Source organism: Pseudoxanthomonas sangjuensis, from assembly GCF_010211755.1.
Taxonomy (GTDB): Bacteria; Pseudomonadota; Gammaproteobacteria; order Xanthomonadales; family Xanthomonadaceae; genus Pseudoxanthomonas_A; species Pseudoxanthomonas_A sangjuensis.
The window spans coordinates 1-113,912 of sequence record NZ_PDWR01000001.1 but is presented as its reverse complement, the minus strand read 5'-3'; the positions used below and the strand labels follow the sequence as shown (position 1 = coordinate 113,912).

Annotated in this window: 103 protein-coding genes and 4 tRNA genes (1 of these 107 running past the window's edge); 68 read left to right on the top strand and 39 right to left on the bottom strand. The window is 69.1% G+C overall.

The window, feature by feature from the left end:
- The 9 genes from CSC71_RS00535 to murJ all read right to left on the bottom strand — a co-directional run.
- On the bottom strand, positions 1–1,361 hold the 5' portion of the coding sequence (locus CSC71_RS00535) for a M1 family metallopeptidase (RefSeq protein WP_162372386.1). The gene continues 346 nt to the left of window position 1, outside the view; only the first 1,361 of its 1,707 coding nucleotides appear in the window; the start codon lies at positions 1,359–1,361; its stop codon lies beyond the left edge, outside the window.
- A gap of 290 nt (positions 1,362–1,651) precedes the next feature.
- Positions 1,652–1,918: a DksA/TraR family C4-type zinc finger protein gene (locus CSC71_RS00530; RefSeq protein ID WP_162372385.1), complete on the bottom strand. Its 267-nt coding sequence runs from the start codon at positions 1,916–1,918 to the stop codon at positions 1,652–1,654.
- Between the two features lie 10 nt (positions 1,919–1,928).
- Positions 1,929–2,267 (bottom strand): zinc ribbon domain-containing protein YjdM, encoded by a 339-nt coding sequence (locus CSC71_RS00525; protein ID WP_162372384.1) that lies wholly within the window; start codon positions 2,265–2,267, stop codon positions 1,929–1,931.
- A 61-nt stretch (positions 2,268–2,328) separates the two neighbouring features.
- Positions 2,329–2,404, bottom strand: a tRNA-Thr gene (locus CSC71_RS00520).
- A gap of 87 nt (positions 2,405–2,491) precedes the next feature.
- Positions 2,492–3,442 carry a 4-hydroxy-3-methylbut-2-enyl diphosphate reductase gene (ispH, locus tag CSC71_RS00515; protein WP_162372480.1) on the bottom strand — a complete coding sequence of 317 codons (951 nt, stop codon included), beginning with the start codon at positions 3,440–3,442 and terminating at the stop codon, positions 2,492–2,494.
- 57 nt (positions 3,443–3,499) lie between these two features.
- Positions 3,500–4,003 carry a signal peptidase II gene (gene lspA / locus CSC71_RS00510; RefSeq protein ID WP_162372383.1) on the bottom strand — a complete coding sequence of 168 codons (504 nt, stop codon included), beginning with the start codon at positions 4,001–4,003 and terminating at the stop codon, positions 3,500–3,502.
- Entirely contained in the window at positions 4,003–6,834 is a 2,832-nt protein-coding gene (gene ileS, locus CSC71_RS00505; protein WP_162372479.1) for an isoleucine--tRNA ligase, read from the bottom strand. Before ileS ends, lspA begins: the two co-directional genes overlap by 1 nt.
- Positions 6,835–6,848: 14 nt before the next feature.
- On the bottom strand, positions 6,849–7,829 hold the full coding sequence (locus tag CSC71_RS00500) for a bifunctional riboflavin kinase/FAD synthetase (protein ID WP_162372382.1): 981 nt from the start codon (positions 7,827–7,829) through the stop codon (positions 6,849–6,851).
- A 34-nt stretch (positions 7,830–7,863) separates the two neighbouring features.
- The gene (gene murJ / locus CSC71_RS00495; protein ID WP_162372381.1) at positions 7,864–9,480 is read right to left on the bottom strand and encodes a murein biosynthesis integral membrane protein MurJ; all 1,617 of its coding nucleotides are present in this window, start codon (positions 9,478–9,480) and stop codon (positions 7,864–7,866) included.
- 142 nt (positions 9,481–9,622) lie between these two features.
- Between murJ and rpsT the strand changes: the two genes are divergently transcribed.
- Positions 9,623–9,895, top strand: a complete 273-nt coding sequence (gene rpsT / locus CSC71_RS00490) for a 30S ribosomal protein S20 (RefSeq protein WP_162372380.1) — start codon at positions 9,623–9,625, stop codon at positions 9,893–9,895.
- Positions 9,896–9,993: 98 nt separating this feature from the next.
- Here rpsT and obgE read toward each other — a convergent pair whose 3' ends face one another.
- The 3 genes from obgE to rplU all read right to left on the bottom strand — a co-directional run bounded on the left by obgE (position 9,994) and on the right by rplU (position 11,752).
- The gene (gene obgE, locus CSC71_RS00485; RefSeq protein WP_162372379.1) at positions 9,994–11,046 is read right to left on the bottom strand and encodes a GTPase ObgE; all 1,053 of its coding nucleotides are present in this window, start codon (positions 11,044–11,046) and stop codon (positions 9,994–9,996) included.
- 121 nt (positions 11,047–11,167) lie between these two features.
- Entirely contained in the window at positions 11,168–11,428 is a 261-nt protein-coding gene (gene rpmA / locus CSC71_RS00480) for a 50S ribosomal protein L27 (protein WP_162372378.1), read from the bottom strand.
- A gap of 12 nt (positions 11,429–11,440) precedes the next feature.
- Positions 11,441–11,752, bottom strand: coding sequence for a 50S ribosomal protein L21 (gene rplU, locus CSC71_RS00475; RefSeq protein WP_162372377.1), 312 nt, complete (start codon positions 11,750–11,752; stop codon positions 11,441–11,443).
- 324 nt (positions 11,753–12,076) lie between these two features.
- Between rplU and uvrA the strand changes: the two genes are divergently transcribed.
- Together uvrA and CSC71_RS00465 are read left to right on the top strand one after the other, a co-directional pair.
- Entirely contained in the window at positions 12,077–15,013 is a 2,937-nt protein-coding gene (gene uvrA / locus CSC71_RS00470; protein ID WP_162372376.1) for an excinuclease ABC subunit UvrA, read from the top strand.
- Complete coding sequence (locus CSC71_RS00465; protein ID WP_162372375.1) at positions 15,010–15,438, top strand: acyl-CoA thioesterase; 429 nt, start codon at positions 15,010–15,012, stop codon at positions 15,436–15,438. The genes uvrA and CSC71_RS00465 overlap by 4 nt, the downstream gene beginning before the upstream one ends.
- Before the next feature lie 52 nt (positions 15,439–15,490).
- Here CSC71_RS00465 and CSC71_RS00460 read toward each other — a convergent pair whose 3' ends face one another.
- Entirely contained in the window at positions 15,491–15,940 is a 450-nt protein-coding gene (locus CSC71_RS00460; protein ID WP_162372374.1) for a copper chaperone PCu(A)C, read from the bottom strand.
- A gap of 36 nt (positions 15,941–15,976) precedes the next feature.
- Here CSC71_RS00460 and CSC71_RS00455 point away from each other — a divergent pair, with 36 nt between their 5' ends.
- Entirely contained in the window at positions 15,977–16,753 is a 777-nt protein-coding gene (locus tag CSC71_RS00455) for an enoyl-CoA hydratase/isomerase family protein (protein ID WP_162372373.1), read from the top strand.
- A 78-nt stretch (positions 16,754–16,831) separates the two neighbouring features.
- Here the strand turns inward: CSC71_RS00455 and CSC71_RS00450 are convergent, their stop codons facing one another.
- Positions 16,832–17,755: a LysR family transcriptional regulator gene (locus CSC71_RS00450; RefSeq protein WP_425501899.1), complete on the bottom strand. Its 924-nt coding sequence runs from the start codon at positions 17,753–17,755 to the stop codon at positions 16,832–16,834.
- Positions 17,756–17,873: 118 nt separating this feature from the next.
- Between CSC71_RS00450 and CSC71_RS00445 the strand changes: the two genes are divergently transcribed.
- The gene (locus CSC71_RS00445; RefSeq protein WP_211367802.1) at positions 17,874–18,635 is read left to right on the top strand and encodes an SDR family NAD(P)-dependent oxidoreductase; all 762 of its coding nucleotides are present in this window, start codon (positions 17,874–17,876) and stop codon (positions 18,633–18,635) included.
- A gap of 66 nt (positions 18,636–18,701) precedes the next feature.
- Here CSC71_RS00445 and CSC71_RS00440 read toward each other — a convergent pair whose 3' ends face one another.
- The 3 genes from CSC71_RS00440 to CSC71_RS00430 form a co-directional block, all read right to left on the bottom strand.
- A complete protein-coding gene (locus tag CSC71_RS00440; RefSeq protein ID WP_162372370.1) occupies positions 18,702–19,559 on the bottom strand; it encodes a sulfurtransferase in 858 nt (285 codons plus the stop codon).
- Complete coding sequence (locus CSC71_RS00435; protein WP_162372369.1) at positions 19,556–20,359, bottom strand: CoA pyrophosphatase; 804 nt, start codon at positions 20,357–20,359, stop codon at positions 19,556–19,558. The genes CSC71_RS00440 and CSC71_RS00435 overlap by 4 nt, the downstream gene beginning before the upstream one ends.
- Before the next feature lie 162 nt (positions 20,360–20,521).
- On the bottom strand, positions 20,522–21,229 hold the full coding sequence (locus CSC71_RS00430) for an FKBP-type peptidyl-prolyl cis-trans isomerase N-terminal domain-containing protein (RefSeq protein WP_162372368.1): 708 nt from the start codon (positions 21,227–21,229) through the stop codon (positions 20,522–20,524).
- Between the two features lie 202 nt (positions 21,230–21,431).
- Here CSC71_RS00430 and CSC71_RS00425 point away from each other — a divergent pair, with 202 nt between their 5' ends.
- Genes CSC71_RS00425 through nth form a run of 3 tightly spaced genes read left to right on the top strand, consistent with a single transcriptional unit; the run spans position 21,432 to position 23,280 of the window.
- On the top strand, positions 21,432–22,214 hold the full coding sequence (locus CSC71_RS00425) for an enoyl-CoA hydratase/isomerase family protein (RefSeq protein WP_162372367.1): 783 nt from the start codon (positions 21,432–21,434) through the stop codon (positions 22,212–22,214).
- Positions 22,215–22,219: 5 nt separating this feature from the next.
- Positions 22,220–22,552, top strand: a complete 333-nt coding sequence (locus CSC71_RS00420) for a hypothetical protein (RefSeq protein ID WP_162372366.1) — start codon at positions 22,220–22,222, stop codon at positions 22,550–22,552.
- Positions 22,549–23,280: an endonuclease III gene (nth, locus tag CSC71_RS00415; protein WP_162372365.1), complete on the top strand. Its 732-nt coding sequence runs from the start codon at positions 22,549–22,551 to the stop codon at positions 23,278–23,280. Before CSC71_RS00420 ends, nth begins: the two co-directional genes overlap by 4 nt.
- Before the next feature lie 75 nt (positions 23,281–23,355).
- Here nth and CSC71_RS00410 read toward each other — a convergent pair whose 3' ends face one another.
- The gene (locus CSC71_RS00410; RefSeq protein ID WP_162372364.1) at positions 23,356–24,552 is read right to left on the bottom strand and encodes a porin; all 1,197 of its coding nucleotides are present in this window, start codon (positions 24,550–24,552) and stop codon (positions 23,356–23,358) included.
- A gap of 426 nt (positions 24,553–24,978) precedes the next feature.
- Here CSC71_RS00410 and pstS (CSC71_RS00405) point away from each other — a divergent pair, with 426 nt between their 5' ends.
- The 8 genes from pstS (CSC71_RS00405) to CSC71_RS00370 all read left to right on the top strand — a co-directional run bounded on the left by pstS (CSC71_RS00405) (position 24,979) and on the right by CSC71_RS00370 (position 32,124).
- A complete protein-coding gene (gene pstS, locus CSC71_RS00405; RefSeq protein ID WP_281351912.1) occupies positions 24,979–25,989 on the top strand; it encodes a phosphate ABC transporter substrate-binding protein PstS in 1,011 nt (336 codons plus the stop codon).
- A 205-nt stretch (positions 25,990–26,194) separates the two neighbouring features.
- A complete protein-coding gene (pstS, locus tag CSC71_RS00400) occupies positions 26,195–27,292 on the top strand; it encodes a phosphate ABC transporter substrate-binding protein PstS (protein ID WP_162372362.1) in 1,098 nt (365 codons plus the stop codon).
- An 85-nt stretch (positions 27,293–27,377) separates the two neighbouring features.
- Positions 27,378–28,346, top strand: a complete 969-nt coding sequence (gene pstC, locus CSC71_RS00395) for a phosphate ABC transporter permease subunit PstC (protein ID WP_162372361.1) — start codon at positions 27,378–27,380, stop codon at positions 28,344–28,346.
- Entirely contained in the window at positions 28,346–29,206 is an 861-nt protein-coding gene (pstA, locus tag CSC71_RS00390; protein WP_162372360.1) for a phosphate ABC transporter permease PstA, read from the top strand. The genes pstC and pstA overlap by 1 nt, the downstream gene beginning before the upstream one ends.
- Positions 29,207–29,353: 147 nt before the next feature.
- Positions 29,354–30,142, top strand: coding sequence for a phosphate ABC transporter ATP-binding protein PstB (pstB, locus tag CSC71_RS00385; protein ID WP_425501901.1), 789 nt, complete (start codon positions 29,354–29,356; stop codon positions 30,140–30,142).
- Positions 30,143–30,238: 96 nt separating this feature from the next.
- Positions 30,239–30,949, top strand: coding sequence for a phosphate signaling complex protein PhoU (gene phoU, locus CSC71_RS00380; protein ID WP_162372358.1), 711 nt, complete (start codon positions 30,239–30,241; stop codon positions 30,947–30,949).
- 40 nt (positions 30,950–30,989) lie between these two features.
- Positions 30,990–31,616, top strand: a complete 627-nt coding sequence (gene rnt / locus CSC71_RS00375; RefSeq protein ID WP_211367800.1) for a ribonuclease T — start codon at positions 30,990–30,992, stop codon at positions 31,614–31,616.
- Positions 31,617–31,623: 7 nt separating this feature from the next.
- Complete coding sequence (locus CSC71_RS00370) at positions 31,624–32,124, top strand: O-acetyl-ADP-ribose deacetylase (RefSeq protein WP_162372356.1); 501 nt, start codon at positions 31,624–31,626, stop codon at positions 32,122–32,124.
- A gap of 7 nt (positions 32,125–32,131) precedes the next feature.
- On the opposite strand, the gene CSC71_RS00365 is transcribed toward CSC71_RS00370, so the two are convergent.
- From CSC71_RS00365 to rnr, 4 genes are all read right to left on the bottom strand, one after another.
- Entirely contained in the window at positions 32,132–32,962 is an 831-nt protein-coding gene (locus CSC71_RS00365; protein ID WP_162372355.1) for a class I SAM-dependent methyltransferase, read from the bottom strand.
- A gap of 52 nt (positions 32,963–33,014) precedes the next feature.
- Positions 33,015–33,755 (bottom strand): 23S rRNA (guanosine(2251)-2'-O)-methyltransferase RlmB, encoded by a 741-nt coding sequence (rlmB, locus tag CSC71_RS00360; RefSeq protein WP_162372354.1) that lies wholly within the window; start codon positions 33,753–33,755, stop codon positions 33,015–33,017.
- 84 nt (positions 33,756–33,839) lie between these two features.
- Positions 33,840–34,313: a GFA family protein gene (locus CSC71_RS00355; protein ID WP_162372353.1), complete on the bottom strand. Its 474-nt coding sequence runs from the start codon at positions 34,311–34,313 to the stop codon at positions 33,840–33,842.
- A 114-nt stretch (positions 34,314–34,427) separates the two neighbouring features.
- Complete coding sequence (rnr, locus tag CSC71_RS00350) at positions 34,428–36,944, bottom strand: ribonuclease R (protein ID WP_170295379.1); 2,517 nt, start codon at positions 36,942–36,944, stop codon at positions 34,428–34,430.
- A gap of 92 nt (positions 36,945–37,036) precedes the next feature.
- Between rnr and CSC71_RS00345 the strand changes: the two genes are divergently transcribed.
- The 8 genes from CSC71_RS00345 to CSC71_RS00310 all read left to right on the top strand — a co-directional run bounded on the left by CSC71_RS00345 (position 37,037) and on the right by CSC71_RS00310 (position 48,138).
- A tRNA-Leu gene (locus tag CSC71_RS00345) sits at positions 37,037–37,121 on the top strand.
- A 119-nt stretch (positions 37,122–37,240) separates the two neighbouring features.
- Entirely contained in the window at positions 37,241–38,278 is a 1,038-nt protein-coding gene (locus CSC71_RS00340; protein ID WP_162372352.1) for a cysteine synthase A, read from the top strand.
- 55 nt (positions 38,279–38,333) lie between these two features.
- Positions 38,334–40,574 (top strand): DNA topoisomerase IV subunit A, encoded by a 2,241-nt coding sequence (parC, locus tag CSC71_RS00335; RefSeq protein WP_162372351.1) that lies wholly within the window; start codon positions 38,334–38,336, stop codon positions 40,572–40,574.
- Entirely contained in the window at positions 40,574–41,227 is a 654-nt protein-coding gene (locus tag CSC71_RS00330) for a thiopurine S-methyltransferase (protein WP_162372350.1), read from the top strand. Before parC ends, CSC71_RS00330 begins: the two co-directional genes overlap by 1 nt.
- Before the next feature lie 54 nt (positions 41,228–41,281).
- Positions 41,282–43,603 (top strand): penicillin acylase family protein, encoded by a 2,322-nt coding sequence (locus CSC71_RS00325; RefSeq protein ID WP_162372349.1) that lies wholly within the window; start codon positions 41,282–41,284, stop codon positions 43,601–43,603.
- Between the two features lie 97 nt (positions 43,604–43,700).
- Positions 43,701–44,240 carry an ECF-type sigma factor gene (locus CSC71_RS00320; protein ID WP_162372348.1) on the top strand — a complete coding sequence of 180 codons (540 nt, stop codon included), beginning with the start codon at positions 43,701–43,703 and terminating at the stop codon, positions 44,238–44,240.
- The gene (locus CSC71_RS00315) at positions 44,237–47,044 is read left to right on the top strand and encodes a serine/threonine-protein kinase (RefSeq protein WP_162372347.1); all 2,808 of its coding nucleotides are present in this window, start codon (positions 44,237–44,239) and stop codon (positions 47,042–47,044) included. Before CSC71_RS00320 ends, CSC71_RS00315 begins: the two co-directional genes overlap by 4 nt.
- A gap of 110 nt (positions 47,045–47,154) precedes the next feature.
- On the top strand, positions 47,155–48,138 hold the full coding sequence (locus CSC71_RS00310; RefSeq protein ID WP_162372346.1) for a PD40 domain-containing protein: 984 nt from the start codon (positions 47,155–47,157) through the stop codon (positions 48,136–48,138).
- A gap of 78 nt (positions 48,139–48,216) precedes the next feature.
- Here the strand turns inward: CSC71_RS00310 and asnB are convergent, their stop codons facing one another.
- The 6 genes from asnB to map form a co-directional block, all read right to left on the bottom strand.
- Positions 48,217–49,944, bottom strand: coding sequence for an asparagine synthase B (gene asnB, locus CSC71_RS00305; protein WP_162372345.1), 1,728 nt, complete (start codon positions 49,942–49,944; stop codon positions 48,217–48,219).
- A 264-nt stretch (positions 49,945–50,208) separates the two neighbouring features.
- Positions 50,209–51,336: a succinyl-diaminopimelate desuccinylase gene (gene dapE, locus CSC71_RS00300; protein WP_162372344.1), complete on the bottom strand. Its 1,128-nt coding sequence runs from the start codon at positions 51,334–51,336 to the stop codon at positions 50,209–50,211.
- Positions 51,333–51,695 carry a Spx/MgsR family RNA polymerase-binding regulatory protein gene (locus tag CSC71_RS00295; protein WP_162372343.1) on the bottom strand — a complete coding sequence of 121 codons (363 nt, stop codon included), beginning with the start codon at positions 51,693–51,695 and terminating at the stop codon, positions 51,333–51,335. Before CSC71_RS00295 ends, dapE begins: the two co-directional genes overlap by 4 nt.
- A gap of 4 nt (positions 51,696–51,699) precedes the next feature.
- Positions 51,700–52,545 carry a 2,3,4,5-tetrahydropyridine-2,6-dicarboxylate N-succinyltransferase gene (dapD, locus tag CSC71_RS00290; protein WP_162372342.1) on the bottom strand — a complete coding sequence of 282 codons (846 nt, stop codon included), beginning with the start codon at positions 52,543–52,545 and terminating at the stop codon, positions 51,700–51,702.
- A 125-nt stretch (positions 52,546–52,670) separates the two neighbouring features.
- Positions 52,671–55,259 (bottom strand): [protein-PII] uridylyltransferase, encoded by a 2,589-nt coding sequence (gene glnD / locus CSC71_RS00285; protein WP_162372341.1) that lies wholly within the window; start codon positions 55,257–55,259, stop codon positions 52,671–52,673.
- Positions 55,260–55,305: 46 nt separating this feature from the next.
- Positions 55,306–56,088 (bottom strand): type I methionyl aminopeptidase, encoded by a 783-nt coding sequence (gene map / locus CSC71_RS00280; protein ID WP_162372340.1) that lies wholly within the window; start codon positions 56,086–56,088, stop codon positions 55,306–55,308.
- A gap of 203 nt (positions 56,089–56,291) precedes the next feature.
- Between map and CSC71_RS00275 the strand changes: the two genes are divergently transcribed.
- The 20 genes from CSC71_RS00275 to rnhB all read left to right on the top strand — a co-directional run bounded on the left by CSC71_RS00275 (position 56,292) and on the right by rnhB (position 77,113).
- Positions 56,292–56,795: a Csu type fimbrial protein gene (locus CSC71_RS00275; protein WP_162372339.1), complete on the top strand. Its 504-nt coding sequence runs from the start codon at positions 56,292–56,294 to the stop codon at positions 56,793–56,795.
- A gap of 11 nt (positions 56,796–56,806) precedes the next feature.
- Positions 56,807–57,553: a fimbrial biogenesis chaperone gene (locus CSC71_RS00270; protein WP_162372338.1), complete on the top strand. Its 747-nt coding sequence runs from the start codon at positions 56,807–56,809 to the stop codon at positions 57,551–57,553.
- Positions 57,516–59,930, top strand: coding sequence for a fimbria/pilus outer membrane usher protein (locus CSC71_RS00265; protein WP_246191899.1), 2,415 nt, complete (start codon positions 57,516–57,518; stop codon positions 59,928–59,930). Before CSC71_RS00270 ends, CSC71_RS00265 begins: the two co-directional genes overlap by 38 nt.
- Positions 59,927–60,940, top strand: a complete 1,014-nt coding sequence (locus tag CSC71_RS00260) for a Csu type fimbrial protein (RefSeq protein ID WP_162372337.1) — start codon at positions 59,927–59,929, stop codon at positions 60,938–60,940. The genes CSC71_RS00265 and CSC71_RS00260 overlap by 4 nt, the downstream gene beginning before the upstream one ends.
- Positions 60,941–61,220: 280 nt before the next feature.
- Complete coding sequence (gene rpsB / locus CSC71_RS00255; protein ID WP_162372336.1) at positions 61,221–62,027, top strand: 30S ribosomal protein S2; 807 nt, start codon at positions 61,221–61,223, stop codon at positions 62,025–62,027.
- A 123-nt stretch (positions 62,028–62,150) separates the two neighbouring features.
- Positions 62,151–63,032, top strand: a complete 882-nt coding sequence (tsf, locus tag CSC71_RS00250; RefSeq protein ID WP_162372335.1) for a translation elongation factor Ts — start codon at positions 62,151–62,153, stop codon at positions 63,030–63,032.
- Positions 63,033–63,158: 126 nt separating this feature from the next.
- Positions 63,159–63,884 (top strand): UMP kinase, encoded by a 726-nt coding sequence (gene pyrH, locus CSC71_RS00245; RefSeq protein ID WP_162372334.1) that lies wholly within the window; start codon positions 63,159–63,161, stop codon positions 63,882–63,884.
- A gap of 5 nt (positions 63,885–63,889) precedes the next feature.
- Positions 63,890–64,441 (top strand): cold shock domain-containing protein, encoded by a 552-nt coding sequence (locus CSC71_RS00240; RefSeq protein WP_162372333.1) that lies wholly within the window; start codon positions 63,890–63,892, stop codon positions 64,439–64,441.
- 186 nt (positions 64,442–64,627) lie between these two features.
- On the top strand, positions 64,628–65,545 hold the full coding sequence (locus tag CSC71_RS00235) for a cation diffusion facilitator family transporter (RefSeq protein WP_162372332.1): 918 nt from the start codon (positions 64,628–64,630) through the stop codon (positions 65,543–65,545).
- A gap of 77 nt (positions 65,546–65,622) precedes the next feature.
- Positions 65,623–66,180 carry a ribosome recycling factor gene (gene frr, locus CSC71_RS00230; RefSeq protein WP_162372331.1) on the top strand — a complete coding sequence of 186 codons (558 nt, stop codon included), beginning with the start codon at positions 65,623–65,625 and terminating at the stop codon, positions 66,178–66,180.
- A gap of 16 nt (positions 66,181–66,196) precedes the next feature.
- Positions 66,197–66,964 carry a polyprenyl diphosphate synthase gene (gene uppS, locus CSC71_RS00225; protein ID WP_162372330.1) on the top strand — a complete coding sequence of 256 codons (768 nt, stop codon included), beginning with the start codon at positions 66,197–66,199 and terminating at the stop codon, positions 66,962–66,964.
- On the top strand, positions 66,961–67,839 hold the full coding sequence (locus tag CSC71_RS00220; protein WP_162372329.1) for a phosphatidate cytidylyltransferase: 879 nt from the start codon (positions 66,961–66,963) through the stop codon (positions 67,837–67,839). The genes uppS and CSC71_RS00220 overlap by 4 nt, the downstream gene beginning before the upstream one ends.
- Before the next feature lies 1 nt (position 67,840).
- Positions 67,841–69,046 (top strand): 1-deoxy-D-xylulose-5-phosphate reductoisomerase, encoded by a 1,206-nt coding sequence (dxr, locus tag CSC71_RS00215; RefSeq protein WP_162372328.1) that lies wholly within the window; start codon positions 67,841–67,843, stop codon positions 69,044–69,046.
- Positions 69,043–70,413, top strand: coding sequence for an RIP metalloprotease RseP (gene rseP / locus CSC71_RS00210; protein ID WP_162372327.1), 1,371 nt, complete (start codon positions 69,043–69,045; stop codon positions 70,411–70,413). The genes dxr and rseP overlap by 4 nt, the downstream gene beginning before the upstream one ends.
- An 88-nt stretch (positions 70,414–70,501) precedes the next feature.
- Complete coding sequence (gene bamA / locus CSC71_RS00205; RefSeq protein ID WP_162372326.1) at positions 70,502–72,997, top strand: outer membrane protein assembly factor BamA; 2,496 nt, start codon at positions 70,502–70,504, stop codon at positions 72,995–72,997.
- A 104-nt stretch (positions 72,998–73,101) separates the two neighbouring features.
- Positions 73,102–74,127, top strand: a complete 1,026-nt coding sequence (lpxD, locus tag CSC71_RS00200; protein WP_162372325.1) for a UDP-3-O-(3-hydroxymyristoyl)glucosamine N-acyltransferase — start codon at positions 73,102–73,104, stop codon at positions 74,125–74,127.
- Complete coding sequence (gene fabZ / locus CSC71_RS00195; RefSeq protein ID WP_162372324.1) at positions 74,124–74,582, top strand: 3-hydroxyacyl-ACP dehydratase FabZ; 459 nt, start codon at positions 74,124–74,126, stop codon at positions 74,580–74,582. Before lpxD ends, fabZ begins: the two co-directional genes overlap by 4 nt.
- Position 74,583: 1 nt before the next feature.
- Positions 74,584–75,372, top strand: a complete 789-nt coding sequence (lpxA, locus tag CSC71_RS00190; RefSeq protein ID WP_162372323.1) for an acyl-ACP--UDP-N-acetylglucosamine O-acyltransferase — start codon at positions 74,584–74,586, stop codon at positions 75,370–75,372.
- Positions 75,369–76,538, top strand: a complete 1,170-nt coding sequence (lpxB, locus tag CSC71_RS00185; RefSeq protein WP_162372322.1) for a lipid-A-disaccharide synthase — start codon at positions 75,369–75,371, stop codon at positions 76,536–76,538. Before lpxA ends, lpxB begins: the two co-directional genes overlap by 4 nt.
- On the top strand, positions 76,535–77,113 hold the full coding sequence (rnhB, locus tag CSC71_RS00180) for a ribonuclease HII (protein ID WP_162372321.1): 579 nt from the start codon (positions 76,535–76,537) through the stop codon (positions 77,111–77,113). The genes lpxB and rnhB overlap by 4 nt, the downstream gene beginning before the upstream one ends.
- A gap of 110 nt (positions 77,114–77,223) precedes the next feature.
- Here the strand turns inward: rnhB and CSC71_RS00175 are convergent, their stop codons facing one another.
- Together CSC71_RS00175 and CSC71_RS00170 are read right to left on the bottom strand one after the other, a co-directional pair.
- Positions 77,224–77,451, bottom strand: a complete 228-nt coding sequence (locus tag CSC71_RS00175; RefSeq protein WP_162372320.1) for a hypothetical protein — start codon at positions 77,449–77,451, stop codon at positions 77,224–77,226.
- Positions 77,452–77,494: 43 nt separating this feature from the next.
- Positions 77,495–79,612, bottom strand: a complete 2,118-nt coding sequence (locus CSC71_RS00170) for a tetratricopeptide repeat protein (RefSeq protein WP_211367798.1) — start codon at positions 79,610–79,612, stop codon at positions 77,495–77,497.
- 159 nt (positions 79,613–79,771) lie between these two features.
- Here CSC71_RS00170 and CSC71_RS00165 point away from each other — a divergent pair, with 159 nt between their 5' ends.
- From CSC71_RS00165 to CSC71_RS00125, 9 genes are all read left to right on the top strand, one after another.
- On the top strand, positions 79,772–80,410 hold the full coding sequence (locus CSC71_RS00165; protein WP_162372318.1) for a YkvA family protein: 639 nt from the start codon (positions 79,772–79,774) through the stop codon (positions 80,408–80,410).
- Positions 80,411–80,487: 77 nt separating this feature from the next.
- Positions 80,488–80,853, top strand: a complete 366-nt coding sequence (locus CSC71_RS00160; RefSeq protein ID WP_162372317.1) for a hypothetical protein — start codon at positions 80,488–80,490, stop codon at positions 80,851–80,853.
- A 120-nt stretch (positions 80,854–80,973) separates the two neighbouring features.
- Complete coding sequence (amaB, locus tag CSC71_RS00155; protein WP_162372316.1) at positions 80,974–82,509, top strand: L-piperidine-6-carboxylate dehydrogenase; 1,536 nt, start codon at positions 80,974–80,976, stop codon at positions 82,507–82,509.
- Between the two features lie 33 nt (positions 82,510–82,542).
- On the top strand, positions 82,543–83,310 hold the full coding sequence (locus CSC71_RS00150) for a class I SAM-dependent methyltransferase (protein WP_162372315.1): 768 nt from the start codon (positions 82,543–82,545) through the stop codon (positions 83,308–83,310).
- Positions 83,311–83,315: 5 nt separating this feature from the next.
- Entirely contained in the window at positions 83,316–84,371 is a 1,056-nt protein-coding gene (locus CSC71_RS00145) for a quinone-dependent dihydroorotate dehydrogenase (RefSeq protein ID WP_162372314.1), read from the top strand.
- A complete protein-coding gene (murB, locus tag CSC71_RS00140; protein ID WP_162372313.1) occupies positions 84,368–85,408 on the top strand; it encodes a UDP-N-acetylmuramate dehydrogenase in 1,041 nt (346 codons plus the stop codon). Before CSC71_RS00145 ends, murB begins: the two co-directional genes overlap by 4 nt.
- A gap of 41 nt (positions 85,409–85,449) precedes the next feature.
- Entirely contained in the window at positions 85,450–86,316 is an 867-nt protein-coding gene (locus CSC71_RS00135; protein ID WP_162372476.1) for a DMT family transporter, read from the top strand.
- A 106-nt stretch (positions 86,317–86,422) separates the two neighbouring features.
- A complete protein-coding gene (locus CSC71_RS00130; RefSeq protein WP_162372312.1) occupies positions 86,423–87,016 on the top strand; it encodes an HD-GYP domain-containing protein in 594 nt (197 codons plus the stop codon).
- Positions 87,017–87,126: 110 nt separating this feature from the next.
- Positions 87,127–87,687 carry a hypothetical protein gene (locus tag CSC71_RS00125; RefSeq protein ID WP_211367796.1) on the top strand — a complete coding sequence of 187 codons (561 nt, stop codon included), beginning with the start codon at positions 87,127–87,129 and terminating at the stop codon, positions 87,685–87,687.
- Positions 87,688–87,730: 43 nt separating this feature from the next.
- On the opposite strand, the gene ispG is transcribed toward CSC71_RS00125, so the two are convergent.
- Complete coding sequence (gene ispG / locus CSC71_RS00120) at positions 87,731–88,978, bottom strand: flavodoxin-dependent (E)-4-hydroxy-3-methylbut-2-enyl-diphosphate synthase (protein WP_162372311.1); 1,248 nt, start codon at positions 88,976–88,978, stop codon at positions 87,731–87,733.
- A gap of 94 nt (positions 88,979–89,072) precedes the next feature.
- On the opposite strand from ispG, the gene xseA reads away from it, so the two are divergent.
- Positions 89,073–90,407, top strand: a complete 1,335-nt coding sequence (gene xseA, locus CSC71_RS00115; protein WP_162372310.1) for an exodeoxyribonuclease VII large subunit — start codon at positions 89,073–89,075, stop codon at positions 90,405–90,407.
- A gap of 68 nt (positions 90,408–90,475) precedes the next feature.
- Entirely contained in the window at positions 90,476–92,170 is a 1,695-nt protein-coding gene (locus CSC71_RS00110; protein WP_162372309.1) for a vWA domain-containing protein, read from the top strand.
- Between the two features lie 79 nt (positions 92,171–92,249).
- Here the strand turns inward: CSC71_RS00110 and CSC71_RS00105 are convergent, their stop codons facing one another.
- Entirely contained in the window at positions 92,250–95,168 is a 2,919-nt protein-coding gene (locus CSC71_RS00105; protein WP_162372308.1) for an EAL domain-containing protein, read from the bottom strand.
- Between the two features lie 246 nt (positions 95,169–95,414).
- Between CSC71_RS00105 and CSC71_RS00100 the strand changes: the two genes are divergently transcribed.
- From CSC71_RS00100 to CSC71_RS00055, 10 genes are all read left to right on the top strand, one after another.
- Positions 95,415–95,969, top strand: a complete 555-nt coding sequence (locus CSC71_RS00100; protein ID WP_281351903.1) for an RNA polymerase sigma factor — start codon at positions 95,415–95,417, stop codon at positions 95,967–95,969.
- 2 nt (positions 95,970–95,971) lie between these two features.
- Positions 95,972–96,880, top strand: a complete 909-nt coding sequence (locus CSC71_RS00095; RefSeq protein ID WP_162372306.1) for a hypothetical protein — start codon at positions 95,972–95,974, stop codon at positions 96,878–96,880.
- Positions 96,877–97,467: an IMPACT family protein gene (locus CSC71_RS00090; RefSeq protein WP_162372305.1), complete on the top strand. Its 591-nt coding sequence runs from the start codon at positions 96,877–96,879 to the stop codon at positions 97,465–97,467. Before CSC71_RS00095 ends, CSC71_RS00090 begins: the two co-directional genes overlap by 4 nt.
- Positions 97,467–99,236, top strand: coding sequence for an ABC transporter transmembrane domain-containing protein (locus tag CSC71_RS00085; protein WP_162372304.1), 1,770 nt, complete (start codon positions 97,467–97,469; stop codon positions 99,234–99,236). The genes CSC71_RS00090 and CSC71_RS00085 overlap by 1 nt, the downstream gene beginning before the upstream one ends.
- 35 nt (positions 99,237–99,271) lie before the next feature.
- A complete protein-coding gene (locus CSC71_RS00080; protein WP_162372303.1) occupies positions 99,272–100,201 on the top strand; it encodes a hypothetical protein in 930 nt (309 codons plus the stop codon).
- Between the two features lie 194 nt (positions 100,202–100,395).
- A complete protein-coding gene (locus CSC71_RS00075; protein WP_162372302.1) occupies positions 100,396–101,052 on the top strand; it encodes a hypothetical protein in 657 nt (218 codons plus the stop codon).
- Positions 101,053–101,117: 65 nt separating this feature from the next.
- Complete coding sequence (rnhA, locus tag CSC71_RS00070) at positions 101,118–101,567, top strand: ribonuclease HI (RefSeq protein WP_162372301.1); 450 nt, start codon at positions 101,118–101,120, stop codon at positions 101,565–101,567.
- Entirely contained in the window at positions 101,564–102,088 is a 525-nt protein-coding gene (locus tag CSC71_RS00065; RefSeq protein ID WP_162372300.1) for a GNAT family N-acetyltransferase, read from the top strand. Before rnhA ends, CSC71_RS00065 begins: the two co-directional genes overlap by 4 nt.
- A 2-nt stretch (positions 102,089–102,090) precedes the next feature.
- On the top strand, positions 102,091–102,804 hold the full coding sequence (gene dnaQ, locus CSC71_RS00060) for a DNA polymerase III subunit epsilon (RefSeq protein WP_162372299.1): 714 nt from the start codon (positions 102,091–102,093) through the stop codon (positions 102,802–102,804).
- The gene (locus CSC71_RS00055) at positions 102,801–104,111 is read left to right on the top strand and encodes an amidohydrolase family protein (RefSeq protein WP_162372298.1); all 1,311 of its coding nucleotides are present in this window, start codon (positions 102,801–102,803) and stop codon (positions 104,109–104,111) included. The genes dnaQ and CSC71_RS00055 overlap by 4 nt, the downstream gene beginning before the upstream one ends.
- 19 nt (positions 104,112–104,130) lie before the next feature.
- On the opposite strand, the gene CSC71_RS00050 is transcribed toward CSC71_RS00055, so the two are convergent.
- A complete protein-coding gene (locus CSC71_RS00050; protein WP_162372297.1) occupies positions 104,131–104,835 on the bottom strand; it encodes a PP2C family protein-serine/threonine phosphatase in 705 nt (234 codons plus the stop codon).
- 158 nt (positions 104,836–104,993) lie between these two features.
- The gene (locus CSC71_RS00045; RefSeq protein WP_162372296.1) at positions 104,994–105,662 is read right to left on the bottom strand and encodes a class I SAM-dependent methyltransferase; all 669 of its coding nucleotides are present in this window, start codon (positions 105,660–105,662) and stop codon (positions 104,994–104,996) included.
- A gap of 69 nt (positions 105,663–105,731) precedes the next feature.
- Here CSC71_RS00045 and gloB point away from each other — a divergent pair, with 69 nt between their 5' ends.
- From gloB to CSC71_RS00030, 3 genes are all read left to right on the top strand, one after another.
- A complete protein-coding gene (gloB, locus tag CSC71_RS00040) occupies positions 105,732–106,511 on the top strand; it encodes a hydroxyacylglutathione hydrolase (protein WP_162372295.1) in 780 nt (259 codons plus the stop codon).
- A gap of 29 nt (positions 106,512–106,540) precedes the next feature.
- Complete coding sequence (locus CSC71_RS00035) at positions 106,541–107,632, top strand: LysM peptidoglycan-binding domain-containing protein (RefSeq protein ID WP_162372474.1); 1,092 nt, start codon at positions 106,541–106,543, stop codon at positions 107,630–107,632.
- Positions 107,633–107,696: 64 nt separating this feature from the next.
- Positions 107,697–108,494 carry an enoyl-ACP reductase FabI gene (locus CSC71_RS00030; RefSeq protein WP_162372294.1) on the top strand — a complete coding sequence of 266 codons (798 nt, stop codon included), beginning with the start codon at positions 107,697–107,699 and terminating at the stop codon, positions 108,492–108,494.
- Between the two features lie 129 nt (positions 108,495–108,623).
- On the opposite strand, the gene CSC71_RS00025 is transcribed toward CSC71_RS00030, so the two are convergent.
- From CSC71_RS00025 to lon, 5 genes are all read right to left on the bottom strand, one after another.
- A complete protein-coding gene (locus CSC71_RS00025) occupies positions 108,624–110,615 on the bottom strand; it encodes a SurA N-terminal domain-containing protein (RefSeq protein ID WP_162372293.1) in 1,992 nt (663 codons plus the stop codon).
- A 132-nt stretch (positions 110,616–110,747) separates the two neighbouring features.
- Positions 110,748–110,824, bottom strand: a tRNA-Asp gene (locus CSC71_RS00020).
- 27 nt (positions 110,825–110,851) lie between these two features.
- Positions 110,852–110,926 (bottom strand) — tRNA-Val (locus CSC71_RS00015).
- A gap of 43 nt (positions 110,927–110,969) precedes the next feature.
- Positions 110,970–111,242 (bottom strand): HU family DNA-binding protein, encoded by a 273-nt coding sequence (locus tag CSC71_RS00010; RefSeq protein ID WP_162372292.1) that lies wholly within the window; start codon positions 111,240–111,242, stop codon positions 110,970–110,972.
- Between the two features lie 225 nt (positions 111,243–111,467).
- Positions 111,468–113,909, bottom strand: a complete 2,442-nt coding sequence (gene lon / locus CSC71_RS00005; protein WP_162372473.1) for an endopeptidase La — start codon at positions 113,907–113,909, stop codon at positions 111,468–111,470.
- Between the last annotated feature and the right edge of the window lie 3 nt (positions 113,910–113,912).

The window sequence follows — 113,912 nt, the reverse complement described above, 5'->3', positions numbered from 1 at the left end:
TTCGTCTCTCCGTAACGCGGCATGAAATTGCCCGGGCGCGGATCGGTCCGACCGTAAACCAGCTTGCGCGTCGCCTCGAAGAAGGCCTCGTCGCCGATCAGTCCGCGCAGCGTATGCAGGACCAGCGAGCCCTTGTAGTACAGGTCCAGCGCCGGGCCCTTGTCGGCGTCGTAGACGTCGCTGGCGTTGTAACTGTGGCCCGACACCACCGGGAAGCGGTTCTTGACCAGCGCGCGCTGCTTCATCAGTTCGGCCATGTAGGCCATGTCGCCGCGCGACCATTGCAGGTACAACGGCTGCATGTAGGTGCCGAAGCCCTCGTGCAGCCACATGTCGTTCCAGTCGGCGTTGGTCAGCTGGTTGCCGAACCATTCGTGGGCGAATTCGTGGTGCAGCAGCCAGTCGTAGCCGTAGGCGTCCTTCTTGTAGCCGTTGCCGTAGGCGTTGATGGTCTGGTGCTCCATGCCCAGGTGCGGGGTCTCGACCACGCCCATCTTCTCGTCGCCGAACGGATACGGGCCGATCTTCTCCTCGTAGAAGTCGAGGAACAGCGGGAACTGCGCGAACAGCTCCTTCGCCTTCGCCGCGTTGCCCTTCAGGTACCAGAAGCGCAGCGGGATCGTGTTGCCGTAGCGGCTGCGGTAGTCGGCCTGCAGCAGTTCGTACGGGCCGACGTTCAGCGCGACCGCATAGGTATCCGGCTGCTTCGCGCGCCAGTGGTAGGTGCGCCAGCCGTCCTTCTCGTCGACGCCGAGCAGCACGCCGTTGCCGGCGGCGACCAGCGGTGCGGGCACGCTGACGTGCTGCTCGACGATGCCCGGCTCGCCGAACGGCTGGTCGATGCACGGCCAGAACAGGTCGCAGCCCTCGCCTTCGACGGCGGTGGCGATCCACGGCTCGCCGGTCGGCGCGGTGGTCCAGACGATGCCCCCGTCCCATGGCGCGCGCTGCGCGCGGTGCGGGCTGCCGGCGTAGACGATGCGCAGCACGGTGCGTGCGCCGGCTTCGAGCGGATGCGGCAGGTCGACGGCCAGGCGGCCGTCGGGATTGCGCCAGTGGTTCGCGGCCACCGGCTGGCCGTCGACCTCGACCGCGGAAATGCCGAAGTTGTTGTCGAGGTCGACGACCAGTCGCTGCAGCCGCCGCTTGGCGACGAAGGTCAGCCGCGCATCGCCTTCCAGCCGCCTGCTTTCCGGGATCAGCTTGAACGCCAGTTCCGCCTTGTCGAAGGCGACCGCCTTCTGTTCCGGCGCCGCCGGCCCGCCGGACGACAGCGTCTGCGCGCTCAGCGGCGGCTGTTCGTCGGCGGCATGGGCGGAAGCAACGGCGGCGAACAGCAGGACGGCGGGCAAGCGGCGCATGGATCCCTCGCGGGTCGGGCGAAAGGCATCCAGCATGCCACGGCGCAATCGCTGCGCGCCTGCCTGAAGTCATGCAAGCGGGGCGGCGGAACCGCCATGTGTTCCGCCGGGCGCCGGGGAAAGTGGTCGTCCGCAACGGCCGCGGTCGCGAGAGCCGATACTCCGGACCGCAGCGGCTGCGGACGTGCGCGCATGATAGGCAGGCGCGCGTTGAATTTCGGTTAGCGCACGGCGTCGGTTTGATTACATGCGTTCATGATGCATGCATATGGCGCATCGCAACGCCGCGATCAACGCAACTGGCTGTCCTTGCTGCCGCGGCGGTTGTAACCGCTGAAGGCTTGTTGTTCTTCGTCGTGCGCCTGCTGGCAGGCGATGCACAGGCGCACGCCCGGCACCGCCTTGCGCCGCGCCTCGGGGATCGGCGCATCGCATTCCTCGCAGCGTTCCAGGCTCTCGCCCCTGGGCAACTGGCTGCGCGCGCGCTGGATCGCGTCCTTCACGGTCGCGTCGATCTGTTCCTGCACCGCACCATCGCCGGCCCAACCCGTCGCCACGGCATGCTCCCTACTGCTTGCGCAGGAATTCGGTCTTGATGTAGGTCTTGCTCTTGCGGTCGTAGATGTGGCCGTCGACGTCGCCGAGGCGGATGTCGCGGAACACCGTGCCCTGCTTGATCGGGCCGGAGCCGCCCTTCACCGGCAAGTCCTTGATGACCACCACGGTGTCGCCGTCGGCCAGCACGTTGCCGTTGCTGTCGCGGACCACGACGACGTCTTCGTCGGCCGCGCCAGCCGTGGCCTCGCCTTCGATCCACTCATGGCCGCAGTCCGGGCAGACCAGCAGGGTGCCGTCGTGGTAGGTGTTTTCCATGCCGCATTGCGGGCAGGCGGGGAAATCGGACATGGCAAGGGCACCGGACGCACCCCGAGGGCGCGAATCCGACCTCGCCCGGGGGCTGGGAAGATGGTGCCGGAAATAGGATTCGAACCTACGACCTACGCATTACGAATGCGCCGCTCTACCAACTGAGCTATTCCGGCATCTGTTGTTCTGGAGAACCGGCCGTCGGCGGCCGGGTTGGCGCGGATCGCGCGAACCGACAATTTTAGGCACCGGGGATAGCCCGGTCAATTCACCAGCTGCAGGCGCAATTCCTTGGGCAGGGCGAACACCATGTTCTCGGGTTCCCCCTGCAGCTCGCCGACGGCACCGGCGCCCAGTTCGCGCAGGCGGGCGATGACGCCCTCGACCAGCACGTCGGGAGCCGAGGCGCCCGCGGTCACGCCGACCCGGCGCTTGCCGGCGACCCAGGCCGGGTCGATCTCGTGCGCGCCGTCGATCAGGTAGGACTCGACCCCGTCGCGCTGCGCCAGCTCGCGCAGGCGGTTGGAATTGGAACTGTTCGGCGAACCGACCACCAGCACCAGGTCGCACTGCTTCGCCAGGTCGCGCACCGCGTCCTGGCGGTTCTGCGTGGCGTAGCAGATGTCGTCGTTCTTCGGGCCCTGGATCGCCGGGTATTTCGCGCGCAGCGCCTCGATGATGCCGATGGTGTCGTCGACCGACAACGTGGTCTGGGTGGTATAGGCCAGGTTGCCGGGTTGCGAGACCTCGAGCGCGGCGACGTCGTCGATGTCCTCGACGAGATGGATGCTGCCCGTCCCGGCCTCGCGGCTCCACTGCCCCATCGTGCCTTCGACCTCGGGATGGCCGGCGTGGCCGATCAGCACCACGTCGCGGCCGGCGCGGCAATGGCGCGAGACTTCCAGGTGGACCTTGGTCACCAGCGGGCAGGTCGCGTCGAACACCTTCAGTCCGCGGCGCCCGGCCTCGGCGCGCACCGCCTGCGACACGCCGTGGGCGCTGAAGATCACCGTGGCGCCGTCCGGCACTTCGTCCAGTTCCTCGACGAACACCGCGCCGCGCCGCTTCAGGTCGTCGACGACGAAACGGTTGTGCACGACCTCGTGGCGCACGTAGATCGGCGCGCCGAGGGTTTCTATGGCGCGCTTGACGATTTCGATGGCGCGATCGACGCCGGCGCAGAAGCCGCGGGGATTGGCGAGCAGGACGTCCATATTAGGCAGCGCAGCCATGGCTGGCCGGGTTGTTCGGCGGGGAAGTCGGCAGGCCCATTATCCCCCCTTCCGCTTCGACTTGCCGTCGAGCAGGCTGAACAGGGCGATGCCGATCGCCCCCCCGACGATGGCCGAATCGGCGACGTTGAACGCCGGCCAGTAGTGCTCGCCGACGTACCACTGGATGAAATCGATCACGTGGCCGTGCTGGACGCGATCGATCACGTTGCCCAGCGCGCCGCCGATCACCAGCGCGTACGGCAACGCGGTGCGCCAGTCGCCGCGCCGCGTGCGCGACAGCCAGAAGCCCAGCAGGCCGCTGACCGCGACCGCGAGCGCGCTGAAGAACCAGATCTGCCAGCCACCGGCGTTGCTCAGGAAACTGAACGCCGCGCCGGTGTTGTAGGTGCGGTACCAGTTCCAGAAGCCATCGATCACCGGCACCGGGACGTGCTCCGGCAGCGACGCCAGCACCCACTGCTTGCTCCATTGGTCGAGCACGACGACGGCGACCGAAACGAGCAGCCAGGCCAGCGCGTTGGGTTTCACGGCCTTCGGCATCAGAACCACTTCCGGTCTTCGCCCGGCCCTTCGACGTTCGTCACGCAGCGGCCGCACAATTCCGGATGGTCGGCATAGGCGCCGACGTCGGCGCGATGGTGCCAGCAACGCACGCACTTCGGCTTGGCGGTCGGTTGCGCGAGCACGAACACCTCGTCGGCCCCGACCGGGGTCACGGTCACGTCGCCGCTGATGAACAGGAAGCGCAACTCGTCCTCGATCGGCTTCCATTTCGCCGCGGTCGCGGCGCCGGCCGAGACCGCAATCTCGGCGTCCAGCGCCGCGCCGATCACGCCGTTGGCGCGCATCGGCTCCAGCACCTTGGCAACCTGCTCGCGCAACGCGAGCAGCCTGTCGAAGTCCGCGGCCGAGAGCGGCACGCCTTCCGGCAGCGGCGCCAGGCCGTCGTACCAGGTGGCGAACAGCACGTTGCCGCCGCGCTCGCCCGGCAAATAGCCCCACATCTCGTCCGCGGTGAAGCTGAGCACCGGTGCGATCCAGCGCACGAAGGCCTCGGCGATGCGGTACATCGCGCTCTGTGCGCTGCGGCGGCCGCGCGAGTCCTCGCGCATCGTGTACAGGCGATCCTTGGTCACGTCCAGGTACAGCGAACCGAGGTCGACGCTGCAGAAGTTCAGCAGCAGCTGGACGATGCTGGCGAAGTCGTAGCGCTCGTAGGCCGCCTTGATCTTCTCCTGGATTTCCCATGCGCGATGCACGATCCAGCGATCCAGCGCGACCATGTCGTCGAGCGGGCGCAGGTCGCGCGCCGGGTCGAAGCCGTGCAGGTTGCCGAGCAGGAAGCGCGCGGTGTTGCGGATGCGCCGGTAGGCGTCGGCGTTGCGCTTCAGGATTTCCCGCGACAGCGCCATCTCGTTGCTGTAGTCGGCCGAGGCGATCCACAGGCGCAGGATGTCCGCGCCCAGCGTCTTCATGATTTCCTGCGGCTCGATGCCGTTGCCGAGCGACTTCGACATCTTGCGGCCGTGTTCGTCGACGGTGAAGCCGTGGGTCAGGCACTGCCTGTACGGCGCGTGGCTGTCGATGGCGACGCCGGTCAGCAGCGACGACTGGAACCAGCCGCGGTGCTGGTCGGAACCTTCCAGGTACAGGTCGGCCGGCTTGCCGAAGCCGCGCTCCAGCAGCACGCCTTCGTGGGTCACGCCGGAATCGAACCAGACATCGAGGATGTCGGTGACCTTGTCGTAGTCCTTCGCCTCGTCGCCGAGCAGTTCGGCCGGATCCAGCGCGTACCACGCGTCGATGCCGCCCCGCTCGACGATGTCGGCGACCTTGCCGAGCAGCTCGACGCTGCGCGGATGCGGGTCGTGAGTCCGCTTGTCGACGAACAGCGTGATCGGCACGCCCCAGGTGCGCTGGCGGCTGATGCACCAGTCGGGGCGGCCTTCGACCATGCCGGCGATGCGCGCCTCGCCCCAGGCCGGGAACCAGCCGACCTGCTTGATCGCGGCGAGCGCGTTGCGGCGCAGGTGCGCCTGCTCCATCGAGATGAACCACTGCGGCGTGGCGCGGAACGCCACCGGCGTCTTGTGCCGCCAGCAATGCGGGTAGCTGTGCTCGAGCTTGAAGAACGCAAGCAGCGTGCCGTTGCCGCGCAGCGCTTCGACGATCAGGTCGTTCGCCTTCCAGATGTGCTGGCCGGCGAGCCCGAGCGCGCCGAACGGCGGCGTGGACGGCAGGTACACGCCGCGGCCGTCGACCGGATTGATCTGCGCGGCGGCGTACCTGTCGATCACGCCATATGCCTGGCCGACCGCATAGTCCTCCTGGCCGTGGCCGGGCGCGGTGTGCACGGCGCCGGTGCCGTCTTCGGCGCTGACGTGCTCGCCGAGCAGGATCGGGATCTCGCGGTCCGCATAGAAGGGATGCGCCAGCACGATGCCTTCCAGCGCCGCGCCCTTCGCGCGCGCATGCACCACCGTGTCGGCGACGCCGTAGCGGCGCAGCGCGCGCTCGGCCAGCGCTTCGGCGAGGACGAGCCAGCGGCGCCCGCCGTCGCGCGCCGGGCCCTCGACCAGCACGTATTCGAGCTCGCCGCCGAGCGAAACGGCGAGCGAGGCCGGCAGCGTCCACGGCGTGGTGGTCCAGATCGGCACGGCGATTTCGACGCCGTCCGGCACGTCGGCGCCGAACGCCGCGGCGAGCGACCTCGCGTCGCGCGCGGCGTAGGCCACGTCGACCGCCGGCGAGGTCTTGTCCTGGTATTCGATCTCGGCCTCGGCCAGGGCCGAGCCGCAGTCGAAGCACCAGTGCACCGGCTTGGCGCCGCGCACCAGGTGGCCGTTGCCGACGATCTTGGCCAGCGCGCGGATCTCGTCGGCCTCGAACCGGAAGTTCAGGGTCTTGTACGGGTTGTCCCAGTCGCCGATCACGCCCAGTCGCTTGAAGTCCTTGCGCTGGATCTCGATCTGCTCCTCGGCGTACTCGCGGCACTTCTGCCGGAACTGCGCCGCATCGAGCTTCACCCCGACCTTGCCGTGCTTCTTCTCGACCGCGATCTCGATCGGCAGGCCGTGGCAGTCCCAGCCCGGCACGTACGGCGCGTCGAAGCCGGCCAGGTAGCGCGACTTGACGATGATGTCCTTGAGGATCTTGTTGACCGCATGGCCCAGGTGGATCGCGCCGTTCGCGTACGGCGGGCCGTCGTGCAGCACAAACAGCGGGCGGCCCTTCGCGTTCTCGCGCAACTTCGCGTACAGGTTCTCCGATTCCCAGCGCGCCAGGGTGTCCGGCTCGCGCTTCGGCAAGTCGCCGCGCATCGGGAAGTCCGTCGCCGGCAGGTGCAGGGTGGCTTTGTAGTCTCGCGTCACGCGGTGGCTCGCAGTCATGCTTCCGTGGGAAACCCGCACATCGACGCGCGGGCTTCTTGATCAGGGACGATCACGTGCAGGATGCGGCGCGCATCGGCCGCATCGCGTTGCATCTGCCCGGTCAGGCTTTGCAGATCGGGGAATTTCAGTTCGTCGCGCAGCTTGGCGACGAATTCGACCTCGATGTGGCGGCCGTACAGGTCGCCGTCGAAGTCGAACAGGTGCGCTTCCAGCAACGGCTCGACCCCGTTCACGGTCGGGCGCGTGCCGAAGCTGGACACCGACGGCCACGGCCGCTCGGCCACGCCGTGCACCCAGGTCGCGTAGATGCCGGACAGCGCCGGGGTCTTCGGGAAACGCAGGTTGGCGGTCGGGAAACCGAGCGTGCGGCCGAGCTGTCGGCCGCGCACCACGCGCCCGCCGATCGCGTAGGGCCGGCCCAGCATGTGCGCGGCCTCGGTGAAGCCGCCGCCGCGCAACGCCTCGCGGATGCGCGTGCTCGACACGCGTTCGCCGCCGCGCTGCACCGGCTCGATTTCGCCGGCGCCGAAGCCCAGTTCCCCGCCCATCGCCTGCAGCAGCGACAGGTCGCCGCCGCGCCGGTTGCCGAAGCGGAATTCCGGGCCGATCCAGACCTCGCGCGCGCGCAGGCGTTCGACCAGCAGCTTGCGCACGAAATCCTCGGCCTTCATCGCCGACAGCTTGCCGTCGAAGCGCAGCAGGCCGACGCCATCGGCGCCGAGTTCGCGCAGGCCCAGGTACTTGGCCCGCGCCAGGGTCAGCCGCGGCGGCGGCATTTCCTTCGAGAAGAACTCGCGCGGCAGCGGCTCGAAGCTGAGCGCCACCGCCGGCACGCCCAGTTCGCGCGCACGCGCGACCGCGTGGCGCACCAGCGCGCGATGACCCAGGTGCAGGCCATCGAATGCGCCGATGCAGACCACGCTACCCTGCGGGAACAGCACCCCGCCTTCGACGTCTCGGAACAGCCTGCTCATAGGAATAACGAAGTATAGCCGCAGCGGCCCGGTCTCAATGCCGCAGCTCGCGCGGACGCAGGCCCTGCAGCCACAGCGTCGCCGCATAGGCAGTGCCGCCGCCACCGACCAGCAGCGCCAGCCGCCAGCCGCGCTGCCACCAGCCCCATGCCGACCAGTCCGGCCACAGGCCGCGCAGCGCCAGCAGCACCGCGACCATCGCCACGCTGGCCAGCGCGATCTGCCGCAGCCAGCGGCCCCAGCCCGGCTGGCGCCGGTAGACGCCGGCGCGGCGCAGGTACCAGGCCAGCTGCAGCGCGTTGGCCCAGCCCGCCAGTGCGATCGCCAGCGCCAGCAGCGCGTGCAGGCCGGGGAGATGCGCCAGCGCATCCAGCCAGTTGCCGCCCGCCTTCGCCAACGCCGCGTGGCCGGCATCGGTCCATGCCAGCGCGGCGGCGAACAGCAGCACCGTGCCCAGCGCATTGACCAATACCGAAACCACTGCCGATTTCACCGGCGTCCTGGTGTCCTGCCGCGAATAGAACGCCGGCGCCAGCACCTTGACCAGCAGGAAGGCCGGCACCGCGGTCGACTGCGCGATCAGGCTCCAGCTGCTCATCTTCGCGTCCATCGCGTCGAAGCGGTGGTACTGGAACAGCGTCGCCACCAGCGGCCTGGCGCACAGGATTAGGCCCAGGCAGGCCGGGATGCCGATCAGCAGGCACAGGCGGAAGCCCCAGTCCAGGCCCTTCGAGAACCCGTCCGGGTCGGTCGCCGCGTGGCGCCCGGACAGATGCGGCAGGATCACCGTGCCGATCGCCACGCCGAACATGCCCAGCGGGAATTCCAGCAGGCGGTCGCTGTAGTACAGCCAGGTCATGCTGCCGCCGACCAGGAACGACGCGGCCATGGTGTTGAACAGCAGGTTGAACTGCACCACCGACGAGCCGAACAGGGTCGGCACCATCAGCTTCATGATCTTGCGCACGCCGGCATGGGCGACGCCCCACTTCGGCCGCGGCAGCAGCCCCAGCTTCGCCAGCGACGGCAGCTGGCAGGCCAGCTGCAGGATGCCGGCGACGAACACGCCCCAGGCCAGCACCATGATCGAACTGTCGAAGAAGTACGCCGAGGCCAGCGCCGCGCCGATCATCGACAGGTTCAGCAGTACCGGGCTCAGCGCCGGGATCGCGAAGCGCTGGTAGCTGTTGAGGATGCTGCCGACCAGCGAGGCCAGCGAAATGAACAGCGCGTACGGGAAGGTGATGCGCAGCATCTCGACCAGCAGCCGGTGCTGCTCGCCGCCGACGGCGAAACCCGGGGCGATGACCTGGGTCAGCCAGGGCGCGAACAGGACGACCGCCGCGGTCACCGCCAGCAGCGCCGCCGCCAGCGTGCCGCCGACCCGGTCGATCAGCTCCCTGACCGCCTGCGGCCCGTGCTTTTCCTTGTATTCGGCCAGCACCGGCACGAAGGCCATCGAGAACGAGCCCTCGGCCGAGAGCCGGCGCATGAAGTTGGGGATGCGGAACGCGGCGACGAACACGTCCATCGCCGGGCTGCCGCCGAACACGATGGCATAGACCTGGTCGCGGGCCAGCCCGGACAGCCGCGACAGGAAGGTCATCGAGCTGAAAATCGCCGTGGAGCGCAGCAGGCGCGGGCCGCTCATCGGGCCGTCCACGGGTCGGAATCGGCCCAGTTGACGCAAGTCCTTGAATCCCCCATAATTTCCGGCTCGATTTTCCGTCTTCCGTTCAAATCCTGAATTCTCTCAGGCCCGCTCTAAAAAAGCACCCACCAGGAATCCCACCGTGGCCAATATCAAGTCCGCCAAGAAGCGCGCCAAGCAGACCGTCGTGCGCAATGCGCGCAACAACGCCCAGCGTTCGCAGCTTCGCACCGCCGTCAAGAAGGTCCTGAAGGCGCTCGACGCCAACGACGCCAAGGGCGCGCAGGAAGCCTTCGCCGTCGCCCAGCCGATCCTCGACCGTTTCAGCGCCCGTGGCCTGATCCACAAGAACAAGGCCGCCCGCCACAAGAGCCGCCTGACCGCGCGCATCAAGGCGCTGCAGACCGCCGCCTGAGCAGCGGCATCGGACGGAAGACACGAAAACCCGCCTCCCGGCGGGTTTTCTTTTTGCACGGATGCGGCTTGCGGCCGCGCGCTTTTGGCTCCGGAGGATCAGGCGCCCTGCGACGCCGCTTCCGCCTCTTCGCGCTGGCGGTCGAAGAACGCCATCACGTCCTTCATGATCCGCCAGGTGCCCTCGCGCGAAATCGCCGAGACCAGGTACCACGGCCCGGTCCAGCCGAGCTCGTCGATTACCGCCTTCGCGGCGGCCGCGGCCTCGTCCTCGAACATCAGGTCGGCCTTGTTCAGCACCAGCCAGCGCGGCTTGGCCAGCAGTTCCGGGTCGTGGCGCTCCAGCTCGCGCTCGATCGCCCGCACCTGCTCGGCCGGCGGCACGCCCTCCACCCCACCCTCCATCGGCGAGATGTCGACGAGGTGCAGCAGCAGGCGCGTGCGCTGCAGGTGGCGCAGGAACTGGGTGCCGAGGCCGGCGCCTTCGGCCGCGCCTTCGATCAGGCCCGGCACGTCGGCGATGACGAAGCTGCGGTGCGCCTCCACGCTGACCACGCCCAGGTTCGGGTACAGCGTGGTGAACGGATAGTCGGCGACCTTCGGCGTCGCCGCCGAGACCGCGCGGATGAAGGTGCTCTTGCCGGCGTTCGGGAAGCCGAGCAGGCCGACGTCGGCCAGCAGCTTCAGTTCCAGCTTCAGCGTGCGCTGCTCGCCCTCCTCGCCCGGCGTCGCCTTGCGCGGCGCGCGGGTGACCGAGCTCTTGAAGTGCATGTTGCCAAGGCCGCCCTTGCCGCCCTTGGCGACCAGCAGGCGCTCGCCGTGCCGGGTCAGGTCGCCGATGACCTCGTCGGTCTCGACGTTGTGCACGACGGTGCCGACCGGCACGACGATGGTCAGGTCCTCGCCGGCCTTGCCGTACATCTGCCGGCCCATGCCGTTCTCGCCGCGCTGGGCGCGGAACGAGCGCTGGTGGCGGAAATCGACCAGGGTGTTGAGGTTCTCGTCGGCCTGCAGCCACACGCTGCCGCCGTTGCCGCCATCGCCGCCGTCCGGCCCGCCGAGCGGGATGAACTTCTCGCGGCGGAAACCGACGCAGCCGTTGCCGCCATTGCCGGCGATGACCTGGATTTCGGCTTCGTCTACGAGTTTCATGGGGAATCGGCGGAGGAATTGTCGGGAATCATAAACGGCCGCCGCGTTCGCCGCGGCGGCCTCCGAAACGAAAAACCCCGCCGAAGCGGGGCTTTCCGGTACGTCGCGGATGCCGGAAGGCTTACGCCTCGGCGACCACGCTGACGGTGCGGCGCTTCTTCGGGCCCTTGGTGGAGAATTCCACCTTGCCGTCGACCAGCGCGAACAGCGTGTGGTCGCGGCCCAGGCCGACGTTGGCGCCCGGGTGGAACTGGGTGCCGCGCTGGCGGACGATGATGTTGCCGGCGTCGATCGCCTGGCCGCCATAGACCTTCACGCCGAGCATCTTCGGATTGGAGTCGCGGCCGTTGCGCGAGGAGCCTACGCCCTTTTTGTGTGCCATGACTGTTTCTCCTTAACCCTTGATGCCGGTGATTTCGATTTCGGTGTAGTGCTGCCGGTGCCCCTGGTGCTTCATGTGGTGCTTGCGGCGGCGGAACTTGATGATGCGCACCTTGTCGGCGCGGCCGTGCGACTTGACCGTCGCGGTGACGGTGGCGCCCTTCAGCGCGTCGCCGACCGTGATGCCGTTGCCGTCGCCCAGCAACAGGATGTCGTCGAAAGTGACCTCGCTGCCGGCTTCGGCTTCGAGCTTCTCGACGCGGATGGTTTCGCCGGGGGCAACGCGATACTGCTTGCCGCCCGTCACCAGGACTGCGTAGTTCATTGGTATTTCCTCGGATGTGCTTCTGTAGTTATTTTCGTCCTTGCCGATCCAACCGGCCGGCAAGACGCGAAATTGTACGGGATTCAATCGCTTAGGGTCAAGCCGCGGGCCCGGCGGGGGATCCCCGTCGGGCCGTCCGGGCCGGATCCGTGGCGACCCTGCCTGCCCGCGCACCCGGCCCGGCGGCCCGTCCATCCGGACTTCCATTGGAAACAATGACTTGGCGCATCCTTCCGGTGCCGGCACACAGCTTTGCGTGAACCGGGTTTGCCGCTGAAACGCCGGCCGGCTAGGCTTGACTGTTCGCTCACCGGACCCCACCCGATGGCCATGGATTTCATCCGCATCCGCGGCGCGCGGACGCACAACCTCAAGAACCTCGACCTCGACCTGCCCCGCGACAAGCTGATCGTCATCACCGGCCTGTCCGGGTCGGGCAAGTCGTCGCTGGCGTTCGACACGATCTACGCCGAAGGCCAGCGCCGCTACGTCGAATCGCTGTCGGCGTACGCGCGGCAGTTCCTCAGCGTGATGGAGAAGCCCGACGTCGACCACATCGAGGGCCTGTCGCCGGCGATCTCGATCGAGCAGAAGTCGACCTCGCACAACCCGCGCTCGACCGTGGGCACCATCACCGAGATCTACGACTACCTGCGCCTGCTGTACGCGCGGGTCGGCCTGCCGCGCTGCCCGGACCACGGCTACCCGCTGGAAGCGCAGACGGTCAGCCAGATGGTCGACCAGGCGCTGGCGCTGGAAAACGACCCGGAAACCGCCGAGCAGCGCTGGATGCTGCTGGCGCCGGTGATCCGCGACCGCAAGGGCGAGCATGCGCAGGTGTTCGAGCAACTGCGCGCGCAGGGCTTCGTGCGCGTGCGCGTCGACGGCACCGTGTACGAGATCGACGCGCTGCCGTCGCTGGCGCTGCGCCAGAAGCACACCATCGAGGCGGTGATCGACCGCTTCCGCCCGCGCGCCGACCTCAAGCAGCGCCTGAGCGAAAGTTTCGAGACCGCGCTCAAGCTCGGCGACGGCATGGCCAGCGTGATGTCGCTGGACAAGGCGGAACAGGCGCCGTTGCTGTTCTCGTCGAAGTACTCCTGCCCGGTCTGCGACTACTCGCTGCCGGAACTGGAGCCGCGCCTGTTCTCGTTCAACGCGCCGATGGGTGCCTGCCCGACCTGCGACGGCCTCGGCGTGGCCGAATTCTTCGATCCGGCGAAGGTCGTGGTGCACCCGGAGCTGTCGCTGGCCGCCGGCGCGGTGCGCGGCTGGGACCGCCGCAACGCCTACTACTTCCAGCTGATCGCCTCGCTGGCGCGGCACTACAAGTTCGACGTCGACGCGCCCTGGCAGTCGCTGCCGGACAACGTGCGCGACGCGGTGCTGTACGGCAGCGGCGAGGAAGTCATCACCTTCACCTACCTCACCGATTCCGGCGGCCGCACCCAGCGCAAGCACCGCTTCGAGGGCATCCTGCCGAACCTGGAACGCCGCTACCGCGAAACCGAATCGCCGGCGGTGCGCGAGGAACTGGCCAAATACGTCAGCGAGCGTCCCTGCCCCGAATGCAAGGGCGCGCGCCTGAACAAGGCCGCGCGCAACGTCTTCGTCGCCGACAGGCCGCTGCCCGACCTCGTGGTGCTGCCGATCGACGAGGCGCTGAAGTTCTTCCGCGAGCTGTCGCTGCCCGGCTGGCGCGGCGAGATCGCGGCGAAGATCGTCAAGGAGATCGGCGAACGCCTCGGCTTCCTCGTCGACGTCGGCCTCGACTACCTCACGCTCGAACGCAAGGCCGACACCCTCTCCGGCGGCGAGGCGCAGCGCATCCGCCTGGCCTCGCAGATCGGCGCCGGCCTGGTCGGCGTGATGTACGTGCTGGACGAACCGAGCATCGGCCTGCACCAGCGCGACAACGAGCGCCTGCTCGGCACGCTGACCCGGCTGCGCGACCTCGGCAACACGGTGATCGTGGTCGAGCACGACGAGGACGCGATCCGCGCCGCCGACCACATCCTCGACATCGGCCCCGGCGCCGGCGTGCACGGCGGCGAGATCGTCGGCGAAGGCGCGCTGCGCGACATCCTCGCCGCACCGCGCTCGCTGACCGGCCAGTACCTGTCGGGGAAGCGGAAGATCGAGGTGCCGAAGACCCGGCACAAGGCCAACCCGAAGATGACGCTGCACCTGCGCGGCGCATCGGGCAACAACCTGAAGGACGTCGACCTCGACATCGCCACCGGGCTGTTCACCTGCATCACCGGCGTATCCGGCTCGGGCAAGTCGACGCTGATCAACGACACCCTGTATGCGCTGGCCGCGAACGAGATCAACGGCTCGTCGCATTCGGTCGCGCCGTACCGGGAAATCGTCGGCCTCGACCTGTTCGACAAGGTCGTCGACATCGACCAGTCGCCGATCGGGCGCACGCCGCGCTCCAACCCGGCGACCTATACCGGCCTGTTCACGCCGCTGCGCGAGCTGTTCGCGCAGGTGCCGGAAGCGCGCGCGCGCGGCTACTCGCCGGGCCGCTTCAGCTTCAACGTACGCGGCGGCCGCTGCGAGGCCTGCCAGGGCGACGGCCTGATCAAGGTCGAGATGCACTTCCTGCCCGACGTGTACGTGCCCTGCGACGTCTGCCACGGCAAGCGCTACAACCGCGAGACGCTGGAGATCCTGTACAAGGGCTACAACATCAACGACGTGCTGGAGATGACCGTCGAGGACGCGCTGAAGCTGTTCGAGCCGGTGCCGGCGCTGGCGCGCAAGCTGGAGACGCTGGTCGACGTGGGCCTGAGCTACGTCAAGCTGGGCCAGAGCGCGACCACGCTGTCCGGCGGCGAGGCGCAGCGCGTCAAGCTGTCGAAGGAACTGTCGCGCCGCGACACCGGGCGCACCCTGTACATCCTCGACGAACCGACCACCGGCCTGCACTTCCACGACATCGAGCACCTGCTCGGCGTGCTGCACAAGCTGCGCGACGACGGCAACACCATCGTGGTGATCGAGCACAACCTCGACGTGATCAAGACCGCCGACTGGGTGGTCGACCTCGGCCCCGAAGGCGGCCATCGCGGCGGCCAGGTCATCGCCACCGGCACGCCGGAAGACATCGCCGCCAATCCGGCGTCGCACACCGGGCGCTTCCTCGCCAAGCTGCTGCCCGGCACCGCCGCCAAGGCCAGCAAGCCGGCGGCCGTGGCCAGGCCGGCGGTACTGCCGCCGCGCAAGAACGCCAACAGGAAAAGCGCGACGAAATGAGCAGCGACAACGCCCCCTCCGCCGGTTCCCCCAAGCCGCTGTTCCGCATGCCGCTGCAGTTGCGCTGGAGCGACCTGGACGCGTTCAACCACGTCAACAACGCGCGCTACCTGACCTTCCTGGAAGAGGCGCGCATCCGCTGGTTCGATTCGATCGGCGAGGAATGGGTCACCGACGAATTCGCGCCGGTGGTGGTGTCGGTACAGCTGAACTACCGGCAGCCGATTCCGTATCCGGCGGACGTGGTGGTCGAGCTGGGGGTGGAACGCGTCGGCACCAGCAGCACGACCATCGCGCACCGGATCGTCAACGCCGACGGCCGGACGCTGTACAACGACGGCAACGTGGTCGCGGTGTGGATAGACCGCAAGACCGGTCGGCCGCGGCCGTTGCCGGATTCGATCCGCAGCGCGGTCGGCGCCTGATCCCGCTTGCCCATCCTTCCTCCGGCCGCCAAAAGCCGCGGTGACGGCGATGTCAGGGGGCGGCTTGCTTCACTACCAGCACGCCGGCAACCTCGCGTCCGTCCTTCAGCTTCAATGTCACGGCGACCTTGTCGCCCTCCTTCACCGGCGCGGACGGGTGCATCAGCATCAGGTGCAGGCCGCCCGGCGCGAGCGTTGCGGTCGAACCCGGCGCGAGCGGCAGCTCCCCGATCGCGCGCATCCTGCTCATGCCATCGACGATCTCGCTGCGGTGCAGGCCCACGTGCATGAAAGCCGGGCTGGACGCCGAGGCCACCGACACCGCCTGCTTGCACGGGTTCTCGATGCGACCGTAACCAGCCAGCATCATCGGCTCCGGCACCGGCGGCAGGTTCACCCAGCCCTCCTTCAGCACCGGTTTGCATTCGTCGGCCAGTGCCGGCAACGACGCCGCGGACACCAGCGCGGCCAGGACCCATCGCGGAAGCTGTCGTCTGCTCATGGGCTTATCATAGCCCGCAACCTCCGGAGGGCCGCAATGAGTGCAATGGTCGAAACCATCGAACACAGCGACGTCCGCGAAATCCGCATGGCGCGGCCGCCGGTCAATGCACTCGACACCGAATTGTGCCGCGCGCTGATCGCCGCGATCGACAAGGCCCAGGGCGACGACATCGGCGGCATCGTGCTGTCCGGCGGCGAAGGCGTCTTCTCCGCCGGGCTCGACGTGCCGTACCTGCTGTCGCACGGCGAAAACCGTCACGCGCTGATGGACAGCTGGCAGGCGTTCTTCGGCGTCGCCCGTGCGCTGGCCGAATCGCGCGTGCCAGTGGCCGCGGCGATCACCGGCCACTCGCCCGCGGGCGGCTGCGTGCTGGCGCTGTGCTGCGACTACCGGGTCATGGCGCGCAGCGTCGACCCGTCGCGGCCGTACGCGATCGGCCTGAACGAAACCCAGGTCGGACTGGTCGCGCCGGAAGGCATCCAGCAATTGCTGCGCCGCGCGGTCGGCGTGCACCGCGCCGGATGCCTGCTGGTCGCCGGCGAACTGGTCCCGGCCGAACGCGCGCTGGACATCGGCTTGGTCGACGAATTGGCCGACATCGCCAGCGTGGTGCCGCGCGCGGTGGCGTGGCTGCAGGCGCTGCTGCAACTGCCGCATGCGCCGGTGATGCAGACCCGCGCCATCGCCCGCGCCGACCTCGCCGTCGCCCTGCACAACGACAACATCCGCCTCGACCGTTTCGTCGAAGCCTGGTACCTGCCGGAAACGCAGCAGGCGTTGCAGGCGATGGTGGCAAGACTGAAGAAATGATGCCCCTGTAGGAGCGGCGTAAGCCGCGACGCTTTCTGCTCTTGCACCTTCGCATGCCGGTACGAAAAGCGTCGCGGCTTACGCCGCTCCCACAGGCTGCGACGCGCCGAGATGCGGCGCCAGCACGTCCGTCATCCAGTCCATGAACATGCGCACGCGCAGCGGCAGGTGCCGGCGACGCGGGTACAGCAGCGTGACCGGCATCGGCTCGGCGGGGAAATCCGCCAGCACTTCGATCAGTTGCCCGGATTCGAGCAGCTCGCGCATGCCGATGGCCGGCGTCTGGATCAGTCCCAGGCCCGCGAGGGCCGCGGCCGTGTACGCCGCCGCGTTGTTCACCGTCACCGCACCGGGCATCGGCAGGTTCGCGTATCCGCCGGCGACGGGATATTCCCAGCCCGCCGACCGCTGGCCGAATGTTCCGACGAAGTGCACCAGCCTGTGCGCGGCCAGGTCTTCGATCCGGCGCGGGGTGCCGAAGCGGCGCAGGTAGTCCGGGCTGGCGCAGTTGACGATGCGCAACGCGCCGAGCGGGCGCGCGACCAGGCTGTCGTCGAGGATCGCGCCGATGCGCAGCACGCAGTCGTAGCCTTCGCCGGCCACGTCGACGCGGCGTTCGGCCCCGCCGATCTCGATCTCCAGTTGCGGGTGCCGGTCGAGGAATTCGCCCAGCCGCGGGATCACGTACCTGGCCGCCATCGGCGACGACATGTCCACGCGCAGCCGCCCACGCAGGCTTCGCGGTTCGGTGCGGAACATGGCCTGCAGCTCGTCGGCATCGTCCAGCAGGTCGCGGCAGCGCTCCAGGAAGGCGGCGCCGTCGTGGGTCAATTGCACGCGACGCGTGGTCCGGTGCAGCAGTTGCGTGCCCAGCGCCGCTTCCAGGCGCCGGACCGCCAGCGAAACGCTGGCCTTGGGCTGGCCCAGGCGGTCGGCGGCGCGGGTGAAGCCGCCCAGTTCGGCCACGGCGACGAAGACGCGGCAGGTTTCCAGCATGTCCACGGCCGATTGTCGTCCTGTATTGCACAGAGAAAACAATCTTCACCGATTTATCGCGCTTATCAAGCCCAATAGCATGCTGCCCACGACGGCCGTCCGGCCGCCCAAACCGGAGAATGCCATGAACGACCCCTCCCCCATCGCCCTGATCACCGGCGGCAGCCGCGGCCTGGGCCGCAACGCCGCCGAACACCTGGCCCGCCAAGGCACCGACGTGGTCCTCACCTACCGCAGCGGCCGTGCCGAAGCCGAGCAGGCGGTCGCATCCATCGAGGCGCTCGGCCGCCGCGCCGCCGCATTGCAGCTGGACGTGGCCGACAGCAGCGCCTTCCCCGCCTTCGCCGGGCAGGTGAAGCGGGTGCTGGCCGGCTGGGGCCGCGGGAACTTCGATTTCCTGCTCAACAACGCCGGCCACGGCGTGCACGCGCCATTCGCCGAAACCACCGAAGCGCAGTTCGACGAACTGGTGAAGGTGCACCTGAAGGCGCCGTATTTCCTGACCCAGGCCTTGTTGCCGCTGATCGCCGACGGCGGCCGCATCCTGAATATCTCGAGCGGACTGGCGCGCTTCTCGTTGCCGGGTTACTCGGCCTACGCGACGATGAAGGGCGGCGTCGAAGTGCTGACCCGCTACCTGGCCAAGGAACTGGGCCCGCGCCGGATCAGCGTCAACACGCTCGCACCGGGCGCGATCGAAACCGACTTCGGCGGCGGCGCGGCGCGCGACAACGCGCAACTCAACGCCGCCATCGCCGCGCAGACCGCGTTGGGCCGCGTCGGCCTGCCGGACGATATCGGCGCGGTGGTCGCCGCGTTGCTGGCGCCGGGCACCGGCTGGATCAATGCGCAGCGGATCGAGGCTTCCGGCGGCATGGTGCTTTGACAGCGGAAACGGGCGAAGGAGAAGAGAAAAACGGACGGGTGCCGTTGCCCGTCCCTCCGCCTGCCCCTAGCCCTTCGCCACCGGCCGCGACGGATCGCCGATCCAGCCGCTCCACGAGCCGGCGAAGACCCGCGCGCCATGCAGGCCCGCGTGTTCGAACGCCAGCAGCAGGTGGCAGGCGGTGACGCCGGAGCCGCACATCAGCACCGTGTCGGATGGACGGCGGCCGGCCAGCAGCGCTTCGAGTTCGCCCTGCAGTTCGTCCGCCGGCTTGAAGCGGCCGTCGCGCAGGTTCTGTGCGAACGGCCGGTTCAGCGCGCCGGGCACGTGGCCGGCGACCGGATCGATCGGTTCGACTTCGCCGCGGAAACGTTCGGCGGCGCGCACGTCGATCAGCCAGCCGCTGTCCTCGTCGAGGCGCTCGCGCACCGCGTCGGCGGTGACGATGCGCGAGCGGTCGAAGCGCGCCGGGTAAGGCGCCTCTTCCGGACAGGCGCGCACTTCCGCGGTCAGCGGCAAACCCGCGACCTGCCAGGCGGCCAGGCCGCCATCGAGCACGGCGACGCGCTGGTGGCCGAGCAGCTTCAGCAACCACCACATCCGCGCCGCGGCCATGCTGCCGTCGCCGGCGTCGTAGACCACGACCTGATGCGCCGGCGACACGCCCCACGACCCCAGCCTGCGCGCGAAGACTTCGTCGTCCGGCAACGGATGCCGGCCCTGCCCGGCCTTGTTGAGGTCGGACAGGTCGAGGTTGAGGTCGGCGTACTGCGCGCCGGGCAGATGCGATTGCGCGTAGAGCAACGCGGGGTTGGGGCCGTCCGGCGTGATCGCGGCGACGGCGCGCGCGTCGAACAGGCGCAGCCGCGGGTCGTCGAGTGCCGCAGCCAGTTCGCCGACCTGCACCAGCGCGGTCCAGTTCATCCGTAGCGCTCCAGCCGTTGCCGCAGGTTCGAGAGGATCGACGCGGTCGCGCCCCAGATGCGCTGCCCTGGCCAGTCGTATTCCAGCACCACGCGGCGGCGGCCCCTGAAGTCGATTTCGACCTTGCGCAGGTTGTCGCGCGCCATCAGGTACTGCAGCGGCACTTCGAACACGTCGGCCACTTCGCCGGGGTTCGGTTGCGCCGCGTAGGCCGGGTCCAGCAGCGCCACCACCGGGGTGACGCGGAAACTGCTGACCGTGACGAACGGATCGAGGAAGCCCAGCGGCACGACCTGCGCCGGCGGCACCGCGATTTCCTCCTCGGTCTCGCGCAGCGCCGCGGCGACCACGCCGATGTCGCCTTCGTCGACGCGCCCGCCGGGGAAACTGACCTGACCGCTGTGGTTGCGCAGGCCGTCGGTGCGCCGGGTCAGCAGCACCTGCGTGCCGGAATCGCGCGGCGCCAGGCCGACCAGCACCGCCGCTTCGTGCAGCGGCCCCGGCGGCAGCACGTCGGCCAGGTCGTCGTGGTTCCAGCCCGGGCCCTGCGGCGGCGCCGCGAGCGGATGCAGCGCGCGCTGCAGCGCTTCGCGCTCGGGCAGCGGCGGCAACGCGGCCACGCGCGCCCATTCGCGTTCGGGCAGCACGTTTTCGATCAGTCGCAGGCGTTCGTCGTTGCTCATTCGCGGCCAGCGGGCGATTTCGTCGGAAGTGCGCCGGCAGCCCAGGCAGATGCCGTCGTCGTCGAGGGTGCAGACGCCGATGCACGGGCTCGGCACCGGCAAGTAGGGAAAGCTCATGCGCCGATTATCGCCCAGCGCGGCCGGCGCCGGATGTGCGCCGGCAAAACGAAACGCCGGCACGGGGCCGGCGTTTCGTCGCGTATCGGAAGCGGAAGCCCCGCCTGCGCGGGGACGACGCGATGGCGGGGCGGCCGCGCCAGGCGCGACCGCGCCGTCGGGTCACTTCACGCTGACCAGCTTGACCTCGAACTGCACCGCCAGGTTCGGCGGGAACTCGGTGCGCGGGTCGGCGCCGTAGGCCTTGTCGGCCGGCAGGGTGATTTCCCACTTCGAACCGGCCGGCATCGCCAGCAGGGCTTCGCGCAGGCCGGTCAGCGGCACTTCGCTGACCTTCATCGACGGGATCTGGCGGGCCGGCTGGGCCTGCTGCGGGCGCTGGCCCAACGGATACGGGCCGGCGAACTCCAGCTGCACGGTGCTGGCCTGGGTCGGACGCGCGCCGCTGCCCGATTCCAGCACCTTGTACTGAACGGTGCTGCCCGGCAGGGTCTGCACGCCGGCGGCGGTCTTGTGCTGGGCGATGAAGGCGTCGCTGCGCGCCTTGTTGTCGGCGGCGGCCTTGTCCCATGCGGCCTTGGCCTTCTCGGCCTGGCGCTTCTGCATGGCCTCGACCGCGGTGCGCAGCTGCTCCACCGGCACGGTGGGCTCCTTCTTCGCATAGCCTTCCTGCAGCGCGCGCTGCACCGTGGCCAGGTCGACGGATTCGCCGCTTTCGATCAGGTTGCGACCGAGGTCGTAGCCCAGCGCATAGCTCAGGGCATTGCGGTCGGGGGCCGGGGTGGTTTGCGCGAACGCGCCGCCGGCGACCAGGGAAAGAGCCAGCAGGCTGGCGGGGGCCACACTGGCCAGGAACTGACGCAACTTCATTCGGAACAAACCTCCGGTTATGGAAAGGGGCGGCCAGGCCGCCCCCGACGAATCTGGAAAAGCTCGCGTTAGGATAGTCCCGCACCGGCTTAATAACCAGTGAGGACGGCGGCTGTGACCCGCGTTTTGCGGCGGAAGTTCCCGTTTTGTCCGGCCCCGAAAAACGACTTTTGAACATTTCGCCCCCCTTTCGCCAGAACCCATGACCGAATCCCCAGTCCTGACCGCCGACGATGGCGCCGTCCGCACCCTCACCGTCAACCGCCCCGACAAGCTCAATGCGCTGAACGCGGCCACCCTCGACGCCCTGCTCGCCGCCTTCGACGCGGCCGCCGCCGATCCCGCGGTGCGCGCCGTCGTGCTGACCGGCGCCGGGCCGAAGGCCTTCGTCGCCGGCGCCGACATCGCCGAAATGGCGGGCCTGAGCGCCAGCGAGGGCCGCGATTTCTCCCTGCGCGGCCAGCGCCTGATGCGGCGCATCGAAACGATGCCGAAACCGGTGATCGCGAAGATCAACGGCTTCGCCCTCGGCGGGGGGCTGGAACTGGCGATGGCCTGCCACCTGCGGATCGCCGCCGACAGCGCGAAGGTCGGCCAGCCCGAGATCAACCTCGGCCTGATCCCCGGCTTCGGCGGCACCCAGCGCCTGCTGCGCCTGGCCGGACGCGCGGCGACGCTGGAACTGTGCCTGCTCGGCGCGCCGATCGACGCCGCCCGCGCGCAGCAGCTGGGCATCGTCAACCGCGTGGTCGCCGCCGCCGGACTCGACGCGGAAACCGCGAAGCTGGCCGCGCAACTCGCCGCCTCCGCGCCGCTGGCGCTGCGCGGCATCCTCGACTCGGTGACCGTGGGCGGCGAATGCGCGATCGGCGAAGGCCTGCAGTACGAAACCGCGCAGTTCGGCCTGATGTTCGCGACCGACGACATGCGCGAGGGCACCCGCGCCTTCCTCGAACGGCGCAAGCCGGCTTTCACCGGGCGCTGACGGGCATGCACGACTGCAGGCTCGGCGAGCGGCTGGCGCAATTGCTCGATGCCGACGATGTCGACGCCGCGATCGAGGCCGGGCTGGTGGCGTTCGCGCCCTGCCCGGCGTGCGATGAGGTCGTCGCGGCGAAGATCGTCGATGCGCAGGCGCGCCTCGCGAAGGCCTGGGCCGCGCGCGAACGCTACCGCGCGCGCGAAGCCCGGCTGGCGCGCATCGCCGCCGAACGCGCGGCGCGCCGGTCACCGCCGCAGGCGCAGAAGTCGTCGCTGCCGCCCGCCGCCGCCGCGGTTCTCGCCCGTGCCAAGGCCAAGGCCGCGCAACGCGGTGACCAATGACGACGAAACCGAAGAAAAAACCCGCCGCGAAGGCTCCCGCGACAGGCAGACCGGCGAAGAAAACCGCGGCCCCGGCCCGCCCGAAGCCGTTCTCCCGCGCGGAAGTCGTCGAACTGTTCACGCGCCTGCGCGAACTGAACCCGAAGCCGACCACCGAACTCGAATACAGAACCCTGTTCGAACTGCTGGTCGCGGTGGTGCTGTCGGCGCAGGCCACCGACGTCGGCGTCAACAAGGCCACGCGGCGGCTGTATCCGGTCGCGAACACGCCGCAGGCCATCCTCGACCTCGGCGAGGACGGGCTGAAGAAGTACATCGCGACCATCGGCCTGTTCAACGGCAAGGCGAAGAACGTGATCGCGCTGAGCCGCATCCTGATCGAAGAGCACGACGGCGAGGTGCCGCGTTCGCGCGCGGCGCTGGAAGCGCTTCCCGGCGTCGGCCGCAAGACCGCGAACGTGGTGCTGAACACCGCGTTCGGCGAGCCGACCATCGCGGTGGACACGCACATCTTCCGCGTCGCCAACCGCACCGGGCTGGCGCCCGGCAAGGACGTGAAGACGGTCGAGGAGAAACTGCTGAAGGTGGTGCCGGATGAATTCAAGCCCGACGCGCACCACTGGCTGATCCTGCACGGCCGCTACGTGTGCAAGGCGCGCAAGCCGGACTGTCCGCAATGCGTGATCCGCGACCTGTGCCGGTTCAAGGACAAGACCCCCGCCGCGTGAGCACGCGCGCGGAAAGCGAAACGGCGGGCCGAAGCCCGCCGTTTTCGTCGCGCCCGTCGATCCGGGCAAGCCGGATCAAAACCGGAATTCGCCCCAGACGCCGAATTCCTTGGTCTCCTGGTCGGTGGTGGTGTCGTTCTCGCGGTGCGTGTACTTGTACACCGTGGCCAGCTTGACGCCCTTGATCACCGGGAATTCGACGCCGAGGTTGTAGTAGGTCTCCTCCAGGCTCGGGTCGATTTCCTTGCTCAGGTCGGCCTTGTCGTAGCGGCCGAACAGGGTCACGCCGCCGTCGGTCAGGCCGACGCTGCTCCACACCGAGTAGCCATCGGCCTTGTCCGAGGCGGCGGTCAGCACGTTGTTCCAGTTCTTGGCCTGGAAGTACTCGGCGCCTACGCGGAAGTTCGGCGAAGCGTAGGCGACCATCGCGTCGACGCGGTCGGCGGTATGCAGCGCCTCGGTATTCTCCTTTTCCTTGCCCAGCTTGCCGGAGTAGGCGCCCACGGCAACGACGGTATTGGCGGTGGGAGCGAAGCCGATGCGGCCTTCGAAATCCACGCCCTTGCTGCGGCTCGGGTTCTTGTAGCCGGCGCCGTTGAGCATCGCGGCGGCGTAGTTGAACATGCCGCTGCCCGCTTCGCCGCTGACATGCAGGCCCCAGTCGGCCGAAGTGGCGAACTTCAGGCGGTCGGCGATGGTGTTCTCGACATAGCGCATGCCGTAGTAGTTCTCCGCGAACGGTACCCACGGCAGGTCGGTCGAACCGGCGCGAAGCACGAAGGCGTCGCTGAGCTTGGCCTGGATGTAGGCCTTCTTGATGTACAGCTCGGTCGAGGAGATCGCGGAGCTGTACTGGAAGTCGGTGGTCAGGTTCATCGACCAGACGTCGTCGAACTTGTGGTCGACGCCCAGGTAGAAACGCTTGATGTCGAAGCCGAAGCCGCTGGCGTCGGTCTTGGCGCCATTCGATTCCTGGTCGATGTTGGTGAGGTCGAAGTACATGCGGCCGCTGAGCTTGGTGTCGTTGACCAGTTTCTTCAGCGAATCGACGGTCGGCGCGACCGATTCGTTGACCTTGGCCTGCTCGACGTTGACTTCGGACTGCGCATCGGCGCGCGATTCCAGATCCTCGACCTTCGCTTGCAGCGCGGCGATCTGCGCCTTCAGTTCGGCCAGTTCGGTGGAGGACTGCGCGTGCGCGACATCGGTGGCGGCCAGGCCGACGAGGCCGAGGCTGGCGGCAATGGCCGTCGCGAGCAGATTGGAACGCATGGGATATCTCCGGGGTGGATTTTGTTGGGAATTGCCGCAGCCGCCGTCGTGCCGCGGCGCAACGCGGTTAAGATTCCGCTATCCGCATGACTGTTCCGGGTCAATTAAATGACATTGGCGTGACAGCGGCATGGCGGGCCGGCAATAAACGCCGCTCGATACGCGGCGTATCCGTCGCCTTGGCCAGCCCGGTTGGCGCACGGCACGGAAATCCCAGCCCGGCCGGTCCGGTCCGGCGACTCTCCCCTTCCAGCCCGCGGGCCCCCTGTCCACGCACGGATCAGGGCATGCCGCCTCCGGACCCGGGTCACGCGCATGTCATTCGTCTGACACACAACTGCAGCGGAGATGTCACGTAACCGGATTGGAATAGATGGGAAGCGGGCGCCCAGCCCGGCTTTTGTCCGCCTTCAGGAGCCTAATTCCGTGACCCACAAAACCACCCTCCGCACCGCCGCCGCACTGTTGGCGACGGCCATGGCCTTCTCCGCCCACGCTGCCGACGTGACCGGCGCGGGCGCTTCGTTCGTCTATCCCGCCGTGTCCAAGTGGTCGGCCGACTACAAGGCGGCGACCGGCAAGGAAGTGAACTACCAGTCGATCGGTTCCGGCGGCGGCATCGCCCAGATCAAGGCCGGCACCGTGGACTTCGGCTCGTCCGACAAACCGCTGCCGCCGGACGAACTGGCCCGTTCGGGCCTGGCGCAGTTCCCGTCGGTGATCGGCGGCATCGTGCCGGCGTTCAACCTGCCCGGCGTGCAGCCCGGCGCGATGAAGCTGGACCCGGACGTGCTGGCCGACATCTTCCTCGGCAAGATCACGATGTGGAACGACCCGCGCATCGTCGCCACCAATGGCGGCATCGGCCTGCCGGCGCAGAAGATCACCGTCGTGCACCGCTCCGACGGCTCGGGCACCACGTTCAATTTCACCAACTACCTGTCCAAGATCAGTCCGGCGTGGAAGAGCGCGGTCGGCGAGGGCACCACGGTCAAGTGGCCGGTGGGCATCGGCGCCAAGGGCAACGAAGGCGTCTCCGCCTACGTCAAGCAGATCAAGGGCTCGGTCGGCTACGTCGAACTGGCCTATGCGCTGCAGAACAAGGTGGCCTATTCGCGCCTGAAGAACGCCGCCGGCAACTACATCAACCCCAGCGACGACACCTTCGCCGAAGCCGCCGCCAGCGCCGACTGGTCGCACGCCAAGGACTTCTACCTGATCGTCACCAACGCCCCGGGCGACCAGGCGTGGCCGATCGCCGCCACCAACTTCATGCTGGTGCACAAGGGCGGCAAGCCGGGCACCAAGGCGGCCACCGAGTTCTTCCGCTGGGTCTACGCCAACGGCGACGCCTCGGCCACCACGCTCGGCTACGTGCCACTGCCGGACTCGCTGGTGCAGCAGATCGAGACCTACTGGTCGACCAACCTGAAATAAGCAACGTGCGCCGGGCGGCGGGTCCCTCTCCCCTGTCGTCCACCCCGAAGCGCGGGCCGCAAGGTCCGCGCTTTTTTTGCGCATGGCCAGGCAAATCCCGGCCACCGTTCCAGACCAGGCGATCGACGTCATACGGCTGTAACAAAAACATCATTTCATAGTGGAACCCAGCGGCCCTGCCCGCGAATCCTCCCCGGAGACATCCATGAACCTGAAGCCGGCGCGCATCGCCCTGTTGGCCATTTCCGTTTCCCTTGCCATCGTGGCCTGCAAGCCCACCACCGACGGCGCCAACCCGGCCGCCACCGCCCCGGGCGCGGATGGTGCTGCCGCCACCGCCCCGGCCAACCCGAATGCCGCGGAAATCTCCGGCGCCGGCGCTTCCTTCATCTATCCGCTGGTGTCGAAGTGGTCGGCCGACTACAACGCCGCCACCGGCAACAAGGTCAACTACCAGTCGATCGGCTCCGGCGGCGGCATCGCCCAGATCAAGGCCGGCACGGTCGATTTCGGTTCGTCCGACAAGCCGCTGTCGTCCGAGGAACTGGCGCAGTCCGGCCTGGCGCAGTTCCCGTCTGCGATCGGCGGCGTGGTGCCGGTGGTCAACCTCGACGGCATCGAAGCCGGCAAGCTGCAGCTGACCGGCGCGCTGCTGGCCGACATCTTCCTCGGCAAGGTCGCCAAGTGGAACGACCCGGCCATCGCCGCGGTCAACTCCGGCGTCGCCCTGCCCGACCTGAAGATCAACCTCGTGCACCGCTCCGACGGTTCGGGCACCAGCTTCAACTTCACCAACTACCTGAGCAAGGTCAGCCCGGCGTGGAAGGAGAAGGTCGGCGAAGGCACCAGCGTGCAGTGGCCGGGCGGCGTCGGCGGCAAGGGCAACGAAGGCGTGGCCTCGTACGTGAAACAGATCAAGGGCAGCATCGGCTACGTCGAATTGGCCTATGCGCTGCAGAACAAGATGCCCTACGCCGCGCTGCAGAACGCGGCCGGCAACTTCGTGCAGCCCAGCGCGGAAAGCTTCGCCGCCGCCGCGTCCAGCGCCGACTGGGCCAACGCCAAGGACTTCAACCTGGTCATCACCAACGCGCCGGGCGAGCAGGCGTGGCCGATCACCGCGACCAATTTCATGCTGGTGCGCAAGCAGCCGCAGGACGCCAAGCGCAACGCCGACACGCTGGCGTTCTTCAAGTGGGCGTTCGAGAACGGCCAGGCCCAGGCGAAGGAACTGGACTACGTGCCGCTGCCGCCGGAACTGGTGCAGCAGATCGAGGGTTACTGGGCCACGGCCCTGAAGTAATGCAGCGGCGCGGCGGCGGGCGCGGACACGCCCGCCGACGCGCTTCGCCATCGCGGCAACGACGAAAAGCGCACCCCGGGAACACTTGAACGCCACCGCCCTGCCCGCCTCCACCACTCCGAGCCGCGACACGCGCGCCGCCGCCAACGACCGCCGGTTCCGCTGGTTCCTGGTCGTTACCGTGGCCTTCGTGCTGGTCGCACTGGCCAGCGCCGCGCTGTCGATGCTGTGGGGCGGCCGCCACGTGTTGGCGGAAGAGGGCCTGAGCTTCTTCTATTCGACCGACTGGAACCCGGTCGAGAACAAGTACGGCGCGCTGGCGCCGATCTACGGGACGATCGTGACGGCGGTCATCGCGATGCTGGTCGCGGTGCCGGTCAGCTTCGGCATCGCCTTCTTCCTGACCGAAGTGGCGCCGCGCTGGCTGCGCGGGCCGATCGGCACCGCGATCGAACTGCTCGCCGGCATCCCGTCGATCATCTACGGCATGTGGGGCCTGTTCGTGCTGGTCCCGGTGATGACCGAGCACGTGACGCCGTGGCTCAACGACCACCTCGGCACCCTGCCCATCGTCGGGCCGCTGTTCCAGGGCCCGCCGCTGGGCATCGGCATGCTGACCGCCGGCTTCGTGCTGGCGATCATGGTGATTCCCTTCATCAGCTCGGTGATGCGCGAAGTATTCCTGACCGTGCCCACGCGACTGAAGGAATCGGCCTGCGCGCTGGGCAGCACCAGGTGGGAAGTGAGCTGGGACATCGTGCTGCCGTACACGCGCAGCGCGGTGATCGGCGGCATCTTCCTCGGCCTGGGCCGCGCGCTCGGCGAAACCATGGCGGTGGCCTTCGTGATCGGCAACAGCGTGCGACTGTCGGCTTCGCTGCTGGAGCCGGGCACCACCCTCGCCGCGCTGATCGCCAACGACTTCGGCGAGGCCACCGAGACCTACCGCTCGGCACTGCTGCTGCTCGGCTTCGTGCTGTTCGTCGTCACCTTCGTGGTGCTGGCCGCGGCCCGCTGCATGCTGCTGCGACTGTCGCGCAAGGAGGGCAGTTGATGGCCGCCCATGCGTCCAACGGCATCTACGCCCGCCGCCGCGTCGTCAACGCGGTCGCGATCGCGCTGTCCGTGGCCACCGCGCTGTTCGGCCTGTTCTTCCTAGCCTGGATCCTGTGGACGCTGCTGGCCAAGGGCATCGGCGGCATCGACCTCGACCTGTTCACGCAGACCACGCCGCCGCCGATGCAGGAAGGCGGCCTGGCCAACGCTTTCTTCGGCAGCGCGGTGATGTGCGCGCTGGCGCTGCTGATCGGTACGCCGCTGGGCGTGGCCGCCGGCACCTGGCTGGCCGAATACGGCAACGCGCGCAAGGCCGGCACCGTGGTCCGCTTCGTCAACGACATCCTGCTGTCGGCGCCGTCGATCGTGCTGGGCCTGTTCGTCTACGCGATGATCGTCGCCACGACCGGCTTCTCGGCGATCGCCGGCGCGGTGTCGCTGGCCTTCATCGTGCTGCCGGTGGTAGTGCGCACCACCGACGAGATGTTGCGCCTGGTGCCGCAGCAGATGCGCGAGGCCGCCCTCGCCCTTGGCGTGCCACAGTGGAAGGTGATCGTGCAGGTACTGTACCGCAGCGCCTCGGCCGGCATCGTCACCGGCATCCTGCTGGCCCTGGCGCGCATTTCCGGCGAAACCGCGCCACTGCTGTTCACCGCGTTCGGCAACCAGTACTGGAACGCCGACATCCGCCAGCCAATGGCCAGCGTGCCGGTGGTGATGAACCAGTTCGCCGGCAGCCCCTATGAAACCTGGCAAACGCTGGCCTGGGCCGGCGCGCTGGTGCTGACCGTGTTCGTGCTGCTGGTCAGCCTGACCGCGCGCGGCATCCTGCTGCGCAACAAGATCAACCATGACTAAGAGCCGGAAACGAGCGGAGGGGAGCAAGAAGCGGGCAAGCACCCTTCCCGGCCACCCGCTCCTCACTTCCCTTCGCTCACTTCTGCCTTGCCTGCGGATCCGACCATGAACCAAGCCACCTCCAGCGCACCCACGCAGCGCATCAGCATGGTGACCACCGACCGCGGCGAACTGCCGCCCGCTCCGGTGAAGCTGGAAGCGCGCGGGCTGGACTTCTATTACGACAAGTTCCGCGCGCTGAAGAACATCGACCTGCAGATCCCGGAGAAGCGGGTGACCGCGCTGATCGGTCCGTCCGGCTGCGGCAAGTCCACGCTGCTGCGCGTCTTCAATCGCATCTACGCGCTGTACCCGAAGCTGGAAGCGAAGGGCGAGGTGCTGCTGGACGGCGACGACATCCTGTCGCCGAAGTACCCGATGAACCGGCTGCGCAGCAAGGTCGGCATGGTATTCCAGAAGCCGGTGCCGTTCCCGATGACGATCTACGAGAACGTCGCCTACGGCATCCGCCACCACGAAAAGCTGTCGAAGGCCGACATGGACGACCGCGTCGAACTGGCGCTGCGCCAGGGCGCGTTGTGGGACGAGGTGAAGGACAAGCTCGGGCAGTCGGCACTGGGCCTGTCCGGCGGCCAGCAGCAGCGCCTGTGCATCGCCCGCGCGGTGGCGCTGAAGCCCGACGTGCTGCTGCTGGACGAACCGACCAGCGCGCTCGACCCGATCTCGACCAGCCGCATCGAGCAACTGGTCGAGGAACTGAAGCAGGACTACACCATCGCCATCGTCACCCACAACATGCAACAGGCCGCGCGCGTGTCCGACTACACCGCCTTCATGTACCTGGGCGACCTGATCGAGCACGACTTGACCTCGACCATCTTTTCCTCGCCGAGCAAGCAGCAGACCGAGGATTACATCACCGGCCGGTTTGGCTGATCCGCATAGCGGTTCTTGGTTGTTGGTTCCTGGTTGCTGGCAAACGACCGACCACCCAAGAACCAATAACCAATAACCAACAACCCGGTTCCGACCATGAACACCCAACCCCACGACCACATCGTCAAGAGCCACGACGAAGAGCAGCGCAGCGTCACCGCGGAGATCCTGCGCATGGGCGGGATCGCGGTCGCCCAGCTGGAAGCCGCGCTGGACGTGGTCGAGCGACGCGACGACCGCGCCGCCGAGCGCGTGATCGCCAACGACGAAGCCATCGACACGCTGGAAGCGAAGATCGGCCACGACGTGATGCAACTGGCGCTGCGCGGGCCGATGGCGCGCGACCTGCGGGTGATCCTGGCCGCGCTGCGCATCGCCGGCGACCTCGAGCGCATCGGCGACTACGCCGCCAACGCCGCCAAGCGCTCCAAGGTACTCAACACCCTGCCGCCGGTGCCGCACGTCACCGGCCTGCGCCCGCTGGGCCAGTTGGCCGTGTGCCAGTTGCGCGACGCGCTGGCCGCCTACCGCGACAATGACGCCGACCTGGCGCTCAAGGTCCGCGAAAGCGACGCCGAACTCGACGCCACCTATACCGCGCTGTTCCGCGAGCTGCTGACCTACATGATGGAAGACCCGCGCCACATCACCCCGTGCACGCACCTGCTGTTCATGGCCAAGAACCTGGAGCGCACCGGCGACCACGCCACCAACATCGCCGAGAACGTGTGGTTCCTGGTCAAGGGCGAGGAACCGCTGCCCCCGCGCGACAAGCGCGACGAGACCAGCACCAGCGGCGCGGCCTGATCGTTCTCCGCGGGCTTGCCCGCCCTGCTAAGCTTTCCGGATGACGGAAAGCGCCAGCCCCCTCCCCTCGCCGATGGCCAAGCGCTTCCGCGGCTACCTCCCGGTGGTCGTGGACGTGGAAACCGGCGGCTTCGACTGGAACCGGCACGCGCTGCTGGAAATCGCCTGCATCCCGGTCGACCTGGACGCCGAGGGGAAGTTCGTCCCCGGCGAGACCGCCAGCGCGCACCTCGTTCCCGCGCCCGGCACCGAAATCGACCCGAAATCGCTGGAAGTCACCGGCATCCAGCTCGACCACCCGTTCCGCCTCGCGAAGCCGGAAAAGGAAGCGCTGGACCACGTGTTCGCGCCGGTGCGCGCGGCGGTGCGCAAGCACGGCTGCCAGCGCGCGATCCTGGTCGGCCACAACGCCCATTTCGACCTGAACTTCCTCAATGCCGCGGTTGCGCGCGTGCAGCACAAGCGCAACCCGTTCCATCCGTTCAGCGTGTTCGATACCGTGACCCTGGCCGGCATCGCCTACGGCCAGACCGTGCTGGCGCGCGCGGTGCAGGCCGCGGGCATGGACTGGAACGCGGACGATGCGCATTCGGCGGTCTACGACGCCGAGCAGACCGCGAAGCTGTTCTGCAAGATCGCCAACGCGTGGCCGTCGCCCGCGCCCTGAAACGCACATGGCGACGTTACGCGCCATCCACGACGACATCACCCGGCTCGCGCTCGACGCCATCGTCAACGCGGCGAACTCGTCGCTGCTCGGCGGCGGCGGCGTGGACGGCGCGATCCACCGTGCCGCCGGTCCCGACCTGGTCCGCGAATGCAGGCTGCTCGGCGGCTGCAGGACCGGCGAGGCGAAGATCACCGATGGCTATCGCCTGCCGGCGCGCAAGATCATCCACACGGTCGGCCCGGTGTGGCGCGGCGGCATGCACGGCGAACCCGGCCTGCTCGCTTCCTGCTATCGCAACAGCCTGCGGCTGGCGCAGGTGCACGAACTTTGCAGCGTCGCCTTCCCCTGCATCAGCACCGGCGTCTACGGCTATCCGGCCGAGGCGGCGGCGGCGATCGCCGTCGCCGCGGTACGCGATGCGCTGAAGGAACCCGGGCAAGTCGAACAGGTGGTGTTCTGCTGCTATTCCGCCGGCGACCTCGCGATCTACGAACGGCTGCTGTAGGCCGAAGCTACTCCGCCGGCTTCACGAACTTCAGGGTCATGCGGTCGCTCTCCCCGATCGCCTTGTACTTGGCATCGTCGGCCGCGTCGTGGTTGTTGGTCGGCGGCAGCGTCCACACGCCGTTCGGATGGTCGGCGGTGTCGGCGGGATTGGCGTTGACCTCGCTCTTTTCCGCCAGTTCGAAGCCGGCGCCCGTGGCCAGTTCGATCACCAGCTCCTCGGTCAGGTAGCCGGACTTCTTCATCGTGTCGATATCGGTCCCCGGCTTGGCGCGGTGGTCGACCACGCCGAGCGTGCCGCCCGGTTTCAGGACGTCGAAGAATCCCTTGAAGTAGGCCTTTTCGGTGCCTGCATCGACCCAGTTGTGCGCATTGCGGAAGGTCAGCACCACGTCGGCCGAGCCCGCCGGACCGAACACCGGCGCCTTCGGATCGAACACGACGATTTCGGCCTTGCCGTACTGGCCGGCATCGGCGCCGAACTTGGCCTGCAGGCTGTCGGCCTTGGTCACGGCCGCGACGTAATGGCCGCCATCGCGCAGGTACGGGGCAAGGATCTCGGCGTACCAGCCGCCGCCCGGGGTGATTTCGACGACCGTCTGCTGCGGGGTCACGCCGAAGAAAGTCAGCGTTTCGCGCGGATGGCGGTACCTGTCGCGCGCCACGTTGCCCGCTTCGCGCCAGGCACCTGCGAGAACGGCATCCCAGGCATCCGCGCCGGCCTTGGCGGCATCGGCCGCGGCGGAAGCGTCGTCGGCCGGCGCGGAAGGCTCCTGCGCCGCGGCGCAGGCTCCGAGCAACAGGACGGGGAGGATTGCGGCGAACAACGTGCGGTTCATGATCGGCCTCCTTCGAAACGGAAGCAAAGCCTACCACTCCGCAAGGCACGGCCTATTGCCGCTGGCGCACCGCCTCGAACAGCGTGATCCCCGTGGCCACCGACACGTTCAGCGACTCGATTTCGCCCGGCATCGGGATCTTCACCAGCCCGTCGCAATGCTCGCGGGTCAGGCGGCGCAGGCCGTCGGCCTCGCCGCCCAGCACCAGCGCGACGTTGCCCTTCAGGTCCAGCGAGTACAGCGAAGCCTCGGCCTCGCCGGCCAGGCCGTAGATCCATACGCCCTGCTTCTGCAGGTCGCGCAGGCAGCGCGACAGGTTGGTCACCGCGACCACCGGGATCAGGTCCGCCGCGCCGGCCGACGTCTTGCGCACCGTCGCATTGACCGTCGCCGACTTGTCCTTCGGGATGACGACGGCCGTGGCGCCGGCCGCGGCCGCGCTGCGCAGGCAGGCGCCGAGGTTGTGCGGGTCCTGCACGCCGTCGAGGACGAGGACCAGCGCCTGGCCGTTCGCCGCATCGACCAGGCCGGACAATTCGTTTTCGCTCCAGGTCTTCGCCGCGGCGTAACGCGCGGCCACGCCCTGGTGGCGCAGCCCGCCGGCGACGCCGTCCAGCGCCTGCCCGGTGACCTTGCGCACCTCGATGCCCTTGCGCCGCGCGTTCTCCTCGATCTCGGTGAGCCGGGGGTTCTTGCCGCCCTCGACCAGCACCTCGCGCACGTTGTCGGCGTCGTGCTCGATCGCCGAGGCCACGGCGTTGAGGCCGACGATCCACTGGTTCTGCTTGCTCATGGGACGGAATTCGAGGTTGGGGGAATCGAAAGAGGGATTATCGCTTTTGCCGTCGCCACGGCGAAAGCCGGGACGGGGCCGGGACTACCGCGGCGGCCATGCGTCGGTGTCGTGGTCCGGGTGCTGGAAGGAGACGATCCGCGCGAGGAACCCGGCGGCCGCCAGGTCCTCTTCGGTGCGCCGTGCGGTCAATCCATGCAGGCCGTCGACGAAGGGCAGCTTGCGCTCGACCCCGTACTGGATGTGCGGGGCGTGGCCCTCGGGGTGGTCGAACGCGCCCGCGGCCACGGCAACGCCGTCCGGCGCCTCGTAGGTCAGCGGCGTACCGCACTCGGGACAGAAGCCGCGCTTGACCAGGTTCGACGAGGCGAAGCGCTTCGGCTCGCCGCGCGTCCACTCCAGCTTCGCGCCGCGCGTCGACACCAGCGGCGCATAGTAGGCACCGAACGCCTTCTGGCACATCCGGCAATGGCAGATCGAGGCATCGTCGAGCTTGCCGGTGACGCGGAAGCGGATCGCGCCGCATTGGCAGCCGCCGGTATGGGTTTGGTCGATCATGTCGTCGTTCCTTGCGCCCTTTCCGTTGCCCTCGTAGAGCGTAGCTTGCTGCGCTGCTTTTGCCTTTCCCGCGACCCGGGCGAAGAGCAGCGCAGCAAGCTACGCTCTACGACATCAATACTTCTGCTTCTTCCGCTTCGCCGGAAATGCGCGTTGCCCGGCCTCGGCAGCATCTTCCTCACGCCGCTCGGCCAGCTTGAAGTCGATCTTGCGCTCCTCCATGCTCGCCTTCAGCACCAGCACGCGCACCCGGTCGCCGAGGCGGAACTGCATGCCGCGGCGCTCGCCCGACAGCGTCTTGCGGATCGGGTCGAAGTGGTAATAGTCGTGCGGCAGCTGGGTGACGTGGACCAGGCCGTTGACCTTCGATTCGTCCAGTTCGACGAACAGGCCGAAACTGGTCACGCCGCTGATCACGCCATCGAACTGGCCGCCGACGTGCTGCTCCATCCACGCCGCGCGGTAGCGCTCGTCGACCTCGCGTTCGGCCTCGTCGGCACGGCGCTCGCGCTCGGAGCACTGCAGTGCCAGCGCGGCCATCGCCGCCGGCGGATACGGGTACTTGTCGGGTTTCCCACCGGCCAGCGCGTGTTTGATCGCGCGGTGCACCAGCAGGTCCGGGTAGCGGCGGATCGGCGAAGTGAAATGCGCGTAGGCCGCAAGCGCCAGGCCGAAGTGGCCGACGTTGTCCGGCGAATACACCGCCAGGCTCTGGCTGCGCAGCAACACCGATTCCAGCAGCGCCGAATCGGCGCGCTCGCGCACCTTCTTCAGCAGGTTGGTGAAGTCGCGCGGCTGCACCTTGGCCCACGGCGGCATCGACAGCTTGAACTCCTTGAGGAACTCGAGCAGGTCGGCGTACTTGCCTTCCGGCGGGCGCTCGTGGATGCGGTATGGCGCGGGAATGCGCTTCGACAGCAGGTACTTCGCCGCCTCCACGTTCGCCGCGATCATGCATTCCTCGATCAGCTTGTGCGCGTCGTTGCGCAACAGCATGCCGGCCTGGGTGACCTCGCCGCGGTTGTCGAGGACGAAGCGCACCTCCGACGACTCGAATTCGATCGCGCCGCGCTTCGCCCGCGCCTTCGCCAGCACGTGGTACAGCTGGTGCAGGCGTTCGACCTGCGGCAGCTGCGCGCCGACCTGCGCGCGCGCCTCTTCGTCGCCCTCGCCCACCGCCTTCCACACCTGGGTGTAGGTCAGCCGCGCGTGCGAGTTCATCACCGCTTCGTAGAACTTCGATTTCACCACCTCGCCTTCGCGGTCGACCTGCATGTCGCAGACGAAGCAGAAGCGGTCGACCCGCGGGTTCAGCGAACAGATGCCGTTGGACAGCGTTTCCGGCAGCATCGGCACGACGAAGCCGGGGAAATACACCGAAGTCGCGCGCCGCTGCGCCTCCTCGTCCAGCGGCGTGCCGGGACGCACGTAATGCGACACGTCGGCGATGGCGACGACCAGGCGGAAGCCGTTGCGGTTGCTTTCGCAATACACCGCGTCGTCGAAATCCTTGGCGTCCTCGCCGTCGATGGTGAGCAGCGGCACCGAGCGCAGGTCGACGCGGCCGCCGATCATCGCGGCTTCGATCTCCAGCGGCACAGCCGATGCTTCGTCCAGCGCTTCCTGCGGGAATTCGTGCGGGATGTCGTGGCCGAAGATCGCCGTTTCCACCACCAGCGACGGGGTCAGCTTGTCGCCGAGCACCGCGACCACCTTGCCGATCGGCGGACGGCGCTCGTCCGGCGCCTGGATCAGTTCGCAGACGACGAGCTGGCCGTTGCGCGCGCCGCCGCGCTGGTCCGGCGGCACCTGCACGTTGCGCTGGATGCGCCTGTCGTCCGGCTCCACGTAGCTGATGCCGGCGTCGAGGACGAAGCGGCCGATCAGCCGGGTGATGCGGCGCTCCAGCACCTCGACGATCGCGCCTTCGCGGCGGCCGCGGCGGTCCATGCCGGTGACGCTGGCCAGCGCGCGGTCGCCGTGCATGACCTTGCGCATCTCGAACGGGGGCAGGAACAGGTCGTCGCCACCGGCGTCGGGCTTGAGGAAGCCGAAACCCTCCGGGTTGGCGATGATCGTGCCCGGCACCAGGTCCAGCGCCTGCGCCGGGGCGAACCCGCCGCGGCGGTTCTGCAACAGCTGGCCGTCGCGGACCATCGCGCCGAGGCGCTTGCCGAGCGCGGCGAAGCGGTCCGGCGCGGACAGGCCGAGTTTTTCCGCCAGCGCCTCGGCGGTCTGCGGGCCGTCGCTGGCGGCGAGCACGCCCAGGATGGCCTCGCGGCTGGCGATCGGCTCGGCGTAGCGCTCGGCTTCGCGCGCGGCGTGCGGGTCGTGGAACGGCTTGGGTTCGAAGGGAAGCTTCGGCGCGGGCCGAGCGCGGTTCACCGGCCCGGACCGCGTCGCGACGGGCGCATGGCCCGTGGGCGATTGACCGGTCTTCCCCGGTCGTGAAGCCTTTCTTCCCGCCGCGGCCTTGTGCAGCGATTCCGGCATCCATCCGGGCAGGCCGGATTTCGCGGATTTTCCCGCCTTGCCGGCCGGTTTGCCCGCGGCCTTGCCGCGCCCGCCGGCGTTGGCCTTCCCTTTGCCCGCAGCGGACTTGCCGCCGCCCTTGCCGGATTTTTTGCTCATGCCGGCATGGTACACCGCGGCTGAACATCGCCATCCGCGCAAGCGGGGGCGTTGACATTCCCGCCGCCGCATCGCACCATACGCGCCCCGTTGCCCAGGTGGCGGAATTGGTAGACGCACTAGTTTCAGGTACTAGCGGGTAAAACCGTGGAGGTTCGAGTCCTCTCCTGGGCACCAACGACGGGTCATACGAGAAACCGCCTTCCGGCGGTTTTTTAGTGCCTGCGGGAAACGTCGCGGGCCCGGTTTCCGGGAGAAGGCCCGAACCCGGCCGCGATGGTGGCAAACTGGCCCGCATGGACGTCCGTCCCGACCTCGCCGCCGCCATCGGCCGCACGCCGCTGCTGAAGCTGCGCCGCGCGTCCGAAGCGACCGGCTGCGAAATCCTCGGCAAGGCCGAATTCGCCAATCCCGGCGGCTCGATCAAGGACCGTACCGCGCTGGGCCTGCTGCTCGACGCCGAACGCAGCGGCCTGCTGCGCCCCGGCGGAACCATCGTCGAAGGCACCGCCGGCAACACCGGCATCGGCTTGGCCCTGCTCGGCGCCAGCCGCGGCTACAGGACGATCATCACCATGCCGGAGACGCAGAGCCGCGAGAAGATCGATGCGCTGCGCGTCACCGGCGCGGAAGTGCGGCTGGTGCCGGCGGTTCCGTACGCCAACCCGAACCACTACGCGCACCAGGCCCGCCGCCTGTGCGAGGAATTGAACGAGCGCGATCGCGGCGGCGCGTGGTTCGCCAACCAGTTCGACAACACCGCCAACCGCGACTACCACCAGGCCACGACCGGCCCCGAGATCTGGGAACAGGTCGGCGGCCGCATCGACGGCTTCGTCTGCGCCAGCGGCACCGGCGGCACGCTGGCCGGCGTGGGCCGCGCACTGAAGGCGCGCAACCCACAGGTGCGCATCGCCCTGTCCGACCCGGCCGGCTCGGCGCTGGCGAATTACGTCAATACCGGCGAACTGAAGGCCGAAGGCGGCTCGATTTCCGAGGGCATCGGCTCCAGCCGCATCACCGCCAATTTCGACGGCGCTCCGATCGACCTCGCGTGGTCGATCCCCGACACCGAATCGGTGCCGTGGGTGCACGCGATGATGGCCGAAGAAGGCCTGAACATCGGCGGTTCCAGCGGCGTGAACGTCGCCGGCGCGATCCGCCTGGCGCGCGAACTCGGCCCCGGCCATACCATCGTGACCATCCTCGCCGACGCCGGCACGCGCTACCAGGCCAAGCTGTTCAATCCGGCGTTCCTGCGCGGCAGGGACCTGCCGGTGCCGGAATGGCTGGACCGGGCGTTTCCTCCGCAAGGAAGATCGCCCCGGGCGTGATCCGGTTGCACCGGCTAGAATCGCAGGCATGATTCAACATGCCTGACGAGTACGAATGAGCGACATCCGCCCCACGTTCCACGGCTTCGAACAAATCCCCCTGCGCGAATACGCAGAGCGCGCCTACCTCGACTATTCGATGTACGTGGTGCTGGACCGCGCCCTGCCCTTCATCGGCGACGGGCTGAAGCCGGTGCAGCGGCGCATCGTCTACGCGATGAGCGAGCTGGGCTTGAACGCCGCGTCCAAGCCGAAGAAGTCCGCGCGCACCGTCGGCGACGTGATCGGCAAGTTCCACCCGCACGGCGATTCGGCCTGCTACGAAGCGCTGGTGCTGATGGCGCAGCCGTTCTCGTACCGCTATCCGCTGATCGACGGCCAGGGCAACTTCGGCTCGCCCGACGACCCGAAGAGCTTCGCGGCGATGCGCTACACCGAATCGAAGCTAACCCCGATCGCCGAAGTGCTGCTCGGCGAACTCGGCCAGGGCACGGTGGACTGGGATCCGAACTTCGACGGCACGCTGGAAGAACCGACCTGGCTGCCGGCCCGGCTGCCGCACCTGCTGCTCAACGGCACCACCGGCATCGCGGTCGGCATGGCCACCGACGTGCCGCCGCACAACCTCAACGAGATCGCCTCGGCATGCATCCGCCTGATCGACGATCCGGAAGCGACCGTCGCCGACCTGTGCGAACACGTGCGCGGCCCGGACTATCCGACCGCCGCCGAAATCATCACCGCGCCGGCCGACCTGCGCGCGATGTACGAAACCGGCAACGGCAGCGTGCGCGCCCGCGCCACCTTCCGGAAGGAAGGCGCCAACATCGTCGTCACCGCGCTGCCCTACCAGGTGTCGCCGTCGAAGGTGATCGAGCAGATCGCGCAGCAGATGCGCGCGAAGAAGCTGCCGTGGCTGGAGGACATCCGCGACGAGTCCGACCACGCCAACCCGGTGCGCGTGGTGCTGATCCCGCGCAGCAACCGCGTCGACGTCGAGCAGCTGATGGGCCACCTGTTCGCGACCACCGACCTGGAGAAGAGCTACCGGGTCAACCTCAACGTGATCGGCCTGGACGGCCGCCCGCAGGTCAAGGACCTGAAGACGCTGCTGACCGAGTGGCTGTCGTTCCGCTACGACACCGTCACCCGCAGGCTGAAGCATCGCCTGGAGAAGGTCGAGCGCCGCCTGCACCTGCTGGAAGGCCTGCTGGTCGCCTTCCTCAACCTCGACGAGGTGATCCGCATCATCCGCAGCGAGGACGAGCCGAAACCGGTGCTGATGCGGCGCTTCGAGCTGAGCGAGGAACAGGCCGAGTACATCCTCGAGACCAAGCTGAAGCAGCTGGCCCGCCTGGAGGAAATGAAGATCCGCGGCGAGCAGGACGACCTCGACAGCGAGCGCGACCGCCTGATCGCCACGCTCGGATCGAAGGCGAAGCTGAAGAAGCTGGTCAAGGACGAGATCGCGGCCGACGCGAAGAAATACGGCGATGCGCGCATGTCGCCGCTGGTGCAGCGCGACGCGGCGCAGGCGCTGGACGAAACCGAACTGGTCGCCAGCGAACCGATGACCGTGGTGCTTTCGGAGAAGGGCTGGGTGCGCGCGGCCAAGGGCCACGACATCGATGCGGCGTCGCTCGGCTACCGCGAAGGCGACGGCCTGCTGGCCGCGGTGAAGTCGCGCAGCACGCAGCAGGCGGCGTTCCTCGACTCGACCGGCCGCAGTTACTCGACCCTCGTGCACACGCTGCCGTCGGCGCGCGGCAACGGCGAGCCGCTGACCGGGCGTTTCTCGCCCGCGGCCGGCGCCTCGTTCCAGGCCGTGGCCAGCGGCGGCAACGACGACCGCTTCGTGCTGGCCTCGTCGCACGGCTATGGCTTCGTCACCCGCTTCGAGAACCTGACCGGCCGGCAGAAGGCCGGCAAGGCGATGCTCAACCTGACCACCGGCGCGAAGGTACTGCAGCCGGCGGCGGTGTCCAGCGTCGAAACCGACCGCGTCGTCGCCGTGACCAGCGCCGGCCACCTGCTCGCGTTCCCGCTGAGCGAGTTGCCGGAACTCGACAAGGGCAAGGGCAACAAGATCATCGACATACCGAAAGCCAAGCTCGGCACCGAGCGCGTGGTCGCCATCGCCGCGGTCTCGCCGGGGCAGACGCTGCAGGTGAAGAGCGGGCAGCGCACGATGAGCCTGTCGTTCAAGGACCTGGACGAATACGTCGGCGCCCGCGCCACCCGCGGCGGCCTGTTGCCGCGCGGCTGGCAGAAGGTCGACGGGCTGGCGGTGGAGTGATGGACGCCGCGTTCTGGCACCAGCGCTGGTCCGAGAACCGGATCGGCTTCCACCAGGACGCACCCACGCCGCTGCTGCTCAAGCACTGGCCCGTGCTTGGCGTCCCGCGCGGTGCGCGCGTGTTCGTGCCGTTGGCCGGCAAATCGCTGGACATGGCCTGGCTGGCCGCCCAGGGCCACCGCGTGCTCGGCGTCGAGTTGTCGCAGCTCGCGGTCGGGCAATTCTTCGCCGAACACGGCCTACAGCCGGAAACCGAGACCACGCGCTACGGCACGCATTACCGTGCCGGCGACATCGAACTGGTCTGCGGCGACGCCTTCGCACTGGATGCCGACATCCTGCGCGACTGCATGGCGGTGTTCGACCGCGCGGCGCTGATCGCGCTGCCACCGGACCTGCGTCGGCGCTATGCCGGCGAGCTGTATTCGCGGCTGCCGGCCGGCTGCCGCGGCCTGCTGGTCACGCTGGAATACCCGCAGCACGAGAAGGACGGCCCGCCGTTCTCGGTCGGCGGGGACGAAGTCCAGGCGCTCTACGGTCGCGACTGGCGGGTCGAACGGCTCGAGCGCCGCCCGATCCCGCGCAAGCACCCCGGCTACGTCGAAGGCGTGTCGAAGCTGGATACGGCGGTCTACGCCTTGCAACGCAACTGATGCCGGCTGCCGTCGGATCGCCGACGGCCCCAGGGCAACGAACAGGGGAGTCGCATGTTGAAGTGGTCCAGGCGCATCGCGCTGCTGTTGCTGGCCCTGATCCTCCCGCTCGCGCTTTCCGCGTGGCTGCTGCTGCGCGGCAGCCTGCCGCGGCTGGATGGCGAGCTCGCCCTGCCCGGCCTGTCCGCGCCGGCGACGATCCGGCGCGATGCGCTCGGCGTGGTCACCGTCGACGCGGCCAACGAAACCGACATGGCCCGCGCGCTCGGCTACGTGCACGCACAGGAGCGCTTCTTCGAAATGGACCTGATGCGCCGCACCTCGGCCGGCGAGCTGGCCGAACTGTTCGGCCCGGCCGCGCTGAAGCTGGACAGGCAGCATCGCGTGCACCGCATGCGCGCGCGGGTGATGGCCAACCTCGACGCCTTCGCCGGCGGCCGCCGCGGGCAGCTGCAGGCCTACACCGATGGCGTCAACGCCGGCCTCGCCGCGCTGAAGGTACGGCCGTGGCCGTACCTGCTGCTGCGCCAGCCACCGCGCGAATGGGAGATCGCCGACTCGGCGCTGGTCGGCTATGCGATGTACTTCGACCTGCAGGACCCGCAGAACAGCCGCGAACTGGCGCTGTGGAAGATCAGGCCGCACCTGCCACCGGCGTTGTTCGCACTGCTGGTCCGCGACGGCACGGAATGGGACGCGCCGTTGTTCGGCGAAGTGCGCGGCAATGCGACGCTGCCGACCGCGGACGAAGTCGACCTGCGCAAGCTGCCGGCGCCGCCGGACGGCGAGCCGGTCACGCTCAAGGAAGCCAATGCGCCGGGCAGCAACAACTGGGCGGTGGACGGCACGCTGACCGCCGACGGCCGCGCCATCGTCGCCGACGACATGCATCTGGGCCTGCGCGCGCCGAACATCTGGTTCCGCGCGCGCCTGCGCTACGCCGATCCGCGCGCACCCGGCGGCAAGGTCGACATCTCCGGCTTCCCCCTGCCCGGCCTGCCGGCGGTGATCGTCGGCAGCAACGGGCACGTGGCGTGGGGTTTCACCAACGGCTACATCGACCATGCGGACTGGCTGTCGTTGCCGAAGGATGCGCCGGACATCCGCGAATACGACGAACCCATCCCCGTCGCCGGCAAACCGGCCGAAACATTCAAGGTCCGGGAGTCCTCGTGGGGGCCGATTCTCGCCGAGGATGGCCCCAATGCGTTGGCGCTGCGATGGACGGCGCAATTGCCGGGCGCGGTGAGCTTCGCCTTCGCCAACCTCGCCTTCGCACAGGACCTCGACCAGGCTTTCGCGGTCGCCGACCATGCCGGCATCCCGGCGCAGAACTTCGTGGCCGCAGATGCCGGCGGCAGGATCGGCTGGCGACTGATCGGCGAACGCCCGCGACGCAATGGCGGCTGCGATCCGACCACGGTCGTGGCCAGTGCCTGCGCGCCGTGGCCGATCGACAGCACGAATGCCCCGCACCTGCTCGATCCACCATCGCACCGCCTGTGGACCGCCAACAACCGCACGCTCGACGGCGCCGAGCTCGCCGAAGTCGGCGACGGCGGCTACGCCCACGGCGCGCGCGCCAGGCAGATCCGCGACGACCTGTTCGCGAAGGACGAGTTCGCCGAGAAGGACCTGCTCGCGATCCAGCTCGACGACCGCGCGCTGTTCCTCGAACGCTGGTGGAAACTGCTGCAATCGGAAAGCGGCAAGGGCCCGGCATTGACCGAACTCGCGCAGGCCGCGAACCGCTGGGACGGCCGCGCCAGCACCGACTCGGTCAGCTACCGCATCGTCCGCGCGTGGCGACTGGCGGTGAACTCGCGGATCGCCGACGGCCTGACCGCACCGGCGCAGGCCGCGCTCGGCGACGATTTCGAGATGCCCGGGCTGCTGCAGCTGGAAGGCGTGGCGTGGCCACTGCTGGAACAGCGGCCCGCGCACCTGCTGTCCCACCGCCATGCGACATGGGATGCCCTGCTCGAAGACGCCGCACAGGAAATCCGCGACGAACTGTCGCGACGCGGCCCGCTCGCGCAGCGCCGCTGGGGCGAACGCAACACCGCGAGGATCTGCCACCCGCTCGCCGGCGCCCTGCCCGCGCTGCTGAAGCCGAAACTGTGCATGCCCGCCGACGAACTCGACGGCGACACCGCGATGCCGCGCGTCGCGGGCCCGGCCTTCGGCGCCAGCGAACGGATGGTGGTTTCGCCCGGCCACGAAGCCGACGGCATCATCCACATGCCCGGCGGCCAGAGCGGCCACCCGCTATCGCCGTTCTGGGGCGCCGGCCACGAAGCCTGGGTCAAGGGCGAGGCGACGCCGTTCCTGCCGGGCGCCGCACGGCACACCCTGCGACTGCAGCCGGTCCATTAACGTCCTGCGGATTGCCCGGCATGCTGGCCGGAACCGCGCACTCGTGTCGTTCCCAAACCATTAGCCGTGCTGCAGCGGGAATGGCAGGGATCGGGCCATGGGCGACATCACACAATTGCTGAAACGCTCCAAGGCCGGCGACGATGCCGCGGCCAGCGAACTGATCGAGCACATCTACGCCGACCTGCGCCGGATCGCGCGCGCGCGGCTGCACCACAACGGCCAGACCGACACGCTGGGGACCACCGCGCTGGTACACGAAGCCTGGCTGGCGATGCCCCGCCCGCAACAGGCCGGCTTCGACAGCCGTCGCCACTACTTCGCCTATGCGGCCAAGGCGATGCGGCACATCCTGATCGACCGCTCCCGCCGCAGATCGGCCGGCAAGCGCCAGCCCGATATCGCCGACCTGCCGACGGCGCACGAAGACTCGCTGGAACTGCTCGCGCTGGACCAGGCGATGTCCCGCCTGGGCGACATCAGCCGGCGCCTGGCGCAGGTGGCGGAACTGCGCCTGTTCGCCGGCCTGTCCAGCGGCGAGATCGGCTCCCTGCTCGGCCTGGTCGAGCGCACGGTCGAACGCGACTGGATCAAGGCGCGCGCGCTGCTCGCGCAGTGGATAGAAGACCGGCAGTGAACGCGCGCCTCGACGCCCGCTGGACCGAAGTGGACGGCTGGCTGGACCGCGTCCTCGACCAGCCGGCCGGCCAGCGCGAAGCCTGGTTGCACGCGCATTGCGACGATGTCGAGTTGCGCGAACTGATGCTGATGCTGTTGCGCGCGGACGCGCTGCACGGGACCACGCTGGACGCGCAGGTTGCCGCGATCGAGCGGCTGAATGGACAGGCCGCCGCACCGCCGGCAATACCCGGCTACCACATCGTGCGGCTGCTCGGCGAAGGCGGCATGGCCAGTGTGTTCCTCGCCGAACGCATGCTCGGCGGCACCGTGCAGCAGGTGGCGCTCAAGCGCCTGCGCATCAACGTCTACGACCAGGAGGAGCGGCGCCGCTTCGGGCACGAACACCGCATCCTCGCCCGCCTCGAACATCCGCACATCGCGCGCCTGGTCGACGCAGGCATCGCCCCCGACGGCGTGCCCTGGTTCGCGATGGAATACGTCGAAGGCGAGCCACTGCTGTCGTGGTGCGACGCGCGCGGGCTCGGCGTCGACGCGCGGCTGGAGCTGCTGTTCGCGGTCTGCGCCGCGATCCAGCATGCCCACCAGCACTTGGTCGTGCACCGCGACCTCAAGCCATCGAACATCCTCGTCGCCGCCGACGGCACGGTGAAGGTGCTGGATTTCGGCATCGCCCGCCTGCTCGATCCCGACACCGCCGAACCGGATGCCACCCGCACCGCCCTGCGCCGCCTCACGCCCGGTTACGCGGCCCCGGAGCAGTACCGGGGCGAAGCCAGCACCGCCACCGACGTCTATGCGCTGGGCGTGATCCTGGTCGAACTGCTCAGCGGGCAACGGCCGACACCGGGGCCGGAAGCCGGCTCCGATCCGCTGCGCGGCCTGGCCGTCACCCGCGACAACGCGCGCTCACGCTCGTCCACGCCGCGCACGCTGGAACGACTGCTGTCCGGCGACCTCGGCGCGATCGCGCGCAAGGCGATGCGCAGCGACCCAGCCCTGCGCTACGGTTCCGCACAGGCCTTCGGCGACGACCTGGGGGCGCTGCGCCTCGGGCTCCCGGTCTCCGCCCGGCGCGGCGACTGGCGTTACCGTGCGGCGTGCTTCGTCCGCCGCAACAAGATCGCGGTCGCCGCCTCCATGTTGGTGGTCGCCACACTGGCCACGGCCACCGCGGTGAGTTTGACCCAGGCGCACCGCGCGCGGGCGCAGGCCGAGCGGGCGCAAGCGGTGCAGGCCTTCGTCGAGAACATGCTGACGCCGCTGCGCCAGGGCGTGCCGCGCGAACGCCTGCCCAAGCTCGACGAAATGCTGGCCAGCGGGGTGAGGGAACTCGACCGCAGCGGCGGTCGCGACCCGGCGGTGTACGGCGATCTGCTGGGGATGTTCGCGCGTACCTACGAACGCATGGGCGACGTCGACACCGCACGCACGCTGGCTGAGCGCGCCTACCGGCAAAGCGTGGGCGCCTTCGGCGCCGACGATCCGCGCTCGGTACGCGCGCTGGCATTGCGCGGGCGCATGCATGCGCGCTTCGGCGACCGCGAACAGGCGCATGCCGACCTGGAAGCCGCGCGGGCGCGCCTGCAGCGCAGCGACGACGATGCCGCCACGCTGGCGATGGTGCTGGACGACATGGGCATGCTGGAGCTGGACGGCAACCACGCGGAACGCGCCACCGAACTGTTCACCGAAGGCCAGCGGCAGCGCTTGCGCGCACTGGGGCCGACGCATCCGGACATCGCGATCGGCTACGCCAACCTGGCCGACGTGCAGGACGCCATCGGCGACAAACGGGTCGCGCTCGCGCTGTACACGAAGGCCTACCAGCATTGCGCGCGCTACGAAGGGGCCGACAGCCGCCAGGCCGCGCTCTACCTGAGCCGCATCGGCCAAACCGAATGCAAGCTCGGCTACTGGCACGACGGCGCGCGCGACTACATCCGCGCGGCGGCCTTGTTCGAGCGGCTGGGGCAGGAAGAACATCCCGACCGCTTCCATGTGCTGCAGAATGGTTGCGCCCTCTGGGTGTTCCTCGACGAACTGGAGCACGCGGGCGACGACTGCGAACGGGCACTGGCCATGGCCGAGCGCCTGTACGGACGCGACGACTGGCAGTACGACTTCATGCGCCTGGTCCGCATCAAGCTGCTGGCCGCGCAGGGCCGCCTGCGCGAAGCGCACGCCGACGCCGACGACATCCGCGCCCGCATCGAATCCGGCCTGCGCGACGATCCCGAACGGCTGCGCCAGAGGCTGATCCTGCTGGGATGGTTCGCCAGCGACGTGGATCTGGTCGAAGGCGACTACCCCGCGCTGCGCGACAGCCTGCTGGACGCCGTGGAATGGGACCCGCCGAGCTGGGTCGGCATTCCGATCGCGATGGCCCGCGTCGCGCTGGCCTGCGCGCATGCACCCAGCCCGGCCTGCCCGGCCGACCTGGTGGCACGCACCGACGCGCGACTGGCCACGCCGCAGTACCGCGACCATCCGTGGCGCATCGAAGCGGAGCTGCTGCTGGCCCGGCTGGCACTGGAACAGGGGGACACCGCACAGGCAAACGCACGCCTCGCCGAGATCGACCGGCTTGCGGCACTTCCGCCATCGCGCCTGCGTCCGGACCACCGCTGGCTCGCCGAAGCACGGCTGTTGCGCGGTCGCAGCCTGGCCATCCAGGGCGATCGGGCCGGGGCCATGCGCGAATGGACCGCCGCCAGCGACGCATTCGCCGCCCGCTACCCAGCCGATCATCCGTTCCGCCGCGAACTGGCCCTGCTGATGCAGCCGGTCGCCTTGCGCTAATCCGCTTGCGCCGCCCCGCGTCGGGCGCGATGTCGGATTTACCCTTCGTATTCCGCTTGTGTGGTGTGAAGCGGCCCTTCAGCCGCCGTCACCCACCAGGAGGAACACGCATGAACATCCGTTGCCGCCGCACCACCCTCGCCCTCTGCTCCGCCCTGCTGGCCCTGGCCGCCAGCGAGGCCGGCGCCGCCCAGTATGGCTCTTGGGGCGATGCCGTCCCCGAACCGGGCCCCCTGGTCAACGTCGCCGGCGTCGGCAACGGCTGCCCGATCGAATCGAAGAACGGCCTCGACCTGTACATCGCCAGTACCCGCGGCACCGGCAAGCACGACATCTTCCGCGCATCGCGTCCCTATGTCGGCGCGGAATTCGACCGCATCGAACGGCTCGACGCCCCGGTCAACGAACCCGGCTCATGGGAATACTGCCCGACGCCGTTGCAGGGCAACTGGCTGCTGTTCGTGTCCTCGCGCGTGACCGACGACGACTGCTTCCCGGGCGACGCGGAGCCCGGCGGCTCGCCGCCCGCCGGCGATATCTACCTGACCCGCCGCAGCCCCGCTACCGGCGAATGGGACGAACCCCTGAACCTGGGCTGCCTTGCCGCGGGTGGCCCGAATACCGCCGGCCACGAATTCAGCCCGTCGCTGGTAGAAACCGCGCAGGGCACGTTCCTGTATTTCTCCAGCAACGGCTATCCCGACGACGGCCTGCCGAACAAGGGGGGGCACGACATCTACGTCAGCCGCGTCTACGCCGATGGCACGGTCGGGCCCGGACGGCGCGTGATCGAACTCAGCGGCATGCTCGCGGACGGATCGCCGGCGCAGGACCTGATGCCCAACGTGCGCAAGGACGGCCTGGAAATCGTGTTCAGTTCGAATCGCGTCAACGGCGGCGGCGACCACGACATCTTCGTCTCCACCCGCAGCAGCACCGATCGCCCGTGGTCGCCCCCGGTGCGCATCCCCAATCCGAGCATCAACACGACATCGGGCGAGACCCGTGCCAGCCTGTCGGGCGACGGCACCCGCCTGCACTTCGGCCGCGACAACGTGATCTACGTCAGCACGCGCCTGAAGAACGGGAAGTGATGCCCCCCGCGGCACCGTGGCGCGGCTCCGCAAAGCCGACGACGGACCGGCCCTCCTCCCGCCTGGCGGGGGGAGGGTTCAGACCACGGCCATCGCGTCGTTGTGCACGCCCGCGACCGCGCGGCCCGACGGATCGGCCATCTTCGCGAAGCTGGCGTCCCAGGCGATCGCCGCCGGCGACGAACACGCGATCGACTTGCCGCCCGGCACTGTCTCCGCCGCGGCCGGCGACGGATAGAACTGCTCGAACAGGCTGCGGTACCAGTACGCCTCCTTGGTCTGCGGCGGGTTGACCGGGAAGCACTTGTCGGCCGCGGCCAGTTCGCGGTCGCTGACCTGCCGCTCGGCGTGCGCCTTCAGCCCGTCGATCCAGCCGTAGCCGACGCCGTCGCTGAACTGCTCCTTCTGCCGCCACAGGATCGAATGCGGCAGGTAGCCGTCGAACGCCGCACGCAGCACGCCCTTCTCCATCCGCTGCGCGTCGCTACGCGACTTGTCGACCATCTTGAACTTCGCGTCCATGCGCATCGCCACGTCCAGGAACTCGCGGTCCAGGAACGGCACGCGCGGCTCCACGCCCCAGGCCATCATCGACTTGTTGGCGCGCAGGCAGTCGTAGTGGTACAGCGCATCGAGCTTGCGGATCAGTTCCTCGTGGAATTCGCGCGCATTCGGCGCCTTGTGGAAGTACAGGTAGCCGCCGAACACTTCGTCGCTGCCTTCGCCCGACAGCACCATCTTCACGCCCATCGCCTTGATCCGCCGCGCCAGCAGGAACATCGGCGTCGAAGCGCGGATCGTGGTGACGTCGTAGGTCTCGATGTGGCGGATCACCTCCGGCAGCGCGTCCAGGCCTTCGTCGAAGGTGTATTCGAAGCCGTGGTGCACGGTACCCAGCGCCTCGGCGGCGATCTTCGCCGCGGCGAGGTCGGGCGACCCCTTCAGGCCGATCGCGAACGAATGCAGGCGCGGCCACCAGGCCTCGCTCCTGTCGTTGTCCTCGACGCGATGCCGCGCATAACGCGCGGCGACGGCGGCGACCAGCGAAGAATCCAGGCCGCCCGAGAGCAGCACGCCGTAGGGCACGTCGGTCATCAGCTGGCGGTGCACCGCGGCCTCGAAGGCCTCGCGCAATTCCTGCAGCGGGACCTCGACGCCTTCAACCGCCTCGTAGCTGCGCCATGGGCGTTCGTAGTACCGCTTCAACTCGCCGGTGGCGGTGTCGTACCAGTGCCCCGGCGGGAACTGCGCGACGTCGGCGCAGGTGTCGGCCAGCGACTTCATCTCCGATGCCACGCGCAACCGGCCCTGGCGGTCGTGGCCCCAGTACAGCGGGCAGACGCCGATGGGATCGCGGGCGATGATCGCCCCGCCCTTCGCCTTGTCCCACAGCGCGAAGGCGAAGATGCCGTTGAGACGGTTGAGGAACGAAGCCGGCTCGTCCTCGCGGCCATCGCCTTCCCGATATAGCGCGTTGATCACTTCGCAATCGGAACCGGTCTGGAAGGCGTAGGGCCGCATCAGCCCGGCCTTCAGTTCGCGATGGTTGTAGATTTCGCCGTTGACCGCGAGCGCCAGTTCGCCGTCCTCGGACAGCAAGGGCTGCGAACCGCCGGCCGGATCGACGATGGCGAGGCGCTCGTGGACGAGGATGCACCCTTCGGAAGCGCCGCCGCCGTCGAGGTAGACGCCGCTCCAGTCGGGGCCGCGGTGGCGCTGGCGTTGCGAGAGTTCCAGCGACTGCCGTCGCAGCAATTGCAGGTCGTCGCCCGGTTGCAGGCCGAAGATGCCGAAGATCGAACACATGGGAATTCCCCGAAGTTGGATTGGGATGGCTGGAAACGAAAAAACCCGCATCTTGCGATGCGGGTTTCGGTTGTTCGGCTGGTTGCCCTTGGCCTAGTCGCGGCCCCGCACCGGCCGCGCACGATCGTTCGCACGCAGGTTGTTGCGGTTATTCGGATTCGCGACGTTGGCGGCGAAGGACTTCATGCGGCCAACGCTAACCGATGATCGTGGGCTTGCGCAACAGTTGCGCAAGCAACCATGCCGGCGCGCCTTCCGGCGCACCTAGGCGAACAGGCGCTCGACGAGGCGCAGGTACAGGTCCGGCAGCGCTTCAAGGTCGGCTACCGACACGTGCTCGTCGACCTTGTGGATGCTGGCGTTGACCGGGCCGACCTCGATGCACTCGGCGCCCAGCGGGGCGATGAAGCGCGCGTCGGAGGTGCCGCCCGCCGTGCTCTCCTCCGGCGCGGCGCCCGAGAACTGCGCCAGCACCTCGCGCGCGACGGACCGCAGCTTTCCTTCCGGGGTGTAGAACGGCTCGCCGCCGCGATGCCAGTGGATGGCGTATTCGAGGCCGTGTTCCTTCAGCACCGCCTCGACCTCGGTTTCGAGCCGCTCCGCGCGCCACACCGGGTTGTAGCGCAGGTTGAACAGCACCCGCAGTTCGCCGGGGATCACGTTGTTGGCGCCGGTGCCGGCATGCACGTTCGATATCTGGAAACTGGTCGGCGGGAAGCTCTCGTAGCCGTCGTCCCACTTGCGCGCTGCGAGTTCGGCCAGTGCCGGCAGCGCCTGGTGGATCGGGTTGCGCGCCTTGTCCGGATAGGCGACATGGCCCTGGACGCCACGCACGAACAGCGTCGCCGACAGCGTGCCGCGGCGGCCGACGCGCAGCAGGTCGCCGAGCCTGGCGGTCGACGAAGGCTCGCCGGTGATGCACCAGTCGATGCGCTGGCCGCGCTCGCGGAAGGCTTCGGCGACCTTGCGCACGCCGTCGACGGCATCGCCTTCCTCGTCCGAGGTCAGCAGCAGCGCGACCGTGCCCGGATGGTCCGGATGCGCGGCGACGAACTTTTCCAGCGCGACGACGAAGGCCGCCACGCTGCCCTTCATGTCCGCCGCGCCGCGCCCGTACAGCACGCCATCGCGGATGGTCGGCGCGAACGGATCGCTCTGCCACGCCTCGGCCGGCCCCGGCGGCACCACGTCGGTGTGGCCGAGCAGCACGAGGACCGGCGAACCTTCGCCGTGCGTGGCCCACAGGTTGTCGACTTCGCCGAAGCGCAGGTCCTCGGTCCGGAATCCGGCCTGCTGCAGGCGCCATGCGATCGCCTGCTGGCAGCCGGCGTCGTCCGGGGTGACGGAACGGCGCGAGATCAGTTCGCTGGCGAGCGCGACGACATCGCTCACTTGCCGACCCCGAAGCGCTTCTTGAAGCCGTTGTCGGAGAATCCCTGCGTCATTTCGCCGTCGTCGGTGACCACCACCGGACGCCGGATCAGCTGCGGGTATTCCTTCAGCAGTAGCTTCCACTCGGCCTCGCTGCCCGGCGACTTGCGGGTTTCCGGCAGCTGCCGCCACGTGGTCGACGACTTGTTGACCAGCGCATCCCAGCCACCCGCCTTCGCCGCCCAGGCGACCAGCGTTTCCGGCGGCTGCCGGTTGTCGCGGTAGTCGACGAAGGCGTGCGCGATGCCGAAACGGTCGAGCCACTTCAGCGCCTTCTTGCAGGTGTCGCAGTTCTTCAGGCCGTAGACGGTGGTCGCCATGGGCTCAATCCGCCAGCCCGCGCAACAGGTCGTTGACCGAGGTCTTGCTGCGGGTCTTCTCGTCGACCTGCTTGACGATCACCGCGCAGTACAACGAGTACTTGCCATCGGCCGAAGGCAACTGGCCCGACACGACCACGCTGCCCGGCGGGACGTAGCCGTAGGAAATCTCGCCGGTGGCGCGGTTGTAGATGCGCGTGGACTGGCCGAGGAACACGCCCATGCCGATCACGCTGTGGTGGCCGACGACCACGCCCTCGACCACTTCCGAACGCGCGCCGATGAAGCAATGGTCCTCGATGATCGTCGGCGAAGCCTGCAGCGGCTCGAGCACGCCGCCGATGCCGGCGCCGCCGGACAGGTGGCAATGCTTGCCGATCTGCGCGCAGGAGCCGACCGTGGCCCAAGTGTCGACCATCGTGCCCTCGCCCACGTAGGCGCCGATGTTGACGAAACTCGGCATCAGCACCACGTCCCTGCCGAAGTACGAACCGCGGCGCGCCACCGCGCCCGGCACCACGCGCACGCCGGCGGCGCGGAACTTCGCCTCGTCGTAACCGGCGAAGCGCGCTTCGACCTTGTCCCAGAACGGCGCCGGCTGCGCCTCGACCACGGCCATGTCGTTGACCCGGAAGTACAGCAGCACCGCCTTCTTCAGCCACTCGTTGACCTTCCAGCCGCCGCTGCCGTCCGGTTCGGCGACGCGCAATTCGCCGGACTCGAGGCCGGCCATGGCGCGCTCCACCGCCGGTTTGACGCTGCCGGCGATTTCGTCGGCGGCCAGTTCGGCGCGGCGCTCGAAGGCGCTTTCGAGGATGCGGCGGAGTTCGTCGGTGCTGCCAGCGGTCATGCGTGGGGTTCCTTGGTGGTGCGCTGTTGTGGGGAAGGGCTCTTGTAGGAGCGGCGTGAGCCGCGAAGACTTTCGCGAAGAGCGTCGCGGCTCACGCCGCTCCTACACGGGGCCGGATGGCAAGTTTACGCATTCGCCAGGATCGCCGCGCGCAGGGTTTCGCGCAGCACGCCCTTGCTGCCGTCGTCGAGCGGCCGGTTGTTCTCGTCGGTGATCTGGAACAGGTCCTCGGCGCGCTCGCCGAAGGTCGCGATGCGCGCGTCGTGCACGCGCAGCCGGCACACGCGCAGCGCGCGCGCCACGTCGGCGAGCAGGCCGGGGCGGTCGGGCGCGACCAGGCTCAGCAGCGTGCGCCGGCCGTCGGCAGTCTCGGTGAATTCGATACGCGGGGCGAAACGAAAATGCCGCAGTTGCCGCGGCACCGCGCGGCGCACGGTGCGCACCTGGTCCAGCGACCCTTCCAGCGCGCGGCGCAGGCCATCGGCCACCTCGTCCGGATCGCCGCTGGCCCAGTTGTCCGCGGGCAGGATTTCGAAGGTATCGGAAACCATGCCGTTGGGCGCGTCGAGCACGCGCGCCTGGTGGATCGCGAAGCCGAACCGGTCCAGCGTGGCCAGGATCGCCGCGAACAGGCCGTCGCGGTCCGGCGAGAACACGAACACCTCCATCGCCGCGTCGTTGCCGATGCGCCGCGCGGCGACCAGCGTTTCGCCCAGCTGGATCCGGGACAGCGCGGCCGCCTGCCAGGCCAGTTGCTCCGGCCGGTAGCGCAGGAAGCTTGCCTCCGGCATCCCGGCGAACTGGCGGGCGATGGTCGCGTCGTCGAAGCCCTGCGCGGCCATCAGCTCGCGCGCGGCCGCGCGCGTTTCGGCGCCGCGCGTGGCCGCGGCCACGTTGCGCTCGTCGCCCTCGCGCAACGCGCGTCCGGTGGCGAAATACAGGTCGGCCAGCAGCCGGTCCTTCCAGGCGTTCCACAGCTTGGGGCTGGTGCCGGCGATGTCGGCGCAAGTCAGCAGGTAGAGATAGTCGAGGCGCTCGCGGTCGCCGACCAGCGCGGCGAAGCGGCGGATCACGTCCGGATCGGAAATGTCCTGTTTCTGCGCGGTGACCGACATGCGCAGGTGCTGTTCGACCAGCCACGCGACCAGGTCGGTGTCGCCTTCGGGCAGGCCGTGCGCCGCGCAGAATTCGCGGGCGTCGACCGCGCCGAGTTCGGAATGGTCGCCGCGGCGGCCCTTGGCGATGTCGTGGAACAGGCCGGCGAGCAGCAGCAGCTCCGGCTTGCGCAGGCGCGGCCAGACCTCGTGCGCGATCGAGAAGCGCTCGTCGGCGCGGCCATCGGCGAACGTCGCCAGGTTGTGCAGCACCATCAGCGTGTGCTGGTCGACGGTGTAGACGTGGAACAGGTCGAACTGCATGCGCCCGGAAACCCGGGCGAACGCCGGCAGCCATTGCCCCAGCACGCCGAGCCGCGCCATCCGGGTCAGCGTGTCGACCGCACGCGGGCCGCGCAGCAGCGCCATGAACTGCTCGCGTACCGGCGCCGGCGCACCGGTGTAGGCCGGCAGCTTCGGCAACGCCTCGGCCAGCGCGCGCGCGGCATGCGAGCGCAGGCCGCGCACCTCGGCGTGCGCCGCCCAGGCCGCGAACAGCGCGAACACCTCGGCGATGTCGCCATGCGGCCAGCCCGGCGCGCGCGCGGCCAGATAGCCGCCGTACAGGTCGAAGCGTTCGTCCAGCGGCTCCGGTTCCAACGCGCCGTCGAACTGCTCCTCGAAGCGCTGCAGCAGGCGGTCGCCGATCCTGCGCACCACCGCGGCGCTGCGGTAGAAGCCCTGCATCATCTTCTCGACGCCCAGGCTGTCGCCGTCGTCGGCGAAGCCGAGCCGTTCCGCCAGCGTCTTCTGGTAATCGAAGCGCAGGCGCTCCTCGGGCCGGCCGGCGACCAGGTGCAGGCCGTAGCGCAGGCGGCTGAGCGCGATGCGCTCGCGCGCCAGTGCACGGGCCTCGTCGGCGCCGAGCTGGCCGAGGCCGGCCAGTTGTTCGAGGTCGCGCACGCCGAAGGTGCGCAGCGCCATCCAGCCCAGCGTGTGCAGGTCGCGCAGGCCGCCGGGGCCTTCCTTGATGTTCGGCTCGAGGTTCTCCGCGGTGTCGCCGAAGCGCGCATGGCGCTGGCGCATTTCCTCGCGCTTGGCGGCGAAGAACTCGCACGGCGGCCAGATGCGCTGGGTCGAGATCGCATCGTCGAGGCGCGCCGTCGCCGCATCGTCGGCGGCCAGCGCGCGCGCTTCGATCAGCGCGGTGAGCACGGTCTGGTCGTCGGCGCAGGCCTGCGTGCACTGCTGCGGCGAACGCACCGCGTGGCTGACCGGCAGGCCGGCGTCCCACAGCAATGCGAAGAAGCGCGCCAGCGCGGCATGATGCGCCTGCTGCACGCCGGTGTCGGCCAGCACCAGCAGGTCGATGTCGGAATGCGGGAACAGTTCGCCGCGGCCGTAGCCGCCGACCGCGAACAGGGCCAGCGGCGCGCCGGCGGGAACGCAACGCGTCCACGCTTCCTGCAGCACGCGATCGACCCCGCGCGCGCGCAGCGCCAGCAGGCGGTCGGTGCGTTCGCTGCGGGCGAAGCGTTCGGCCAGGCGCGCGTCGATCTCGGCCAGCAACTGCCGCGCGCGCGCGGCCCATTCGGGGTCGTGGAGCGAAGTGGCCTCCATGACGGACGGCGGCGACGCGGGATCGTTCGTCGCGGCGCCCATCCGTTTACAACCAGGCGTCGTTGTCGTCGCCGGGAACCCGGGTCAGCACGTCGACGCCGTCCTCGGTGACCGCGACCATGTGTTCCCACTGCGCCGACAGCTTGCGGTCCTTGGTGACCACGGTCCAGCCGTCCGGCAACACCCGGGTGTAGCGCGTGCCTTCGTTGATCATCGGCTCGATGGTGAAGGTCATGCCCGGCTTCAGCACCAGGCCATCGCCGGGGCGGCCGTAATGCAGCACCTGCGGCTCGTCGTGGTAGACCTTGCCGATGCCGTGGCCGCAGTATTCGCGGACCACGCTGAAGCGCTCGGACTCGGCGTAGCTCTGGATCGCGTGGCCGACGTCGCCGAGCGTCGCGCCCGGCCGCACCGCCCTGATGCCGCGCCACATCGCCTCGCGGGTCACTTCGACCAGGCGCCTGGCCATCACCGACGGCGTGCCGACGTAGTACATGCGGCTGGTGTCGCCGTGCCAGCCGTCCTTGATCACGGTGACGTCGATGTTGACGATGTCGCCTTCCTTCAGCACCTTGCCTTCGCTGGGGATGCCGTGGCAGATGACGTTGTTGACCGAGGTGCAGACCGTCTTCGGGTAGCCGCGATAGCCGACGTTGGCCGGAACGGCCTTCTGCACGTTGACGATGTGGTCGTGGCAGATGCGGTCCAGCTCGGCGGTGGTCACGCCCGGCTTCACGTAGTCGGCGACCAGATGCAGCACCTCGGCCGCCAGGCGGCCGGCCTCGCGCATCTTTTCGATTTCTTCCGTTGTCTTGAGAATGATACCCATGTCGGCATTATCGCCCATTGTCTCGCCCGACGGCGAGGCCTGCCGGGCCGGCTCTCCCACCCCTCCGGCCGGTGCCTCGCCATCGGGAAAGTCACACTGTGCGCGGCAAACGGCGAAGCGCTGGCGGAATTCGCCATGAATGGGTGTACGATTTCGAACCGCGGCCGAGCCGTGGCCGCGTCCTACAGACGAAAACCTGCGCCATGAACACCATCCATCGCCTGCGGTCGTTCCTGTTCCTGCTCGTCCTCGCCGGCGCCGCGCTGGCCACGCCAGCCTTCGCCCAGACCGCATCGACCACGTTCGATGTGACCATCACCATCACCAGCACCTGCAGCATCGACGCCCCGACAGCCACCGACGTCGCCTTCGGCACGCATCCATCCACCGAGACCGACGTCGATGCCGACGGACTGCTCAACGTCAACTGCACCCTGGGCACGCCCTACGACATCGCCCTGAACGAAGGCCTGAACGGGGCCGACGTCGCCACCCGCGCCATGTCCGACGGCGCCAACGAAGTGCCCTATCAGCTTTTCCAGGACGCCGGCCGGACCACCGTCTGGGGTGAAACCGCCGGCATCGACACCCTTGCGGGTACCGGCAGCGGCGCGGTGCAGGAGATTCCGGTCTATGGCCGGGTTCCAAGCACCAATTTCCCCGCGTCGTCCTACACCGATACCGTGACCGCGACGATCACCTACTGATCGCGCTCAGCGTGCTGCCGCTTCCGCACCGCGGCCATCGTTGGCGGGTGCTGGCCGCGATCCTGCTGTGCGGGGTCGCCGCCGGCGCGGGTGCGGCCAACCTCCAGGTGACCCCGACGACCGTGACCCTGCCGGCCGACCGCCGCGCGGAAGGGCTGACGCTGCGCAACAGCGGGACGTCGCCCCTGCATGCCCAGGTCCGGGTGTTCCGCTGGTTCCAGTCCGACGGCGAGGACCGGCTGGAACCCGCCACCGACGTGGCCGTCAGTCCGCCGATGCTGGAACTGCCGCCCGCGGCCGAACAACTGGTCCGCATCGTGCGGCTCGGCCCGCCACCGGCGACGGAGGAAGCCAGTTATCGCCTGATCGTCGACGAACTGCCGCTGGAACAGGATGCCGGGACGAAACAGCGGGGCCTGCGCCTGGTGCTGCGCTATTCGATCCCGGTTTTCCTGGCCCCGCAGGACGGGCCGGTTCCCGCGCCGGTCCTGCGCGCCCGCCTGTTCGAAGACGCGCAGCAGCAGCACTTCCTGGAAATCGAGAACGTGGGCGACGGGCACGCGCAGATCGCCGACCTGGGCTACGCCAACACCAGTGGCGCCAGGCGCGAAATCGCCGCCGGCCTGTCCGGCTACGTGTTGCCGGGCCAGCGCCGGCGCTGGCCGTTGCCCGCAGACCTGGGCACGGCCCCTGACGGATCCTTCAGGGCGAGGATCAACGGTGAAGCGGACGAGCGCGTGCTGGAACTGGACCGTTAGCGCCGTGATGCTGGCGTTGATGGTGCCGGATGCCTACGGCCAAACCGGCCCGAGCAACCCGCCCGGCATCGATCCCCGCGATCTTCCGGGCATCGGCGTTTCCGGCCCGGGCGATCCGTCCCCGGCATCCCGTTCGGCGATGCCGCTGTATCTGGAAGTGATCCTGAACCGGACGCGATTGCCCGAACCGGTGGCGTTCGAACAGCGCGACGACCGCCTGTTCGCCGCGGCCGCCGTACTGCGCGGCCTTGGCTTGCGCGCGCCCGGCCATGCCGACGATGAACCGGTGGCGCTGGATACGCTGCCGGGAGTACGGATCCGCTACGAAGCCGCGGCGCAGCGGGTCGTCATCGACGCGCCGCTGTCCGGACTCGACCTCGCCACGACGTCGCTCGGCCCGGCGGAAACCGCAGCGCCGACGGTCACCGACAGCGCGCCGGGGATGCTGCTCAACTACGACCTTTACGCCAGCGACAGCGACGGCAGCCGCAGCGTGGCCGCGACATCGGAGCTGCGCGTATTCGGGCTGGGCCGCGGCGTGCTGAGCAATACCGCGGTCGCACGCGGTTATCGCCTCGCCGGTGGCCGGCGCCACGAGTCGGTCAGGCTGGACACGCGCTGGGAGCTGTCGTTCCCGAAGCAGGCGCTGACCCTGACCCTGGGCGACACTTACACTGGCTTCCTCGACTGGACCCGGCCGCTGCGGATCGGCGGCGTCCAGATCGGCCGCAACTACGCGTTGCAGCCGTACCGGATCACCACGCCGCTGCCGGAGTTCCTTGGCGAAGCGACGGTCCCGTCCGAAGTGGAGCTGTACGTCAACGGCGTCCGCCAGCACGACGGCAACGCGCCGGCCGGGCCGTTCCGGCTGAGCACGGTCCCGGGCCTGACCGGCGCCGGCACCGCCCGGATGGTGGTGACCGATGCCTTCGGCCAGGTGCGCACGCTCGACTTCCCGTTCTATTCCACCCAGCGCCTGCTGGCGCACGGCCTGTCCGACTGGTCGATCGGCCTGGGCGTGGTGCGCGAGGACTACGGCATCCGCTCGTTCGCCTATGCGAACGAGCCGGTGGCCAGCGCCACGCTGCGCTACGGCGTCGGCGACCGCTTCACCATCGAAGGCCATGCCGAGGGCGGCGACGGCCTGGCCAGCGCCGGCATCGGCGGGGTGTGGCTGCTGGGCATGGCCGGCGTGCTGGACCTGTCGCATGCGCGCAGCAGCGTGGACGGCAGCCACGGCTCGCAGACCGGCGTGGGCTATGGCTGGAACAACCAGCGCTTCAACTTCTCCGTCGAGAGCCGCCGCACGCACGGCGACTATCGCGACCTCGCTTCGCTATACGGCTCGCGCCCGCCGTCGCGCAGCGAGCGCGCGGTGGCCGGCATCAACTTCGCCACGCTGGGCGGCCTGAGCCTGAGCTACGTGCGCCTGGACAGCGCCGATCCGGACATCGCCCCGGCGCGCCTTGCCGGCCTGTACTGGAACCGCAGCTTCGCCGGCGGATGGTCGGCCAGCCTTTCGGTCAATCGCAATATCGACGACGCGGACGACTACAGCGCGTACCTGGGCGTTGCGATACCGCTGGGTCGCGAGCGCCAGCTCGGCCTGTCCTGGCAGCGCGACCGGGACCGCGACGACGCCGTGCTGGACCTGGTGCAGCCGGTGCCCGGCGACGGCGGCTTCGGCTGGCGCCTGCAGGGACGCGGCGGGGACGATGGCGACGGCGGCCTGGCCGAGGTCGGCTGGCTCGGCCAGCACGCGCGCCTGGGCGCCGGTGCGATGCGCTGGAACGGCTTCGATTACACCTATGCCCAGGCCAGCGGCAGCCTGGTGTGGATGGGCGGCAGCGCCTTCGCCGCGCGCAGCATCCAGGATGCGTTCGCGGTGGTCTCCACCGACGGCATGCCGGGCATCCCGGTGATGCTGGAAAACCGCATGATCGGCCGCACCGGCGCGAACGGCAAATTGCTGGTCACCCCGCTGAATGCGTGGCAACGCAACAAGCTGTCGATCGACCCGATGGACTTGCCCGCCAACGTCCGTGTGGCCACCGTGGACCGCATCGTCACGCCCAGCGATCGCGCCGGGGTCGGCGTGGCTTTCGAACTGGCTCCGGTGCGCGCCGCGGTGCTGGTGTTGCGCGATGCGCAGGGTTGGCCCCTGCCGCTGGGCAGCCGGGTACGCCTGAACGATTCTCCTGCCGAGGCCGTCATCGGCCACGACGGCGAGACCTACCTGGAAGGATTGCGGGCGCACAACCTGATCCGGGCCGAACTTCCCGGCACGGCCTGCGTGGCCGCGTTCGATTACCCCGAAACCATGGCCGACGGCATTGCCCGCATCGGCCCGCTGACCTGCACGGAAACAGCGCCATGACCGGACATCGCAGCTTCGCCGGGATCGCTTTGTTGCTGGCGCTGCTGTGTTGGCCTGCACAGCGCGCGCAAGCTGCCACCACCTGCACGGCCAGTGCCGGCAACCTGGCTTTCGGCTCGGTCAATGGTGCCGCAAACGCCGATACCACCGCCGGCATCACCATCACCTGCAACACCACCGGCTTGCTCGTCCTGGCCCAAGTACGGGTACGCATGTGCCTGAACATCGGTGATGGCGTGAATGGCGGTGGTCAATTCGCGCCACGACGCATGACCAACAGCTTCAGTGATGCCCTGCAGTTCCAGATCTATCGCGATGCCGCCCGCTCGCAGGTCTGGGGTACCGTCAACAACGGCACGACACCTCTGCTGATCGACCTGGAATACAGCGCACCGGTGCTTGGCGGGAGTGGCAACGCCAGCGCGACCATGTATGGGCGGGTCCCGATGCAGGCCGGGCTGGCGGCGGGCAGCTACAGCAACCCCTTCACCGGCAATCACACCTTGCTGCAGTACCGCTACAGCGAAACCCTGATCGGCACACCCCAGTATCCGACCTCCTGCACCAGCGGCGGTACTGGCGGCAGCACGACCCCCTTCCCCTTCACCGCCAGCGCCACGGTTCCCAACAACTGCAGCATCGCCAGCGCCGACAACCTGGAATTCGGCAGCGTGGCCGGCACCATCGGCACCGATCGCGACCAGACTTCCACCCTCTCCTTCACCTGCACCGGGCGCACCGCCTGGAACGTGGGCCTGGACAACGGCCAGAACGCCAGCGGCAACACCCGCCGCATGCGCCTGGGTGCCAGCAGCAACTACGTGACTTACGAGCTGTACCGCGACGCCGCCCGTACCCAGCGCTGGGGCACGACCCTCGGCACCGACACCGTTGCCGGCACCGGTTCCGGCAGCGCCCAGTCGCTGACCGTGCACGGCCGCGTCCCCGCCACCCAGGCCGTGCCCGCCGGCCTGTACCGCGACGTGGTCACGGTGACCGTGACCTACTAGCCCGCGGCCGGCATGTTTGCGCGCAACCCGTTGTTCCGCCTATAATTCGCCGGCTTTGCCGGGCCCTGCCCGCTTGGCGCGTCGACGCCGGACGTCACCGGCGAATCCACACCTGCCGCCACAGCCCGTGCCGGGGTGCCTGAAGATTTGCTTGCAAATCAACGGGTTCGGACACGGAAGCGACAGGGAGGCCCAACCCCGGAACCCCTCGTCCACCGCGCCCGCGGCGGCGAACCGCTCACTCTCACGCGGCGGGTTCCCCCATCAGGAGTTACAAGCAATGCCCCAGATCACCATGCGCCAGATGCTGGAAGCCGGCGTGCACTTCGGCCACCAGACCCGCTACTGGAACCCCAAGATGGCTCCGTACATCTTCGGCGCCCGCGGCAAGATCCACATCATCAACCTCGAGAAGACCGTTCCGCTGTTCAACGACGCGATGAACTTCATCTCGGGCGTCGCGCAGAAGCGCGGCACCATCCTGTTCATCGGCACCAAGCGCAGCGCGCGCGACGCGATCAAGGAAGAAGCCGAGCGCTGCGGCATGCCGTACATGACCCAGCGCTGGCTGGGCGGCACCCTGACCAACTTCGCCACCGTGAAGAAGTCGGTCGCCCGCCTGAAGGAACTGGAAGCCGCCGAGACCGACGGCACCTTCGACAAGCTGGTCAAGCACGAAGTGCTGGGCCTGCGCCGCGAGCGCGACAAGCTGCTGGCCTCGCTGGGCGGCATCAAGGACATGAATCGCCTGCCCGACGCGCTGTTCGTCATCGACATCGGCCACGAGGACATCGCGATCAAGGAAGCCAAGAAGCTGGGCATCCCGGTCGTGGCGGTGGTCGACTCGAACTACGACCCGGCCCTGGTCGACTACGCGATCCCGGGCAACGACGACGCCATCCGCGCCGTGCAGCTGTACGCCCGCGCCGCCGCCGACGCCGTGCTGGAAGGCAAGGCCGCCGCCCCGAACGCCGCTTCGGTGCGTGAAGAGGACTTCGCCGAGGCCGCCGAAGGCGACGCCAAGCCGGCCCGCCGCCCGGCCCGCAAGTCGGCCCCGAAGAAGGCCGACGAAGCCGCCGCCGAGTAATCGCGGCGTAACGCGGCCGCGCGACGATGCGCGGCCGCTTCCCCGCGGCGGCTCCGCCGCGGAACGCATACCCGCGGCGGGTCCCGGACCCGCCGGACTTTTTCTATTCCCGAGGTTCAAGCAATGGCTGAAATCACCGCTTCCCTGGTCAAGGAACTGCGCGAGCGCACCGGCGCCGGCATGATGGAGTGCAAGAAGGCGCTCGTCGAAAGCAACGGCGACATCGACGCCGCGGCCGAGGCGCTGCGCAAGTCGGGCCTGGCCAAGGCCGACAAGAAGGCCGGCCGCGTCGCCGCCGAAGGCCGCGTTGCCGTGGCCCAGGCCGGCGGCAACGCCGTGCTGGTCGAGGTCAACTCCGAGACCGACTTCGTCGCCAACGACGCCAACTTCAAGGGCTTCGTCGACGCCGTCGCCGCCGCCGCGCTGGCTTCCAGCGCCGCCGACATCGATGCGCTGAAGGACGCGAAGCTGGCTTCCGGCGAAAGCGTCGAGGAAGCGCGCGCCACCGCCGTGCAGAAGCTGGGCGAGAACATCCAGCTGCGCCGCCTGGCGTGGGTGAAGAGCAACGACAACGTCGGCGCCTACGTCCACACCAACGGCAAGATCGGCGTGCTGGTGCAACTGGCCGGCGGCAGCGCCGAGCTGGCCAGCGGCATCGCCATGCACGTGGCGGCGATGAACCCGCCGTACAACAAGGCCGCCGACGTGCCGGCCGATTTCGTGGCGAAGGAAAAGGAGATCGAGCTGGCGAAGATGAGCGAGAAGGACAAGGCCAAGCCGGCCGAGATCCTCGAGAAGATCATCAGCGGCAAGATCAACAAGATCGTCAACGAAGTCACCCTGTACGGCCAGCCGTACGTGCTGAACAGCGACCAGACCGTCGAGCAGGCGGTGAAGGCCGCCGGCGCCGACGTGGTCGGCTTCCAGCGCCTGGTCGTCGGCGAAGGCATCGAGAAGGTGGTCGAGGACTACGCCGCCGAAGTCGCGAAGGCGATGCAGGTCTGATCCGTCCGTTCCATCATCGGATCGACGAAAAAGCCGCGGGAAACCGCGGCTTTTTTCATGGGCGCTGACGGAATCCCGCCCCTCGGCTAGAATCCCCGGCGTTTGCCAGCCCCCGCCGAGACCCCCATGACCGAGCCCCTCGCCTATCGCCGCATCCTGCTCAAACTGTCCGGCGAGGCGCTGATGGGCAACGAGGACTACGGCATAGACCCGGTGGTGCTGGGCCGCATCGCCAAGGAAGTCATCGAGGCGCACGAAGCGGGCGCCGAGGTCGCGCTGGTGATCGGCGGCGGCAACATCTTCCGCGGCGCCGGGCTGGCCGCCAACGGCATGGACCGGGTCACCGGCGACCAGATGGGCATGCTGGCGACGGTGATCAACGCGCTGGCGATGCAGGACGCGCTGGAGAAGCTCGGCGCGAAGGTCCGGGTGATGAGCGCGCTGAAGATCAACGACGTGTGCGAGGACTACATCCGCCGCCGCGCGGTGCGCCACCTGGAGAAGGGCCGCATCGCGATCTTCGCCGCCGGCACTGGCAATCCGTTCTTCACCACCGACTCGGGCGCGGCGCTGCGCGCGATCGAGATCAACGCCGACCTGCTGCTGAAGGCGACCAAGGTGGACGGCGTGTACGACAAGGACCCGCGCAAGTTCAAGGACGCGGTGAAGTACGACAGGCTGACCTACGACGAGGTGATCACCCGCGACCTGCAGGTGATGGACACCGCGGCGTTCGCACTGTGCCGCGACAGCGACCTGCCGCTGCGGATCTATGATCTTTCGGTGCCGGGGAATCTGATGCGGATCCTGCGCGGGGAGAATGTCGGTACGCTGGTGAAGGGTCGCGGCTGATCCCCATGTCGACGCGAACCCACGGCACGTTGTCCAGATGGAATGACGACCGCGGGTTCGGCTTCATCACGCCGGCCGCCGACTCCGACGAAATCTTCGTCCATGTTTCCGCATTCCCCCGCGATGGCGTTCGGCCTCGCGTCGGCGAGCTCGTGTCCTACGAAGTGGAAGAAGGCAACAACGGGAAGCCACGCGCCGTTCGCGTGATGCGACCTGGCGGCCAACGCGCAGCACGCACTCCGCAACGTCGCAATTTGCCGGAGACCGGCAGCGGCTTCGCCGGCAGAATCGTGGCCCTGCTGGCAATTGGCACGATCGGCGCGGTGGGCTACAAGGCGTACACCGCCCGCCAGGCCGCAACCCGGTTCGCGGCCCCGGAGCCATCCGCCTCGGCCGCGCCACCTGCAGCAGGCAACAAATTCCAATGCGACGGCCGCGAATACTGCTCGCAAATGACTTCATACGAAGAGGCAGTGTTCTTCATCCGTCATTGTCCGAACACCAAAATGGACGGCGATAGCGACGGCAACCCCTGCGAATCGCAATTCGGCCGATAACGCCGCAGCCCGGGCACAACGAAGCGCACCCCGGGGTTTCGCCACGTGGTGGAGGCAGTCGCGATCTGGCTGGAAGCCCCGGCCATAAAACCCCGTGCTTCGCGGTCGCGCCCTTGCCGGGCGCTCCTGCAAGGGGCTTTTCCCGCTGTGATAGTGTCCGCCGATCTCCGTCGACACCCTAGCCGCATGGCCCATTCGCACCACGGCGACCACCACCACGACCACGGCTCGACGCGCGCCTTCGCCGCAGCGGTGCTGCTCAACCTCGCCTACACCGCGCTCGAAGCCGGCTACGGCTTCTTCACCAACTCGCTGGCCCTGCTCTCCGACGCCCTGCACAACCTCGGCGACGTGCTCGGCCTCGGCCTGGCCTGGGGTGCCGCGGCGCTGGCGAAGCGCGCGCCGACCGAACGCCACACCTACGGCTGGCGCCGCGCCACCCTGCTCTCGCCGCTGGCCAACGCCCTGCTGCTGATCGGCTTCTCCGGCGCATTGCTATGGGAAGCGATCCGCCGCTTCGGCGATCCGCCCAGCATTCCCGCGATGCCGGTGATCGTCGTTGCCACGATCGGCATCGCCGTCAACCTGCTCGCCGCATGGATGCTGCACGGCGGCCACGCGCACGACCTCAACAGGCGCGGCGCCTTCCTGCACCTGCTCGCCGACGCCGCCGTCTCGCTGGCCGCGGTGCTCGCCGGCATCGGCATGCTCGCCTTCGGCTGGTGGTGGCTGGACCCGTTGACCGGCCTGCTGGTCGGACTGGTCATCGCCGTCGGCACCTGGGGCCTGCTGCGCGACAGCTTCGATGCGACGATGGATGCGGTGCCGTCCGGCATCGACCAGTCCGAAGTCGCCGCCTTCCTCGCCCGCCAGCCCGGCGTGGCCGCCGTGCACCACCTGCACATCTGGCCGTTGGGCGCAGGGCAGATCGCGTTGACCGCGCACCTCGTGCGTCCGGACGACGGCGGCCACGACCGCTTCATCGACGATACCGCGCACGCGCTGGACCACGCCTTCGGCATCGGCCATGCCACCCTGCAGATCGAGCGCGGCGGCGGTTGCGGCCACGACCAGCATCATGCCGCGCCGCACCATGAGCATTGAACAGGGCACGACCGGGCCCTGAATTGGCGGGCATCGCCTATAATCCGGCGATTAAGCCACAGGGCACGTAACCGTCCATGATCAACGAAATCAAGAAAGACGCGCAGACGCGCATGGCCAAGAGCATCGAGGCCCTGCGCCACACGCTGATCAAGGTCCGCACCGGCCGCGCTTCGACCGCGCTGGTCGAACACCTGAAGGTCAGCTACTACGGCTCGGACATGCCGCTGAGCCAGGTCGCCAGCGTGGTCGTCGCCGATGCCCGTTCGCTGACCATCACCCCGTGGGAAAAGAACATGGTCGGCCCGGTCGAGAAGGCGATCCTCGCCTCCGACCTCGGCCTGACCCCGAACACCGCCGGCACCACCATCCGCCTCAACCTGCCGGCGCTGACCGAAGAGCGCCGCAAGGAACTGAGCAAGGTCGTGCACGGCGAAGGCGAGGACACCAAGGTCGCCATCCGCAACATCCGCCGCGACGCCAACCAGCAGATCAAGGACCTGCTGAAGGACAAGACGATCACCGAGGACGACGTGCGCCGCGCCGAGGAAGAAATCCAGAAGCTCACCGACAAGTCGATCAAGGACGTCGACGACGTGGTGAAGGCCAAGGAACAGGAATTGATGGCGGTCTGACGCGGCCGGGCACCCAATGGCAGCCGCCCCTCCCGCAAGCATCCCGCGCCACCTCGCCGTCATCATGGACGGCAACGGCCGCTGGGCCGAGCGCCGCAAGCGCCCGCGCGCCATCGGCCACCGCGCCGGCGCGCGCGCGGTCAACGTGTGCATCGACTTCTGCCTCGACAAGGGCATCGGGGCGTTGACCCTGTTCGCGTTCTCCAGCGAGAACTGGGGCCGCCCGGAAGAAGAAGTCGGCGCGCTGATGAAGCTGTTCCTCAACGCGCTGGAACGCGAGGTCGACGAATTGCACCGCCGCGGCGTGCGGGTGCGCTTCATCGGCAACCGCGAGCGCTTCGCCGCGCCGATCCGCGAACGCATGGACAACGCCGAGGCGCTGACCGCGGGCAATACGCGCCTGCACCTGAGCATCGCCGCCAGCTCCGGCGGCCGCCAGGACATCGCCCGCGCCGCGCGCGCGCTGGCTGCCGATGTCGCCGCCGGCAGGCTGCGCGCCGACGACATCGACGAAGCAGCGGTGGCGGCGAAGATGGCGCTGGCCGACCTGCCCGCGCCGGACCTGTTCATCCGCACCGGCGGCGACCACCGCATCAGCAACTTCCTGTTGTGGCAGTTGGCCTACACCGAACTGTGGTTCACCGAAACGCTGTGGCCGGACCTGGATGCCGCGCTGCTGCAGGAAGCCCTCGACGACTTCGCCGGGCGCGAACGCCGCTTCGGCCTGACCGGCGCGCAAATCGCAAAAGGCCCGCAACAATCCACGGAGAGCACCGCCGCATGACCCGTACCCGCGTGCTCGCCGCGCTGGCGATGGCGCCGATCGCCATCGCCGCGATCCTGTTCCTGCCCACGCCGTGGCTGGTGGCGCTGGCCGCGCTCGTGTTCCTGGTCGGCCTGTGGGAGTGGTTCAAGCTGGCCGAAGTCGACGACACCCTGCACCGCACGGTGCTGCTGGCAGCCAACGTCGCATTGATGGTCGCCATCGTCTGGGCCTCGCGCGCAGCGGCCGGCTACAGCTTCGTGCTGTTCCAGCTGGTGGCGCTGCTCGGCGTGGCCTGGTGGCTGGCCGCGCTGCTGTGGCTGCGCCGTTTCGACTTCGCCTCCGACCACGAAACCTGGGCGCGCGCGTTCAAGCTGGGCGCCGGCGTGCTGGCCGTCGTGCCGGCGTGGTGCGCGCTGGCGCTGATCCATGCGCAGGACACCGAACCGACCCACTGGCCCATCGTCAGGCAGGGCCACGTCTGGCTGCTGACCGCGCTGGCCATCGTCTGGGCCGCCGACAGCGGCGCGTACTTCGCCGGCATCAACTGGGGCGGCAAGTGGTTCGGCGGCCGCAAGCTGGCGCCGCGGATCAGTCCGAACAAGACCCTCGAGGGCCTGCTCGGCGGCCTGGTCGCCGGCGTCGCGGTCGGCGTGCTGCTGGCCATCCTCGCCGGCCTGGCGCCGGCGCAGGTCCCGGCGATGCTGCTGCTGGCCGCGGTCACCGTGCTGTTCTCGGTGGCCGGCGACCTGTTCGAAAGCCTGCTCAAGCGCCACGTCGGCGCCAAGGACTCCGGCCACCTGATCCCCGGCCATGGCGGCGTCCTCGACCGCATCGACGGCGTGCTGGCCGCTTTGCCGGTGTTCGCCATCGGCAAGGACCTGCTCGGATTGTGAGATGACGGCGGTATCGGCCAATGCCAGCGGCCTGCGCGAAGTCGCGGTACTCGGCGCCCCCGGTTCGATCGGCGCATCGGCGCTGGACGTGATCGCGCGCCACCCGGGGCGCCTGCGCGCCAGCGTGCTGGCCGCCGGCAGCAACGTCGACGCGCTGCTCGCGCTGTGCGCCGCGCACCGTCCCGCGCATGCGGTGATTTCCGACGAAAACCGGTTCGTCGCGTTGCGCGACGGCCTGCGCGCGGCCGGCCTCGACACGCAGGCGCACGCCGGCGGCCGGGCGCTGGACGAACTGGTTTCCGGCGACGCCTGCGAGAGCGTGGTCGCCGCGATCGTTGGCGCGGCAGGCCTGTCCTCCACGCTGGCCGCCGCGCGCGCCGGCAAGCGCCTGCTGCTGGCCAACAAGGAATCGCTGGTACTGGCCGGCGAGCTGCTGGTCGCCGCGGCGCACGCGGCGAACGCCGAAATCGTGCCGGTCGACAGCGAGCACAACGCGGTCTTCCAGTGCCTGCGTTCACGCCAGACTCAGGGCGACGTGCGGCGGATCGTGCTGACCGCCTCCGGCGGCCCGTTCCGCGGGCGCAAGCGCGACGCGCTGGCCGACATCACCCCGGCGCAGGCGGTGGCGCACCCGAAATGGTCGATGGGGCCGAAGATCTCGGTCGACTCGGCGACGCTGATGAACAAGGGCCTCGAGGTGATCGAGGCCCACCACCTGTTCGGCCTGCCCGGCAGGCAGATCGACGTGCTGGTGCACCCGCAGAGCCTGGTGCACGCGCTGGTCGAATTCATCGACGGTTCCACGCTGGCGCAACTGGGCCTGCCGGACATGCGCACCGCGCTGGCGGTGGGCCTGGGCTGGCCGGAGCGCATCGAATCGGGCGTGGCCGGGCTCGACCTGCTCGCGCAGGGGAAACTGGAATTCGAACCGCCCGACCTCGAAGCCTTCCCCTGCCTGCGCCTCGCCCGGCAGGCGATGGACGCCGGCGGCACCGCGCCGGCCGTGCTCAACGCCGCCAATGAAGAGGCCGTTTCAGCCTTTCTTCAGGGCCGGATCGGTTTCCTAGCCATTCCCGCGCTGGTCGAGGACGCCCTCGCCGCGCTGCCCGCAACGCCTGCGATCTCGCTGGACGCGCTGCTGGCGGCCGATGCGCAGGCCCGCAGCTTCGCCCACCAACGCATCGCAAGTCCGGCACTACACGCATGAGCGAGATCGCAGGCTCAATCTGGTGGATGATCGTGGCGCTCGGCGTGCTGGTGACCTTCCACGAATTCGGCCACTTCGCGGTGGCGCGCCTGTTCGGGGTAAGGGTGCTGCGCTTCTCGGTGGGTTTCGGCAAGCCGCTGTGGTCGCGGACGGATCGCCACGGCACCGAATTCGCGGTCGCCGCGATCCCGCTGGGCGGCTACGTGAAAATGCTTGACGAAGGCACGCTCGACGGGAGCGCGGGCGACGAACCGGTTCCGGCCGACCAGCTGGAGCAGAGCTTCAACCGCAAACCGGTGCTGCAGCGGATGGCGATCGTCGCCGCCGGCCCCGTTGCCAACCTGGTCCTCTGCGTGGCCTTCCTGTGGGCGATGCTGGTGGTCGGCAAGCAGGACTGGTCGGCCACGCTCGGCCACGTCCAGGGCATCGCCGCGCAGGCCGGCTTCGCGCGCGGCGACCGCATCGTCGGGGTCGGCGAGCGCGAAGTCGCCACCTGGGGCGACGCAGCGCTGGCGCTGACCACCGCGGCGATCGACCGCGAGGACATGCGGGTGCGGGTCGAGGACGCGCTGGGCAACAAGCGCACGCGGGTCCTGCCGCTGTCGCGGCTGCCGCGGGATTTCGACCAGGCGAACGTGGCCGCGCTGGCCGGGCTCGCGTGGAATTTCGAAATCCCCGCGGCGACCATCGGCCAGGTCAATCCCGGCCCCGCGCAGGGCGTGCTCGAAGCCGGCGACGTGGTCACCGCCCTCGATGGCCGCCCCGTGCACAACTGGACCGACTTCACCGACGCCATCGCCGCACTGGCCAAGCGCGGCGGCGATGGCATGATCGAAGTGGACCGCCAGGGCGAGCGCCTCGCCTTCCCGATCCGGCCCGCGCAGCTGACCGCGCCGGATGGCAGGCGCTACACCGGCATCGGCGTCGCGCCGAAGATGGAACAGCCGGCCTACGATGCCGTGCAGCGGCTCGGGCCGTTGGCCGCGGTACCCGCCGCGTTCCGCGAAGCCGGCCGGATGACCGCCGATTCGCTGGGCATGATCCGGCGCATGCTGACCGGCCAGGCCTCGGCGAAGAACCTGTCCGGCCCGATCAGCATCGCCCGCGCCGCGAACGCCACGGCCAAGCGCGGCGCGGGCTGGTTCTTCTGGTTCCTTGCCGCCGTCTCGTTGAGCCTGGCCATCGTCAACCTGTTGCCGATCCCGGTTTTGGACGGCGGACACCTGCTGTATTACCTTATCGAATTGGTCAAAGGCAGTCCGTTGAGCGAACGCAGCATGGTCGCCGGGCAGTACGTGGGCCTGGCCATGCTCGCCGGCCTGATGGGGCTGGCGTTCTACAACGACATATTCCGTTCCGCCTGGTGAGCCGATGACCTTGAACTTTCCGCCTTTCCTGGCCTCCAAGCCGGCTCACGGCCTGCCCAACGACACCCTTTCCCCACCGGATTCGAAGATGACGCGACTTCCCACCCGCCGCCTGCTCGCCCTTGCCCTGGCTTCGGCCATCACGGCACCGGCCTGGGCCCAGACGACGGACACCGCGCCCGTCGCGCTTCCGGCGAGCAGCGACGCGGCATTCACGGTTGCCGACATCCGCATCGACGGCCTGCAGCGCATTTCCGCCGGCACCGTGCTGACCTACCTGCCGATCGAGCGCGGCGACACCGTCACCAGCGCGCGCGTCGGCGAAGCGATCCGCGCCCTGTACAAGACCGGCTTCTTCGAAGACATCCGCCTGGACCGCCAGGGCGACATCCTGGTCGTGACCGTGGCCGAGCGCCCGGCGGTCAACAAGCTGACCCTCACCGGCAACAAGGACATCAAGACCGAGGACCTGATGAAGGGCCTCAAGGACATCGGCCTGGCCGAGGGCGAAACCTTCGACCGCCTCGCCCTGGACCGCGTGACCCAGGAACTGGTGCGCCAGTACAACAACCGCGGCAAGTACAACGTCGAGATCACCCCGACGGTTTCGCCGCTGGACCGCAACCGCGTCGACGTGACCATCAACGTCAAGGAAGGCAAGGCGGCGAAGATCCGCCACGTCAACCTGGTCGGCACCGAGAAGTTCAACAACGAGGACATCCTCGCCGGCTGGGAATCGAAGGAGCACAACTGGCTGTCGTGGTACCGGCGCGACTCGCAGTATTCGAAGGAAAAGCTGTCCGGCGACTTCGAAAAGCTCAACGCCTGGTACCTCGACCGCGGCTACGTCGATTTCAACCTCGATTCCACCCAGGTGTCGATCAGCCCGGACAAGCGCGACATGTTCATCACCGCCGGCATCAGCGAGGGCGAGCAGTACCGGGTCTCCGACGTGCAGGTCAGCGGCGATACCGTGCTGCCGGAGGAGAACATCCGGCGCATGCTGCTGGTCAGGAAAGGCCAGATCTTCTCGCGGCGCATGCTCGAGTACACCTCCGACGGCATCACCAACACCCTGGCCAACATCGGCTACGCCTTCGCCCGGGTCAACCCGATCCCGGACATCGATCGCGAGAAGCGCACCGTCGGCATCAACTTCCAGATCGTCCCCGGCCCGCGCGTCAACGTGCGCCGGATCGTGTTCAAGGGCAACAGCCGCACCTCCGACGAGGTGCTGCGCCGCGAGATGCGCCAGTTCGAGGACAGCTGGTATTCGCAGGCGGCGATCGACCGCTCCAAGATTCGCCTGCAGCGGCTGGGCTACTTCGAGGAAGTCGACGTCGAGACCCAGCCGGTGCCGGGCACCACCGACCTGGTCGACGTCGTGTACAACGTCAAGGAAACCACGTCCGGCAGCTTCGTGTTCGGCCTGGGCTATTCGCAGCTGTCCGGCATGACCACGTCGATCCAGCTGTCGCAGAACAACTTCCTCGGCACCGGCAACCGCGTCTCGGTCGAGGCGCAGCGCAGCGACTACCTGCAGCGCTATTCGTTCTCGTACGTGAACCCGTTCTTCACCGACGAGGGCATGTCGCTGGGCTACAACCTGTGGTGGCGCGAGTTCGACTACTCGAACTACAACACCGCGCAGTACTCGACCACCAGCGCCGCGGCGCAAGGCATCCTCGGCCTGCCGATCAGCGAGAGCGACTCGGTCTCGCTGCTGTTCGGCATCGACTTCAACCAGATCTACACCTACGCCGGCTACACCCCGCAGAAAATCATCGACTACGTCGATGCCGTCGGCCAGCGCACCTTCCATGCCTGGCGCATGGAGGCCGGCTGGGCGCGCGACACCCGCAACGACTACTTCATGCCGACCCGCGGCACCTACCAGCGGATCTCGGCCGAGCTCACCCTGCCCGGCTCCACCGCCCAGTACTACAAGCTCAACTACGAGTTCTCCAAGTACTGGCCGCTGAGCCCGTCGCTGGTGCTGAACACCCGCGCCGAGATCGGTTACGGCGACAGCTACGGCAACGACGTCAGCCGCAACATCTGCTTCACCCCCGGCTCCTGGCAGGATACCGACGGCGACGAAGACACCCCGGACGTGTGGGTGCCGGGCCCGGCCCCGAGCGACCCGTGCGAGACCACGTCGGGCGACTACGTGAAGACGGTGACCGCGTCCGGCCTGCCGTTCTTCGAGAACTTCTACGCCGGCGGCACCCGCTCGGTGCGCGGCTTCCGCGACAACACCCTGGGCCCGCGCTCGACGCCGATCGCCGGCTACACCTACGGCCAGGTGCTGGGCGGCTCGCTGAAGACCACCGGCGCGCTGGAAATGTTCTTCCCGAAGCTGTTCGACTCCAACGCCGCGCGCATCTCCGCGTTCGTCGACTTCGGCAACGTCTACGACGGCATCGACAACTTCGACGCCGGACAGCTGCGCGCGTCGGCCGGCGTGGCCCTGCTGTGGCGCGCCCCGGTCGGCCCGATCTCGATCAGCTACGCCATGCCGCTCCGCAAGGAAGACAACGACGAGATCGAACGCCTGCAATTCACCTTCGGCGGCGCGTTCTAGGCGCCTCCATACCGTCGCGAATGCGGGGCCCGGCCACGTCCGGGCCCCGTTTTTTTTCGCCGGCCGCAAGCGGACCGGTGGACCAGCACGTAAACTAGCGCGCCATGAACGCCCCGTCCTTCACTGTCCGCGAACTCGCCGAACGCTTCGGCCTGGGCATGCGCGGGGACGTCGGCACGCGGGTGCGCGGCGTCGCCACCCTCGCCGGCGCCGGCGAGGGCCAGCTCGCCTTCCTGGCCAACTCGCGCTACCGCGGCCAGCTGGCCGACAGCGGCGCCTCGGTGGTGGTGGTGCGCGAGGAGGATGCCGGGGCCGCGCCGCGCGCCGCGCTGGTCGCGCGCGACCCCTATTCCGCGTTCGCCAAGATCGCTGCGCTGTTCGAGAAGCAGCCCGCGCGCGCCCCGGGCATCCACCCGAGCGCCGCCATCGATCCCTCCGCGACGGTTTCGCCGGGCGCGCACATCGGCCCCTTCGTCAGCATCGGCGCGAATTCGACCGTCGGCGACGGCTGCGTGGTCGGCCCGGGCTGCGTGATCGGCGACGATTGCGAAGTCGGCGCCGGCAGCGAGCTGATCGCGCGGGTCACCCTGGTGACCCGCGTGCGCCTGGGCAAGCGCGTGCGCGTGTTCCCGGGCGCGGTGCTCGGCGCCGCCGGCTTCGGCCTGGCGATGGAAGCCGGCAAGTGGCTCAACGTGCCGCAGCTGGGCGGCGTCGTGGTCGGCGACGATTGCGAGATCGGCGCCAACACCTGCATCGACCGCGGCGCGCTGGAAGACACCGTGCTGGAGGAAGACGTGCGCCTCGACAACCTGATCCAGATCGGCCACAACGTCCGCATCGGCGCGCACACCGCGATGGCCGGTTGCTCGGCGGCGGCCGGCAGCGCGAAGATCGGCCGCTATTGCCTGATCGGCGGCGGCGCGGGCGTGCTCGGCCACCTCGAGGTCTGCGACAAGGTGACGATCGACGCGATGTCGCTGGTGACCAGTTCGATCCGCGAGCCCGGCGTGTACGCGTCCGGCACGCCGCTCGACGACAGCCGCAACTGGCGCAAGAACGCGGCCCGCTTCAAGCAACTGGATTCGATGGCGCGACAGCTCGCCGAGCTGCGCAAGAAGGAGGAGAAGTGAACCAAGCCCTGCAATTGCCGGTGGACGCGGCGACGATCCGCAAGCTGCTGCCGCACCGCTATCCGTTCCTGCTGGTCGACCGCGTGGTCGAACTGGAACCGAACAAGCGCGTGCTTGCCTACAAGAACGTGACCCAGAACGAGCCGTTCTTCACCGGCCACTTCCCCGAGCACCCGATCATGCCCGGCGTGCTGGTGGTCGAGGCGCTGGCGCAGGCCGGCGGCATGCTGATCCAGCTCTCGCACGATGGCCAGACCGCGGGCCGCATGTTCTACCTGGTCAAGATCGACAACGCGCGCTTCAGCCGCATGGTGGTGCCGGGCGACCGGCTCGACCTGGAAGTCACCCTGAAGCGCCTGATCCGCAACATGGCGCTGTATTCCGGCGTCGCCAGCGTCAACGGCGAAACCGTCGCCAGCGCCGACATCCTCTGCGCCGAAGACACGAGCTGCTGACGTGGCCGCCGCCGACATCCATCCGACCGCCGTCGTCGACCCGTCCGCGAAGCTGGGCGCGGGCGTCCGCATCGGCGCGTTCACCGTGATCGGGCCGGAAGTGGTGATCGGCGACGGCACCGCCATCGGCCCGCACTGCAGCGTGCACGGCCCGACCACGATCGGCCGCGACAACCGCATCGTCGGCCACGCCGCGATCGGCGGCGACCCGCAGGACAAGAAGTTCGACGGCGAACGCGTCGAACTGCGCATCGGCGACCGCAACCTGATCCGCGAATTCGTCACCATCAACCGCGGCACCGGCTTCGGCGGCGGCATCACCACGGTCGGCGACGACAACTGGTTCCTCGCCTACACCCACGTCGCCCACGACTGCCACGTCGGCAACCGTTGCGTGTTCTCGAACAACTCGACGCTGGCCGGCCACGTCACCGTCGGCGACTGGGTGATCATGAGCGGCTTCGCCGGCGTGCACCAGTTCTGCCGGGTCGGCGCCCACGCCTTCCTCGGCATGGGCGTGCTGGTCAGCGCCGACGTGCCGCCGTTCACGATGGTCGCAGGCGACGAGCAGGGCCGCCCGCGCGGCATCAACGGCGAAGGCCTCAAGCGCCGCGGCTTCGACGCCGGGCGCATCGCCGCGATCAAGCGCGCCTACCGCACCCTGTACGTCGCCGGCCTGCCGCTGGCCGAAGCCAGGCAGCAACTGGCCGAGCAGGCGAAGGACAGCGAAGACGTGCGCTTCCTGCTCGACTTCATCGAGAGCGGCGAGAGGCCGCTGTTGCGCGGATGACGGCCGCTTCCACCATGCGCGTTGCGCTGGTGGCCGGCGAAGCCTCCGGCGACGCGCTCGGCGCCGGGCTGGTCGCCGAACTGCGCCAGCGGTTCTCCGATGCCGGCTTCGATGATGTACGGTTCGCCGGCATCGGCGGCGACGCGATGCGCGCGGCCGGCTGCGATACGTGGTTCGATGCGGGCGAGCTCGCGGTGATGGGCCTGGCCGAGGTGCTGCGCCACCTGCCGCGCCTGCTGAAGTTGCGCCGCGAATTCCGCGAACGCGTCCTGGCGTGGCGGCCCGACGTCTTCGTCGGCATCGACGCGCCCGATTTCAACCTCGGGGTCGAGCGCTGGCTCAAGCGGCGCGGCGTGCGCACCGTGCACTACGTCAGTCCGTCGGTTTGGGCGTGGCGCGAGCAGCGCGCGGAAAAGATCGGCCACAGCGCCGACCGCGTGCTGTGCCTGTTCCCGATGGAGCCGCCGATCTACGCCAGGCACGGTGTCGACGCGCGCTTCGTCGGCCACCCGATGGCCGACCAGATCCCGCTGCAACCGGATCGCGACGCGGCGCGGCGCCGGCTCGGCCTGCCCGTCGACGCCACCGTGCTCGCGGTCCTGCCGGGCTCGCGCCTGGGCGAGATCCAGCGCCTCGCCGGCCCTTTCCTGCAGGCGGCGGAACTCGTCGCCGGCGCGGTGCCGGACCTGCATGTCGTGGTTCCCGCGGCGAACGCGGCATGCCGGCAGGCGATCGCGTCGCGCCTCGCCGGCTTCGCCTTGCCCGATGCGCGCCTGCTCGACGGCCAGGCCCGCGATTGCATGCTCGCCGCCGACGCGACCCTGCTCGCCTCCGGCACCGCCGCGCTGGAGGCGATGCTGTGCAAGCAGCCGATGGTGGTCGGCTACAAGATCGCGCCGGCCACCTACCGCATCGTCAAGGCACTGGGCCTGCTCAAGGTCGACCGCTACGCGCTGCCGAACGTGCTGGCAGGCGAGGACCTCGCGCCGGAACTGATGCAGGACGACTGCACGCCGGAAAAACTTTCCGCCGCGGTGCTGCACTGGCTGCGCGATCCGCAGGCAGTGGCCGCGCTGCTGCCGCGTTACCGGGAACTGCACCTGCAATTGAAGCAGGACGCCTCGGCGCGCGCCGCCGACGCGGTGGCGGAACTGGTGCTGCGATGACCGGGCTCCTGCTGGTCGCCGGCGTCGACGAGGCCGGGCGCGGCCCATTGGCCGGCCCCGTCGCGGCCGCCGCGGTGATCCTCGACCCCGCGCGCCCGATCGACGGGCTCAACGACTCGAAGAAGCTCAGCGGGGCGAAGCGCGAAGCGCTGTATCCGCTGATCGTCGAACGCGCGCTGGCCTGGCACGTCGAATTCGTCGGTGCGGACGAAATCGACCGCCTCAACATCCTGCAGGCGACGCTGGCCGGCATGCGCCGCGCGGTGCTGGCGCTGCAGCCGGCGGCCGCGTTCGCGCGCATCGACGGCAACCGGGTCCCCGACGACCTGCCCTGCCCGGCCGAGGCGCTGGTCGGCGGCGATGCGCGGGAACCGGCGATCATGGCCGCGTCGATCCTGGCCAAGGTCGCGCGCGACCGGCTGATGCGCCAACTGCACGCGCAATGGCCGCAATACGGCTTCGACCGGCACATGGGCTACCCCACGCCGGAGCACCTGGCCGCGTTGCGCACGCACGGCCCCTGCCCGCAGCACCGGCGCAGCTTCGCGCCGGTGCAGAAGAGCCTGCCCCTGTAGGAGCGACACCCCGCCTCGCAGGCACTCAAGTAGAACGGGCACCCGGTGCCCATACCCCCCAGGTGTCTCAGCCGCAGGTGGATACTTACGCGCTCACCCTACTCACCAGGCTAGGGTGATGGCGGCGGCGGTACCATCACCTGCAGCATCAATATCCGCGCCTCCGTGCCGGGACAACAATCGAGGTTGACCGCAAACACGCCCCGGACGCCATCCTCTACTGGTGTCGCCAACCGAGCGTAATCGTGGTCGACTGCAATCTGTACGGCGATGGATTCCCCGCCTTCCAGGGTGACCACGACGGTTGTGCTTCCATCCGGATTGTTCGTCATGCTCATCTTCGTTCTCCTCGACACCGCGCCGGGATGGCGCAGAAAAGAGTCAGTCGCGCCGCACGCCAGCCGAGTTCGCCAGGCCAGCGCGCTGCAGCGCCTTGTCACCGGCAATGCGCGCTTCCGGTATCCCGGCAGCACGCGCGCGCTGCAATCGCAGACGCGCCTGCGGGATGTCGCCGATTACAGCGAAGGTCCCGGCGTTGCGCAGTGCCACTTCGTCCTGCCCGACCGGCAATGCCTCTGCACGTCTGATCGACTCGCGCGCCCCGGCCGCGTCTCCCAGATTCGCGCGATACCAAGCCAGCAGGCTGTAGGCCATGGCGTCGTCTGACTTGTGCGCCAGGAACGACTCGGCCATGCCGGCAGCCTTGGAATAAGCATCGCGTGCTTGCGCCGCGCCATCAGGCAGTTCAGCCAGCGCATCCGCCAAGTTGCCCCATAACTCGAAATTATCCGAATCCAACGCGATCGACTTGCGATGCAGATCGGCGGCCTCTCGATAATTGCCCTCTTCGTATTTCAGCAGCCCCAAGTTGCCAATGACGTGCTCCAGTGGCTCTATCGACATCGACTTCTCGAACGCGTGAATCGCGTCAGCGTTGCGCCCGGACGCCATCAGCATGCCCCCGTATGTACTCCACAGGCGCGCATTGCCGGGATCCAGATCAACCGCCTTGGCAAGCGAGGTGATTCCCTCCTGCACCGCACCGGCCTGGTACTGCATATACCCCAGCCTGCCTAAAATCAGCGGATTGCCTGGGCTGAGTTCCAGCGCCTGCGTAAACAGGCGCATCGCCAATTCCGGATTGCCGGTGGATGCATGCGCTTTCGCTTCGCCAACCAATGCGTTTGCCTTTTCCGACGCATCGTTTTCCGCGGCGCGATAATGCATCAGTGCCTTTTGGGTTTCCCCAGTCGCCGCGTACAAGTCGCCCAACGCTAATTGCACAGCACCGATTCTCGGATCCATCTGCCTTGCACGATCACAAGCCTGCGTGGCCCTATTCAGCGCATCAACGCTGCGCGCGGCGATGAACTGCCAGATATGCCCCCGGCAAATACCCGCCTGGGCCCGCGCGAATTTGGCATCTTGCGCCAATGCATTATTGAAACTGGCGATAGCTTCGCCTTCGGCAACTTCGCTCCTGGGTTTCATCAATTGCCACATGCCCAGCAGGTACGCATCGAACGCCGCGAAATTACGCGTTGGCGTCAGCCGCTTGCGCAGGCCCTCGCCCGCGTCCGGCAACACCCCGACCAAAGTCGTCGCCACTTCGCTGGCGATCTCGCTCTGGGTATCGAAGATCGCCGCCGCGTCGCGCTCGTAGGTGCGGCTCCACAACGTGACCCCGTTGCCGGTGTCGGACAGCCGCGCGCTGATGCGGAAGCGCTGGCCCTCGCGGCGCACGGTGGCGTCGAGCACCGTGGCCACGCCGAGCTTGCGGCCCAGCGCCTGCATGTCCAGCTTGCGATCGATGGCCTCCGGCGGCAGCCACGCGGCGACCTTGATCCCGCGCACGCCGGCCAGCGCGCTGTGCATTTCCGTGGCCAGGCCTTCGGCGAAATAGTCGTCGCGGCGGTCGTCGCTGAGCGTGGTGAACGGCAGCACCGCGATCGACGGCGAGACCGCGAGCGCCGGCGCACCGCGATGCTGCCGGGCACCCCAGGCCAAGGCCAGCGCCAGCAGCAGCGCTGCGAGCAGCCACAACCCGGCTTGGTAACGCGGCTCCAAACGGCGTTCGGTGCCGGCATGCGGCATCGGCCGGTAGGGTTCGCCTTCAACGGATGCGTCGGGCGCGGATTCCGCCGGCACCGCCTCCGGTTCCTCCTCCAGCGTGCCGACGAAGCGGTAGCCCAGCGCGTGCTGGGTCTGGATGTAGCGCGGGTGCAGGGCGTTGTCGTTGAGTGCGGTGCGCAGCTGGGCGATGGCCCGGGTCAGCACGCCGGGGGTGACGTGGCGGTGGCCCCAGACCGCGTCGAGCAGGCGGTCGCGGTCGATCAACTCGCCGGGGGGGCGCAGCAGTTCCAGCAACACCGCGAAGGCCTTCGGTTCGACCTGCTGGATGCCGCCGTCGCGGACCAGCGTGTGGGCAGCCGCGTCCACCACGACACCGTCGAAACGGTACCGTTCCGCCCCCTGCCGAACCTCCGCCCCACTGGCCATCGCCGGAGCCCTTTTCGGCAAACCTCATGGAAACCTCACGAACCAGCGCGAAGCCGGATCGAAGGCTCGCCCGAGCCTCATGACGTTCCCCGCGCCCGGTCCGAATCTGGCCATGCGCCGGAAGACCGGTGCCCAACCCAACCAAACCGGAGAACCGTCATGTACGCAAACGCAGAAAATACCGCGCCCCTGCCATCCAGCCTGGCCAGCCGTCCGTTCCAGGTCCCGGGGCGTCGCCGCCAGGTCGGCCCCTTCCGCCTGGGCTCGCTGGAACTGGAGCGCTTCAACCACCTGCTGGCCAGCCTGGGCCACGAACAGCCGCTGGAGCCGGACCAGATCGCCACCGCCGCCCGCGAACTTAGCCCGGCCGGACAAGCGGTCCCCGACTGCATCGCGCAGCGCCTGCGGCAGGCCGCGTCGCTGGAGCAGATGCTGGCCGACCCGGCCTGGGACCCGGCCAACGACGCGCTGCAACCGGCGCACTCGGTGCTGGACTATCTGCACCGCGACGACGGCCTGATCCCGGGCTGGATCCCCGGCGTCGGCCACCTGGACGACGCCATCGTGGTCGAAGCGGCGTGGCCGCGGCTGTCGGCCGAGGTCACCTGCTACCTGGACTTCCGCCGCCTGCGCGGGATCGAGGCGCAACTGCGCGGCGTCGCCCCCGGTTCCTTCCGCTTTGGCCGCACCGAATGGCTGCAATGCCGCGAGACCGAAGCGCGCCTGCGCGAACAGCGGCGGCGGGTGTTCCGCGGCAGCTACGCCCCGGCCGAGCCGCCGATGGTCCGCGTGCATTGATGCGCCGCGACCCGCCGACCCGCCGCCACGGACGGCGGCAGGCCGGCGCCGTCCCCCCCCCCTGCCGGAGAAAGCCGATGCCTGCCTCCTTCATGGTGTCCCTCGCGGCCACGGGCGGCGAAGACGATCGCCTGCGCCTGGTCCGCCTGCTGCTCGGCGACCGCGCCTGGCGCTGCCCGCAGGCGGTGCGCTGGCAGCTGTTGCGCGTCCTGGCCGGCACGCCCGGCCCCGACGAAGCCGCGTGGATGACGCTGGCCGAGGAAACCGCGCATTACCTCGACTTCCTGCGCATGGCCAAGCTGGAAGCGCAGTTGCGCGGCTGCCCGCGCCAAGCCCTGCGCTTCACCCGCGAAGATTGGGAGCGTGCGAAGGCATCCGGCACGGTGAGCGCCTGCATCGGCGAATTCCATTGCCACCGGCCACGAAGGGCCTCGTCACGCTGAGCGGCAGCCGTCGCGAGGAAGCCGGCCGGCGGCTTCTGCTAAAATTCGCGGACCTTCTCGCCGGCCCGCTTCCCCCCGCGACGGCCCGGCCGCCCACCGGAACACACCCCTGGAGTCCCGATGTCCGCAGACCTGCTCAAGGCCCTCGGCCTTGCCGCTTCGAATTCCGGCACCTACCTCGGCAACGGCGAATGGTCGCAGACCAGCGACGCCGGCCTGCTGCAGTCGGTCAACCCGACCACCAACGAGGTCATCGCCCAAGTCCACGCCAGCAGCACGGCCGATTACGAAATCGTGATCGAACGCGCGCAGGCCGCGTTCAAGGTCTGGCGCAGCGTGCCGGCGCCGAAGCGCGGCGAGGCGGTGCGCCTGTGCGGCGAAGCGCTGCGCAGGAACAAGGACCTGCTCGGTTCGCTGGTCGCGCTGGAAATGGGCAAGAGCAAGCCCGAAGGCGACGGCGAAGTGCAGGAAATGATCGACATCGCCGACTTCGCGCTGGGCCAGAGCCGCATGCTGTACGGCTACACCATGCACAGCGAGCGCCCCGGCCACCGCATGTACGAGCAGTGGCACCCGATCGGCCTGGTCGGCATCATCAGCGCGTTCAACTTCCCGGTCGCGGTGTGGGCGTGGAACTCGTTCCTCGCCGCGATCTGCGGCGACGTCTGCATCTGGAAGCCGTCGAACAAGACCCCGCTGACCGCGATCGCCGCGACGAAGATCTGCAACCAGGCGCTGAAGGAAGGCGGCTTCCCCGACATCTTCTTCCTGATCAACGACGCCGGCACCGAGCTGGCGCAGGCTTTCGTCGACGACCGGCGCATCCCGCTGATCAGCTTCACCGGCTCCACCCAGGTCGGCCGCACCGTCGGCGAGCGCGTCGCCCGGCGCATGGGCCGCAGCCTGCTGGAACTGGGCGGCAACAACGCGATCATCCTCGACGAAACCGCCGACCTGAAGCTGGCCATCCCCGGCATCGTGTTCGGCGCGGTCGGCACCGCCGGCCAGCGCTGCACCACCACGCGCCGGCTGATCGTGCACGAATCGATCTACGGCAACGTGCTGGAAACGCTGGTCAAGGCGTACAAGCAGGTCGAAACCAAGATCGGCGATCCGCTCGACCCGGCCAACCTGATGGGGCCGCTGAACAGCAAGGCCGCGGTGGCGCAGTTCCTCGATTCGATCGAGAAGGCCAAGGCCGCCGGCGGCAAGATCGAGACCGGCGGCGCGGCGCTGACCGACCGCCCCGGCAACTTCGTGCTGCCGACGATCGTTTCCGGCCTGAAGAATTCCGACGCCATCGTCCAGCACGAGACCTTCGCCCCGATCCTGTACGTGATGAAGTACAAGACGCTGGAAGAAGCGATCGAAATGCAGAACGCGGTGCCGCAGGGCCTGTCGTCCTCGATCTTCACCACCAACCTGAAGGCGGCCGAGGCGTTCCTGTCCGCGGCCGGCAGCGACTGCGGCATCGCCAACGTCAACATCGGCACCAGCGGCGCGGAGATCGGCGGCGCGTTCGGCGGCGAGAAGGACACCGGCGGCGGCCGCGAATCGGGTTCGGACGCGTGGAAGGCGTACATGCGCCGGCAGACCAACACGATCAACTATTCCGACGCGCTGCCGCTGGCGCAGGGCATCAAGTTCGACCTCTGAGCCGGCGCCCGACGCAACGATGAGCCCGGCCCGATGAGCCTCTCACCGACGGAACGCTTCAGCAGCCGCGTCGCCGACTACGTGCGCTACCGCCCGGACTACCCGGCGGCGCTGCTGCCGTGGCTGCACGGCGAGATGGGCGTGGCGGCCGGCGCGCGCGTCGCCGACATCGGCGCCGGCACCGGCATTTCGTCGAAGACGTTCCTCGATGCCGGCCACGAGGTGGTCGCGGTCGAGCCGAACGCGGCGATGCGCGCGGCGGCGGTGGAATGGCTGGGCGGGAACGCGAAGTTCTCCGCCGTCGACGGCAGCGCCGAGGCGACGAAGCTGGCCGACGCCGGCGTCGACCTGGTTTCCGCCGCGCAGGCCTTCCACTGGTTCGACCAGCAGGCGGTGAAGCCGGAATGGCGGCGCATCCTGCGCCCGGGCGGACTGGTCGCGGTGTACTGGAACTCGCGCAAGCTCGTCGGCACGCCGTTCCTCGAGGGCTACGAACGCCTCCTCAACGACTACGGCCTGGACTATTCCAGCGTGTCGGAGCGCTACGGCGACGACGAACACATGCGCCGCTGGTTCGGCGCCGGGCTGCGCGGCATGGCCCGTTTCCCGCATTCGCAGCGCCTGGATTTCGAATCGCTGCGCGGGCGGCTGCTGTCGTCGTCGTACGCGCCGCAGGCCGGGCATCCGCGCCACGAACCGATGCTGGCGGCGCTGCGCGAGCTGTTCGACGCGACCGAGCGCGGCGGCTTCGTCGATTTCGACTACGACACGCGCATTTTCGCCGGGGAACTGTCATCGTAGGCCCCATGTACCGATTCGCCCGCCCCTTGCTGTTTTGCCTCGACGCCGAGCGGGCGCACGGGCTGGCCCTGCGCGGGCTCGAAGCCGCCTGGCGCAGCGGCGCCGCCCCGCTGCTGGCGGAAACGCCCGATCCGCTGCCGACCAAGGCCTTCGGCCTGAGCTTCCCGAACCCGGTCGGGCTGGCCGCCGGCCTCGACAAGAACGGCGCGCACGTCGACGCGCTGCTGGCGCTGGGCTTCGGTTTCGTCGAAATCGGCACGATCACGCCGCGGCCGCAGCCCGGCAACCCGAAGCCGCGCATGTTCCGCCTGCCGCACCGGCAGGCGGTGATCAACCGCATGGGCTTCAACAACGACGGCGTCGACGCGTTGGTGCGCAACGTCGAGCGCGCGCAGCGCCACGGCGGCGGCCTGCTCGGCATCAACATCGGCAAGAACAAGGACACGCCGAACGACGATGCGGCCGGCGATTACCTGCTGTGCCTGGAGCGCGTGTACGCGCTGGCCGACTACGTGGCCGTCAACATCTCCTCGCCCAACACCGCCGGCCTGCGCGAGCTGCAGGAGGAACAGGCGCTGCGCCGGCTGGTCGGCCAGTTGCGCGAAGCGCAGGAGAAGCTCGGCGCGCGGCACGGCAAGCGCGTGCCGATGCTGGTGAAGATCGCGCCCGACCTGTCCGACGACGACATCGACGCCGCCGCGCGCGTGCTCGGCGACCTCGGCGTCGATGGCGTCATCGCCACCAACACCACGACCTCGCGGGTCGGCGTGGAAGGCCTGCGCCACGCGGAGGAAGCTGGCGGCCTGTCCGGCGCGCCGCTGCTGGACAAATCGACCTACGTGCTGCGCCGCCTGCGCACGCGCCTGCCCGAGACCATCCCGCTGGTCGGCGTCGGCGGCATCCTGTCCGGCGCCGATGCGGTGGCGAAGATGGCCGCCGGCGCGGTGCTGGTGCAGACCTATACCGGGCTGGTCTACCGCGGCCCCGAGCTGGTCCACGAATGCGTCGAGGCGATCCGCCGCCGCCGCGATTTCCGCAGCGGCATGGTGTCGCCGGTATGAGCCCAGCCGCCTGGCGCGCGACGCCCGACGCCCCATTGCGCGAACGCAACACCTTCGGCATCGCCGCGAAAGCGCGCTGGCTGCTGCAGGTCGACGACGCGGCCGCCCTGCCCGACGCGCTGGCGCAGCCCGGATGGCGCGACGCGCCGCTGCTGCCGCTGGGCGGTGGCAGCAACCTGCTGTTCGCCGGCGACCACGACGGCGTCGCGCTGGCGTTCGGCATGCGCAAGGCCACCATCCTCGAAGACGGCGAGGTCGCGCGGGTTCGCGTCGAAGCCGGCCTGCCATGGCACGACTTCGTGCTGTGGTCGCTGGGCCAGGGCTTCGCCGGGCTGGAGAACCTGTCGCTGATCCCCGGCAACGTCGGCGCATCGCCGATCCAGAACATCGGCGCCTACGGCGTCGAGGTCGGCGAGTTCATCGACGTGGTCGAGGCCTGGGACCGCAGGCGCGGCGAATTCGTCCGCATCGCCCGCGCCGACTGCGCCTTCGGCTACCGCGACAGCGTGTTCAAGCGCGAGCCCGACCGCTACGTCATCGTCGCCGTCGAATTCCTGCTGCCGCGCAAGCACGCCCTGAAGACCGGCTATTCCGGCATCGCCGAGGAGCTGGCGGCGGCGGGCGTGGCCGAACCGACCGCGCGCGACGTGTCGAACGCGATCATCCGCATCCGCCAGAGCAAACTGCCCGACCCGAAACGCATCGGCAACGCCGGCAGCTTCTTCAAGAACCCGATCGTGCCGGTCGCGCAGGCCGAGGCGCTGCGGCACGAGCATGCGAAGATCCCGGTGTTCGGCATCGGCGACGACGGCCTGCGCAAGCTTTCCGCCGCATGGCTGATCGAGGCCTGCGGCTGGAAGGGCCATCGCGAAGGCGACGCCGGGGTGTCGGCCGCGCACGCGCTGGTGCTGGTCAACCACGGCGATGCGACCGGCGCGCAGCTGCTGGCGCTGGCGCGGCGCATCGCCGCATCGGTGCGCGAACGCTTCGGCGTGGAGATCGAACCGGAGCCGCGCATCATCGGCGCCACATGGTGAGCCAGACCCACCGCCACCCGCACGTCCAGGCCGCGCTGCTGATGCTGGCCAGCACCATGGCCTTCGGCCTGATGGCGGTCGCGATCCGCCTGGCCTCGGCGACGACCGCGACCACCGAAATCGCCTTCTTCCGCAACTTCTTCGGCCTGCTCGCCGTGCTACCGCTGGTCCTGCGCCGCGGCGAACCGCTGCCGCGCACCCGGCACCTGAAACGCTACGTGGTGCGCACCGTGATCGGCCTGGCGTCGATGCTGTGCGGCTTCTGGGCGATCGGCCACCTGCCGATCTCGCAGGCGATCTCGCTGGCGTATTCGACGCCGCTGTTCGTCACCATCGCCGCGGCGCTGTGGCTGGGCGAGAAGGTGCGCGTGCGCCGCTGGCTGGCGGTGCTGGCCGGTTTCGTCGGCGTGCTGGTGGTGCTGCGCCCGGGCAGCGACTTCAACGCGGGCATGCTGGTCGCGGTGCTGGCGGCGCTGCTCAGCGCGCTGGTCGCGATCCAGATCAAGCAGCTGGCGCGGCTGGACCCGCCGGACACGGTGGTCTATTTCACCTATCTGTTCTGGGTGCCGCTGTCGCTGGTCCCGGCGCTGTTCCAGTGGACCTGGCCGCACGGCATCGAATGGCTGTGGCTGGCGCTGACCGGCCTGCTCGGCACCGCCGGGCAGGTGCTGTGGACGCGCGCGCTGCGGCTGGGCGAGGTCTCGGCGCTGCAGCCGATCAGCTTCATGCAACTGCCGCTGGTCGCGACGTTCGGCTGGTGGCTGTTCGGCGAATCCGTCGACCGCTGGACCGTGATCGGCGCCGGCATCATCCTCGGCGCGAACGCCTACATCGCCCACCGCGAAGCGCTGCTGGCGCGCAAGGCGGCTTCCAGCGAACCGACCACGGCGGCCAAGCCGGGCGAGTAAGCGAACCGCGGCCCAAATGTGACTTTTTGCGGCCGACTCCCTAGAATCGCCGCGCCGCACCAGCGGAATCCCGCGACCGATTCCACGCCGTAGCCCGCGAACAGCGTTGAGCCAGGACCTCTTCCAAGTCCCCGATCCCACCGACGCGCTGGTCGCGGCCTTGCGCGAGCGCGATTGGCCGACCCAGCAACACTCCGACCGGGTCTGCGGGCTGACCCGCGACCTGGGCAGGGCCTGCGGGCTGCAGAAGACGGAGTTGCGGCAACTGCATTTCGCGGCGCGCTTCCATGACATCGGCAAGATCGGCGTGCCCGACAGCGTGCTGCTCAAGCAGGGCCGGCTGGACACCCGGGAATGGGAAGTGATGTGCGCCCACTCCGAGCAGGGCGAGCGCATCTTCCGGATGACCGGCCTGGCCGACGCCGGGGTCATTTCCCAGGCCATCCGCGGCCACCACGAGGCCTTCGACGGCAGCGGTTATCCCGACGGCCTGTCCGGCGAGCGCATCCCGCTGCTGTCGCGGCTGATCCGGCTGGCCGACAGCTACGACGCGATGGCCGATGAACGGCCGCACCAGCGCAAGCGCCCCCATGCGCAGATCATGGGCATCCTGCGGGAAGAGCGCGGCAGCAAGCACGACCCGCGGCTGTTCGACCTGTTCGCCGAGCTGATCGAAAACCACCCGGCGCGGGTGGCATAGGCCAAGCTCGGCGGACAGTGGACGCGCCGGGGGCATTCCCGTGCATTCCGGCACGGGTGCCGCGTTCCGGCCGGTGCTATTGATTCGCCTTCTTCCCGCGGATCACGCCCATGCGCCTCGCCCTGCCATTGCTGCTGCTCGCACTCGCCACACCGGCCCTTGCCCAGGCTCCCGCCACGCCGCCCGCGCAACCGGTGAACTTCAACGTACCGGCCGCCGCGGACAAGGACGTGGCCAGCCTCGATGCGATCGTCGCCGCGCTGTACGACGTGATTTCCGGCCCGGCCGGGCAGGCGCGCGACTGGAACCGCCTGCGCTCGCTGTTCGTCCCCACCGGGCGGATGATGCCGGTCGGCGTGCGCCCCGACGACAGCGCCGGCATGCGCCTGCTGCAGGTCAGCGACTACATCGCGAGCTCCGGCCCGTTGCTGGTCGAAAAGGGCTTCCACGAACGCGAACTGGCGCGCCGCACCGAACGCTTCGGCCACATCGCCCACGTGTTCAGCACCTACGAAGGCAAGCTGGACGCGGACGGCCACGTCATGCGCGGCATCAACAGCATCCAGCTGATGCACGACGGCAAGCGCTGGTGGGTGGTGTCGCTGATGTGGGAAGCGGAGAACCCGAAGCTGTCGCTGCCGGCGGAATACCTGCCGGGCGGCAAGCCGTAACGCTTTTCCCCCTCCCCTTGCGGGAGAGGGATGAGCCGGGGGTTCACGCCTTCGCGGCGTACTTCTTCTCGACGTAGTCGTCGACCAGCGCGATGAACTCCTGCGCGATGTTCTCGCCGCGCAGCGTCACCGTCTTCTCGCCGTCGACGAACACCGGCGCGGCCGGCGCTTCGCCGGTGCCGGGCAGCGAGATGCCGATGTTGGCGTGGCGCGATTCGCCGGGGCCGTTGACCACGCAGCCCATCACCGCCAGGGTCATGTTCTCCGCGCCCGGATGGCTGTACTTCCACTCCGGCATCTTCGCGCGCACGTGGTTCTGCACCACCTTGGCCAGTTCCTGGAAGAACTCCGACGTGGTGCGGCCGCAGCCGGGGCACGCCGTCACCATCGGCGTGAACGCACGCAGGCCGGTGGTCTGCAGCAATTCCTGCGCGACGACGACTTCCTGCGTGCGCGACGCGCCCGGCTCCGGCGTCAGCGAGATGCGGATGGTGTCGCCGATGCCTTCCTGCAGCAGCACCGCCAGCGCCGCGCTGGAGGCGACGATGCCCTTGCTGCCGATGCCGGCTTCGGTCAGGCCGAGGTGCAGCGCGAACTGGCTGCGCCTGGACAGGTCGCGGTAGACCGCGATCAGCTCCTGCACGCCGCTGACCTTGGCCGACAGCACGATGCGCTCGCGCGGCAGGCCCAGTTCGACCGCGCGCTCGGCCGAATCCAGCGCCGAACGGATCAGCGCCTCGCGCAGCACCTGCGCGGCGTCGTGCGGCTCGGGCAGCCGCGAGTTCTCGTCCATCAGCTGCGCGGCCAGAGCCTGGTCCAGCGAGCCCCAGTTCGCGCCGATGCGGACCGGCTTCCCGTATCGGATCGCGAACTCGATCAGCTGTGCGAACTGCACGTCCTTCTTCTTGCCGAAACCGACGTTGCCGGGGTTGATCCGGTATTTGGCCAGCGCCTCGGCGCAGGCCGGCTCGCGCTCCAGCAACTGGTGGCCGTTGTAGTGGAAGTCGCCGATCAGCGGCACGTCGACGCCCATCATGTCCAGCTTCTCGCGGATGCGCGGGATCGCCGCGGCCGCTTCCGGATTGTTGACGGTCAGCCGCACCAGTTCCGAGCCGGCGCGCCACAGTTCGGCGACCTGCTTCGCGCTGGAGGCGACATCGGCGGTATCGGTATTGGTCATCGACTGCACGACGACCGGGCGGTCGCCGCCGACGATGACGCCGCCGATGTCCACGGCATGGGTCACGCGGCGCGGCGCGGGAACGGCGGGACGGGCTTCGATGTTCTTCATCCGCCTATTGTAGAGCGGGGCTTGCCCCGCTGCCCTTGCGGCCCCGCGACGACGCGGAAAGCAGCGGTGCAGGCCCCGCTCTACAATGCCGGACATGCTCGACGCCCCCGAACGCGACATCCTGACCCCCAGCCAGCTGAACACGCTGGCCCGCAACCTGCTGGAAGACGCCTTCCCGCTGGTCTGGGTCGAGGGCGAGCTGGGCAACGTCACTCGCCCCGCCTCCGGGCACCTGTACTTCACCCTGAAGGACGAGCGCGCGCAGGTCCGCTGCGCGATGTTCAAGCCGAAGAGCACCTGGCTGAAGTTCCAGCCGCGCGAGGGGCTGCGCGTGCTCGCGCGCGGCCGCCTGACCCTGTACGAGGCGCGCGGCGATTACCAGCTGGTGCTCGACCACATGGAGGAAGCCGGCGAAGGCGCGCTGCGCCGCGCCTTCGAGCAACTGAAGGCCAGGCTGGCCGCCGAGGGCCTGTTCGACCCGGGACGCAAGCGCCCCCTGCCCGCGCACGTACGCCGCCTCGCGGTCATCACCTCGCCGACCGGCGCGGCGGTGCGCGACGTGCTCAGCGTGCTGTCGCGGCGTTTCCCGTTGCTCGAAGTCGACGTGCTGCCCAGCCTGGTGCAGGGCGACGCCGCCGCGGCGCAGATCGTTTCGCTGCTGAAGCGCGCGGCGGCCAGCGGACGCTACGACGTGGTGCTGCTGGCGCGCGGCGGCGGTTCGCTGGAAGACCTGTGGGCGTTCAACGACGAGGCGCTGGCCCGCGCGATCGCCGCATCGCCGACGCCGGTCGTCTCGGCGGTCGGCCACGAAACCGACTTCACCCTCGCCGATTTCGCCGCCGACCTGCGTGCGCCGACGCCATCGGCCGCGGCGGAGTTGCTGGTCCCGGATCGCCGCGACCTGGCCGCGCGCCTGCAAACGCTGCAGCGAAGGCTGGCCACGCTGCAAACGCACCGGCTGCGCAACGCCATGCAGCGCGCCGACCGCGCCTCGCTGCGGCTGCAGGCGTTGCGGCCGCAAGCGCGGCTGCTGCTGTTGCAGCGCCGGCAGGAAGAAGCGCGGCGCCGGCTCGATGCACTGTGGCAGGCGCGGCTCGACCGGCACCGCGCACAGCTTCGCCACGCCGCGGCGGTGCTGCGCGCCACCCAGCCGCAGCGCCGGCTGGCGATCCTGCGCGAGCGCCTGCTCGCGCTCGGTCCGCGCGCGCAGGCGGCCATCGCCCGGCAGTTGCAGGGCGACGCGCTGAAACTGCGCGGGCTGGCGCGCTCGCTGGAAGCGGTCAGCCCGCTGGCCACGGTGGCGCGCGGCTACAGCATCCTCTGCCAGGCCGACGGCACGGTGGTGCGCTCGGTGGCGCAGGTCGAAGGCGGCGAACGACTGCGCGCCCGGCTCTCCGACGGCGACCTCGACTTGCGCGTCGAAAAATGATCGGCCGGCGTTAACCCCGCCCCGGCCGCCCGTGCGTTGAACCTCCCGTCCACCACGGGAGAACCGCCATGCAACGCCGCCACCGCGCCACCCTGCTCGCCGTCGCCCTGCTCGCCGCCTGCCAGTCCAATCCCGCCGCACGCCAGGAAGCCGCCGCCGCGGAAGAGCGGGCGCAGGAAGCCGCTCTCGACTCTGTCATCGTGACCGGCACGCGCGTGCGGGCCGCGGAAAAGCGCATGGCGCAGCTCGCGCCGCCGCCCGCACCGGCAAAGATGCTCGCCTACGCCGCCGCGCCCGCGGATTACTACACCCAGCCCGCCAACACCGAGAAATACGCCGGCCACGACGACAATCCGGTGCACCGCGCCAGCGAGCAGCCGGTGTCCACCTTCTCGATCGACGTCGACACCGGCAGCTACAGCAACGTGCGGCGGATGCTGCGCGGAGGCGTGCGCCCGCCGGCCGACGCGGTGCGCGCCGAGGAATTCCTCAACTATTTCCGCTACGGCCATCCGGCGCCGGCCGACCGCGGAACCCCGTTCCGCGTGACCACCGAACTGGCGGCCGCGCCGTGGAATGCGCAGCGGCAGCTGCTGATGATCGGCATCAAGGGCTACGACGTGCCGAAGGCGATCCTGCCGCCGGCCAACCTGGTGTTCCTGATCGATACCTCGGGCTCGATGAACTCGCCGGACAAGCTGCCGCTGGTGAAGGAATCGCTGCGCCAGCTGGCCAAGCAGCTGCGCCCGCAGGACCGCGTGTCGATGGTGGTGTACGCGGGTTCGGCCGGGCTGGTACTGCCACCGACTTCCGGCGCGAACCGCGGCGACATCCTCGCTGCGCTCGACCGCCTCGAGGCCGGCGGCAGCACCAATGGCGGCGACGGCATCCGCCTGGCCTACGCGATGGCGAAGCAGGCCTTCGTGAAGGATGGCGTCAACCGGGTGATCCTCGCCACCGATGGCGACTTCAACGTCGGCACCATCGACCAGAACGCGCTGGAACCCCTGGTCGCCGACCAGCGCAAGTCCGGCATCGCCCTGACCACGCTGGGTTTCGGCCAGGGCAACTACAACGACGCGCTGGCCGAGCGTCTGGCCGACGTCGGCGACGGCAACCACGCCTACATCGACACGCCGGACGAAGCGCGCAAGGTACTGGTCGAGGAAATGCAGTCGACCCTGCTGACCATCGCCCGCGACGTGAAGATCCAGGTCGAATTCAACCCGGCGGAAGTGGCCGAATACCGCCTGGTCGGCTACGAAAACCGGCTGCTGGCGCGCGAGGACTTCGCCAACGACAAGGTCGATGCCGGCGACATCGGCGCCGGCCACGAGGTCACCGCGATGTACGAGATCGTCCCGGTCGGCTCTTCCGCGCAGCGCCTGCCGCCGTTGCGTTACGGCAGCGCCGCGCCGGCCGCCGACGCGCACCCGGGCGAACTGGCGCACCTGCGCCTGCGCTACAAACTGCCCGGCGCCGACGCCAGCCGGCTGATCGAAACGCCGGTTCGCCGCGATGCGCTGGTCGCGCGGCCGAGCGAGTCGTTCCGTTTCGCCAGCGCGGTCGCGGCGTACGCCGACCTGCTGCGCGGCGGTACCCACATCGACGGCTGGGGCTGGGACGAAGTCGCCGCACTGGCACGCGACGCGCGCGGCGCCGACCGCTTCGGCCAGCGCGGCGAATTCGTCGAACTGGTCGCGCGGGCGCGCAGCCTCGTCGTGCGGGACAAGGCCGCGCCCGCCATCGCCGCGGAGGAGTAGAGCCTGTCGCGAAAGAAGAAACCGTTCGCGCCGATGCATCGGTCCGGCCCGCACGGAGCCGGCCGATGCCGGGCGATGGTCAGGCGCTCACGGCGATCCCGGCATCGGCCGCGCTCATCTCGGCGGACGGGCGCCCCAGCAGGTAGCCCTGCGCATAGGTGCAGCCCAGCTCGCGCAGCGCCTGCAGTTGCAACGGCGTCTCCACGCCCTCGGCCACGGTTTCGATCTCCAGCGTGTTCGCCAGCGCCACGATCGCGCGCACCAGCGCCAGGCTTTCCGGCCGCTCCGCGTCGCCGATGCCGGCGACGAAGCTGCGGTCGATCTTCAGCACCGAGATCGGGAAGCGGTGCAGGTACGACAGCGCCGAGAAGCCGGTGCCGAAGTCGTCGAGGAAGGCCAGCGCCCCGTGCTGGCGCAAGGTATTCAGGCTGCGCAGCGTGCGCGGCGCGTCGTCGAGCAGCGCGACCTCGGTGATTTCCAGGCGCAGGCGCGACGGATCGGCGCCGGCCGCGTCGAACATCGCCAGCAGGCGGTCGACGAAATCCGGCGAATGGAAGTGCCGCGGCGACACGTTCACCGAGACATAGCCCTGCCCGCCGCGCGCGATGCGCTGCGCGACCTGTTCGTACACCAGCCAGTCGACCTGCTCGATCAGGCCGCTTTCCTCGCCGAGGCCGATGAATTCGTTGGGCGACAGCAGGCCGCGGCCCTCGTGGCGCCAGCGCAGCAGCGCTTCGTGGCCGACCACGCGGCCGTCGCGCAGGCGCACGATCGGCTGGTAGTGCGGCACGAAGTCGCGGTTGTTGATCGCGCGGCGCAGGTCCGCGTCCAGGTCCAGCGCGCGGATCACCGCCTCGCGCATCGCCTCGTCGAACAGTTCGCAGCGGTCGCGGCCGTGCGACTTGGCGCGGTACATCGCCGCGTCGGCATCGCGCAGCAGTTCCTCGCCGCTGCGGTAGCGCGGATGCCACGCGGCAATGCCGATGCTGGTCGACGGGAACAGTTCGCGACCGGCCACCCACACCGGCCTGCCCAGCGCGGCCAGCAGCCGCTCCGCGAGGGTGCGCGCCGCCGCCAGCCCGTCGCCCGCGCGCCGGACCAGCACCGCGAACTCGTCGCCGCCCAGCCGCGCGACCACGTCGTCCGGCCCGGCCTCGTCGGTGATGCGCCGCGCGACCTCGACCAGCATCTCGTCGCCGGCGGCGTGGCCGATGCTGTCGTTGACCAGCTTGAAGCGGTCCAGATCGAGGAACAGCACGGCGAACGCCTCGCCGGGGTCTTCGCGCGCGCGCTCGACCGCGGCGGCCAGGCGCTCGAGCAGGTGCGCGCGGTTCGGCAGCCCGGTCAGGTCGTCGTGGGTGGCCTGGTGGATCAGGCGCTGCTCGGCGCGCAGGCGCTCGCCGATCTGCGTCATCAGGTTGGCGTTGGCCTCGGCCAGCTCGCGGGTGCGTTCCGCGACCCGCTGCTCCAGTTCCGCGTGCGCCGCGCGCAGCCGCTCCTGCGCGCGCTGCCGGGCCAGGCCGTTGCCGATGTGGTGGGCGACGAAGGTCAGCAGGTTCTGGTCGTACGGGGTGAAGCTGATCTCCGGCGTGTAGCTCTGCACCGCCACCGCGCCGAACACGTGGCCGTCGCTGGACAGCGGCACGCCCAGCCAGCTGTACGAACGCGGGCCGCGTTCGTGCAGCACGTCCTGCGCCGACAGCGCGTCGAGCCTGGCGCGGTCGGCCAGCAGCGGCCGCTCGGTGTCGATGACGTATTCGGTCAGGCCCCTGCCGCGCCTGCGCGAACGCGGCTGCGGTTCGTTCTGGTCGGTGTAGTACGGGAATTCCAGGGTTTCCCCGTCGTCCGACAGCAACGCAATGAAGAAATTTCGCGCGTGGATCAGGTCGTCGACCACCGCGTGCACGTCGGCGTAGAAACGCTGCAGGCTCTCCGAGTTCATCGCCAGCTCGGTGATCCGGAACAGCGCCAGCTGCAGTTTCTCGGCGCGCTTGCGCTCGAGGATCTCCGCGTGCAGTTCGCTGTTGGCGCGCTGCAGTTCGTGGGTGCGCTCGTCGATGTGGCGCTCCATGTCCAGGTGCGTCTGCCGCCGTTCCACCGCGGTCAGGATGTGCTGGGCCACGTAGCTCAGCAGCGCGCGGTCCTCGTCGTCGTAGCTGGCCGGGGTGTCGTAGTTCTGCACCACGACCGCCCCGAGGACCAGGTCGCCGCGGCGCATCGGCACGCCGAGCCAGTCGAGGCTGTCGGGGCCGTGGCGGAGGTCGCGGACGATGCCCAGCGACTCGCGCACCTCCGCGGACGGGCCGCGCATCGGCTGGCCGTGGCGCAACAGCGCGAAGGTCAGGCTGTTGGGCATTTCCTCTTCGCTGAATTCGCAGTCCGGGTCGGCGACGTACGGATCCAGCTTGTCGGCGAAATACAGGAAGCGCAGCGTGTCGCGCGTGTTGTCGTACAGCACGATGTAGCAGTTCTCCGCGTACATCAGCGTGCCGACCACCGCGTGCACGCGGCGCAGCATCTCGGTCATTTCCAGATCGGCGCCGGCGAGGTCGGCGATCTCGTACAGCGCCTGCTGCAGGCGCTTGGATTTCTCCAGCGCGGCGATCCGCAGCCGCGCGCGCGCCAGGTCGAGTTCGGCCGCCACCAGGGACTGCGCCTGCTTCAACCAGGTGCGCCGCTCCGCCCCGCCCGCCGACGGCAGCGATACCGCCACCGCCACCCGCGCGTTGCCGTCGGCGGTGTTCCAGGCCGACAGCAGCGGCCCGCCCTCGCCGCGCCCGGCCGAGGCCTCGACCAGCGCCCGCTCGGCCCGCTCGTGCAGTTCCGCCGCATGGTCCGGCACCGCGACGCCGCCGGGGCCGAGGATCCGGTCGCGCCAGCACGCCGCGACCGCGCCATCCTCCGGCAACAGGCCCTGCAGGGCGGCGGCGATCCGTTCGCTGCACGAAACGGACAGGTCGGACGGCGGATCAACTGCGGTAATGAACTTGCCTGGCATTCAGGCGGCTTCCCCTACGCGTGCTGGTCGAGACGGGCGCGATCGGCCTGCAGGCCGGCATCGCGGGCTCCCCGGAACCCCAGCCGCTCCCGACGAACGTTATCAGTTTTCATGCATATCGCGACGGTTTACCCGACCACCGGTCACAATTTGCCCGATGAAATGCCGCCGTCCTCGCGCCGGGACGCGCATCTGGCGACCTGGCCGGCTTCCCGTCCGGGGACGGAACAGCTTACGCTGGCGGCCGTGAACGACGCCGCGGAAGCCCCCGACGAGGCATTGATGGCGGCTTGGGCCGCCGGCGACGCGGCTGCGTTCGCGCCGCTGTACGCGCGCCACCGCGGCCGCCTGTACCGCTTCCTGCTGCGCCAGCTGCGCGACCCGGCGCTGGCCGACGAGTTCTTCCAGGACGTGTGGCAGCGGGTCATCGCAGCGCGCGCAGGCTGGAAACCGGAGGCAGCGTTCTCGACCTGGCTGTTCCGCATCGCCCACAACCGCCTGGCCGACCACTGGCGCGCCGCGAAGCACCGCCCGCCGGCACCGGAAGACGCCGACGAGCGCGCCGCGCGCGTCCCCGACCCCGACACGCCGGACCGGCAGTTGTCGGAATTCGAGCAGCGCCGCCGCCTGCAGCTGGCGCTGGACGAATTGCCGGAAGAACAACGCGAGGTGCTGCTGTTGCGGCTGGAACAGGAGCTGACGCTGGAGGGAATCGGCGAGATCGCCGGCGTGGGCCGGGAAACGGTGAAGGCGCGGCTGCGCTACGCGATGGACAAGCTGCGCGCGAGGTTGAACGAATGAACATGCGCCCGCCCGAACCGCTGACCCCGGAAGAACGCGAACTGGCCGCGCGGATCGCGCGCCTCGGCCCGCACGGCGAACCGTCGCCGGCACTGGACGCGAAGATCCTCGCCGCCGCGCATTCCGCGGTCGCCGGCATGCCGCGCAGGCGGCGCCCGCGCTGGCCGCTGTATACCGGCGTGGCCGCATCGGCGCTGCTCGCGGTCGGCATCGCCTGGCAATTGCGGCCGACGCATGAAGCGGCGATGCCTGCGATGAGCGATGCGCCCGCGGCAAGCGAAGCGCGCATCGCGCAAATCGAAGTCGTGCCCGCCCAGCCGGCAAGCCCGCCGCCGCCCTTGAAGGCAATGCCGCCGCCGGCCGATGTCGTTCCATCGGCGCCCGAGCGCGCCGCCGTGGCTCCCACGCCCAAGCCGCTGCCCGTCGCGCCCTTGGCCGAACCTGCGCCAATGGCCGATGCGGCCGCAGGGGCGGAAATCGCAGCGCCGGCCGAACCCGCCTTCGCCCCGGAGCCGCCCGTTGCCATGCAACGCGCCGCCGGCAAGCGCGAAGCCGAGGCGTACGAGGCGCAGGCGAATGCCGAGCGCCAGCGGCGCGCCGCCCCGATCCTGCCGTCGCGCGAATACGCCCCGCCAGCCTCGGCGCCGGCACCGGTACCGCCACCACCCGCTGCCGGCGAAGACTCCGCGTCGCTGGACCAGGTCGTGGTCACCGGCCCCAGGGCCGGCGCACTCGCCGGCATCCCGGTCGAAAAGGACGCGAAGCTGTCCAAACGCAAGTGGCTCAAGCGCATCCAACGGCGCCTGGAACAGGACGACGTCGACGGCGCGCGCGCAAGCCTGCGCCTGTTCGTCGGAAAATACCCGCGGGCCGAACTGCCGCCGGAACTGCGCGAACTGCTGGAAGAATGACCGACACCCTCGCCGCACCGGCGACATTGACCCTCGAGGTCAAGCACAGCCGCTTCATCGCCCGCGCCGCGCCGGCGACATCGCCGGAGGCGGCGCTGGCCTTCGTCGACGAAGTCGGCGATCCGGACGCCACGCACAACTGCTGGGCCTACCGGATCGGCGCCGAATACCGCTCCAGCGACGACAACGAACCGGCCGGCACCGCGGGGCGGCCGATCCTCGCCGCGATCGATGGCCAGGGCTACGACCAGGTGGTCGTGGTGGTCACGCGCTGGTTCGGCGGCATCAAGCTCGGCGCCGGCGGCCTGGTCCGCGCCTACGGCGGCGCCGCGGCCGAATGCCTGCGTACCGCGCAGCGGCGCGCCCTGATCGAAATGCGCGAGGTCGCCCTCGCCGCCCCCTTCGGCGAACTCGGCAGCGTGCATGCGGCGCTGGCGGCGTTTTCGGCGGAAAAGTTGTCCGAAGACTTCGACGAAAACGGCGCCCGGCTGCGCCTGCGCCTGCCCGCCGACCGCGTCGACGCCTTGAAAACCCACCTGCGCGACGCCACCCGTGACCGGGTACGTTTCGCCGAAGCCGGTGCCTGATGTCCGCGAACCCCGACCCCGCCAAGCCCAAGGCCAACCTCGGCAGCCTGCACGCGCTGTGGCCGTTCGTGCGCCGGCACCTGGGCCTGTTCGTCGGCTGGCTGGCGGCGCTCGGCGTATCGTCGACGGCTTCGCTGAGCCTGCCGGTCGCGTTCAGGACGATGATCGACGAAGGCTTCCGCAGCGGCGGCGCCGGCGGGATCGACCGCGCGTTCCTGCTGCTGTTCGGCGTTGCCGTGGTGCTGGCCATCGGCACGGCCGCGCGCTTCTTCTTCGTGTCGTTGCTGGGCGAGCGCGTGGTCGCCGACCTGCGCAACCGCCTGTACGGCCACCTGATCGGCCTCGACGTGGATTTCCACGAGCGCAACCGCAGCGGCGACCTGGTGTCGCGCCTGACCGCCGACGTCGAGCTGATCCGCAACGTCGTCGGCAGCGTGATGTCCATCGCCCTGCGCAGCGGCATCACCGCGATCGGCGCATTGGCCATGCTGTTCGTGACCAGCCCGCGGCTGGCGGCATGGGCGTTGCTGGGCATCCCGCTGGCGGTGCTGCCGGTGGTGCTGGGTTCGCGGCGCATCCGCGGCATCTCCCGCGCCAGCCAGGACCGCGTGGCCGACGCCAACGCGCTGGCGACCGAAACCCTCGGCGCGGTGCGCACGGTGCAGGCGCATGCGCGCGAGGGCTACGAACGCGGCCGATTCGCCGACGCGGTGGCCAATACTGTGCGCGCCGCGCGGCGCCGCATCGGCGCGCAGGCATTGATGACCGGCAGCACGATCGTCCTGTTCTTCGGCGCGATCACCCTGGTGCTGTGGATCGGCGCGCACGATGTCGTCGCGCACCGCATGACCGCCGGCACGCTGATCCAGTTCGTGCTGTATGCGCTGTTCGGCGGCGGTTCGGTGGCCGCGCTGGCCGAAGTCTGGAACGAACTGCAGAAGGCGGCCGGCGGCATGGGCCGGATCGCCGAATTGCTGGACGAAAGCGTCGGCATCGCCGCGCCGGAACAGCCGCGGGCACTGCCGCGTCCGCTGCGCGGCGAACTGGAACTGGACGGCATCACCTTCCACTACCCGTCGCGCCGCGACACCGCCGCACTGGAAGGTTTCGACCTGCAGGTCGCGCCTGGCGAAACCGTCGCCCTGGTCGGTCCGTCCGGCGCCGGCAAGAGCACGGTGTTCTCGCTGCTGCTGCGCTTCCACGACCCCGAGACCGGCATGGTCGCGATCGATGGCACCGACGTGCGCACGCTCGATCCGCACGCCCTGCGCGAAGCCATCGCGCTGGTGCCGCAGGCGCCGACGATCTTCGCCGCCAGCGCGCGCGACAACATCCGCTACGGCCGGCTCGACGCCAGCGATGCCGAAGTCGAGGCCTCCGCGCGCGCCGCGGAGGCGCACGATTTCATCATGGCCCTGCCCAACGGCTACGACGAGCAGCTCGGCGAACGCGGCGCGCGCCTGTCCGGCGGCCAGCAGCAGCGCATCGCGATCGCCCGCGCGCTGCTGAAGGACGCACCGATCCTGCTGCTGGACGAGGCGACTTCCGCGCTCGACGCACAGAGCGAGCGCGCGGTGCAGCACGCACTGGAACGGCTGATGCAGGGCCGCACCACGCTGGTCATCGCCCACCGCCTGGCCACCGTGCTGAAGGCCGACCGCATCGTGGTGATGGACCGCGGACGGATCGTCGCCCAGGGCACCCATGCCGAACTGATCGCGCAGGGCGGCCTGTACGCGGAACTGGCACGGCTGCAGTTCATCGACTAGAACTGCACCTCGTCAAACCAAACAGCACGACACCCATGAATCAAGACGTCGCAGAACTGAGTGACCAGGCTTATGCAGCATGGGACCGCGGAGAACTTCATCTTGCGTCGCGCCATTTTGCTTCGCTGCTGGGCCACGACCCCAAACACGTGGCGTGGCATTACATGCGCGGATTGGTTCACAAGTATCTCCGCGATTGGCCGACATCGCTGCGCCACAACCTGACCGCGCTGGAACTGTCGGACCAGCCAGACGATGCCGCCTGCTGGAATGCAGGAATCGCGGCAACCGCTCTGGGGGACTGGGCCGAAGCGCGCCGCCTATGGGCGCTGTGCAACATCGGGCTACCTGGCACTGAAGGCCCGATCGATGGCGACTTCGGCGTCGTCAGCATCCGCCTGAATGCATGGGGAAAAGGTGAGACGCTGTTTGCACGCCGCATAGACGTCGTCCGCTCCCGCCTGCTCAACGTCCCGTTGCCGGAAAGCGGTTATCGGTTCGGAGACATCGTCCTGCACGATGGCGCCAAGACCGGAAGCCGCTTCGATGGCGAAACAGAGGTTCCGGTGTTCAACGCACTGGAACGGCTGACCCCTTCTGAGTTCCAGACCTTCACCGCATTCATCGAATGCGACTCACAAGCCGACTTGGGCGCCTTGCTTGGGGCCACTGCCCCCGGCATAGGATTCAGCGAAGACTGGACTTCGGGAATCGCCTATTACTGCCTCCGATGCAGCTACAACGTGCCGCATCGGCACAAGCCGGAGGATGACAACGACGAATGGCAGGTCGACCGCAACATCGGTATCGCTGCACAAAGCCGCCGTTCCGTGGAAAAGCTGCTCCAGGACTGGGCTGCATCCGGCGCTGGCAGGCGCCTGGTCGCCATCGAGTCCCGTGAATGCCCTGTACCGGTTCCTGAAGACGGCCATGTATGGTGGGTCGGACCAGACGATGCCCAATGATGTGAGCCGTCAGGAACGGCTGCAGCTCATCGACTGACCCAACGGTCTCCCACCATCCGTCGGAACGGGTGGCCGCAATGGCCGCTGCGGGCCCTCGTTGTCGTGCATTCCGGCAGGAATCCTACCGGAGATCCGACATAGCCATTCCCGTTTCCCGGCGCCGCGCCGAGCATCCGCTCTACCTGTGGGCGGCGGTGCTCGCCATCGCCGTCGTGATCGCCGGCTTCGCCCGCACCTTCTACCTGAAAGCGGTCTTCGATCCGTCGCCGATGACCGTGCTGGTCGCCGCGCACGGGGTGGTGATGTCGGGCTGGTTCCTGCTGTTCTTCGCGCAGGCGCGGTTGGTAGCCGGGGGCCGCGTCGCGACGCACAGGAAGCTGGGCGCATTCGGCGCGCTGCTGGCCGTCGCCGTGCTGGTGCTCGGGACCGCCACCGCGATCACTGCCGGGCACCTGGGCCGCGTTCCGCCCGGCGCGCCGCCGCCGCCGATCTTCCTGGTCGTCCCGCTGGGGGACATGTTCGTGTTCGCCTGCCTGGTCGGTGCCGGCCTGTGGCTGCGCAAGCGCAGCGACTGGCACAAGCGGCTGATGCTGCTGTCGTGCGTCGGCATGCTGACTGCGGCGATTTCGCGCATCCCCATCGAGGCCTGGCGACAGGCCGGCCTGGTGCCGTACTTCCTGGCCACCTGCGCGCTGGTGCTTGCCTGCATCGCGTGGGACACGCTGCGCAATCGCCGCCTGCATCCGGCCTTCGTCATCGGCGGCCTGCTGGTCGTGCTGTCGTGGCCGCTGCGGCTGATGCTGTCCGGCACCGATGCGTGGATGCGCTTCGCGCAGCGGCTGATCGCCTGAATCGCGCGACGCGACCAAACGCGCCGTGCCGGGGGTCGCCACCGGCCAGCTGTTAACATGGCCGGATGAAGCAGATCGAGATCCACACCGACGGCTCCTGCCTCGGCAATCCCGGCCCCGGCGGCTGGGCGGCGCTGTTGCGCTACAACGGCCGCGAGCGCGAACTGGTCGGCGGCGAGGCGCACACCACCAACAACCGCATGGAGCTGATGGCGGCGATCATGGCGCTGGAAACGCTGAAGGAACCGTGCGCCATCGCGCTGTACGCCGATTCGCAGTACGTGCGCCAGGGCATCACCGAATGGATGCCGAACTGGGTGCGTCGCAACTGGAAGACCGCCGGCGGCGACCCGGTCAAGAACCGCGACCTGTGGGAACGCCTGCATGCCGCGGTACAGAAGCACAGGATCGACTGGCATTGGGTCAAGGGCCACAACGGCGATCCGGACAACGAGCGCGTCGACGCGCTGGCGCGCGAACAGGCGACGAGGTTCCGCGACGCGGCCGCGGCATGAGCGTACCGGTCGTCGAAACCGCGCGCCTGCGGCTGTCCCGGCTATCCCCCGAGGCGGACGACGACGCGGACTTCGTCCTGCGCCAGCTCAACGACCCTGGCTTCATCCGCTTCATCGCCGATCGCGGCGTGCGCAGTCTGGACGATGCGCGCGCCTACATCCGCAACGGCCCCGCGACGAGTTACGCGCGGCATGGGCATGGCCTGTACCGGGTCTCGCTGAAGGACGGCACCCCCGTCGGCCTGTGCGGACTGCTGCGCCGCGAGGGGCTGGACGCGCCGGACCTGGGTTATTCGCTGCTCGGCGAATTCACCGGCCGCGGCTATGCCGCCGAAGCCGCGGCTGCGGTGCTGGCCGACGGCCGCGAGCGGCTCGGCCTCGCCCGCATCCTGGCCATCGTCGACCCGGACAACGCCGCCTCGATCCGGCTGTTGCGGAAACTGGGATTCGGGTCTGCGACAATGACCCGGCTGCACGGCATCGACCACGACGTGCAGTTGTTCGTCCTCGAAGCGGAATAGGAATGCGCCAGATCATCCTCGACACCGAAACCACCGGCCTGGAATGGAAGAAGGGCAACCGCGTGGTCGAGATCGGCTGCGTCGAGCTGCTGGAACGCCGCCCGACCGGGCGCACCTTCCACAAGTACATCAACCCGGAGCGCGACTTCGAACCGGGCGCGGCCGAGGTGACCGGCCTGAACCTGGCGATGCTGTCGGACAAGCCGTTGTTCGCCGGAATCGCCGACGAATTCCTCGCCTTCGTCGATGGCGCCGAACTGGTGATCCACAACGCCGAGTTCGACATCGGCTTCCTCGACTACGAGCTGTCGCGGCTCGGCCCGCACTACGGCCGGATGCGCGACCGCTGCACGGTCGAGGATTCGCTGCTGCTGGCGCGCCAGCGCTTCCCCGGACAGCGCAATTCGCTGGACGCGCTGTGCAAGCGCCTGGGCGTGGACAATTCCGGGCGCACCAAGCACGGCGCGCTGCTCGACGCCGAGCTGCTGTGCGAAGTCTACCTGCACCTGACCGCGGGCCAGGGCGAGATCGGCTTCGGCACGCCCGACGAACCGGCGGCGCAGGCGGTCGCGGCCACGCAGGAATTCGCCGCGTCCAGCCACGGCGAACGCCCGCGCGTGCAAGCTTCCGAGGAGGAACTGGCCGCGCACGAAGCGCGACTGGAGAAGCTGCGGAAGAAGGCGGGCAGCGCGCTGTGGGACGCTGCGACCGCATGAGCATGGCGCCGCGCATCGCCGTCGCGCTGCTCGGCCTGCTCGCAGGCGCGGCGACGGCGCACGCGCAACCGCCGAAGGACGACTGGCTGCTGCTGCCCGAGCGCGTCTGGACCGCCGACGGCGACGCGGCGCATGCCGGTTGGGCCGTGCTGGTCCACGATGGCGAAATCGCGGCAGTGGGCCCGCGCGACGCGATCCAGGCGCCCGCCGCCGCGAAACGCGTCGAATTGCCCGGCGCGACGCTGACGCCCGGCTTGATCGACCTGCATTCGCACCTGTTCCTGCACCCGTACGACGAAACCCGGTGGAACGACCAGGTGCTCACGGAGCCGCAGGACTATCGCACGCTGAAGGCGGCCGTGCATGCGCGCGATACCCTGCTCGCCGGCTTCACCGCGCTGCGCGATCTCGGCACCGAAGGCGCGGGCTACGCCGACGTTTCGGTCAAGCGCGCGATCGACGAGGGCGCGATCCCGGGCCCGCGCCTGTTCGTCGCTACCCGCGCCATCGTCGCCACCTCGAGTTACGGACCGGGGCCGCGCGGATTCCGCCCCGACCTCGAATTGCCCGGCGGCGCGCAGGAAGTCAGCGGCGTCGACGCGGCGATGGCCGCGGTGCGCGAACAGGCCGCGCGCGGCGCCGACTGGATCAAGCTGTACGGCGACTATCGCGTCGGGCCCGGCGGCGCGGTCGCGCCGACCTTCACCGCGGCGGAACTGAAGGCGCTGGTGGAAACCGCGCACCTGCTCGGCCGCCCGGTGTCGGTACACGCTGCCGGCGACGAAGGCGTACGCATGGCGGTCGAGGCCGGCGCGGACAGCATCGAACACGGTTACGGGACCAGCGCAGACACCTTCCGCCTGATGCAGCAGCGCGGCGTCGCCTACCTGCCCACGCTGACCGCGGTGGCCGCGACCGAGCAGTACTTCAACGACTACGTGCCGGGCCGCGATGCGCCGACGCCGCGCATGCGCGAGGCCGAACGCGCCCTCCGCGCCGCACTGCAGGCGGGCGTGACCGGCGGCAACGGCAGCGCCGTGGGCGGGTTCGCGCCTGGCGGGGACCGGCGCGAGCCGGCGGCGATGGTCGCCGCGGGGATGTCGCCGGCACAGGCCCTGCATGCCGCCACCGACGGCGCCGCGCGCATCCTGCGCCAGCAACGGAGTTTCGGGCGCATCGCACCGGGCCTGCGCGCGGACCTGGCCGCGTTCGCCGGCGATCCAAGCGCGCGGATCGGCGACCTGGCGCAACCGGTGTTCGTGATGAAGGACGGCGTGGTCTACCGCCAGCCCGCGCAGGAGCCGTAGCGGACGTTCCGGTTCCGCCTCAGTGGCAACGCACCAGGATCGCGGTGACGTTGTCCGAACCGCCGCCATCCAGCGCCGCGGCGATCAGCGTGTCCACGCACTCCTGCGCGCTGCAGTCGGTGTGTCCCAGCGTGCCGGCGATGCCGCGGTCGTCCACTTCCTCGGTCAGGCCGTCGCTGCACAACAGCAACTGCATGCCCGGCCGCAGTTCGCCGGTCATGGTCTCGACGTTGAGGTGGGTCGGATCGGTCACGCCCAGCGCCTGGGTGACCACGTTGCGGTGCGGATGCGACCGCGCCTGTTCGGCGGTCAGCACGCCCTGGCTGATCAGTTCCTGCACGTAGCTGTGGTCCTGGCTCAACTGGGCCAGGTTGCCGTCGCGCCACAGGTAGGCGCGGCTGTCGCCGACCCACGCCACTTCGAAGCGATCGCCCTGCACGCGCGCGGCGACCACCGTGGTGCCCATCGGCAGGCTGTCGTTGCGGCGGCGCGAGGTGCGGATGATCTCCTCGTCGGCGGTGCGGATGGCCTGCGCCAGCGGCGCGCCGTTGCGCACCTCGCGCACGATCGCCTCGCGCGCCAGTGCGCTGGCGACCTCGCCGCAGGCATGCCCGCCCATGCCGTCGGCGACCAGCCAGAGCCCCAGTTCGCTGTCGCCGTAGTAGGTGTCCTCGTTCAACTCGCGGCGCAAGCCGGTGTGAGTGAGGTGTCCGAATTCGATCATGTGTCCGTGGGCCTGGAAAACCGGATAGTCCCTGATCCGTCGAAACGGAATGTTCACAGCGAAACGGCCAGTGGGCAAGTACTGCCGCACGCCATTTTCAGTTCCCCTACATCGCGGTGAAAACGGTGCAAAAACATTGCTTCGGGAGGACGGGCGTTTCAGAACCCGACCGGCGCCGCATCGGTCCGCCAGGTCGCGGCGGCCTTGACCGGAGTCAGCGGAACCACGCGTTTTTCCGCACCCAGCACGTACGAAGCGCGCAGCCATGTCCCCATCGGCGAAGGCTCGGTGTTGCGGCTGCGCCATACCGGCCCCAGCCAGTCGGCTTCGGCGGCATCGACCTGCAGCCCGGCCCGGCGCAGGCGCTGCCGCCAGTCGGTCGGTGCATGCGCCGCGAGCCCGGCACCGCGCCAGCGCAGGCGATACGGGCTGTAGGGATTCAACGCGAACAGCCACAACCGCCCCCCCGGCTGGAGGACCCGCTCGACCTCCCCGAGCAGCCCGGGCAGGCCGGCATCATCCAGCGCATGCTGCACGACCACGCATCCGAAACACTCGTTGGGCAGCGGCAGCGGCAAATGGCAGCGGAAGGCGCCGGCCAGCCCGGGGCCGTCGCGATACAGCCGCAGGCCGCGCGGCGGCAACCCGGTGGCGGCGGCGTCCGTCCCCGGGCCCGCACCCGGCGCCAGCCACAGCCAGGGTTGCGGCGTGCGCGAAGCCAGCAACGCGGCCACCAGTTCACGCTCGGCGGTCAGCAGCGGCAACCCGCGGGCGCTGCCGAACCAGGCCATGGGATCCTGCGGGCGGCGGGAAGACAGCTCGGGCATCGCCGGATTGTAGGCCGGGCGCCGCCGCGGGTCGCTTGCGCTTCAGCCATGCCCGGCCATCATCGGCGCATGCACCTGCTCGCCCTGCCCGCCTTCGACGACAACTACATCTGGACCCTGGTCGGCGACGACGGCGCGGCCGTGGTCGTCGACCCCGGCGACGCCGACCCGGTGCTGGCCGCCGCCGGACAGGGCCTGAAGCCGGTCGGCGTGCTCGTCACCCACCACCATGGCGACCACTGCGGCGGCGTGCCGACCCTGCGCGAGCGCTGGCCGGAGCTGCCGGTCATCGCCCCGAACGACCCGCGCATCGCCGGGGCGACCGAACGGGTCGGCGATGGCGACCGCATCTCGCTGAATGGCTGGGATTTTTCGGTCATCGCGGTACCCGGGCACACGCTCAGCCACATCGCCTTCCACCGCACCGGCGGCGATGCCGCCGGCCAAGTGTTCTGCGGCGACACCCTGTTCAGCCTGGGCTGCGGCCGGCTGTTCGAAGGCACCCCGGCGCAGATGCTGGCCTCGCTGGAGCGCCTGGCTTCCCTGCCCGGGATCACGGAAGTGTGCTGCGGCCATGAGTACACTCGGGCCAACGCCGCGTTCGCCCGCGCCGTGGAACCGGACAACGCGGCCCTGCGCCGACGCAGCGAGGAGGTCGATGCCATGCGCGAGAACGGACGCCCCAGCCTGCCTTCGACCCTGTCGGTCGAACTGGCCTGCAATCCCTTCCTGCGCGTCGACATGCCGTCCGTACGCGCCGCCGTCGCCGCCCGCCTCGGCCGCGAACCGGCCGACCGCGTGGAAGCCTTCGCCGAATTGCGGCGCTGGAAAGACGGCTTCCGCGCATGAGGTACCGAATCCCGGCAGGGGGCGCCGCCATGCTGCTCGCGGCGATACTGACCGGTTGCGCGACGACGAAAAGCGCTGCGCCTTCGGCCGCGGCGCAATCGGTGCCGCCCGTCGCCGTACCGATGGAATCCCCGGGGACCGCGCCGGTCGCGGCAGCGGAAGAGGCCGCTTCCCGACCCGACGGGCCGCCGGTCGATCTCCCCGCCACGCCGGCCACGGCCGACGATGGCATCCAGACGGGCCGGGACGTCTACCTGGCCTTCCGCGAGGGCATGGCCACCCCGGAATGCAACGACACCGCCGGCAGCCGCTGGCGCAAGCATTTCCGCCAGGCACCGGCGCGGCTGCTGAAGGACGATGCCGCCCTGCTGCCGCTGTTCAGCCATGTCGTCGGGGAGTTCCGCAAAGCCGACCTGCCCACCGAATTCGCCCTGATCCCCTTCATCGAAAGCGGCTACAACCCCAGGGCGCGCAGCAAGGCCGGCCCAGCGGGCATGTGGCAATTCATCGCCCTGACCGCGCGCAACCACGGCATCACGGTGAACAAGCACCGCGACGGACGCATGTCGCCGATCGAATCCACCCGTGCCGCCGTCGCCCACCTGGGCGGGCTGTACCACGAATTCGGCGACGATTGGCGGCTGGCGATCATGGCCTACAACGCCGGCGAATTCCGGATCAAGGGCGCGATGCGCCGCGGCGGCATCAGCCTGGCCGAGGCCAAGGCCAGGCCCGCTGCCATCCCCGGGCTGTCGCCGATCACCTACGCCTACGTGCAGAAGCTGCATGCGCTGGCCTGCCTGTTCGAGGAAGCGGGCGAGGACGAAAGCTGGCTGGCCCGGCTCGACCACCCGGTACGCCCGCTGCAGGCAGCCGGCACGTCGCCTGCCCAACCCGCGGACGACGCCCCGGAACCGGTGGCACAGGCGGCAGAAGGCGCGGGACCGGCACCGAAATCCGTCCCGCGGACACACAAGGTCAAACGCGGCGATTCGCTGTGGAGCATCGCCCGCCGCTACGGCATGAGCGTTTCGGCGCTGCTGTCGCTCAACCGGCTCGAAGCCGGCAGCGTGCTGCGCCCCGGCATGGTGCTGCGCCTGGCCGGGGACACCATACGCTAGCGCAGGCGGTGGCCCGCCGCCGCATGGCAAAATGGCGCGTCATCCTCCATCCGACGGGAACACCATGGGTTTTCTGCAAGGCAAGCGTGCCCTGATCACCGGCATCGCCAGCGAACGTTCGATCGCCTCCGGCATCGCCGAGGCCATGCACCGCGAAGGCGCGGAACTGGCCTTCACCTACCAGAACGACAAGCTGAAGTCGCGCGTCGAAAAGGCCGCCGAGGAATACGGCAGCAAGATCGTGATCCCGCTGGACGTGACCGACGACGCGCAGATCGCGGCCTGCTTCGAGGAACTCGGCAAGCACTGGAGCGACGGCTTCGACATCGTCGTCCACGCCATCGCCTTCGCCCCGCGCGAGGCGATCACCGGCCAGTTCCTCGATGGCCTGACCCGCGAGAACTTCGCCCTCGCCCACGACATTTCCGCCTACTCGCTGGCCGCGCTGGCCAAGGCCGCGCGCCCGGCGATGCAGGGCCGCAACGGCGCGATCCTGACCCTGAGCTACCTCGGCGCCGAACGCGCGCTGCAGAACTACAACGTGATGGGCGTGGCCAAGGCCAGCCTGGAGGCGACAGTGCGCTACCTGGCGCTGAACCTCGGCCCGGAAGGCATCCGCGTCAACGCGGTCTCGGCCGGCCCGATCAAGACCCTCGCGGCTGCCGGCATCGGCGGCTTCCGCAAGATCCTCGGCCACGTCGAGCAGTACGCGCCGCTGCGCCGCACGGTGACCATCGAAGACGTCGGCAACGTCGGCGCGTTCCTGTGTTCCGACCTCGCCGCCGGCGTCACCGGCGAAGTGACCTACGTCGACTCGGGCTACAACATCCTCGGCATGACCGGGCTCGACGTCGGCGAATGAGCTGAGCTGCGCCACCGGCATCGGATGGCGCGGCCTGCGCCGGACACGGGATACGCTCCGACAGTTGGCCAGCAAGGAAAAAGCCCGGCGATGTCGGGCTTTTTCATGCGACGGGGGACCGCGGGACGCTTACAGCCGGTCCTCGTGCACCGTCACCTTGTACTGCCGGCGCGTCGCCTCGACGAACGACTGCGCCGAGCCGGCACTGCGCACCTGCAGCAACTGCTGCTTCAACTGCTCGCGCTGCTCCGGCGTGACCTTGGCCAGGTCGCCGTCGGTGACCTTGGTCACGGCGAACACCGCATAGCCGTTGCCCAGCTTCAGCTTGCCCACCGACGGCTTCCCGTCGGCCGGGCGCTGCGCGGCGAAGATCTCCTCGTTGGCTTCGCGCGACGGCACCGGCATCCCGCGCGGCAAGCCGGGCACCTCGTTGAACTGCAGCTTCTCGGCGACGGCGACGTCCTTCAGCGACTCGCCCTTCCGCAGCCGCGCCAGCAGCGCGTCGGCCGCCTTCTCCGCCGCCTTCGACTGGCGATCGGCACGGACCGCCGCGATCACCGCGTCGCGCACCTGCGCCAGCGGGCGCGCCTGCTCCGGCGTATGCCCGGTCACGCGGATCACCACGCTGTGCGAGGGCGAGATCTCGATCGGGTCGCTGACCGTGCCGTCCTCGATCAGCTGTTCGGAGAAGGCCGCGCGCAGTACCGCCGGATTGGCGAGGATGCCCGGCGCGCCGGCGCGCGAGAACGGGCCGGCCGTCTGCACCGCCAGTCCCACCGCCGCCGCGGCCGGCGCCAACGCGGTCGGGTTCTTCAGCGTTTCGTCGGTCAGCTTGCCGGCCAGTTCGTTGTAGGCGCGGTCGCGTTCGGCATCGACCGCTTCGCGCGCCAGGTCGGCGCGCACTTCCTCGAAGCCCTTGCCCTGGCTCGGCTTGACCTCGCGGACCAGGATCACGTGCCAGCCGAATTCCGACTTGACCGGATCGCTTACCGTGCCGGCCTGCGATGCGAACACCGCGTCCTCGAACGGCTTGACCATCGCGCCGTTGCGTTCGATCCAGCCCAGGTCGCCCCCGGCATCCTTCGAGCCGGTGTCGTCGGAATTGGCCTTGGCCAATGCGGCGAACCGCTCTTCAACGGAACCGGCCCCCGGCTGGCGCGCCTGCGCGGCCAGCGACCTGGCCTTGTCCTCGGCGGCCTTCTGCGCCGCCGCGTCCGCGCCAGCCGGCAGCGCAACCAGGATGTGCGAAACCAGGCGCTGCTCCGGGCTCATGAAACGCGCCTTCTCCTGCTCGTAGCGCTTGCGCAACGCGGCCTCGTCGACCGCGGCGCCGGCCTGCAGTTGCGCGCCGTCCACGTCGACGTATTCCAGCGCGACCGTTTCCGGCTGCCGGTAATCGGCCGGATGCGCCTCGTACCACGCCTTGATCTCGGCCTCGCCGACCTCGGCGGTGTCGGCCTCGGGCGGCGGCATCGCGGCCAGGGTGACGTCGCGGATTTCGCCCAGCAACCTGATCAGGCGATCCATTTCCTTGCCGGTGGCGAAATCCGACTCGCCGATGCCCAGCGGCAGCACCGCCATGCGCAGGCGCTCGCGCTCCTTTTCCTGGAACTGCAGCGGCGACATCGCCGGCACCTGCGAGGCGAGCAGCGTGGTATAGCGCGCGGGATCGAACTTGCCGTCGACCTGGAACGCCGGTTCCTCGGCGATCGACTTCTGCACCGCCGCGTCGCCGACGGTCACGCCGGCGCGGCGCGCGGCCAGCAGCATCACCTTCTGGTCGATCAGCTGTTCCAGCACCCGGCGCTTGTTGTCGGCGCTCTCGAATTCGCGCGGATCGAAGTTGTCGCCCAGCGCCTGGCGCTGCTGCTGGCGCGCGCGCTCGAATTCCGCACGGAATTCCTCGGGGCCGATAGTCTCGTCCTGCCACAGCAGCGACAGCGGCCACCACGACGGCGCCGAGGCCCACCAGGTCGGCGGCGCCTGCACCTTGGCCACGGCGGTGTCGTTGCCGCCGGTCATGTATTCGTTCACGCCGACGAACGCGAACGGGATGATCAGCAAACCGAGCACGACGGTGGCGATCCAGCCGGAGGTCTTGTCGCGGAGATTCTGCAGCATTGGGCGTCTGGCCTGTTTCTCGAGCCGCCCAGTTTAACCCGCTTCGGCGGCGCGCGAACGGGAACCGGCCGCCGGCACGCCGAAAGGGCCCGGAAAAGAAGAAAGCCCGCGTTTCCGCGGGCTTTCCGTAGATGGCGGAGCGGACGGGACTCGAACCCGCGACCTCCGGCGTGACAGGCCAGCATTCTAACCAGCTGAACTACCGCTCCATTGAAACTGAAACTTCCCGGCCGAAGTGGTGGGTGCTGAGGGTTTCGAACCCCCGACCCTCTCCTTGTAAGGGAGACGCTCTACCGCTGAGCTAAGCACCCGGGTGCTTGCCGCGGAAGCCGCGTCCCCGGCCAGCCGAGTCGGCTAGTTTACGGCATCCTTCAGCGCTTTGCCAGCCTTGAACACCGGATTTTTCGAGGCGGCGATGGTGATGTTCTCGCCGGTCTTGGGATTGCGGCCGGTACGGGCGGCGCGCGCGCGCACCTGGAAGGTGCCGAAGCCGACCAGGGTCACGCTGTCGCCGTTCTTCAGCGCGCCGGTCACGCTGGCGACGACCGCATCGACGGCACGGCCGGCATCGGCCTTGCTCAGGCCCGCGGCCTCGGCGACGGCATCGATCAATTCGTTTTTGTTCATCTATGACTCCCTATGGCGGCGATCGCCGCGGAATGAGTGATCGGATCGCTGCGTTGCAGCCAATCTCATCCGATTCGCTTGCGCGCAACGCTTCGTGTCCGGTGCGTTCGCGAGCGAAGATTTATACCAGCGCCCAGCCTGCCCGCGCAAGCGAAAAAACCGCGCATTTGCGCGGTTTTTTCGCCATTTCCGGCCATTTCCGGGAACGCTCGCCGTAACGCATTTTCAATGCTTGACATCGGTCTGCGACGCGGGTTTGGTCCCTTCGCGCACCGCCGACCGTTCGCCGTCGGCGGAAGCCAGCGGCGCCAGCGGGCGTTCCAGCGCGAGGTCGAGCACTTCGTCGATCCAGCGCACCGGCACGATCTTCATGCCCTTGGTGACGTTTTCCGGAATATCCGCCAGGTCCTTGCGGTTCTCCTCCGGGATGATCACCGTGGTGATGCCGCCGCGCATCGCCGCCAGCAGCTTCTCCTTGAGCCCGCCGATCGCGGACACGCGGCCGCGCAGGGTGATTTCGCCGGTCATCGCCACTTCCTTGCGCACCGGCACCTTGGTCAGCGCGGAAACCAGCGCGGTGACCATCGCGATGCCGGCGCTGGGGCCGTCCTTCGGCGTCGCGCCGTCGGGCACGTGCACGTGCACGTCGTGCTTCTGCAGGAATTCGACGTCGATGCCGAGCTGCGCGGTGCGCGAACGCACCACCGACAGCGCGGCGGTCGCCGATTCCTTCATCACGTCGCCGAGCTGGCCGGTCAGGGTCACGCTGCCCTTGCCCGGCACCAGCGCGACTTCGATCTGCAGCAGGTCGCCGCCGACTTCGGTCCAGGCCAGGCCGGTGACCAGGCCGACTTCGTTCTGCTCCTCGGCGCGGCCGTAGTCGAAGCGGCGCACGCCCTGGTACTTGTCGAGGTTCTTCGAATCGACCACGACCGCCGACGACTTGCCCTTCTTCTTCGCCGCCTTCTTCGGGCCGGCCAGCGCGATCTCCTTGACCACCTTGCGGCAGATCTTGGCGATCTCGCGCTCGAGGTTGCGCACGCCGGACTCGCGCGTGTAGTAGCGCACGATGTCGCGCACCGCGCTCTCGTCGATCTCCAGTTCCTCCGGCTTCAGGCCGTTGGCCTTCAGCTGCTTCGGGATCAGGTAACGCTGCGCGATGTTGAGCTTCTCGTCCTCGGTGTAGCCGGGGATGCGGATCACCTCCATGCGGTCGAGCAGCGGGCCGGGGATGTTCAGCGAGTTGGAGGTGGCGACGAACATCACCTCGCTAAGGTCGAGGTCGACCTCGAGGTAGTGGTCGTTGAACGCGTGGTTCTGCTCGGGATCGAGCACTTCCAGCAACGCCGACGACGGGTCGCCGCGGAAGTCCATCGACATCTTGTCGATCTCGTCGAGCACGAACAGCGGGTTCCTGGTGCCGACCTTGTTGAGGTTCTGCACGATGCGGCCCGGCATCGAGCCGACGTAGGTGCGGCGATGCCCGCGGATCTCGGCCTCGTCGCGCACGCCGCCCAGCGACATGCGCACGAACTTGCGGTTCGTCGCCTTCGCGATGGTCTGGCCCAGGGAGGTCTTGCCCACTCCCGGCGGTCCGACCAGGCACAGAATCGGGCCCTTCATCTGCTTCACCCGCGACTGCACCGCGAGGTACTCGAGGATGCGCTCCTTGACCTTCTCCAGGCCGTAGTGGTCGGCGTCGAGCAGTTCCTGCGCGGCCTTCAGGTCCTTGCGCACCTTGGTGCGCTTCTTCCACGGCACGCCCAGCAGCCAGTCGAGGTAGTTGCGCACGACGGTGGCCTCGGCCGACATCGGCGACATCTGCTTCAGCTTGTTGAGCTCGTTCTTCGCCTTGGTTTCCACCGGCTTGGGCATGCCCGCCTCGGCGATCTTGCGCGCCAGGTCTTCCAGCTCGTTCGGCGCCTCGTCGAGTTCGCCGAGCTCCTTCTGGATCGCCTTCATCTGCTCGTTGAGGTAGTACTCGCGCTGGCTTTTCTCCATCTGCGACTTCACCCGGCCGCGGATGCGCTTCTCCAGCTGCTGCACGTCGATTTCGCCGTCGACGAAACCCACCAGCAGTTCCAGCCGCTCGCCGACCTCGAGGGTCTCGAGCAGGCGCTGCTTGTCGGCCAGGCGCACGCCGAGGTGCGCGGCGATGGTGTCGGCCAGGCGGCTGGGTTCGTCGATGCCGCTCAGCGTCTGCAGCAGTTCCGGCGGCAGCTTGCGGTTGGTCTTGACGTACTGCTCGAACAGGCCCATCAGCGAGCGCGCCACCGCCTCGATCTCGCGCGGCTCGCGGGCGAAATCGGATTCGATCACCTCGCCCTGCCCGTACAGCGAGCCGTCGCGTTCGGCGACGCCGGAAACCTTCCCCCGCGCGGTGCCCTCGACCAGTACCTTGATGGTGCCGTCGGGCAGCTTCAGCAGCTGCAGCACCTGGGCCAGCGTGCCGATCTCGTACAGGTCGGCGGCGGCCGGATCGGCGGTTTCGGCGGATTTCTGCGCCAGCAGCAGGATGCGCTTGTCGGCGGCCATCGCCTGTTCCAGCGCGCGCATCGATTTGTCGCGGCCGACGAACAACGGGATGACCATGTGCGGGAAAACGACCACGTCGCGCAGCGGCAGCACCGGCAGATCGAGGGTCTCAGTGGCGGGGATACGGGGCATGGG

Excerpts from the sequence above, each read along its gene's own strand:
- CSC71_RS00525 (WP_162372384.1), bottom strand. The coding sequence starts at position 2,267 with ATGTCCGATTTCCCCGCCTGCCCGCAATGCGGCATGGAAAACACCTAC.
- ispH (WP_162372480.1), bottom strand. The coding sequence starts at position 3,442 with ATGGACGTCCTGCTCGCCAATCCCCGCGGCTTCTGCGCCGGCGTCGAT.
- lspA (WP_162372383.1), bottom strand. The coding sequence starts at position 4,003 with ATGCCGAAGGCCGTGAAACCCAACGCGCTGGCCTGGCTGCTCGTTTCG.
- CSC71_RS00500 (WP_162372382.1), bottom strand. The coding sequence starts at position 7,829 with ATGAGCAGGCTGTTCCGAGACGTCGAAGGCGGGGTGCTGTTCCCGCAG.
- murJ (WP_162372381.1), bottom strand. The coding sequence starts at position 9,480 with ATGAGCGGCCCGCGCCTGCTGCGCTCCACGGCGATTTTCAGCTCGATG.
- obgE (WP_162372379.1), bottom strand. The coding sequence starts at position 11,046 with ATGAAACTCGTAGACGAAGCCGAAATCCAGGTCATCGCCGGCAATGGC.
- rpmA (WP_162372378.1), bottom strand. The coding sequence starts at position 11,428 with ATGGCACACAAAAAGGGCGTAGGCTCCTCGCGCAACGGCCGCGACTCC.
- rplU (WP_162372377.1), bottom strand. The coding sequence starts at position 11,752 with ATGAACTACGCAGTCCTGGTGACGGGCGGCAAGCAGTATCGCGTTGCC.
- uvrA (WP_162372376.1), top strand. The coding sequence starts at position 12,077 with ATGGCCATGGATTTCATCCGCATCCGCGGCGCGCGGACGCACAACCTC.
- CSC71_RS00465 (WP_162372375.1), top strand. The coding sequence starts at position 15,010 with ATGAGCAGCGACAACGCCCCCTCCGCCGGTTCCCCCAAGCCGCTGTTC.
- CSC71_RS00460 (WP_162372374.1), bottom strand. The coding sequence starts at position 15,940 with ATGAGCAGACGACAGCTTCCGCGATGGGTCCTGGCCGCGCTGGTGTCC.
- CSC71_RS00455 (WP_162372373.1), top strand. The coding sequence starts at position 15,977 with ATGAGTGCAATGGTCGAAACCATCGAACACAGCGACGTCCGCGAAATC.
- CSC71_RS00445 (WP_211367802.1), top strand. The coding sequence starts at position 17,874 with ATGAACGACCCCTCCCCCATCGCCCTGATCACCGGCGGCAGCCGCGGC.
- CSC71_RS00440 (WP_162372370.1), bottom strand. The coding sequence starts at position 19,559 with ATGAACTGGACCGCGCTGGTGCAGGTCGGCGAACTGGCTGCGGCACTC.
- CSC71_RS00435 (WP_162372369.1), bottom strand. The coding sequence starts at position 20,359 with ATGAGCTTTCCCTACTTGCCGGTGCCGAGCCCGTGCATCGGCGTCTGC.
- CSC71_RS00430 (WP_162372368.1), bottom strand. The coding sequence starts at position 21,229 with ATGAAGTTGCGTCAGTTCCTGGCCAGTGTGGCCCCCGCCAGCCTGCTG.
- CSC71_RS00425 (WP_162372367.1), top strand. The coding sequence starts at position 21,432 with ATGACCGAATCCCCAGTCCTGACCGCCGACGATGGCGCCGTCCGCACC.
- CSC71_RS00420 (WP_162372366.1), top strand. The coding sequence starts at position 22,220 with ATGCACGACTGCAGGCTCGGCGAGCGGCTGGCGCAATTGCTCGATGCC.
- nth (WP_162372365.1), top strand. The coding sequence starts at position 22,549 with ATGACGACGAAACCGAAGAAAAAACCCGCCGCGAAGGCTCCCGCGACA.
- CSC71_RS00410 (WP_162372364.1), bottom strand. The coding sequence starts at position 24,552 with ATGCGTTCCAATCTGCTCGCGACGGCCATTGCCGCCAGCCTCGGCCTC.
- pstS (WP_162372362.1), top strand. The coding sequence starts at position 26,195 with ATGAACCTGAAGCCGGCGCGCATCGCCCTGTTGGCCATTTCCGTTTCC.
- pstA (WP_162372360.1), top strand. The coding sequence starts at position 28,346 with ATGGCCGCCCATGCGTCCAACGGCATCTACGCCCGCCGCCGCGTCGTC.
- pstB (WP_425501901.1), top strand. The coding sequence starts at position 29,354 with ATGGTGACCACCGACCGCGGCGAACTGCCGCCCGCTCCGGTGAAGCTG.
- phoU (WP_162372358.1), top strand. The coding sequence starts at position 30,239 with ATGAACACCCAACCCCACGACCACATCGTCAAGAGCCACGACGAAGAG.
- rnt (WP_211367800.1), top strand. The coding sequence starts at position 30,990 with ATGACGGAAAGCGCCAGCCCCCTCCCCTCGCCGATGGCCAAGCGCTTC.
- CSC71_RS00370 (WP_162372356.1), top strand. The coding sequence starts at position 31,624 with ATGGCGACGTTACGCGCCATCCACGACGACATCACCCGGCTCGCGCTC.
- CSC71_RS00365 (WP_162372355.1), bottom strand. The coding sequence starts at position 32,962 with ATGAACCGCACGTTGTTCGCCGCAATCCTCCCCGTCCTGTTGCTCGGA.
- rlmB (WP_162372354.1), bottom strand. The coding sequence starts at position 33,755 with ATGAGCAAGCAGAACCAGTGGATCGTCGGCCTCAACGCCGTGGCCTCG.
- CSC71_RS00355 (WP_162372353.1), bottom strand. The coding sequence starts at position 34,313 with ATGATCGACCAAACCCATACCGGCGGCTGCCAATGCGGCGCGATCCGC.
- rnr (WP_170295379.1), bottom strand. The coding sequence starts at position 36,944 with ATGAGCAAAAAATCCGGCAAGGGCGGCGGCAAGTCCGCTGCGGGCAAA.
- CSC71_RS00340 (WP_162372352.1), top strand. The coding sequence starts at position 37,241 with ATGGACGTCCGTCCCGACCTCGCCGCCGCCATCGGCCGCACGCCGCTG.
- parC (WP_162372351.1), top strand. The coding sequence starts at position 38,334 with ATGAGCGACATCCGCCCCACGTTCCACGGCTTCGAACAAATCCCCCTG.
- CSC71_RS00330 (WP_162372350.1), top strand. The coding sequence starts at position 40,574 with ATGGACGCCGCGTTCTGGCACCAGCGCTGGTCCGAGAACCGGATCGGC.
- CSC71_RS00325 (WP_162372349.1), top strand. The coding sequence starts at position 41,282 with ATGTTGAAGTGGTCCAGGCGCATCGCGCTGCTGTTGCTGGCCCTGATC.
- CSC71_RS00320 (WP_162372348.1), top strand. The coding sequence starts at position 43,701 with ATGGGCGACATCACACAATTGCTGAAACGCTCCAAGGCCGGCGACGAT.
- CSC71_RS00310 (WP_162372346.1), top strand. The coding sequence starts at position 47,155 with ATGAACATCCGTTGCCGCCGCACCACCCTCGCCCTCTGCTCCGCCCTG.
- asnB (WP_162372345.1), bottom strand. The coding sequence starts at position 49,944 with ATGTGTTCGATCTTCGGCATCTTCGGCCTGCAACCGGGCGACGACCTG.
- CSC71_RS00295 (WP_162372343.1), bottom strand. The coding sequence starts at position 51,695 with ATGGCGACCACCGTCTACGGCCTGAAGAACTGCGACACCTGCAAGAAG.
- dapD (WP_162372342.1), bottom strand. The coding sequence starts at position 52,545 with ATGACCGCTGGCAGCACCGACGAACTCCGCCGCATCCTCGAAAGCGCC.
- glnD (WP_162372341.1), bottom strand. The coding sequence starts at position 55,259 with ATGGAGGCCACTTCGCTCCACGACCCCGAATGGGCCGCGCGCGCGCGG.
- map (WP_162372340.1), bottom strand. The coding sequence starts at position 56,088 with ATGGGTATCATTCTCAAGACAACGGAAGAAATCGAAAAGATGCGCGAG.
- CSC71_RS00275 (WP_162372339.1), top strand. The coding sequence starts at position 56,292 with ATGAACACCATCCATCGCCTGCGGTCGTTCCTGTTCCTGCTCGTCCTC.
- CSC71_RS00260 (WP_162372337.1), top strand. The coding sequence starts at position 59,927 with ATGACCGGACATCGCAGCTTCGCCGGGATCGCTTTGTTGCTGGCGCTG.
- rpsB (WP_162372336.1), top strand. The coding sequence starts at position 61,221 with ATGCCCCAGATCACCATGCGCCAGATGCTGGAAGCCGGCGTGCACTTC.
- tsf (WP_162372335.1), top strand. The coding sequence starts at position 62,151 with ATGGCTGAAATCACCGCTTCCCTGGTCAAGGAACTGCGCGAGCGCACC.
- pyrH (WP_162372334.1), top strand. The coding sequence starts at position 63,159 with ATGACCGAGCCCCTCGCCTATCGCCGCATCCTGCTCAAACTGTCCGGC.
- CSC71_RS00240 (WP_162372333.1), top strand. The coding sequence starts at position 63,890 with ATGTCGACGCGAACCCACGGCACGTTGTCCAGATGGAATGACGACCGC.
- CSC71_RS00235 (WP_162372332.1), top strand. The coding sequence starts at position 64,628 with ATGGCCCATTCGCACCACGGCGACCACCACCACGACCACGGCTCGACG.
- frr (WP_162372331.1), top strand. The coding sequence starts at position 65,623 with ATGATCAACGAAATCAAGAAAGACGCGCAGACGCGCATGGCCAAGAGC.
- uppS (WP_162372330.1), top strand. The coding sequence starts at position 66,197 with ATGGCAGCCGCCCCTCCCGCAAGCATCCCGCGCCACCTCGCCGTCATC.
- CSC71_RS00220 (WP_162372329.1), top strand. The coding sequence starts at position 66,961 with ATGACCCGTACCCGCGTGCTCGCCGCGCTGGCGATGGCGCCGATCGCC.
- dxr (WP_162372328.1), top strand. The coding sequence starts at position 67,841 with ATGACGGCGGTATCGGCCAATGCCAGCGGCCTGCGCGAAGTCGCGGTA.
- rseP (WP_162372327.1), top strand. The coding sequence starts at position 69,043 with ATGAGCGAGATCGCAGGCTCAATCTGGTGGATGATCGTGGCGCTCGGC.
- bamA (WP_162372326.1), top strand. The coding sequence starts at position 70,502 with ATGACGCGACTTCCCACCCGCCGCCTGCTCGCCCTTGCCCTGGCTTCG.
- lpxD (WP_162372325.1), top strand. The coding sequence starts at position 73,102 with ATGAACGCCCCGTCCTTCACTGTCCGCGAACTCGCCGAACGCTTCGGC.
- lpxB (WP_162372322.1), top strand. The coding sequence starts at position 75,369 with ATGACGGCCGCTTCCACCATGCGCGTTGCGCTGGTGGCCGGCGAAGCC.
- rnhB (WP_162372321.1), top strand. The coding sequence starts at position 76,535 with ATGACCGGGCTCCTGCTGGTCGCCGGCGTCGACGAGGCCGGGCGCGGC.
- CSC71_RS00175 (WP_162372320.1), bottom strand. The coding sequence starts at position 77,451 with ATGAGCATGACGAACAATCCGGATGGAAGCACAACCGTCGTGGTCACC.
- CSC71_RS00170 (WP_211367798.1), bottom strand. The coding sequence starts at position 79,612 with ATGGCCAGTGGGGCGGAGGTTCGGCAGGGGGCGGAACGGTACCGTTTC.
- CSC71_RS00165 (WP_162372318.1), top strand. The coding sequence starts at position 79,772 with ATGTACGCAAACGCAGAAAATACCGCGCCCCTGCCATCCAGCCTGGCC.
- CSC71_RS00160 (WP_162372317.1), top strand. The coding sequence starts at position 80,488 with ATGCCTGCCTCCTTCATGGTGTCCCTCGCGGCCACGGGCGGCGAAGAC.
- amaB (WP_162372316.1), top strand. The coding sequence starts at position 80,974 with ATGTCCGCAGACCTGCTCAAGGCCCTCGGCCTTGCCGCTTCGAATTCC.
- CSC71_RS00150 (WP_162372315.1), top strand. The coding sequence starts at position 82,543 with ATGAGCCTCTCACCGACGGAACGCTTCAGCAGCCGCGTCGCCGACTAC.
- CSC71_RS00145 (WP_162372314.1), top strand. The coding sequence starts at position 83,316 with ATGTACCGATTCGCCCGCCCCTTGCTGTTTTGCCTCGACGCCGAGCGG.
- murB (WP_162372313.1), top strand. The coding sequence starts at position 84,368 with ATGAGCCCAGCCGCCTGGCGCGCGACGCCCGACGCCCCATTGCGCGAA.
- CSC71_RS00135 (WP_162372476.1), top strand. The coding sequence starts at position 85,450 with ATGCTGGCCAGCACCATGGCCTTCGGCCTGATGGCGGTCGCGATCCGC.
- CSC71_RS00125 (WP_211367796.1), top strand. The coding sequence starts at position 87,127 with ATGCGCCTCGCCCTGCCATTGCTGCTGCTCGCACTCGCCACACCGGCC.
- ispG (WP_162372311.1), bottom strand. The coding sequence starts at position 88,978 with ATGAAGAACATCGAAGCCCGTCCCGCCGTTCCCGCGCCGCGCCGCGTG.
- xseA (WP_162372310.1), top strand. The coding sequence starts at position 89,073 with ATGCTCGACGCCCCCGAACGCGACATCCTGACCCCCAGCCAGCTGAAC.
- CSC71_RS00110 (WP_162372309.1), top strand. The coding sequence starts at position 90,476 with ATGCAACGCCGCCACCGCGCCACCCTGCTCGCCGTCGCCCTGCTCGCC.
- CSC71_RS00105 (WP_162372308.1), bottom strand. The coding sequence starts at position 95,168 with ATGCCAGGCAAGTTCATTACCGCAGTTGATCCGCCGTCCGACCTGTCC.
- CSC71_RS00095 (WP_162372306.1), top strand. The coding sequence starts at position 95,972 with ATGCGCCCGCCCGAACCGCTGACCCCGGAAGAACGCGAACTGGCCGCG.
- CSC71_RS00090 (WP_162372305.1), top strand. The coding sequence starts at position 96,877 with ATGACCGACACCCTCGCCGCACCGGCGACATTGACCCTCGAGGTCAAG.
- CSC71_RS00085 (WP_162372304.1), top strand. The coding sequence starts at position 97,467 with ATGTCCGCGAACCCCGACCCCGCCAAGCCCAAGGCCAACCTCGGCAGC.
- CSC71_RS00080 (WP_162372303.1), top strand. The coding sequence starts at position 99,272 with ATGAATCAAGACGTCGCAGAACTGAGTGACCAGGCTTATGCAGCATGG.
- rnhA (WP_162372301.1), top strand. The coding sequence starts at position 101,118 with ATGAAGCAGATCGAGATCCACACCGACGGCTCCTGCCTCGGCAATCCC.
- CSC71_RS00065 (WP_162372300.1), top strand. The coding sequence starts at position 101,564 with ATGAGCGTACCGGTCGTCGAAACCGCGCGCCTGCGGCTGTCCCGGCTA.
- dnaQ (WP_162372299.1), top strand. The coding sequence starts at position 102,091 with ATGCGCCAGATCATCCTCGACACCGAAACCACCGGCCTGGAATGGAAG.
- CSC71_RS00055 (WP_162372298.1), top strand. The coding sequence starts at position 102,801 with ATGAGCATGGCGCCGCGCATCGCCGTCGCGCTGCTCGGCCTGCTCGCA.
- CSC71_RS00050 (WP_162372297.1), bottom strand. The coding sequence starts at position 104,835 with ATGATCGAATTCGGACACCTCACTCACACCGGCTTGCGCCGCGAGTTG.
- CSC71_RS00045 (WP_162372296.1), bottom strand. The coding sequence starts at position 105,662 with ATGCCCGAGCTGTCTTCCCGCCGCCCGCAGGATCCCATGGCCTGGTTC.
- gloB (WP_162372295.1), top strand. The coding sequence starts at position 105,732 with ATGCACCTGCTCGCCCTGCCCGCCTTCGACGACAACTACATCTGGACC.
- CSC71_RS00035 (WP_162372474.1), top strand. The coding sequence starts at position 106,541 with ATGCTGCTCGCGGCGATACTGACCGGTTGCGCGACGACGAAAAGCGCT.
- CSC71_RS00030 (WP_162372294.1), top strand. The coding sequence starts at position 107,697 with ATGGGTTTTCTGCAAGGCAAGCGTGCCCTGATCACCGGCATCGCCAGC.
- CSC71_RS00025 (WP_162372293.1), bottom strand. The coding sequence starts at position 110,615 with ATGCTGCAGAATCTCCGCGACAAGACCTCCGGCTGGATCGCCACCGTC.
- CSC71_RS00010 (WP_162372292.1), bottom strand. The coding sequence starts at position 111,242 with ATGAACAAAAACGAATTGATCGATGCCGTCGCCGAGGCCGCGGGCCTG.
- lon (WP_162372473.1), bottom strand. The coding sequence starts at position 113,909 with ATGCCCCGTATCCCCGCCACTGAGACCCTCGATCTGCCGGTGCTGCCG.